Annotated in this window: 99 protein-coding genes and 6 pseudogenes (1 of these 105 running past the window's edge); 42 read left to right on the forward strand and 63 right to left on the reverse strand. The window is 58.5% G+C overall.

Annotated features, from left to right (window positions below; genetic code table 11):
- From narH to AC1RPZ_RS11095, 8 genes are all read left to right on the forward strand, one after another.
- On the forward strand, positions 1-1,401 hold the 3' portion of the coding sequence (gene narH, locus AC1RPZ_RS11060; protein ID WP_493137061.1) for a nitrate reductase subunit beta. It extends 138 nt beyond the left edge of the window; 1,401 of the gene's 1,539 nt are visible here — the last part of the coding sequence; its start codon lies beyond the left edge, outside the window; the stop codon is at positions 1,399-1,401.
- Between the two features lie 2 nt (positions 1,402-1,403).
- Entirely contained in the window at positions 1,404-2,159 is a 756-nt protein-coding gene (gene narJ, locus AC1RPZ_RS11065; RefSeq protein ID WP_493137062.1) for a nitrate reductase molybdenum cofactor assembly chaperone, read from the forward strand.
- Complete coding sequence (gene narI / locus AC1RPZ_RS11070) at positions 2,152-2,832, forward strand: respiratory nitrate reductase subunit gamma (protein ID WP_493137063.1); 681 nt, start codon at positions 2,152-2,154, stop codon at positions 2,830-2,832. The genes narJ and narI overlap by 8 nt, the downstream gene beginning before the upstream one ends.
- A gap of 10 nt (positions 2,833-2,842) precedes the next feature.
- Positions 2,843-3,802, forward strand: a complete 960-nt coding sequence (locus tag AC1RPZ_RS11075) for a peptidylprolyl isomerase (protein ID WP_493137064.1) — start codon at positions 2,843-2,845, stop codon at positions 3,800-3,802.
- A 24-nt stretch (positions 3,803-3,826) separates the two neighbouring features.
- A complete protein-coding gene (gene moaA, locus AC1RPZ_RS11080) occupies positions 3,827-4,819 on the forward strand; it encodes a GTP 3',8-cyclase MoaA (protein WP_493137065.1) in 993 nt (330 codons plus the stop codon).
- 149 nt (positions 4,820-4,968) lie between these two features.
- Positions 4,969-6,984, forward strand: coding sequence for a ribonucleoside triphosphate reductase (locus tag AC1RPZ_RS11085; protein ID WP_493137066.1), 2,016 nt, complete (start codon positions 4,969-4,971; stop codon positions 6,982-6,984).
- Between the two features lie 32 nt (positions 6,985-7,016).
- Positions 7,017-7,184 (forward strand): anaerobic ribonucleoside-triphosphate reductase, encoded by a 168-nt coding sequence (gene nrdD / locus AC1RPZ_RS11090; protein WP_493137067.1) that lies wholly within the window; start codon positions 7,017-7,019, stop codon positions 7,182-7,184.
- Positions 7,181-7,876, forward strand: coding sequence for an anaerobic ribonucleoside-triphosphate reductase activating protein (locus AC1RPZ_RS11095; protein WP_493137068.1), 696 nt, complete (start codon positions 7,181-7,183; stop codon positions 7,874-7,876). The genes nrdD and AC1RPZ_RS11095 overlap by 4 nt, the downstream gene beginning before the upstream one ends.
- A gap of 17 nt (positions 7,877-7,893) precedes the next feature.
- Here the strand turns inward: AC1RPZ_RS11095 and AC1RPZ_RS11100 are convergent, their stop codons facing one another.
- The 4 genes from AC1RPZ_RS11100 to AC1RPZ_RS11115 are packed head-to-tail and all read right to left on the reverse strand — an operon-like array spanning position 7,894 to position 10,995.
- Positions 7,894-9,273 carry a 4Fe-4S binding protein gene (locus tag AC1RPZ_RS11100; protein ID WP_493137069.1) on the reverse strand — a complete coding sequence of 460 codons (1,380 nt, stop codon included), beginning with the start codon at positions 9,271-9,273 and terminating at the stop codon, positions 7,894-7,896.
- Positions 9,261-10,115: an FTR1 family iron permease gene (locus AC1RPZ_RS11105; RefSeq protein ID WP_493137070.1), complete on the reverse strand. Its 855-nt coding sequence runs from the start codon at positions 10,113-10,115 to the stop codon at positions 9,261-9,263. The genes AC1RPZ_RS11100 and AC1RPZ_RS11105 overlap by 13 nt, the downstream gene beginning before the upstream one ends.
- Positions 10,116-10,137: 22 nt before the next feature.
- Positions 10,138-10,470 carry a cupredoxin domain-containing protein gene (locus tag AC1RPZ_RS11110; RefSeq protein WP_493137071.1) on the reverse strand — a complete coding sequence of 111 codons (333 nt, stop codon included), beginning with the start codon at positions 10,468-10,470 and terminating at the stop codon, positions 10,138-10,140.
- Positions 10,471-10,995, reverse strand: coding sequence for an iron transporter (locus AC1RPZ_RS11115; protein WP_493137072.1), 525 nt, complete (start codon positions 10,993-10,995; stop codon positions 10,471-10,473).
- Positions 10,996-11,216: 221 nt separating this feature from the next.
- On the opposite strand from AC1RPZ_RS11115, the gene AC1RPZ_RS11120 reads away from it, so the two are divergent.
- Positions 11,217-11,429, forward strand: a complete 213-nt coding sequence (locus tag AC1RPZ_RS11120) for a DUF3079 domain-containing protein (RefSeq protein WP_493137073.1) — start codon at positions 11,217-11,219, stop codon at positions 11,427-11,429.
- On the opposite strand, the gene AC1RPZ_RS11125 is transcribed toward AC1RPZ_RS11120, so the two are convergent.
- The 4 genes from AC1RPZ_RS11125 to AC1RPZ_RS11140 all read right to left on the reverse strand — a co-directional run bounded on the left by AC1RPZ_RS11125 (position 11,426) and on the right by AC1RPZ_RS11140 (position 14,746).
- A complete protein-coding gene (locus tag AC1RPZ_RS11125) occupies positions 11,426-11,560 on the reverse strand; it encodes a hypothetical protein (RefSeq protein WP_493137074.1) in 135 nt (44 codons plus the stop codon). The two genes, AC1RPZ_RS11120 and AC1RPZ_RS11125, sit on opposite strands and share 4 nt — an antisense overlap.
- Positions 11,561-11,727: 167 nt before the next feature.
- Positions 11,728-12,486: an SDR family oxidoreductase gene (locus AC1RPZ_RS11130; protein ID WP_493137075.1), complete on the reverse strand. Its 759-nt coding sequence runs from the start codon at positions 12,484-12,486 to the stop codon at positions 11,728-11,730.
- A gap of 140 nt (positions 12,487-12,626) precedes the next feature.
- Positions 12,627-13,562: a LysR family transcriptional regulator gene (locus AC1RPZ_RS11135; RefSeq protein WP_493137076.1), complete on the reverse strand. Its 936-nt coding sequence runs from the start codon at positions 13,560-13,562 to the stop codon at positions 12,627-12,629.
- 83 nt (positions 13,563-13,645) lie between these two features.
- Positions 13,646-14,746, reverse strand: a complete 1,101-nt coding sequence (locus tag AC1RPZ_RS11140) for an alkene reductase (protein WP_493137077.1) — start codon at positions 14,744-14,746, stop codon at positions 13,646-13,648.
- Positions 14,747-14,893: 147 nt separating this feature from the next.
- Between AC1RPZ_RS11140 and AC1RPZ_RS11145 the strand changes: the two genes are divergently transcribed.
- Entirely contained in the window at positions 14,894-15,778 is an 885-nt protein-coding gene (locus tag AC1RPZ_RS11145) for a LysR family transcriptional regulator (protein WP_493137078.1), read from the forward strand.
- Between the two features lie 4 nt (positions 15,779-15,782).
- Here AC1RPZ_RS11145 and AC1RPZ_RS11150 read toward each other — a convergent pair whose 3' ends face one another.
- Positions 15,783-16,883, reverse strand: coding sequence for a Gfo/Idh/MocA family protein (locus AC1RPZ_RS11150; RefSeq protein WP_493137079.1), 1,101 nt, complete (start codon positions 16,881-16,883; stop codon positions 15,783-15,785).
- Positions 16,884-17,263: 380 nt separating this feature from the next.
- Here AC1RPZ_RS11150 and AC1RPZ_RS11155 point away from each other — a divergent pair.
- A pseudogene (locus tag AC1RPZ_RS11155) lies at positions 17,264-17,376 on the forward strand (2-hydroxychromene-2-carboxylate isomerase); the annotation flags it as partial.
- A 115-nt stretch (positions 17,377-17,491) separates the two neighbouring features.
- On the opposite strand, the gene AC1RPZ_RS11160 reads toward AC1RPZ_RS11155, so the two are convergent.
- The gene (locus tag AC1RPZ_RS11160; RefSeq protein WP_493137080.1) at positions 17,492-18,481 is read right to left on the reverse strand and encodes a zinc-dependent alcohol dehydrogenase family protein; all 990 of its coding nucleotides are present in this window, start codon (positions 18,479-18,481) and stop codon (positions 17,492-17,494) included.
- A 47-nt stretch (positions 18,482-18,528) separates the two neighbouring features.
- Here AC1RPZ_RS11160 and AC1RPZ_RS11165 point away from each other — a divergent pair, with 47 nt between their 5' ends.
- Entirely contained in the window at positions 18,529-18,687 is a 159-nt protein-coding gene (locus AC1RPZ_RS11165; RefSeq protein ID WP_493137081.1) for an SDR family oxidoreductase, read from the forward strand.
- A gap of 28 nt (positions 18,688-18,715) precedes the next feature.
- Here AC1RPZ_RS11165 and AC1RPZ_RS11170 read toward each other — a convergent pair whose 3' ends face one another.
- The 6 genes from AC1RPZ_RS11170 to AC1RPZ_RS11195 form a co-directional block, all read right to left on the reverse strand.
- On the reverse strand, positions 18,716-19,927 hold the full coding sequence (locus AC1RPZ_RS11170; RefSeq protein ID WP_493137082.1) for an MFS transporter: 1,212 nt from the start codon (positions 19,925-19,927) through the stop codon (positions 18,716-18,718).
- Between the two features lie 227 nt (positions 19,928-20,154).
- Entirely contained in the window at positions 20,155-21,186 is a 1,032-nt protein-coding gene (gene ahr, locus AC1RPZ_RS11175; protein WP_493137083.1) for an NADPH-dependent aldehyde reductase Ahr, read from the reverse strand.
- A gap of 88 nt (positions 21,187-21,274) precedes the next feature.
- Positions 21,275-22,066: an ABC transporter ATP-binding protein gene (locus AC1RPZ_RS11180; protein ID WP_493137084.1), complete on the reverse strand. Its 792-nt coding sequence runs from the start codon at positions 22,064-22,066 to the stop codon at positions 21,275-21,277.
- An 18-nt stretch (positions 22,067-22,084) separates the two neighbouring features.
- Positions 22,085-22,822 carry an ABC transporter permease gene (locus tag AC1RPZ_RS11185; RefSeq protein ID WP_493137085.1) on the reverse strand — a complete coding sequence of 246 codons (738 nt, stop codon included), beginning with the start codon at positions 22,820-22,822 and terminating at the stop codon, positions 22,085-22,087.
- Between the two features lie 21 nt (positions 22,823-22,843).
- Positions 22,844-23,560, reverse strand: coding sequence for an ABC transporter permease (locus AC1RPZ_RS11190; protein ID WP_493137086.1), 717 nt, complete (start codon positions 23,558-23,560; stop codon positions 22,844-22,846).
- Between the two features lie 66 nt (positions 23,561-23,626).
- Positions 23,627-24,391, reverse strand: a complete 765-nt coding sequence (locus tag AC1RPZ_RS11195) for a transporter substrate-binding domain-containing protein (RefSeq protein ID WP_493137162.1) — start codon at positions 24,389-24,391, stop codon at positions 23,627-23,629.
- A 534-nt stretch (positions 24,392-24,925) separates the two neighbouring features.
- Between AC1RPZ_RS11195 and AC1RPZ_RS11200 the strand changes: the two genes are divergently transcribed.
- Positions 24,926-25,501, forward strand: coding sequence for an antibiotic biosynthesis monooxygenase (locus AC1RPZ_RS11200; RefSeq protein WP_493137087.1), 576 nt, complete (start codon positions 24,926-24,928; stop codon positions 25,499-25,501).
- A 69-nt stretch (positions 25,502-25,570) separates the two neighbouring features.
- Here AC1RPZ_RS11200 and AC1RPZ_RS11205 read toward each other — a convergent pair whose 3' ends face one another.
- The 16 genes from AC1RPZ_RS11205 to AC1RPZ_RS11280 all read right to left on the reverse strand — a co-directional run bounded on the left by AC1RPZ_RS11205 (position 25,571) and on the right by AC1RPZ_RS11280 (position 39,277).
- A complete protein-coding gene (locus tag AC1RPZ_RS11205; protein WP_493137088.1) occupies positions 25,571-26,056 on the reverse strand; it encodes an adenosine-specific kinase in 486 nt (161 codons plus the stop codon).
- Positions 26,057-26,095: 39 nt separating this feature from the next.
- Positions 26,096-26,389, reverse strand: a complete 294-nt coding sequence (locus tag AC1RPZ_RS11210; RefSeq protein WP_493137089.1) for an Ada metal-binding domain-containing protein — start codon at positions 26,387-26,389, stop codon at positions 26,096-26,098.
- The gene (locus AC1RPZ_RS11215) at positions 26,386-26,997 is read right to left on the reverse strand and encodes a DNA-3-methyladenine glycosylase family protein (protein WP_493137090.1); all 612 of its coding nucleotides are present in this window, start codon (positions 26,995-26,997) and stop codon (positions 26,386-26,388) included. The genes AC1RPZ_RS11210 and AC1RPZ_RS11215 overlap by 4 nt, the downstream gene beginning before the upstream one ends.
- A gap of 174 nt (positions 26,998-27,171) precedes the next feature.
- Positions 27,172-28,212, reverse strand: a complete 1,041-nt coding sequence (locus AC1RPZ_RS11220; protein ID WP_493137091.1) for a YncE family protein — start codon at positions 28,210-28,212, stop codon at positions 27,172-27,174.
- Positions 28,213-28,345: 133 nt separating this feature from the next.
- Positions 28,346-28,798, reverse strand: coding sequence for a chromate resistance protein ChrB domain-containing protein (locus AC1RPZ_RS11225; RefSeq protein ID WP_493137092.1), 453 nt, complete (start codon positions 28,796-28,798; stop codon positions 28,346-28,348).
- 84 nt (positions 28,799-28,882) lie between these two features.
- On the reverse strand, positions 28,883-30,241 hold the full coding sequence (gene chrA, locus AC1RPZ_RS11230; RefSeq protein WP_493137093.1) for a chromate efflux transporter: 1,359 nt from the start codon (positions 30,239-30,241) through the stop codon (positions 28,883-28,885).
- Positions 30,234-31,178, reverse strand: coding sequence for a chromate resistance protein ChrB domain-containing protein (locus AC1RPZ_RS11235; protein ID WP_493137094.1), 945 nt, complete (start codon positions 31,176-31,178; stop codon positions 30,234-30,236). The genes chrA and AC1RPZ_RS11235 overlap by 8 nt, the downstream gene beginning before the upstream one ends.
- A 150-nt stretch (positions 31,179-31,328) precedes the next feature.
- Positions 31,329-32,369: a DMT family transporter gene (locus AC1RPZ_RS11240; protein ID WP_493137095.1), complete on the reverse strand. Its 1,041-nt coding sequence runs from the start codon at positions 32,367-32,369 to the stop codon at positions 31,329-31,331.
- 190 nt (positions 32,370-32,559) lie between these two features.
- Positions 32,560-33,180: an isochorismatase family protein gene (locus AC1RPZ_RS11245; RefSeq protein ID WP_493137096.1), complete on the reverse strand. Its 621-nt coding sequence runs from the start codon at positions 33,178-33,180 to the stop codon at positions 32,560-32,562.
- A 102-nt stretch (positions 33,181-33,282) separates the two neighbouring features.
- Positions 33,283-34,749 (reverse strand): heavy metal sensor histidine kinase, encoded by a 1,467-nt coding sequence (locus AC1RPZ_RS11250; RefSeq protein ID WP_493137097.1) that lies wholly within the window; start codon positions 34,747-34,749, stop codon positions 33,283-33,285.
- Positions 34,746-35,417, reverse strand: coding sequence for a heavy metal response regulator transcription factor (locus AC1RPZ_RS11255; RefSeq protein ID WP_493137098.1), 672 nt, complete (start codon positions 35,415-35,417; stop codon positions 34,746-34,748). The genes AC1RPZ_RS11250 and AC1RPZ_RS11255 overlap by 4 nt, the downstream gene beginning before the upstream one ends.
- Before the next feature lie 144 nt (positions 35,418-35,561).
- Positions 35,562-35,843: a DUF2790 domain-containing protein gene (locus AC1RPZ_RS11260; RefSeq protein ID WP_493137099.1), complete on the reverse strand. Its 282-nt coding sequence runs from the start codon at positions 35,841-35,843 to the stop codon at positions 35,562-35,564.
- Between the two features lie 786 nt (positions 35,844-36,629).
- On the reverse strand, positions 36,630-37,241 hold the full coding sequence (locus tag AC1RPZ_RS11265) for a glutathione S-transferase family protein (RefSeq protein WP_493137163.1): 612 nt from the start codon (positions 37,239-37,241) through the stop codon (positions 36,630-36,632).
- Between the two features lie 274 nt (positions 37,242-37,515).
- The gene (locus AC1RPZ_RS11270) at positions 37,516-37,929 is read right to left on the reverse strand and encodes a tautomerase family protein (RefSeq protein WP_493137100.1); all 414 of its coding nucleotides are present in this window, start codon (positions 37,927-37,929) and stop codon (positions 37,516-37,518) included.
- Between the two features lie 433 nt (positions 37,930-38,362).
- Entirely contained in the window at positions 38,363-38,806 is a 444-nt protein-coding gene (locus tag AC1RPZ_RS11275; RefSeq protein ID WP_493137101.1) for a nuclear transport factor 2 family protein, read from the reverse strand.
- 75 nt (positions 38,807-38,881) lie between these two features.
- A complete protein-coding gene (locus AC1RPZ_RS11280; protein ID WP_493137102.1) occupies positions 38,882-39,277 on the reverse strand; it encodes a nuclear transport factor 2 family protein in 396 nt (131 codons plus the stop codon).
- A 506-nt stretch (positions 39,278-39,783) separates the two neighbouring features.
- On the opposite strand from AC1RPZ_RS11280, the gene AC1RPZ_RS11285 reads away from it, so the two are divergent.
- Positions 39,784-40,704, forward strand: a complete 921-nt coding sequence (locus AC1RPZ_RS11285; protein ID WP_185019909.1) for a LysR family transcriptional regulator — start codon at positions 39,784-39,786, stop codon at positions 40,702-40,704.
- A 147-nt stretch (positions 40,705-40,851) separates the two neighbouring features.
- Here AC1RPZ_RS11285 and AC1RPZ_RS11290 read toward each other — a convergent pair whose 3' ends face one another.
- Positions 40,852-41,190: a Rossmann-fold NAD(P)-binding domain-containing protein gene (locus tag AC1RPZ_RS11290; RefSeq protein WP_493137103.1), complete on the reverse strand. Its 339-nt coding sequence runs from the start codon at positions 41,188-41,190 to the stop codon at positions 40,852-40,854.
- Between the two features lie 278 nt (positions 41,191-41,468).
- Positions 41,469-41,759, reverse strand: a pseudogene (locus AC1RPZ_RS11295) (HD domain-containing protein); the annotation flags it as partial.
- On the opposite strand from AC1RPZ_RS11295, the gene AC1RPZ_RS11300 reads away from it, so the two are divergent.
- Positions 41,709-42,641 (forward strand): GlxA family transcriptional regulator, encoded by a 933-nt coding sequence (locus AC1RPZ_RS11300; protein ID WP_493137104.1) that lies wholly within the window; start codon positions 41,709-41,711, stop codon positions 42,639-42,641. The pseudogene AC1RPZ_RS11295 and the gene AC1RPZ_RS11300 overlap by 51 nt on opposite strands.
- Before the next feature lie 123 nt (positions 42,642-42,764).
- The gene (locus AC1RPZ_RS11305) at positions 42,765-43,505 is read left to right on the forward strand and encodes a Mut7-C RNAse domain-containing protein (protein WP_493137164.1); all 741 of its coding nucleotides are present in this window, start codon (positions 42,765-42,767) and stop codon (positions 43,503-43,505) included.
- A 106-nt stretch (positions 43,506-43,611) separates the two neighbouring features.
- Here the strand turns inward: AC1RPZ_RS11305 and AC1RPZ_RS11310 are convergent, their stop codons facing one another.
- Positions 43,612-43,932: an isochorismate lyase gene (locus tag AC1RPZ_RS11310; RefSeq protein ID WP_493137105.1), complete on the reverse strand. Its 321-nt coding sequence runs from the start codon at positions 43,930-43,932 to the stop codon at positions 43,612-43,614.
- Between the two features lie 347 nt (positions 43,933-44,279).
- Between AC1RPZ_RS11310 and AC1RPZ_RS11315 the strand changes: the two genes are divergently transcribed.
- Entirely contained in the window at positions 44,280-44,594 is a 315-nt protein-coding gene (locus tag AC1RPZ_RS11315; RefSeq protein WP_493137106.1) for a DUF3303 domain-containing protein, read from the forward strand.
- 121 nt (positions 44,595-44,715) lie between these two features.
- Here the strand turns inward: AC1RPZ_RS11315 and AC1RPZ_RS11320 are convergent, their stop codons facing one another.
- Together AC1RPZ_RS11320 and AC1RPZ_RS11325 are read right to left on the reverse strand one after the other, a co-directional pair.
- A complete protein-coding gene (locus AC1RPZ_RS11320) occupies positions 44,716-45,336 on the reverse strand; it encodes a LysE family translocator (RefSeq protein ID WP_493137107.1) in 621 nt (206 codons plus the stop codon).
- A 235-nt stretch (positions 45,337-45,571) separates the two neighbouring features.
- Positions 45,572-46,846 carry a peptidase MATCAP family protein gene (locus AC1RPZ_RS11325; protein WP_493137108.1) on the reverse strand — a complete coding sequence of 425 codons (1,275 nt, stop codon included), beginning with the start codon at positions 46,844-46,846 and terminating at the stop codon, positions 45,572-45,574.
- 257 nt (positions 46,847-47,103) lie between these two features.
- On the opposite strand from AC1RPZ_RS11325, the gene AC1RPZ_RS11330 reads away from it, so the two are divergent.
- Positions 47,104-49,476: a hypothetical protein gene (locus AC1RPZ_RS11330; protein WP_493137109.1), complete on the forward strand. Its 2,373-nt coding sequence runs from the start codon at positions 47,104-47,106 to the stop codon at positions 49,474-49,476.
- A gap of 92 nt (positions 49,477-49,568) precedes the next feature.
- Here AC1RPZ_RS11330 and AC1RPZ_RS11335 read toward each other — a convergent pair whose 3' ends face one another.
- Both AC1RPZ_RS11335 and AC1RPZ_RS11340 read right to left on the reverse strand, forming a co-directional pair.
- Positions 49,569-50,492: an NADP-dependent oxidoreductase gene (locus tag AC1RPZ_RS11335; protein ID WP_493137110.1), complete on the reverse strand. Its 924-nt coding sequence runs from the start codon at positions 50,490-50,492 to the stop codon at positions 49,569-49,571.
- 65 nt (positions 50,493-50,557) lie between these two features.
- Positions 50,558-50,998, reverse strand: coding sequence for a DoxX family protein (locus AC1RPZ_RS11340; RefSeq protein WP_493137111.1), 441 nt, complete (start codon positions 50,996-50,998; stop codon positions 50,558-50,560).
- Positions 50,999-51,209: 211 nt separating this feature from the next.
- Here AC1RPZ_RS11340 and AC1RPZ_RS11345 point away from each other — a divergent pair, with 211 nt between their 5' ends.
- On the forward strand, positions 51,210-52,109 hold the full coding sequence (locus AC1RPZ_RS11345) for a LysR family transcriptional regulator (RefSeq protein ID WP_493137112.1): 900 nt from the start codon (positions 51,210-51,212) through the stop codon (positions 52,107-52,109).
- A 157-nt stretch (positions 52,110-52,266) separates the two neighbouring features.
- Positions 52,267-52,557, forward strand: a complete 291-nt coding sequence (locus AC1RPZ_RS11350; protein ID WP_493137113.1) for a hypothetical protein — start codon at positions 52,267-52,269, stop codon at positions 52,555-52,557.
- 54 nt (positions 52,558-52,611) lie between these two features.
- On the opposite strand, the pseudogene AC1RPZ_RS11355 reads toward AC1RPZ_RS11350, so the two are convergent.
- The 5 genes and pseudogenes from AC1RPZ_RS11355 to AC1RPZ_RS11375 all read right to left on the reverse strand — a co-directional run bounded on the left by AC1RPZ_RS11355 (position 52,612) and on the right by AC1RPZ_RS11375 (position 55,982).
- Positions 52,612-52,879 (reverse strand): annotated as a pseudogene (locus AC1RPZ_RS11355) (hypothetical protein).
- Positions 52,880-53,064: 185 nt separating this feature from the next.
- Positions 53,065-53,172, reverse strand: a pseudogene (locus AC1RPZ_RS11360) (integrase core domain-containing protein); the annotation flags it as partial.
- Between the two features lie 111 nt (positions 53,173-53,283).
- The gene (locus AC1RPZ_RS11365) at positions 53,284-55,047 is read right to left on the reverse strand and encodes an L-lactate permease (RefSeq protein WP_493137114.1); all 1,764 of its coding nucleotides are present in this window, start codon (positions 55,045-55,047) and stop codon (positions 53,284-53,286) included.
- A 103-nt stretch (positions 55,048-55,150) separates the two neighbouring features.
- On the reverse strand, positions 55,151-55,486 hold the full coding sequence (locus tag AC1RPZ_RS11370) for a DUF2388 domain-containing protein (RefSeq protein WP_493137115.1): 336 nt from the start codon (positions 55,484-55,486) through the stop codon (positions 55,151-55,153).
- A gap of 178 nt (positions 55,487-55,664) precedes the next feature.
- On the reverse strand, positions 55,665-55,982 hold the full coding sequence (locus AC1RPZ_RS11375) for a DUF2388 domain-containing protein (protein WP_493137116.1): 318 nt from the start codon (positions 55,980-55,982) through the stop codon (positions 55,665-55,667).
- Between the two features lie 239 nt (positions 55,983-56,221).
- Between AC1RPZ_RS11375 and AC1RPZ_RS11380 the strand changes: the two genes are divergently transcribed.
- The gene (locus AC1RPZ_RS11380) at positions 56,222-56,842 is read left to right on the forward strand and encodes a cell wall hydrolase (RefSeq protein WP_493137165.1); all 621 of its coding nucleotides are present in this window, start codon (positions 56,222-56,224) and stop codon (positions 56,840-56,842) included.
- Between the two features lie 98 nt (positions 56,843-56,940).
- The gene (locus AC1RPZ_RS11385; protein ID WP_493137117.1) at positions 56,941-57,711 is read left to right on the forward strand and encodes a phytanoyl-CoA dioxygenase family protein; all 771 of its coding nucleotides are present in this window, start codon (positions 56,941-56,943) and stop codon (positions 57,709-57,711) included.
- A gap of 50 nt (positions 57,712-57,761) precedes the next feature.
- On the opposite strand, the gene AC1RPZ_RS11390 is transcribed toward AC1RPZ_RS11385, so the two are convergent.
- Entirely contained in the window at positions 57,762-58,559 is a 798-nt protein-coding gene (locus tag AC1RPZ_RS11390) for a pirin family protein (RefSeq protein ID WP_493137118.1), read from the reverse strand.
- A 218-nt stretch (positions 58,560-58,777) separates the two neighbouring features.
- Here AC1RPZ_RS11390 and AC1RPZ_RS11395 point away from each other — a divergent pair, with 218 nt between their 5' ends.
- The 5 genes and pseudogenes from AC1RPZ_RS11395 (at position 58,778) to map (ending at position 61,714) form a co-directional block, all read left to right on the forward strand.
- On the forward strand, positions 58,778-59,704 hold the full coding sequence (locus AC1RPZ_RS11395; RefSeq protein ID WP_493137119.1) for a LysR family transcriptional regulator: 927 nt from the start codon (positions 58,778-58,780) through the stop codon (positions 59,702-59,704).
- A 52-nt stretch (positions 59,705-59,756) separates the two neighbouring features.
- Positions 59,757-60,146: a c-type cytochrome gene (locus AC1RPZ_RS11400; RefSeq protein ID WP_493137120.1), complete on the forward strand. Its 390-nt coding sequence runs from the start codon at positions 59,757-59,759 to the stop codon at positions 60,144-60,146.
- 32 nt (positions 60,147-60,178) lie between these two features.
- A pseudogene (locus AC1RPZ_RS11405) lies at positions 60,179-60,259 on the forward strand (phytanoyl-CoA dioxygenase family protein); the annotation flags it as partial.
- 225 nt (positions 60,260-60,484) lie between these two features.
- On the forward strand, positions 60,485-60,715 hold the full coding sequence (locus tag AC1RPZ_RS11410) for a hypothetical protein (protein ID WP_493137121.1): 231 nt from the start codon (positions 60,485-60,487) through the stop codon (positions 60,713-60,715).
- Between the two features lie 207 nt (positions 60,716-60,922).
- Positions 60,923-61,714, forward strand: coding sequence for a type I methionyl aminopeptidase (gene map, locus AC1RPZ_RS11415; RefSeq protein ID WP_493137122.1), 792 nt, complete (start codon positions 60,923-60,925; stop codon positions 61,712-61,714).
- Positions 61,715-61,794: 80 nt separating this feature from the next.
- Here the strand turns inward: map and AC1RPZ_RS11420 are convergent, their stop codons facing one another.
- Positions 61,795-62,025: a hypothetical protein gene (locus tag AC1RPZ_RS11420; RefSeq protein ID WP_493137123.1), complete on the reverse strand. Its 231-nt coding sequence runs from the start codon at positions 62,023-62,025 to the stop codon at positions 61,795-61,797.
- A 163-nt stretch (positions 62,026-62,188) separates the two neighbouring features.
- Here AC1RPZ_RS11420 and AC1RPZ_RS11425 point away from each other — a divergent pair, with 163 nt between their 5' ends.
- Positions 62,189-63,850 carry a SulP family inorganic anion transporter gene (locus AC1RPZ_RS11425; RefSeq protein WP_493137124.1) on the forward strand — a complete coding sequence of 554 codons (1,662 nt, stop codon included), beginning with the start codon at positions 62,189-62,191 and terminating at the stop codon, positions 63,848-63,850.
- 62 nt (positions 63,851-63,912) lie between these two features.
- Here AC1RPZ_RS11425 and AC1RPZ_RS11430 read toward each other — a convergent pair whose 3' ends face one another.
- Complete coding sequence (locus tag AC1RPZ_RS11430) at positions 63,913-64,098, reverse strand: CopG family transcriptional regulator (protein WP_493137125.1); 186 nt, start codon at positions 64,096-64,098, stop codon at positions 63,913-63,915.
- Between the two features lie 126 nt (positions 64,099-64,224).
- The gene (locus AC1RPZ_RS11435) at positions 64,225-65,592 is read right to left on the reverse strand and encodes a hypothetical protein (protein WP_493137126.1); all 1,368 of its coding nucleotides are present in this window, start codon (positions 65,590-65,592) and stop codon (positions 64,225-64,227) included.
- Between the two features lie 281 nt (positions 65,593-65,873).
- Here AC1RPZ_RS11435 and fabV point away from each other — a divergent pair, with 281 nt between their 5' ends.
- On the forward strand, positions 65,874-67,070 hold the full coding sequence (fabV, locus tag AC1RPZ_RS11440; RefSeq protein ID WP_493137127.1) for an enoyl-ACP reductase FabV: 1,197 nt from the start codon (positions 65,874-65,876) through the stop codon (positions 67,068-67,070).
- Positions 67,071-67,129: 59 nt separating this feature from the next.
- On the opposite strand, the gene AC1RPZ_RS11445 is transcribed toward fabV, so the two are convergent.
- From AC1RPZ_RS11445 to AC1RPZ_RS11455, 3 genes are all read right to left on the reverse strand, one after another.
- The gene (locus AC1RPZ_RS11445) at positions 67,130-67,795 is read right to left on the reverse strand and encodes a helix-turn-helix transcriptional regulator (protein ID WP_493137128.1); all 666 of its coding nucleotides are present in this window, start codon (positions 67,793-67,795) and stop codon (positions 67,130-67,132) included.
- 19 nt (positions 67,796-67,814) lie between these two features.
- Complete coding sequence (locus tag AC1RPZ_RS11450; RefSeq protein WP_493137129.1) at positions 67,815-68,444, reverse strand: hypothetical protein; 630 nt, start codon at positions 68,442-68,444, stop codon at positions 67,815-67,817.
- Positions 68,445-68,587: 143 nt separating this feature from the next.
- Positions 68,588-68,917 carry a DHCW motif cupin fold protein gene (locus AC1RPZ_RS11455; RefSeq protein ID WP_493137130.1) on the reverse strand — a complete coding sequence of 110 codons (330 nt, stop codon included), beginning with the start codon at positions 68,915-68,917 and terminating at the stop codon, positions 68,588-68,590.
- 194 nt (positions 68,918-69,111) lie between these two features.
- Here AC1RPZ_RS11455 and AC1RPZ_RS11460 point away from each other — a divergent pair, with 194 nt between their 5' ends.
- Entirely contained in the window at positions 69,112-69,312 is a 201-nt protein-coding gene (locus AC1RPZ_RS11460) for a hypothetical protein (protein ID WP_493137131.1), read from the forward strand.
- A gap of 69 nt (positions 69,313-69,381) precedes the next feature.
- Here the strand turns inward: AC1RPZ_RS11460 and AC1RPZ_RS11465 are convergent, their stop codons facing one another.
- Complete coding sequence (locus AC1RPZ_RS11465; protein ID WP_493137132.1) at positions 69,382-69,666, reverse strand: hypothetical protein; 285 nt, start codon at positions 69,664-69,666, stop codon at positions 69,382-69,384.
- 275 nt (positions 69,667-69,941) lie between these two features.
- Here AC1RPZ_RS11465 and AC1RPZ_RS11470 point away from each other — a divergent pair, with 275 nt between their 5' ends.
- On the forward strand, positions 69,942-70,529 hold the full coding sequence (locus tag AC1RPZ_RS11470) for a LysE family translocator (protein WP_493137133.1): 588 nt from the start codon (positions 69,942-69,944) through the stop codon (positions 70,527-70,529).
- Between the two features lie 10 nt (positions 70,530-70,539).
- Here AC1RPZ_RS11470 and AC1RPZ_RS11475 read toward each other — a convergent pair whose 3' ends face one another.
- Entirely contained in the window at positions 70,540-71,373 is an 834-nt protein-coding gene (locus AC1RPZ_RS11475; RefSeq protein ID WP_493137134.1) for a helix-turn-helix transcriptional regulator, read from the reverse strand.
- A gap of 37 nt (positions 71,374-71,410) precedes the next feature.
- Positions 71,411-71,914: a VOC family protein gene (locus AC1RPZ_RS11480; protein ID WP_493137135.1), complete on the reverse strand. Its 504-nt coding sequence runs from the start codon at positions 71,912-71,914 to the stop codon at positions 71,411-71,413.
- Positions 71,915-72,221: 307 nt separating this feature from the next.
- Between AC1RPZ_RS11480 and AC1RPZ_RS11485 the strand changes: the two are divergent.
- The 3 genes and pseudogenes from AC1RPZ_RS11485 to AC1RPZ_RS11495 all read left to right on the forward strand — a co-directional run.
- Positions 72,222-72,644, forward strand: a pseudogene (locus AC1RPZ_RS11485) (NnrS family protein); the annotation flags it as partial.
- Positions 72,645-72,850: 206 nt separating this feature from the next.
- Positions 72,851-73,312 carry a (2Fe-2S)-binding protein gene (locus AC1RPZ_RS11490; protein ID WP_493137166.1) on the forward strand — a complete coding sequence of 154 codons (462 nt, stop codon included), beginning with the start codon at positions 72,851-72,853 and terminating at the stop codon, positions 73,310-73,312.
- 2 nt (positions 73,313-73,314) lie between these two features.
- Positions 73,315-75,483 (forward strand): xanthine dehydrogenase family protein molybdopterin-binding subunit, encoded by a 2,169-nt coding sequence (locus tag AC1RPZ_RS11495; RefSeq protein ID WP_493137136.1) that lies wholly within the window; start codon positions 73,315-73,317, stop codon positions 75,481-75,483.
- Between the two features lie 53 nt (positions 75,484-75,536).
- Here the strand turns inward: AC1RPZ_RS11495 and AC1RPZ_RS11500 are convergent, their stop codons facing one another.
- A complete protein-coding gene (locus AC1RPZ_RS11500; protein WP_493137137.1) occupies positions 75,537-75,962 on the reverse strand; it encodes a VOC family protein in 426 nt (141 codons plus the stop codon).
- Between the two features lie 114 nt (positions 75,963-76,076).
- Here AC1RPZ_RS11500 and AC1RPZ_RS11505 point away from each other — a divergent pair, with 114 nt between their 5' ends.
- The gene (locus AC1RPZ_RS11505; RefSeq protein ID WP_493137138.1) at positions 76,077-76,943 is read left to right on the forward strand and encodes a LysR family transcriptional regulator; all 867 of its coding nucleotides are present in this window, start codon (positions 76,077-76,079) and stop codon (positions 76,941-76,943) included.
- Between the two features lie 177 nt (positions 76,944-77,120).
- Here the strand turns inward: AC1RPZ_RS11505 and fabI are convergent, their stop codons facing one another.
- The 8 genes from fabI to gloB form a co-directional block, all read right to left on the reverse strand.
- Entirely contained in the window at positions 77,121-77,915 is a 795-nt protein-coding gene (fabI, locus tag AC1RPZ_RS11510; protein WP_493137139.1) for an enoyl-ACP reductase FabI, read from the reverse strand.
- Between the two features lie 19 nt (positions 77,916-77,934).
- The gene (locus tag AC1RPZ_RS11515) at positions 77,935-79,545 is read right to left on the reverse strand and encodes an ABC transporter ATP-binding protein (RefSeq protein WP_493137140.1); all 1,611 of its coding nucleotides are present in this window, start codon (positions 79,543-79,545) and stop codon (positions 77,935-77,937) included.
- A gap of 1 nt (position 79,546) precedes the next feature.
- Entirely contained in the window at positions 79,547-80,566 is a 1,020-nt protein-coding gene (locus AC1RPZ_RS11520) for an ABC transporter permease (RefSeq protein ID WP_493137141.1), read from the reverse strand.
- A 1-nt stretch (position 80,567) separates the two neighbouring features.
- Entirely contained in the window at positions 80,568-81,641 is a 1,074-nt protein-coding gene (locus AC1RPZ_RS11525) for a microcin C ABC transporter permease YejB (protein WP_493137142.1), read from the reverse strand.
- A gap of 1 nt (position 81,642) precedes the next feature.
- Entirely contained in the window at positions 81,643-83,484 is a 1,842-nt protein-coding gene (locus AC1RPZ_RS11530; protein WP_493137143.1) for an extracellular solute-binding protein, read from the reverse strand.
- A complete protein-coding gene (locus AC1RPZ_RS11535; protein ID WP_493137144.1) occupies positions 83,481-85,313 on the reverse strand; it encodes an extracellular solute-binding protein in 1,833 nt (610 codons plus the stop codon). Before AC1RPZ_RS11535 ends, AC1RPZ_RS11530 begins: the two co-directional genes overlap by 4 nt.
- A 118-nt stretch (positions 85,314-85,431) precedes the next feature.
- Positions 85,432-86,856 carry a transglycosylase SLT domain-containing protein gene (locus AC1RPZ_RS11540; RefSeq protein WP_493137145.1) on the reverse strand — a complete coding sequence of 475 codons (1,425 nt, stop codon included), beginning with the start codon at positions 86,854-86,856 and terminating at the stop codon, positions 85,432-85,434.
- A 99-nt stretch (positions 86,857-86,955) separates the two neighbouring features.
- Positions 86,956-87,723, reverse strand: coding sequence for a hydroxyacylglutathione hydrolase (gloB, locus tag AC1RPZ_RS11545; RefSeq protein ID WP_493137146.1), 768 nt, complete (start codon positions 87,721-87,723; stop codon positions 86,956-86,958).
- A gap of 65 nt (positions 87,724-87,788) precedes the next feature.
- Between gloB and AC1RPZ_RS11550 the strand changes: the two genes are divergently transcribed.
- The 7 genes from AC1RPZ_RS11550 to AC1RPZ_RS11580 form a co-directional block, all read left to right on the forward strand.
- Positions 87,789-88,547 (forward strand): class I SAM-dependent methyltransferase, encoded by a 759-nt coding sequence (locus tag AC1RPZ_RS11550; RefSeq protein WP_493137147.1) that lies wholly within the window; start codon positions 87,789-87,791, stop codon positions 88,545-88,547.
- Positions 88,548-88,639: 92 nt separating this feature from the next.
- Positions 88,640-89,092 (forward strand): ribonuclease HI, encoded by a 453-nt coding sequence (rnhA, locus tag AC1RPZ_RS11555; RefSeq protein WP_123424385.1) that lies wholly within the window; start codon positions 88,640-88,642, stop codon positions 89,090-89,092.
- A gap of 288 nt (positions 89,093-89,380) precedes the next feature.
- Positions 89,381-91,453 (forward strand): type VI secretion system Vgr family protein, encoded by a 2,073-nt coding sequence (locus AC1RPZ_RS11560; RefSeq protein ID WP_493137148.1) that lies wholly within the window; start codon positions 89,381-89,383, stop codon positions 91,451-91,453.
- A complete protein-coding gene (locus tag AC1RPZ_RS11565; protein WP_493137149.1) occupies positions 91,450-92,304 on the forward strand; it encodes a DUF4123 domain-containing protein in 855 nt (284 codons plus the stop codon). Before AC1RPZ_RS11560 ends, AC1RPZ_RS11565 begins: the two co-directional genes overlap by 4 nt.
- A complete protein-coding gene (locus tag AC1RPZ_RS11570; RefSeq protein WP_493137150.1) occupies positions 92,301-93,074 on the forward strand; it encodes a hypothetical protein in 774 nt (257 codons plus the stop codon). The genes AC1RPZ_RS11565 and AC1RPZ_RS11570 overlap by 4 nt, the downstream gene beginning before the upstream one ends.
- Before the next feature lie 12 nt (positions 93,075-93,086).
- Positions 93,087-93,881, forward strand: coding sequence for a hypothetical protein (locus tag AC1RPZ_RS11575; protein ID WP_493137151.1), 795 nt, complete (start codon positions 93,087-93,089; stop codon positions 93,879-93,881).
- A 12-nt stretch (positions 93,882-93,893) separates the two neighbouring features.
- On the forward strand, positions 93,894-95,406 hold a 1,513-nt coding region (locus AC1RPZ_RS11580), incomplete at its 3' end, for a lipase family protein (RefSeq protein ID WP_493137152.1).

Here is a 95,406-nt window from a genome sequence, read left to right on the forward strand (position 1 = left end):
AAACCCGGCATCGGCTATCCCAAAGAATGGGAAAACCAGGACAAATGGAAGGGCGGCTGGATTCGTAACGCCAACGGCACGATCAACCCGCGCATCGGCGGTAAATTCCGTGTGTTGGCGAATATTTTCGCCAACCCGGACCTGCCGAGCCTCGACGACTACTACGAACCTTTCGACTTCGATTACCAGCACCTGCACACAGCACCTCTGGGCGAGCACCAGCCGACGGCACGTCCCCGTTCGCTGATCTCCGGCAAACGCATGGAGAAAATCGAGTGGGGCCCGAACTGGGAGGAAATTCTCGGTACCGAATTCGCCAAGCGCCGCAAGGACAAGAACTTCGACAAGATTCAGGCGGACATTTACGGCGAGTACGAAAACACTTTCATGATGTATTTGCCGCGCCTGTGCGAGCACTGCCTCAACCCTACGTGCGCGGCGTCCTGCCCGAGCGGGGCGATCTACAAGCGTGAGGAAGACGGGATTGTCCTGATTGACCAGGAGAAATGCCGCGGCTGGCGGATGTGCATCAGTGGCTGCCCGTACAAGAAGATCTATTTCAACTGGAAAAGCGGCAAGTCCGAGAAGTGCATCTTCTGCTACCCGCGTATCGAAGCCGGGATGCCAACGGTCTGTGCCGAAACCTGCGTCGGGCGTATCCGTTACCTCGGTGTGCTGCTGTATGACGCCGACCGCATCAGCGAAGTGGCGAGCACCGCCAATGAGCAGGATCTGTACGAGAAACAACTGGAGATCTTCCTCGATCCGAACGATCCGGCGGTAATCCGTCAGGCCTTGGCCGATGGTGTGCCGCAGTCGGTGATCGATTCCGCCCAACGTTCGCCGGTCTATAAAATGGCCGTGGACTGGAAACTTGCGCTGCCGCTGCACCCGGAATATCGCACCCTGCCGATGGTCTGGTACGTACCGCCGCTGTCACCGATCCAGAACGCGGCGACCGCCGGAACCGTCGGTATGAACGGGGTGATCCCGGATGTCGACAGCCTGCGCATTCCGCTGCGTTACCTGGCCAACCTGCTGACCGCTGGCGATGAAAGGCCAGTCAAACGTGCGCTCAAACGCTTGCTGGCGATGCGTGCCTACAAACGTTCCGAGCAAGTCGATGGCGTTCAGGACCTGCAAGTGCTGGCGGATGTCGGCTTGAGCGTGACTCAAGTAGAAGAGATGTATCGCTACCTGGCGATCGCCAACTACGAAGACCGTTTCGTGGTGCCCAGCGCACACCGTGAAGACGCGATGAGTGACGCCTTTGCCGAACGCTCCGGTTGCGGCTTCAGTTTCGGCAGCGGCTGTAGCGGCAGCTCCGACACCAACATGTTCGGCGCCAAGAAAGCCAACCGCCGCGACATTCTGAAAACCGTCCAGTTGTGGGAGGAATGAGCATGCAAATTCTCAAAGTGATTTCGCTGCTGCTCGACTACCCGACCGAGATATTGATTGGCGGTCGCGACGAACTGGAGCAGGCGATTATCCAGTCACGAGAAATCAGCCCCAAGCAGCGTGGTGCGTTGTTCGAGCTGTTGGAGCTGATCTGCGCCAATGACCTAATGGACGGACAAGAGCACTACGGTGCGCTGTTCGGTCGGGGTCGCTCACTGTCGCTGCTGTTATTCGAACATGTGCACGGTGAATCCCGCGACCGCGGTCAGGCGATGGTCGACATGATGGCGCAGTACGAAGCCGCCGGCTTTGCCATCGGCGTCAAAGAGCTGCCGGATTATATCCCGTTGTATCTGGAGTTCCTTTCCACCCGCGAAGACATCGAGGCCCGCGAGGGCCTGGCGGATGTTTCGCACTTGCTGGCCTTGCTCGCGGCGCGCCTGGAGGAGCGTGAGAGCGCGTATGCCAGTTGTTTCCGGGCACTGCTGCAAATTGCCGGAGCCGAGCCCCATCAGGCGGTCGCCGACCTGCGGGCGCAGGTCGCCGCGGAACCTCGCGATGACTCCCTCGAAGCCCTCGACAAGATCTGGGAAGAGGAGGCCGTGGACTTTCTTCAGGCCGAACAGCAGGACCGTTGCAGTTCGCTGCCAAGCGCACCGGGCAAGGCCCGGGAGGAAAGCGCGGTGCCGTTGCACTGGGTGGATTTTCAGCATGAAGGGCTGGCCGCCGTGCCGGCCGGGGAGGTGGGTAATGTCTAAATGGAATCTGTTGTTGTTTGGGATCTATCCCTATGTCGCCCTGGCGATTTGCCTGATTGGCAGTTGGGCACGCTTCGATCTGTCGCAGTACACCTGGAAGGCGGGCTCCAGTCAGATGCTCAATCAGCGCGGCATGCGCATGGCGAGCAACTTCTTCCATATCGGTGTGTTGTTCGTGTTGGCCGGGCATTTCGTCGGCCTGCTGACCCCAGCGTCGGTTTATCACCATGTGATCAGCACTGAAAACAAGCAGTTACTGGCGATGGTCTCCGGTGGGCTTTTCGGCCTGTTGTGCCTGGTCGGTCTACTGATGCTGGTCAATCGGCGACTGAGCGATCCACGGGTTCGCGCCACCTCCAGTGTTTCGGACATCTTGATTCTGCTGGTGCTGTTGGCGCAATTGCTGCTCGGTCTGCTGACAATCGTCGCGTCCACCGAACACATGGACGGCTCGGTGATGGTGATGCTCGCCGATTGGGCGCAGAACACCGTGCTGTTGCGTCCGATGGAAGCGGCAGCGTCCATTGCGCCGGTCGGCTTGACCTACAAACTGCATGTGTTTCTCGGTTTGACCCTGTTTGTGTTGTTCCCCTTCACCCGTCTCGTACACATGGTCAGTGCACCGATCTGGTACCTGGGACGCCGTTATCAAATCGTTCGGCAGAAAATCTGAGGAGACAATCATGTCAGGTGGATGTGGATGTGGTGGCGGTAAAGGGGGCAGCGGTGGCTGCGGTTCTTCCAAGCAAGCGGAACCCGATGTTGTCGACATCGCGCCGGCCGGGGCGCTGCAGTTTGAAGCACTCCCGGTTGAACCGGCTGCCAATGACGCCCCGGCGCAGTTGATCGCCAGTAGCGAACAGGAGTGGCCGATCATCAGCGTCAACGAGGTGTCGATCACCCCGGAAGCGATGGCTCAGGAGCTGCAATATCATCCGGCCGAGAGCCGTGAGGAGGCGGTCTATCTGGCCGCCAGGGCGTTGGTGATCCGCGAATTGTTGCAGCAGCGCATTGCCGAGCTCGGCGTGTCGCTGGAGGTCGGTGCCGGTGAGAACGAAGAAGAAGCGGCCACGCGCTTGTTGCTCGAACGTGAGGTGCAGGTGCCTCAGTGCGACGAGCAGACCAGCCTTCGTTACTACGAAAACAATCGCGGGCGCTTTCACAGCGCGCCGTTGCTGGCGGTGCGGCACATCCTGCTTGAGTGTGCGCCGGACGATGCCGAGGCCCGCGCCCTTGCGCATGTCCAGGCCGAAATCCTGCTGCAGCGGCTGACGGATTTCCCCGGCAGTTTCGCCGAGCTGGCAGTGAAATATTCGGCTTGTCCGTCGAAGGCTCAAGGCGGTTCCCTGGGGCAGATCAGCAAGGGCCAGACTGTGCCGGAACTCGAGCGTCAGCTGTTCACCCTGGCACCGGGGCTGGCCAGTAAACCACTGGAAAGTCGCTACGGTTGGCATGTGGTCAGTGTCGATCAGCGGATCGAAGGCATGCCATTGCCCTATGAGGTGGTGTCAACGGCAATCCGCACGCAGTTGCAGCAAGGCGTTTGGCAAAAAGCCTTGGTGCAATACCTGCAAACCCTGATCGGTGCCGCCGATATCCGCGGCATCCATTTGCAGGGCGCCGACTCACCGCTGGTGCAGTAACCACTTGGCCAACCGGGAGATGTGATGAACGCTGTAATGCAGGATGGCTTTGGACGGCAGATTGACTATCTGCGGATGTCGGTGACAGACCGTTGTGATTTTCGCTGTGTGTATTGCATGGCGAAAAACATGACGTTCCTGCCGCGTCAGCAGGTCCTGACGCTGGAAGAACTACAGCGCCTGGCAACCCTGTTCGTCGGTTTGGGCGTGCGCAAGATCCGCCTGACCGGTGGCGAGCCGCTGATCCGTCCCGGCATTGTTGGACTGTGCCGCAACATCGCCGCCTTGCCCGGTTTGCGCGAGCTGGTGATGACCAGCAACGGCTCGCAACTGGGCCGTTTGGCGCGGCCGCTGGCGGAGGCGGGGGTCAAGCGGATGAACATCAGCCTCGATAGCCTGGACGGGCAGAAATTTCGCGCAATCACTCGCAACGGCGATCTCGATCAGGTGCTCAACGGCATTGAAGCGGCGCGGAGCGCGGGGTTCGAACGAATCAAACTCAACTGCGTAGTGATGAAGGGGCGCAACTTCGATGAAGTCCTGGGGTTGGTGCAATACGCCATCGATCAACACATCGATATCAGTTTCATCGAAGAAATGCCCTTGGGCGACGTCGGCCGTTCGCGAGGCGAGTCGTTTTGTTCCAGCGACGAAGTCCGAGCGCTGATCGCCAGCCGTCATCGCTTGCTCGACAGCACCGAAAACAGCGGCGGACCGGCGCGCTACGTGCGCCTGGAGCGCCATCCCGATACCCGGATCGGTTTCATTTCACCCAATAGTCACAACTTCTGTGGCAGCTGCAACCGGGTGCGGATGACCGTTGAAGGGCGGTTGTTGCTTTGTCTGGGGCAGGACGACGCGCTGGATTTGCGTGGTTTGCTGCGGCGTTATCCGCTGGATGATCAACCGCTGATCGACGCGGTGCAAAAAGCCTTGCGCGGCAAGCCATTGCGCCACGATTTCAATCCCGGAGGGGAGGTGCAGATTGTGCGTTTCATGAATATGAGTGGTGGTTGATCCATCGTTTTTTCGGCCGCCGAGGGCGGCCTTTTTTTGCCGGCGATTCTTGATGTCGATCAATTGCAGAGCAGCACTTTGTCCGTACCATCCACTGCATGTTGTGTTTTGTTTTATTTGAATATCTATATGTTGTGTCTGGAGGCCGAATGCAGAGCACGCTGATCTCAGTAGGATGTAACCGCTTGCACAAACGCGATGGCAATCTGGTTGCCTTCGATGCCGACAAAATCCGTCGGGCGTTGATCGCCGCTGGCAAGGCAACCGGGGAATACACCGAGGTTGAAGTCGAAGGCTTGCTCCAGGCCGTACTGGCCCGGCTGGAAGGATTGCCAAGGCTGCACGTCGAGCAAATCCAGGATCGTGTTGAACGCGTGTTGATGGACGCCGGTTTTTTCCTCGCCATGCGCGCCTATATCGTCTACCGCGAACAGCACGGGCGTTTGCGTCGCGACCGCCGGACCATGGTCGAAGTGGCGACCTCGATGAACGAATACCTGAACCGTGAAGATTGGCGGGTTCAAGCCAACGCCAACCAGGGCTACTCCTTGGGCGGGTTGGTGCTGAACGTGTCGGGCAAGGTCACGGCCAACTACTGGCTGGATGAGGTGTACAGCGAAGCCATCGGTCAGGCTCACCGCGAGGCGGATTTGCATGTGCACGACCTGGACATGCTCGCCGGTTATTGCGCTGGCTGGTCGCTGCGTACCCTGTTGCATGAGGGCCTCAATGGTGTGCCCGGGCGTGTTGAAGCCGGTCCGCCGAAGCACTTGAGCAGTGCCCTGGGGCAGATGGTGAACTTCCTCGGCACCCTGCAAAACGAATGGGCCGGCGCCCAGGCATTCAGCTCGTTCGATACCTACCTGGCGCCCTATGTGCGCAAGGACCGGCTGAGTTTTCACGAGGTGCGCCAGGCGATTCAGGAGTTCATCTATAACCTCAACGTTCCCTCTCGCTGGGGCACGCAGACGCCTTTCACCAACCTGACCTTTGACTGGGTTTGCCCGGAGGATTTGCGTGAGCAGATACCCGTCATCGGCGGTGAGGAAATGCCGTTTGCCTATGGCGACTTGCAGGTCGAAATGGATCTGCTCAACCGCGCCTACATCGAGGTGATGCAGGCCGGCGATGCGAAAGGGCGGGTGTTCACCTTTCCGATACCGACCTACAACATCACCCACGACTTTCCATGGGGCAGTGAAAACGCCGACCGCCTGTTCGAGATGACCGCGCGTTACGGCCTGCCGTATTTCCAGAATTTCCTCAACTCGGATCTGCAGCCCAATCAGGTGCGCTCGATGTGCTGCCGGTTGCAGCTGGATGTCCGCGAGTTGCTCAAGCGTGGTGGCGGCTTGTTCGGCTCGGCGGAGCAGACGGGATCGCTGGGGGTCGTGACGATCAACTGTGCGCGTCTGGGCTATGTGTTCAAGGGCGATACCAGCGGTTTGCTGAAGCGTCTGGACACGCTGATGGAACTGGCGATGGAGAGCCTGGAGGTCAAGCGAAAAGTTATTCAACACCATATGGATGCCGGTTTGTATCCCTACACCAGGCGTTACCTGGGCACCTTGCGCAACCATTTTTCCACCATCGGCCTCAACGGCCTGCATGAAATGCTGCGCAATTTCACGGGCGACGAGGAGGGCATGCACACCGCGCATGGCCGGCAGTTTGCCCTGAATATGCTCGATCATGTGCGCGCTACGTTACTGCGTTTCCAGGAGGAAACCGGCCATCTCTACAACCTCGAAGCGACACCAGCAGAAGGCACCACCTATCGCTTCGCCAAGGAAGACCTCAAGCGCTACCCCGACATTCTCCAGGCGGGCAACCCGCAGGCACCGTATTACACCAACTCCTCGCAACTGCCGGTGGGCTACACCGACGACCCTTTCGAAGCCCTGGAACTGCAAGACGAACTGCAATGCAAATACACCGGTGGCACGGTCTTGCATCTGTACATGGCCGAGCGGATTTCCTCGACCGAGGCCTGCAAGCAACTGGTGCGCAAAGCCCTTGGACGCTTCCGCCTGCCGTACCTGACCGTGACCCCGACGTTCTCTATCTGCCCGGTGCACGGCTACCTCGATGGCGAGCATGAATTCTGCCCCAAATGCGACGAGGCACTGCTGCTGCAAGAACAGAAGACCGGCACCGTTCATTGATTTCGATCCACTCAACCGCAAGGAGCTTCACCATGACTGCATCGCAAACACTGCCCCAGGCTCAACGTCAACGCTGCGAAGTCTGGACTCGGGTGATGGGCTATCACCGGCCGGTATCGGCGTTCAATCCAGGCAAACAGTCCGAGCACCGCGAGCGGGTGCACTTCACTGAAAGCGCAGCGCTGGTCGGGCGCCAATGAGTCGAACGCTTCGGGTTGGGGGCATGGTGCCCCTGACCACTATCGACTATCCGGGACAGCTCGCCTGCGTGTTGTTTTGCCAGGGTTGCGCCTGGCGCTGCCGCTACTGTCATAACCCGCAGTTGATCCCGCCTCGTGGCACTGACGAAGTGGATTGGCGTCGGGTGCTGGCGTTTCTGCAACGTCGTCAGGACCTGCTCGATGCCGTGGTGTTCAGCGGTGGCGAGCCGACTTTGCAAGACGGCTTGCTCGGCGCCATGGACGAGGTGCGGGAGATGGGGTTTCGCATCGGTTTGCACAGTGCCGGCATCAAACCGACCGCGTTTGCCAAGGCACTGAAAGGTGCCGATTGGGTCGGCTTCGATGTCAAGGCGTTGCCTGAAGATTGCCAGGCCATCACCCGGGTCGAAGGGAGTGGAGCGGCTAACTGGCGCAGCCTTGAGCATCTGTTGGCCAGCGGTGTCGACTACGAATGTCGCACCACCGTGCATTGGCATCTGTTCAAACCGGAACGTCTATTGATCCTGGCGCAGCGCTTGAATGAGCTGGGGGTCAAACGCTTCGCCGTGCAACTGGTTCGCACCGAGAGGATGTTCGATCTGCTGTTGCCGAGCGTTTCGGCACAAGCCTTGCTGCCAGAGTTGTGGGAGGCCATGCGCGAGTTGTTCCCAGTCTTCGTGCTACGGGGGTAACGGGGGGGTGGGAGAATTCAAGCCCAGCCCCAGAACTGCAACCACCAGCCATGCCCGATCAGGCCGTTGGCGAGTAACAGGCAAACGCCCCCCGACACGCGCCGAGCCAGGGAAATACCTTCGTGTTTCAGCCGCTTCCAACCCAGTAGCAGGCTCCACCCCATGGCGGCCAATAACAGACAGGCCCTGGCAGGTTGTACCCACTCCAGCAGCAGACCTTCATAACGCAGTAATTTGACGGTGGTGGCCGACAGCCCGAGAAACAGTCCGGCACCACCTAGAGGCGTGAGTGTCAGCGCCAGAGGCCAATACAGTGCGCGATCTCGCGCCAGTCGGGCCGTCAGTCGCAGGAGTAGCATCAGCGCTGTGCCGAGCACGATCGAACTCAAACTCAAGTAAACGACGATGCTGAAGCCGTCGAGCCAACTGAAGCTGTCGTTGAGTTGCGGGTAATGGGTGAGCAACCACCACGGGGCATTGTCCTGCAGGGCCCAGAGCTGGTTGTGTTCGACCAGCCATTGGGCGAGGTGTTGTTTGAGGGCGACGAACCATGGGCTGACCGTCCACTGAAACGCGCCCATGGCCAGGCCGATTACGCCGAACAGCAGCAAACGTGCGTCCCAGGGGGAGAGCGTACGAGCCGTTGCGTGAAGAATCTCCTGATTGCTGGAACGGGCGATCAGTTGAACTGCGCCGCGTTGCCCGCTGCAGCGTCCGCAGGCATGGCAGTCACTGGCGCCTTGCAGGCGACGGATATCGAGCAAGGGCGCGCAGTTGGGCGGTGGCTGGCGGGGCGCGGCATTTTCCATCCAGCGTTGCTCATTCACCTGAAAATGCACGGGGGCCAGCCGTGCGAGCAGGGCGAAGACTCCGCTGACCGGGCACAGGTAACGGCACCAGACCCGCTTGCCCCGAGCGAACAGTAGCCCGACGACGACCGCCGCCACGGTGGAGCCGCCAAGAATCAACAACGCCGCCTGGGCGTAGTCATAAACGCTGATCAACTGACCGTAGAGGGTCGTCAGGCAGAACGCCAAGGTTGGCCAGCCACCCCAGCGTAACCAGCGCGGCACACCCAGGCCTTTACCGTAATGGCTGGCCCATTCGCTGAGTGAACCTTCCGGGCACAGTACGCCACACCAGAGTCGGCCGAACAACACCATCGACAGCAGCACGAACGGCCACCAGATACCCCAGAATAAAAACTGCGCCAGCAAGGTCAGGTTGTCGAGCATCCGCGCCTGGCTGTCCGGTAGTGGCAACATCGCCGGTATCACCAACAGCAGCGCATAGAAAAGTACAACGGCCCACTGCACCGCGCGAATGACGGGCGCATGACGACGCATCCCGTCACCCAGGCGCTGGAGCCATCGATTGCGGCGGCTCAGGTCGGGCATGGGAGGTTTTCCGCAGTCCGTTGCCGTAGCCAGCCGCCGACGGCCAGCCAGTAACCGATCCACACCAGCAAGGTCATCCCGCTGGGGGTCGCGCGATAACCGGCAAAACCGGCAAGAAAGCTACCCAATCCATGGCTGTCGCTCAACACTGCGCCGCTGTCCCAAAGGGCTTCACCAACGCTGCTATAAACCCTCTCCGGCAAATCCAGTGCGAGCAGTTGGCCGCCGATTCGCTCGGTGCCGCTGACCAGCAACGCCGCGCCGAGCATGAGCAAAATAACTTCGCTGATTGCAAAAAAGCGGCGCCACGAAATGAACCGGCGACTGCTGTGTAGCAGAGCAATGGTTAGCGCCGACAGCACCAGTCCCAATACGCCGCCGACCGCAAACAAACCGAGTTGCGGGCCTCGCAACCGAGCACCGGCACCATAGAGAAAGACCACGGTTTCGCTGCCTTCGCGGCTGACGGCGAGCATGGCCAGCAGCAACAGCCCCAGGCCTCCTCGCTTGGCCAGGTGGCTATCGGCGTGTCGTCGCAAGTCATGCTTGAGCGAGCGCCCGTTGCGATGCATCCAGCCGACCATTTGCACCATCAGCAGGCTGGCAATCAGCGCCAACGCGGCCTGGAACCATTCACTGGCTGAGCCGCTCATGGCCTCGCCGGCAAACAGAATCAGCACCGCGAGCAGGCCCGAGAGCATCAACCCCAGCATCACACCGGCCCACAGGAATTTGACCAGGCGATTACCTCGGCCTTGCTGGCTGGCCCAAGCCTGGAGAATGCCGATTACCAGCAGCGCCTCGACGCTTTCGCGCCAGATGATGAACATTGATTGATTCATGGGAACTCCGTGCACGCGCAGGTTATTTCGCGAGGATGCCGCCCTCGGGCAGTTGCGGATTGAACTCGTCGAAAAAGGGGTAGTGGCCGGGCCTGAGCGAGTGAATCACGACGAAGGTGGTCACGCCCGGCGACAGTACTTTTTCAACCCGCAACGGTGTGCTCTCGAACTCGGCCGGCCCCTGACCGCTGTTTTTCAGGACGATTTTGAAGCGCTGTCCGGCCGGGACCTCGAGCAAGGCAGGGGTGAAGTGGCCATCGCGCAGGATCAGTTCGTAGCTCGGCAACTCCGCATGGGCCGTCAACGGCGCAACTGCTGCGGCCACCATCAGGCAGGCAAGAGGCAGGCGCTTCATTCAATAGCCACCTTTTTTACCGATGCCGGCGTAGACGAACTCGTAGTGCAGTTCGCAGCGTTCGAACCAGGGCGCTACACCGGTTTCCTTATCGATATGGCGCCCGAGGGAACCGTGGCCGCTGGGTGGCGTGACAGTGAAGGTCAGCCGGTATTTACCCGGCCCCAGCAGCTTCACATTGTCGCCATAGTGCGGGCCGTCATTGGCGACCATGGCATGGAAGTCGCCCTTGATTTCGTCCGGGTTGCCCGCTCTGCTCAAGTTGAACGAGACATTGAGGTAAGGCACGAAACTGCCTTCCTGAAAGCCCTGTCGATTGTCCGCAGTGGCCCGAATGTCGGCTTCCAGGTGAACATCGGAATCGGCAGTGGCCCGCATCATGCCCGCCGGTGCCATCTCGATCGGTTGCAAATATACGGCTCCGACTTCAAGTCCCGGACACAGCTGTGGTTCCCCGATCGGGTATTCCTTTGCTTGAGCCAGCGGTACGAGCAAGAGCAGGGCGAGTGAGAGGTGGGTACGCATAATGTCTTCCTGAGCACTGACGAGTAGGAACCCGAGTCTAGGAAGCTTTGCTGCGAACAATAATGATTGTTATCAAGTTTCGAGCAATTAAACCGACGCCTCGTCACGCTCGTGAAATTGCTGAGCACAGTCGCTTGATGTCGATTCTTGATATCCATCAAGGATTGCTTTGCACAAAGGCAGTAGGTTGGAAAAACGCCTATCAATGATCGGAGATCGGCATGGCCAAGAACTTCCCCATCAACCCCAAACACCCTGAGCGGATCTGTTGGGGATGCGATCGGTATTGTCCGGCCAAGTCCCTGGCGTGCGGCAATGGCTCCGACCGTACGATGCATCCGGCAGAGCTGTTCGGAGAGGATTGGTGCGCGCCTCGCGAGTGGGGCCTGGAGAAACTCATCACAACAGACAAGGCGCCGGATGAAGGGGTCTAGCGCACGCCCACCGGGAAGTGATCGCCGAACATGGGATGGCCGCCGGCGGAGCTTTCGCGCGTTGCCTCGTCCTGGATGACGTCCCAATGTTCGACCATCACGCCGTCCTCGAGGCGGAGGATGTCGACCACGACCCAGTTCGTCGGCTGGCCGAGGCCAGAGAACTGGTCTTGCGATTGAACAGGGTTTCGAAGCCTTCGAGAACGATTGCCTTGTTCTCGGCGGGTGTGTGTGCGGTCATAGTCTTGATCCTGCTGGCAATGTGAGGGGCAGGCGACCGCTGGGGCCGCCCGGCCGGTCAGCCCAAAGTTGGCCCGGCTGCGATCATGTCGTTGAACTGATTGACCCACGCATGTTCGTTCGGGCCGGGGTTGGCACGCATAGCCTCGGCTGGAGAGACGAGGATTTCGTCCACGCCGCTCTCGAACTGCGTCATCGCTTCAGTAATGAACTGGCCGAGAGGAATAGCGCGCTCTTCCTCGCTGCTATCGAGCAGCTCGGTGCGTACCCAGGGCGGCGCGATTTCGACCAGTTGGATGCCATGTCCCCGCAGCAGGTAGCGCTGCGACAACGTGTAGGAATGGAGTGCTGCCTTGGTCGCCGAATAGACCGCCGTCACTGCCATCGGCACGAAGCCGAGAACGGAGGAGACGTTGACGATCACCGCATCAGGCCGTGCCTTCAGATGCTCGACCAGCGCCGAGGTCATGCGAATCGGGCCGAGCAGGTTAGTGGTGACGGTCGACAGCGCGAGCGCATCGTCCACTGGCCTGTCTGCGTGATCCAGCATCATGATGCCGGCATTATTGATCAGCACATTCACGTCCGGATAATTGGCGATGAGCGTCTGCGCTGCCGCCTGGATGCTGCCCGGATCGGTAATGTCGAGCTCAATGGCGGCCATGCCAGGGTTGGCGTCGAGCGTCTCCTGCAGCCGCTCCTTGCGCCGGCCAGAGATGATCACCTTATTGCCGAGCGTGTGGAAGGCTTCGGCCAAGCCGCGGCCAATGCCGGAGCCGCCGCCGGTGATGAAGATAGTATTGCCGGTCATACGCATGACACTTCTCCTCGATTGATGAAGTCAGGGCGTCCAGCGCGCCGCTCGGCTGAAAAGGTCGACCGATGCGTCGTGCAGGATGACGGCACTAAATTGGCAGGTGCGGGGGGATCAGAGTAGCCACTCTGGCTTGCTATCTTCTATGTATGGGATGCATAGGTATTGCCGCGATGTGTTCCGAGCGCGTCGCAGCCCTCGCCAAGAAGGCTGGATACAAGATGCTCGATCAAGGCACGGCCGGCACTCCGGGTACGCGAGCCATGGGGGAAGTAGGCATGGACAGGTACGGATTCGGTCTCCCAATCGGTGAGCAGTGTGACGAGTTCACCACTTTCAAGCTCACGCCGGCACGCCCAGGCCGTTGTCGACGTGATCCCCAACCCAGCGGCTGCGGCTGCGACAGCCCCCTCATTTTCGTCGGTCGAGAAGTGAGCCTCGAGCTGAATTGTCCTGGTCTCTCCATTGCGTGTGAACATCCAGCCGCTCGGGACAGTCGAGGCTGGACCTGCAATGATTCGATGTGCTTGCAGGTCTTCCGGTGTAGTCGGCTCTCCAGCGGCGCGCAAGTAGGAGGGGGAGGCGAGAATGAACCTGGAGATTGTCATGATCTGACGGCTTGTTGCACTGGAGTCCAATAGCCGCCCCAGCCTTATCGCAACATCGATATTTTCGCGGACCAGATCTTGCCAGTGATCAGCGAGCAGAACCTGGATATGCAGGTTGGGATGTATTGCCGCGAACGGAGCTATACGCGGAATGATTTCCCTTACGCCGATGCTCGTTGGCATGCTGATCCGGACGACGCCACGCAGCTCTCCTCCTGCGCGAACGCTCTGCTCAGCTTCTTCCACCGCCGCAAGGATGGGCTCCATGCGCGACAGGAAATCCGCCCCCGCCTCAGTGGGTACCACTGCGCGTGTCGATCTCGCCAAAAGCAGGGTGCCAAGATCGGCTTCGAGTTCGGCAACAATCCTGGAGACCTGGGATTGAGAAAGACCCATTTCGCGTGCCGCGGCCGAAAAACTGCCCAGTCGCGCCACCCTTGTGAAAAGCCTGTAGGTGAAAAGGTCCTTCATATAGGCACCTCTTTGGAAACGAAATAGGTGTCCATGGGCAACTGAGGGCAGCTATGGCCCCCAGTTGCCGGCGGTGCAGGGTATCAGGCCGCTTCAGTGTAGAAAGGATAGTCCGTGTAACCCACCTCCGTGCCACCGAAGAAAGCCTCGCGGTCGTACGGGTTCAGCGGCCAGCCGTTGCGCAGGCGCTCTGGCAAGTCAGGGTTGGCAATGAAGTGGCGGCCAAAAGCGACCAGGTCGGCATCGCCGGCCTCAAGGATTGCCTTGGCCGACTCACCGGAAAAGCCGCCCGCTGCGATAAGGGTGCCCTTGTAGTGCTTGCGCAGGAGCTGGGATGCCACCGGATTCTGGTCCCGGCGCTCGTCCTCGGCGACACCTAAGATGCGCGGCTCGATCAGATGCAGATAGGCGAGGTCCAGCTTGTCCAGCTCGCCCGCGACATAGGTGAACAGGCCAACGGGGTCGCTGTCGGACATATCGCCGAAATTGCCGCTCGGCCCCAGACGCACCGCCACCCGATTGCTGCCCCAGACGGAGATCACAGCCTCTACCGCTTCCAGCAGGAACCGGCTGCGGTTCTCGAACGAGCCACCGTAGATATCTGTACGTTTGTTGCTGCCGTCCTGCAGGAATTGATCGAACAGGTAGCCGTTGGCCGAGTGCAGCTCCACGCCGTCGAAGCCGGCAGCGATACCGCGTTCGGCCGCGGCGCGGAAGCTTTCTACCAGCTCGCGGATTTCAGCGATGGTCAGTTCGCGCGGTGGGCTGCCGGGGGTCCAGCCGGTCTCGGTGAAGGCGAGGCCGCCGTGGTCCACGACGGACGGGGCCACTGGCTGGGCGCCGTCCGGCTGCAGCAGGCTATTGGACTGGCGCCCCGCATGATAGAGCTGCAGAAAGATTTTGCCACCCTTGGCATGGACGGCGTCGGTCACGAGCTTCCAGCCGGCAATCTGGCTGTCGTCATACAGACCGGGAGCACCGAGGTATCCATTACCATTGGGTGCGGCGATAGTGGCTTCGCCGATCAGCAGCCCACCCGCGGTGGTACGCTGGGCGTAGTACTCGGCCATCAGCTGGCCGGGAATGGCGCCCGGTTCGGCGCGCATGCGGGTAAGCGGCGCTAAAACGACGCGATGGGAAATTTGGTATGGACCTACTTGGATGCTCGTATGCAGTTTGGACATGACATCGATACCTATCAGTGGTGGGATGGGCGCAATGTAGGCGTAAAATGCGTGGAGAAAAATATCCCGCGATGCCGAACATTTCGGATGGTTTTTCCGTAATCCCGCCTTGTGGGTGGGGCACTACTGGGGCAAGCAGGAAAAGTGATGGAAAGCCTGAGTGGCATTTCAATGTTCGTGCAAGTTGCCGAAACGCGCAGCTTTACTGAGGCCGGCCGGCAGATGGGGGTGTCGTCCTCGACCGTGGGCAAAACCATCGCGCGGATGGAAGAGCGCTTGCGTGTACGGCTGTTTCATCGCAGCACACGCAGTATCACGCTGACTGCCGAGGGGACCCTGTTCCTTGAGCGATGCCGCCGCATCCTCAGCGAGGTCACCGCTGCCGAGTCCGAGCTGTCAGGCCTGGCTGGCAGTCCACGTGGGCGGCTTCGCGTGGGCACTCCTCTATTGGGCGACCTGATGATGCCGGCCTTTGACGGGTTCATGGAGCGGTATCCGGAAGTCGAACTGGATATCGATTTTTGCGACCGCATGGTCGATGTGATCGAGGAGGGGTTCGACGCGGTGATTCGGACCGGCGAGCAAACCGATTCTCGCTTGGCCGCGCGCCGCTTGGGTTCCTGCGCACATGTGCTGGTGGCGTCGCCCACGTATCTCAAGCGGCATGGTGTACCCACTTATCCGCGTGAACTGGAACGCCATTTCTGCCTGCAACACAAGTTTCCCGCAACGGGAAAACTGGAGCGTTGGCCGCTGCGGCTCGAAGCCGCCGAGGCTGAACTGGTGCTGCCCGACACGATGATATCGAACACGATCGAGCCTCTTGCCTATGCCGCAATCCAGGGCAGGGGCATTGCCTTTCTGCCTACCTTCCTGGTGCGCGAAGCGCTGGAAGGCGGCCAGCTGGTCACAGTGCTGGACGACTACATGGACCGCCAGGTCGTCTTCTGGATGCTGTGGCCGGCCAGCCGTTATGCCTCGCCCAAGTTGCGCGTTTTCATTGACTACATGAGTGCGCACTTGCGCATCTGATTGCTCACGCCTGCAGCGTCAGGCGCACGCCTTCGCGGTTGGATTTCTCGATAGCCTCGATCAATTCGTGCATACACAAGGCGTCTGCGAAGGTGGGAGCCTGGTGCGTGCCATCGCGCACATCCTGCGCGTAGGCGGCATACAGGTTGGCTATTTCCTGCTGGCTGTTGTCCAGGTTGTTCTCCGGCAACCAGTTGTAGCGCGGCGGCACATTGAGCAGCCGCATGGGCTGAGCATCTCCCTGGGCTGCCTCGATGGTATAGAACTCGCTGCCGAAGGCGGTGGTGTTACAGATCTTGATATCGCCCTTGGTGCCGGTCAGATCCAGTTGAATGCCGTAGTTGTTGCGTTTTCCCGCCTCGATATGGGCCGTCAGCACCGCGCCGTTGGAGAAGGTACCGTTGAGCACGACCTGGTCGGCCGTCGTATGTTTCAGGACCTCGCCCGTCTCGATCAGCGTCACTTCCGGGAACTGGTTGACGGTAAGCGCGCTAATGCTGTCTGGATGGCCCAGCATGGTGAACACCGCATCGAAATAGTGGCCGCCATAGATGGAGAGCAGACTGGAGAAATTCTCTGGCGGGATGGTGAAGTGCAGGGCGGCCAGGCGTTCCCGCTGGAAGTATTCGACGCTGATGTGCAGCCGCACCGAGCGCAGTTCCCCGATATACCCGTTCTTCAACAGGTCGCGCACGTAGCGATATTCCGGGTTCAGGCGGCGCTGCAATCCGGCGATATGCCGAACGCCGGCTTTTTCCGCAAGCTCCATCAGTTCCTGCGACACGGCCTTGCTGGGTGTCAGCGGCCATTCGCAGTACAGATCCTTGCCGGCTGCGATGGCTGCCCGCACGGTGATCTCGTGCTGCGGCGCCGTGTTAAGCACTACCACCAGGTCCACTTCCGGATGGTTCACCAGAGCTTCCACGGAATCGAGCGCAAAGCGGATGCCGTGGTGCTGCGCCAGTTGGGCAGCTTTGGTTGGGTCGCGACTGTGGACTGCCGTCAGCTCGTAGTCGGGAAGCAGCTTGAGGGCAGGCAAGTGGCCGTACTCGGCCCAATTACCGACGCCAATGAGACCCACTCGAATTTTAGATGGCATGGTCATGGAAAGCTCCTGAGCTTAGTTTGAAGGGTAAGGTTGCGGTACTGATCGGCGGCCGCAGGCATAGGCCAGGGTCAAGGCCGCCGCCGCGCAGAGGGCGCTGACAAAGCCAAGGTTGGCTGTGGAAAATCTGATGGACCCAGTGTAGGAAGAGAAGCTGTCGGGAAAAATACGCTAGAGATCCGAACATTTCGGACGTTGGTGTCCGGAATGCTCCGCGATAGGTCGATTTTCCAAGGTCAACGGCGATGACCAGAAGTTGCTCGTCAACGTGTGGCTCTCGTAGTAGCCCGCCTCACTCGCATAGATTTACGCAACAATTCGAATTCAGGGTGGGCTTGGAAATGTTCTTCTATTTTTCCGGCGTGAAATAGCTCTTTTCAATAGCGTCATATTTGGCATGGACTCAGTTGCCAAGGCTATGCGCGGAGAAAGGGGCGATTGTGGTTTTCAAACCGATGCTATTGGGGGGATTTTTCAAGCAACTGGAAATGCTGTTCTACTCGATCAGAGCGCACAACAATGTCTCCGGGAGAGGCCGGTTGTTTCGATTGCAGGATCTCTCCTGTTTTAAGAAACAAACCGGCCATACGCAGTTCCGATGCAAAACGTTAGACAGTCACCACGATCTTTCCTATCTGTTGGTTAGTTTCAAGAAAGCGGTGCGCCTCTTGAATGTTATCAAGTGTAAAGGTCTTGGCAATGATTGGCCGAAGCGCGCCCGATTCAAGTCCATTCAGGATGAACGCTTTGGCCCGCGACAAGGTAGCCTGGTCGGAAACAATTTCAGAATAGAGGTAGCCCTTGAGGGTCAGGCTTTTACCCAATACGGTGAACAATGGGAATGGTGTGGGCTCCGGGCTCAACGCACCATACTCAAGCAGGATACCGCCCTTGGCCATACTTTGGGTGAGAGGTACGAAGGATGGGCCGCCTACGGGATCGAAAACGACACGGGCACCCAATCCGCCGGTCAGCGCCATTATCGCTTCAACAATATCCTCTTCCTCGCTGACAACGACATGTGCAGCACCTGCATCCAGCAACGCCTGTTTCTTTGCCCGGGTGCGGGTAATGGCGACTGCGGTGGCGCCAACCATTCTGGCAATTTGAAAGGCAGCCAATCCGACGCTGCTTGAAGCAGCGGTAACCAGAACAAAATCACCCTTTTGGAGTTTTGCCTGCTCGACCAATGCGCCCCACGCTGTAACGTACTGCATCCAAGAGGCCGCGGCCTGTTCAAAAGACAGGTTTTTGGGATGTTTAACAGTGAGATTGGCGGGAACGTTCGCCAATTCGCCATAAGTGCCCCAGCGTGCAATGTCTAGCGCCGGAATTACGCTGACAATATCGCCAGCCTTGAAATCAGTGACGCCGGTACCGACCGCAACGACAACGCCGGCGGCTTCATACCCCAGACGGCTTGGAAACTCCGCCTCTTGCAGGTAGGCATTGTTGCGGAACATTACTTCCGCCCGGTTCAATCCTATGGCTTTTACTTCAATTTGCACCTCGTCCGATTCTGGGGCAGGCACATCGACTGCTTCTAGCTTCAAAACGCTTGCGTCACCATACTCGTGGATTCTGACAATGCGGGCCATCGTTACCTCTGTTGTAATCAAGGGGCCGGGGTGTATGCCGACCTGATTTGAGTGAAAGCTGGAACCCGGGCAGTGGTTGGGTTTGTGGGCGTGCCGCAGTACTTGGACTCACGCAAACATTGGCTGCCGAGTGGGGGAAATATCACGTCAACGTTAACGCTATTTGTCCTGGATTTTTCATGACTATAGACCGACTCGAATTTTAGATGGCACTGTCATGTAAAGCTCCTGAGCTTAGTTTGAAGGGTAGGGTTGCGGTGCTGGTCGGCGGCCGCAGGCATAGGCCAAGGTCAAGGCCGCCGCCGCGCAGAGGGCGCTGACAAAGCCAAGGTTGGCCAATGAGCTGTAGCCTAAAGTCAGGGAGCCGAGACCCGCACCCAGTGAGAAACCGAGGTACATGAAGGAGGCATTGAGCGACAACGCCACCGGCGCGGTCGCAACGCCCGCCACACCGACCAGGGTGGTTTGCTGGGCAGGATAAAAAGCCCAGTGCGCCACGCCCCAGGCGGCGATGGCGAGGACAATCGGCACGATTGCGATCTGCTTGCCGAAAAAGTGCGCCGCCAGTGACAGGACGATGAAGACCGTAGTGGAGGTCGCCAACGCCGGCAGGATCACTGCGCGCGGACCTTTGCGGTCTACCGCCGGGCCGCTGATGGCCAGGCCGATTGCCGCCGAAACGCCCCAGCCAAACAGCACGAAACCTATCGCCGGACCATTGATGAGGGTGGTGGCTTCCAAAAGCGGAGCGAGGTAGGTGTAAGTGGTGTAACTGGCCATCGCCCACAACGTGGTGATCAGCAGCGTCAGCAATACCGCTGGCTGAGCCGCGGTTGAAACGCGCTGGCGCAGGCTGGCAGTGGCAAGGCCGGCCCCTATCCCGTGTGGAAGTCCCATTATCAAACCGGCGACTGCCAATGTGGATAAGATCGCGACGCTGCCAAACGTGGCACGCCAGCCCATTGCCGCACCCAGCACGGTGCCCGCTGGCACACCGAGGGCGATGGCGAGCGACAGGCCGCCATTGACGATGGCGATGGCCCGGCCACGCTGCTCGGGTGGCACGACCACGCTGGCCAGTGCATTCGCACCGGGTACATAAACCGCCGCCGCTAGAGCGAGTACCACTCGCGCGGCCATCAACGACCAGTAACCACTGGCCGCAACGGCCAGCAGATTGGCAGCCGCAAATAACGCCATGGCGCCGATCAACAGCCTGCGCCGATTCAGATGCCCTGTCAGCGCGGCCAGCACCGGAGAGCCCAGTGCATAGGCAAGTGCAAATACGGTCACCAATTGGCCAGCCAAGCCGACGCTAACGTCAAGATCCTTCGCCATGCCGGGAAGTAGGCCAGCAATCATGAAGCTTTCGGTACCGACGGCAAAAGTGCCTACGGCCAGCCAATACAGCGGCCGTTTGCCCTTGATGAATTGGGTTGAGTCCATGGTATTCCAGCTGCGGAAAAGTTGATGGACTTAGTGTAGGAATAGAAATGGTCGAGAAAAATGCGCTAGAGGTCCGAACATTTCGGACATCGATGTCCGCAATCGAGCATTTCGGCGCGTTGAGCGAACCAGCAGGTCTGTGCCTGCTCCGCTCGGGCCGGTGAAGGGGGGCCTGTTGTAGTAGCAGCGGTAGAAGGCAGTGCGGCGTTACCCGACGCGCCAGCCTGTCATTTTCTGGCATCCAGTACGACGCGGTAGCGCGCCTTGCCACTGCGTAGGTGATCGATGGCTTCGTTGACCCGGCTCATGGGAAAGTGCTCAACCTGCGGCAGGATCTGATGACGTACGCAGAATTCCAGCATGGTCGCCGTGGTACTGGGCGAACCCACCGGCGAGGCGGACAAAGTCTTCTGTTGGGGGAGCAGGTCGAACACGTGCACTGGAATCGCGCCGGGCACTGCGCCAACAAAATGCAGGCGGCCCTTGCCGCGCAGGGTTCCGAGCATGGCTGGCCAGTCGAGGTCGGCGTTGGCGGTGACCAGGAGAAAATCCAGGGTGCCGGCAATGGACTTCAGCGCGTTGCTGTCGGTCGAGGCAATTACTTTGTGCGCGCCCAGGCGCCTGGCTTCGTCCTGCTTGCTCAACGACGAGGTAAAGGCCGTGACTTCGCAGCCCCAGGCGTTGAGGAAGCGTAGTGCCAGATGACCGAGCCCGCCGATTCCCACCACACCGACCCGGTCAGTGGGCTTGACGTCGAATTCCACAAGCGGGTTGAACACCGTCGAGCCGGCGCAGAACAGGGGGCTGGCCATGGCCGGGTCGAGTCCATCCGGTATCGGAAGAGCCCAGGCCCAGTGCGAACGCAGGCGGTCGGCGAAGCCTCCGTTGCTGCCGACGATGGTGGGTTGGACTGTGCCGCACAGGTGGTGGGAGCCTCCGATACACGAGGAGCAATGCATGCAACTGCCCTTGTACCAACCAATGCCCACCCGTTGTCCCACTTCGAGACCGCGTACCTGTGCGCCCACTCGCACGATACTGCCGACCACCTCGTGGCCGGGGATAAAGGGATAGTGGCTAATGCCCCAGTCGTTATCGATCAGCGACTGGTCGGAGTGACAGACACCGCAATACTCCACGGCGACTTCTACCTCCTCTTCCCCCAATGGACCGGGATCGTAGCTATAGCGCTCCAGTGGAGCGCCGGCCGCCGTAGCGGCCCAGCCGGTGAAAGTCGTGAGTTCGGTACTGTCGCTCATTGGGCACCTCCAGAACAGGAGACAAGGGCTATGGCAGCTCAGGCGCTGCGACGGAACCAGAAAAGTGTAGCGTGCTTTTGCGCTTTGTTTATTCGGCACTTCTCTCATGATGGCTGGAGACGAATTGCCGAAAACGCTCGGTGGGCAAACCTTCGAATAGTTCTGCTGGCGTGCCCTGCACATCGATCAGGCCGCCATGCATGAACACCACCCGATTTGACACGTGCCGGGCAAAGCCCATCTCGTGCGTGACCACAAGCATGGTGCGACCTTCTTCGGCCAGAGAACGCATCACGCGCAACACCTCTCCAACGAGTTCAGGGTCAAGTGCCGAGGTCGGTTCGTCGAACAACATGACTTGTGGGTTCATCGCCAGCGCGCGGGCTATCGCTACGCGTTGCTGCTGGCCACCGGACAGGTGCGCTGGGTAATAGTCGCGGCGATCGTACAGGCCGACCTTGTGCAGCAAGGCCTCTGCTTCCTCGATACATTCGGCACGGGAGCGTTTGAGAACCCGCATCGGGCCCTCAATGATGTTTTGCAGAACAGTCATGTGCGACCAGAGGTTGAAGCTCTGGAACACCATCCCCAGGCAACTGCGCATGCGCTCGACCTGGCGGCTGTTGCTCGGTATCTGGCGGCCGTCGGCATGCTGCTTCATTTCGATCACTTCACCATTGACGCTGATGATGCCTTGATCGGGCGTTTCCAAGAGGTTGATGCAACGCAGGAAGGTACTTTTACCTGATCCACTGGCACCGAGGATTGAGATCACGTCGCCCTTGTGGGCTTCCAGGGAAATGCCCCTGAGGACATGTGCGCTGCCGAAGGACTTCTGAATGTTAGTTACCGACAAGGCTGAAGCGGGCTGAGTGCTCATGGCATGCTCCGTATCAAATCAGGAATGGGTAGTCAGCGAGGGGCTGGCTTTTTTGATGGTGTCAACTGGCCGCTCACGCAAGTGCGGCGAGAGGCGATGCTCGAGCCAGGCGACAGCACGGACGACAAGGAAATTCAGCACCAGATAGATCAAGGCCGCGCAAATGAACACTTCCATCGTGCGATAGGTCCGCTGGATGATCTGTTGCGCGACGCCAGTGACGTCCCAAACAGTCACCAGGCTCGCCAGCGCCGTGGACTTGACCAGCAAAATGGCTTCGGTGGAGTAGGCCGGCAGGGCCTGGCGCAGGGTGACTGGAGCAATGATCCGGCATAGCAGGTCCCAGGGCGACATGCCTACGGCCTTGCCCGCCTCGATCTGCCCCTGTGGCACGCTAAGCAGCCCACCGCGAATAATTTCGGCGGTGTAACCGGCAGTACACAAGGCCAGTGAAACCACCGCGCAGCCATAGGGCGATTTGAGCAGTACCCAGGCGAAGCTTTCGCGAATGGCCGGGAACTGGCCCAACCCGTAGTAAATCAGGAACATTTGAATCAGCAGCGGCGTACCGCGAAACAACATGATGTAGAACCGCGCCGGATAGCTGAAAAACCACCAGCGGCTGACCCGCAGGCTGACAATGCCGACAGACAGGGTCAGGCCGATCACCAATGAGCTGAAAAACAGCGTCAGCGTGGTGGGCAGTGCGGCCAGAAGCTTGAGCATGGTGTCCGCGAGAAACGGAAAATCGATCATAAGTGTCGCTCCCGACTCGAACTAGACTGGGCTGCGCTGCCGCGTGCGACGCACGCGAGCTTCAGCCATGTGGAAAAGCCGACCGGACAGGCCAGTGAGAATGAGGTACACAGCGCCCCCGATGATATAGAACGTGAAATATTGACGAGTGGATCCGGCCGCGACCTGACTGGCACGCATCAATTCCACCAAACCAATGACTGAAATCAGCGCGGAGTCTTTCAGGCTCATTTGCCAGACATTGCCCAGTCCGGGTAGCGCGAATCGCAGCACCTGGGGGACCAGAATCCGTTTGAAGCGCATCGCACGGGTCATGCCGATGGCCAGCCCGGCTTCCAGTTCGCCCCGTGATACCGCGAGAAAAGCGCCCCGGTAGACTTCAGCCTGATAGGAGCCGGAAATCAGCCCGACCGCCAACGCGCCGACCAGAAAAGGCGGCACGTCGATATAGCCTTCACCGCCGAACCAGTGGCCAACCGCTGTTACCACACTGGCTCCGCCAAAGTAGAACAGGTAGATCACCAGCAACTCGGGGATCCCCCTGAACAGTATCGAATACAGATCCCCCAGCCAGCGCAAACTGCGCTGACGGGATAGCTTGGCAGCAGCGACCAGGCTGCCAAATACCGCCCCCACCAGCAGGGCTGCCAGGGTCAATATCACGGTCATGCCCGCTGCCTTGAGCAGCGCCATTCCCCAGCCTGAGTCACCAAAACTGAGTAGCTGCAAGAGGTTCATAGAGGGTCCCACTTATGAGAAGGTTTAAGCAGCCCGGCAACCTTCACGGTGCCGGGCCATTCAGGATCAAGACTTAGGTGTGAGGTCAACCTTGAACCACTTTTCGCTAAGTTTCTTGATCGTACCGTCAGCCATGGCTTCCTTGAGCGCTGCGTCGAACTTGGCTTTGAGCTCAGGGTCTTTCTGACGGAAGCCCAGCGCTTCGCCTTCACCCCAGATCGGGCCTTTGATGACTGGGCCGGTAAAGGCCAGCGGTTTGTTCTCAGGCTTGTCCATGATCGAGTTGAAGAAGGTCACATCATCGAACGCTGCGTCGATGCGGCCTGCCAGCAGATCGAGAATGACTTCGGCTGAGCTGCCGTACTCACGAATGGTCGCCACATCCTTGAAGTTCTGATCAATGAATGACGTGTAAATCGTGCCGGAGGCGATACCAATGGTCTTGCCCTTGAGTGCCTTGCGCATCTCTTCGACGCCGGCGCGTACTTCCTTGGCATCGGTACCCAAAGTGATGGCTGCTTCGGCACCGGTTTTGCCCGGCAACAGGTCGGCTTTCAGTGCGACGAAACTGGCAGGTGTCTGGGCGTAAGGCGTCGAGAAGGCCATGACCTTTTGACGCTCATCGTTGATGACAATGGCGTCCATCAGCACGTCAAATTTACCGGCATTGAGGCTGGCGATCATCCCGTCCCAGTTCTGTACGACGATGTTGCACTTGAGTTTAATACGCGGACAGATGATATCCATCAGCTCCGGTTCGAAGCCCCCGATTTTTCCACCTGGCAGCGTCAGGTTCCAGGGTTCGTAGGCGCCCTCAGTGGCAATATTCACCGAAGTCCATTCTTTGGCCTGCAGTGCCGGAGCACAGGCCAGAACCATTGCACTGAGCGCTACAGAACTCAACCAGCTTGATTTCTTCGACATCTTGATACTTCCTGCCTAATCAATGGAGTGTTGCGAACTGATCCGGCTCAGGCCGAATCTCCTATGCTTGTACGCACCTCTATTTTTGTGCATACAAGACAAAGCACTAAAAGCCGGCTTGTTGCCGCGAGCGGCGCGGATTTCGACGATTGCGAAGAGGTTCCGGTGGCTCTTACGCACACATGCGTACTTGTACATACAAGCATATGCAATCAAGCGGCCAACTTGTTGGATAGCCGCTCAATAAAGCTTCGGATTTGGCTGGAACGCCTTGAGACAAGGGTTTGGCGGGAGGTGATTTTTTTTTGAGAGGTTTTGCGAAGGCGTGACGGCTGTTACTTGAGTGTGGAATTGCGTCACGCTGGGGCGTCCGGTAACAATTTGGTGCATTTTGGAAGCAGCTACAAAACTTTAGAGGTCCCACGGTCGGGAGAGTCAGTCATGTACATCGAACTGTCGGAAGGCGTGGTCACGCTGCTGGTGCGCCACCGGGTCAAAAAGGGCGGGGATGAGGCGTATGAGCGCTGGTTGCGTCGCACCATTGCCAAGGCGCGTACCTATCCGGGGCATCTGGGCATTGATGTGATGCGCGGACAAAGCCAGGGGCTGGCCCAGTTCACCAGTGTGCTGCGCTTCGCCACGACCGAACAATTGCAGCACTGGCTCGACTCCGAGGATCGTCGCACGCTGGTGGAAGAGGCGCAGCCATTGCTCGCCGATGGCGACCAGACCGAGGTCAATGCCGACCGTGAGTTCTGGTTTACCCCGATCGATGCGGCTGCGCCGCCCCCGCCGCGCTGGAAACAAGCCTGCGTGACCTTTTTGGTCATTCTGCCACTGAGCTTTCTGGTGCCAATGCTGTTCAAGCCGCTGTTCGGCTGGATGCCCTGGCTGGGTGGCTACGTGCAAGGCAATGTGCTGATCACGGCAAGCATTGTGCTGCTGGTGGTCTATGTGTTCATGCCGCGGGTGACCCGTTTGTTCGGAAAATGGCTGCAGCCGAAACCCGGCTCATGAGCGAGACCATTGATGAAAGCTCGGCAGCAAGGACAAGGGCAGTTTTAACATCAATCTGCCCCCCTTTTCTCACTGTTTGTAACCGATCTGCCGCAACAAATTCTTGCGCCACAGGATGTCTTCGTCGCCTTCAATGCCCTTGGCGCAGAAGCCATCCACTACGCCCAGGATCGCTCGTCCCTGTTCCGTCTCAGCGAGAATCACTTCAGTTGGATTGGCTGTCGCACAAAAAATATGGCACACCTCTGGAACCATTTTGAGGGTGTTCAACACGTTCAGCGGATAGAAACCGTCGCCGAGGAAAATGATGAAACTATGGCCTGCCGCGATGGCTTCGGCATTTTTCCGGGCCAGTTCGATCATGGCGGTATCGGTGCCAGACCACCTCACCAGGCACTTGCCCGAGGCTTCGCAAAAGGCCACGCCAAACGTGATACCTGGCACGGCATTGACCAACGCTTCGTGAATGTCCTCGACGGACTTGATGAAGTGCGTCTGACCAAAAATGAAGTTCGTCGCTTCCGGCTTATCGATTTTCAACGTGATGAGTTGCATCTCAAACGTCTCCTTTCACGATAGTGCTACCTAGCATAGCTACTGATTTGCCATGGCTCCGTCCACTGACGGCTTCTGGCCGGAAACCACCCTCCATTGTGCATAAGCCTGCGGTAAACACGCTGCACAGGGTCGGTAACCGGCAGCCCGGGCGGTGGCCTCATCGGCAAAGAACACCTGATGCGCGACATAGCCGCCACGGGCAATGGCGCGCAGTGCAGCGGGGCAGTCCAGACGACCGTAGATTCGCGATCGTCGATGACCGCCCAATTGCCCGGGTTCGGCGCTGTCTACCGGCTCGCCCTGAGCGTTGAGCAACACAAAGCGCTTCATGGGTTCGGCTCTCGCCACAAATACCACGCCGCCACGGTGCGGTGAGGGCTCCATGCCTGACTGATATCGACCATCTGCTTGCGGCTCGGCTGTTGCTCCAGACCTTTGAGGCGACGGTAGCCGTCGCGCACGCCAAAGTCGTCGGCGGGCAGGATATCCCTGCGTTCGAGGGTGTAGATCAGCAGCATTTCGACGGTCCAGCGGCCGACGCCGCGCAACTGAGTCAGGCGTTTGATCAGTACGTCATCGCTCATCGACAGTGCGCTTGAACGATCCGGCACCACACCCTCCAGCGCGCCCTGGGCGATACCTTGAAGCGTGGCGATCTTGCTGCCGGAGAAACCACATCCGCGCAGCAGCTCGAACTCGCAGGCCAGCAATTGCTCGGGCGTCGGGAAGGGGGCTTCGGGAAACAGCGCCATCAAACGCCCGAGAATCGCATCGCCGGCCCGGGCATGCAGTTGCTGATAAGCAACGGCCCGAACCAACGCCTCATAGGGATCGCGGGTCGGTTTCGGCTGATGCAGGCACGGGCCGATTGCAGCGATGTGCCGCGCCCAGTCCGAGTCGATGGCGGACAGGCATTGGCTGGCGTGGTGATAGGGCATGGATATTCCGGACAGAAATTCGGGCATTGCGGGCAGATTAAAGGTCTGCCCGCAGGATCGCACCCGGTCTCTTGCGCTCAAACTTTTGCGCAAGTTGCGGCGCCATCACGGCATTCAGCCATCAACGCTCCAGTGGCGTGGAGATCTGCAACGTTTCGCGCTTGCAACTCGGCGTCACCGGGGCTCCATAATCCGCAGTACCGGGTGCCCGTCGATATCCTTGAGCGGAAAATACGAGCGGTGCGTCGAGGTATCGACGGCAACGACGTGCGCATGCGGGCCTACGCTGCCACTGCCGATTTTCGTGACGACTGCGTTCTTGATGTGGAACATCGACACAATGCCGGCCTCTGCGGCCACATAAAGTGTGCTCAGCACTGGATCGAACGCAAGTACATCAGGGGTTCCCCCAGTATCGAACGTCTGGATAACCCGCAGGGTGTGCAAGTCCAGTACGAGGAGCTTGTCGTTGCCTTCGCACGCGATAAAGGCAAGCCGGTCACGTGGACTGATCAATAAGCCATGGTTGCCACGCGCCCCCGGCAGATCAATGCGCGCAACGATTTGGTCGGTTGCGGGATCGATCTCGATCAGTTGCCGACGTGTCTGGATATTGACGAAGATGTGTCGTGATACCGGGTCATATTGTGTATTGCCGACTTTACCTCCCAGCGGAATCGTTGCAACACGCGTGTTGGTGCGCACGTCGATTACCGTTTCGGTCTCGCCGTTTTCGTTCGATACGTAAAGCTTGTGAAAGTCGGGTACATAAGCCATGCCGTCTGGATAGATACCGCCGGGTATACGACTGACAACTGCCAGGGTCGCTTCGTCAATTACAACGATTTCGTTGGTGCCCGTCGCCGAAGCGTAGACACGCGACAATTCAGGAATAGCGAGCACACCGTGTACCGACGAGACGTTCGCAATACGCCCGACGACGCGGGACTCACGCATGTCAAAGACGATGACTTCGCCGTCACCAAGATGTGCGATGAACAACAGCTTGCGCTCTGGATCGTAGCTCTCGTAGTCGAGCCGAGTGGCGCCACCGGGCAATGGAATGTCGGTGACGTGCTTCAGTGGTAGGTCGCTAGTCGGGGGCTTGTCTGCCGCCTGACAGTAACGAAGACTTGCGAAGTCCATAACGGCTAGCGCAGTCAACAGGACAGTGAAGACAGGCAGAGCGAAGTGTCGATTGTGTCGTCTATTCATGAGCCTCTCTTCTGCCTGGGCAAGGCGGGCTCAACCGCCTTGCCCAAGTCCCGGTAATGCTGGATCAGAACGTGCAGTGTTTTACTGATCATGAGCCCGGCTATGGGCCGGGCTTCAGTGTGGACAGACTTCTTCACATCTGCGGAGGCCAGTTATGCGACTCGCCCTGACACTCCTTGCACCAAGCGTACAGCGCGTCATACATGATCAAACCATGGGCAAGCATTTCGTGGTCATCGGCATAACGTTGCGATAGCCCCAATGAAATCGCGTACAGCCCAGCCGATTGCGGCGTCAGATCGAGGCGGGAGGTATCGGCCCCGCGCACGATTTCGGCCAACTGCTGCAAGGCAGGATCACTGAGCTGATACTTCTTCAGGAACGCATCAAAGCTGCACAGCTCGCCTTCGTGGGAGAGCTCAACGCCCGGAATATCGTAAGGCGTTGCGTCTTTCTCAGCGGCAATCTGCAAAACCTCTCTGGCGGGTACGTATAAAAACTCGGCCTCGGCGTCAATAAAACGGGTGATCAGCCAGGGACAGGCAATCCGGTCGATCTTGGGTCGTTCACGGGTAATCCACCTCATGGAACACCTCCTGCCTAACTCAGTAGGCTGGGTGATCTGGCGGGCCCGATGCCCGCCAGAGAACGCTTGATCGCCGCACGCTCGCTAGCGCAGCAGATGCACTGCCAAACCAATGAGCGCACAGGCCATCAGCACTTGAATGACGCCACGCTTGAAACGAAACAAAGCGATAGCGGCTGCGATGGCGATCAGCGCGGAGGGCCAATCGAGGGTGCCGCTGAACCCTTTGGGCCACAGCACGTGATAGCCGAAGAACACCGCCAGATTGAGAATCACCCCAACCACAGCGGCAGTAATCCCGGTAAGCGGCGCAGTGAACTTGAGTTCGTTGTGCGTCGCTTCCACCAGCGGACCACCGGCGAGAATGAACAGAAACGAAGGCAGGAAGGTGAACCAGGTCACCAGAGTCGCCGCGAGGGCACCCGCCAGAAATACCTGATCGGCACCGAACACCTGAGAGACATAGGCGCCGATAAAACCGACGAAAGCCACCACCATGATCAGCGGCCCAGGCGTGGTTTCCCCCAACGCCAGGCCATCGATCATCTGTGTCGGTGTCAGCCAGCCATAGTTGCCGACCGCGCCCTGATAGACATACGGAAGCACGGCATAGGCACCGCCAAACGTCAGCAACGCGGCCTTGGTAAAGAACCAGCCCATCTGGGTCAGCGTGCCGTGCCAGCCAAAGAGCGTGGTCAGGACTCCCATCGGCAATGCCCACAGCGCGACGCCGATGAGTGCCAGCAGCGCCAGTTTCAGCCAACTGAACCGGGCATGCTCGGGGGATGGGGTGTCATCATCGATCAAGGCCGGGCCGTAGGATTTTTTTGCGGCGCTGTGGCCCCCGGTTCTGAACTTCTCGGGCGCCAGGCGTCCGCCGACATAACCGATCAACGCAGCACCCAGCACGATCAGTGGGAACGGCACATTGAACGCAAATATCGCCGCGAACGACGCCGCCGCCATGGCCCACAGCCAATTATTCTTCAGTGCCCGTGAACCAATCCGATGCGCCGCTTGCACCACGATCGCCGTCACGGCGGGCTTGATCCCATAGAACAGACCGGCCACCACCGGCACGTCGCCGAAGGCGATGTACATCCAGGACAAGGCAATCAGGATAAACAGCGAGGGCAGCACAAACAGCCCCCCAGCGATGACGCCCCCCCAGGTTCGATGCATCAGCCAGCCGATGTAGGTCGCCAACTGCTGAGCCTCGGGCCCCGGCAGCAACATGCAGTAGTTGAGTGCGTGCAGAAAGCGCCGTTCGGAAATCCAGCGCCGCCGTTCTACCAACTCTTGATGCATGATCGAGATCTGTCCTGCCGGCCCGCCGAAACTGATGAACCCGAGCTTGAGCCAGAACCAGAACGCTTCGCGCAAACTGATCGCCTCAGGTCTGGGCAGATCCTCTTCAGCGAGTGATGGAGAAACCTTACTCATTGGGTTGTTCCTCTTTCACAAATGCTGCAAGCAGACCGTCGAAGATGGCGCTCGCAGCAGCCAGCAAGTGGTCGTCATGGGTAATGGTTTCACGTAGCCCGGCCAGCACCCGTTCGATGCCGGCAGCTTCCACCGGCTGGATACCCCCGACATCGAGGTAGTGCACCAGGGCAGCCATGCGGCCCAGACCGGGCTCCTGGATTTCAAAACTGGCTTGCAGGGTTTCGAAGGTCACGCGGTTGCCGACATGACTGAAGGTGGCCTCATCGAAGTCGAAGCCCAGGGCATCGGCCGGACAATCCTGTGGACTGCTCAACCAGAGGATCTGAGCGTTTCGGTCAATGAAGCGTCGAATCAGCCACGCGCAGGCTAGTCGGTCAACCCAGGGCCGCTGACGTGTTGCCCATACGCGACCCTGAAAGTCACCACGACTCAGCGGCACTATTGGCTGGTCGCGGCTATGGGGTTCGTCCGTTGACAATGCTCTACTGACAGCGGTCTCAAGTTCCTGCAAAGCCGAGTCGATCTGCTGCTTCGGCTTGCCAGGAAAGTAATCGATAGTGGTCAGCTGTTCGTAGGCTTTGCGCAGTTTTCGAATCTGCTTGGTGGTCGCCAGTGCATTCTCGGTATTGATCTGTGCACGACAGGCGTCGATCTCAGTGCCTAGCTTGCTGTACTCATCATTACGGTCGAACAACTCTACGAAGCGTTCGCCATTGAGGTCGACGACAGGCAGGACATAGGCAGTGCCATTGATCGCCAGAATATCGCGCTCGACAGAGGCCAGCGCATCACGACAGGCGCTGGTATCCGGCAACAGATAGGCGCCATCGCGTAACACCGCCGCCCCAGAGGCTTTTAGGGCACGCCAGGCTCGCATGCGCTCGGTGGCATTTGCGGTCGGTAGGCCAAGGATTAAAGCGAGCCAGTTTTTCATGTAGAGATACATTCAAAATAAGTTTGTTTCTCTACAGTATTCTTTCCTTGACCGATTGAAAAGCCCTGCGGCGCCATCACGGCATTCAGTCATCAAAAAACAGTGGCAGGGTGATCTGCAAAGCATTTCGTCAGCTTGCCTGAACTGAACTCAATGCTTGTGCCGGTGATGAATATCCGGGAAGTGCGGATGGCTGTGACGGATCGCCAGATGCTGGTGAACATGGCTGTGAGGTTCGGTGCCGTCCCATTCGAAGTCGTGTTCGTGCTGGTGGTGTTCATCGTGAACATGCCGATGTCCATGGGTGAGCGGATCATGATGGTGATCGTGTGCATGGCTTTCAGTGAGGTGAATCCAGACGCCAATGCCCATCAACAGGGCGGCGATCCAGAACGTCAGTGACACCGGTTCGCCGAGGATAAGAATCGCAATCGCCGCCCCGAGGAACGGTGCGGTCGAAAAGTACGCGCCGGTGCGCGCCGTACCCAGACCGCGAAGGGCGAGCACGAATAGCACCAGGCTAATGCCGTAGCCCAGAAAGCCGACCAGGAGTGTCGGCGCAAGCGTGGCAATGTTGGGTAGTTTGGCTCCCAGCAAAAGCGCAAGCGTACAGTTGACCGCCCCTGCGACCAGTCCCTTGATACCGGCAATAAATAGTGCATCGGACGCCGAGATCTTGCGGGTCAGGTTATTATCGATGGCCCAGCAGGCGCAGGCCAGCGCCACCGCCAACGGGCCGATCCAGCCCTGCACCTGCGCCGAGTCTTGCGGCCAGGCAAGGAACACCCCGCCAGCGACAATGGCCAACATCCCTGCAACGATTCGCCGATCTGCGTTCTCCTTGAACACCAGCCAGGCCAGCAACGCCGTCAGTACCGATTCCAGATTGAGCATCAGCGATGCCGTTGCACCCGACGTCAGGGTCAAACCGAACATCAATGCCACCGGGCCGAGCACACCGCCGAAGGCGATGGCACCGATCAGCCACGGCCACTCTCCGGCCGACAGGCCGGTTGCCTGCCAGCCGCGGTCGCGGATAAACCTGACAAAGGTCAAACCGATGCCACTGCCCAGATACAGCAACCCGGCCAATAGCACGGGTGAGACATCCACACCCAACAGCTTGGCCAACGGAGTGCTGGCGCCAAACAGTGCGGCTGCGCTCAAGGCGTAGAAAATGCTCAGGTTCATGGGAGTTTCAGTGCCTTGAAATTCAGGGGGGTTCAGGCCCGGCGAGCCATTAGTAATACCGATGCCGCCGATGATATCGCGCTACTCGAACATGATGCTCAGTTAATGTTCATTAGCGCTGCCCATTCCAGGCCGCGGAAAACCAGGTCTGCGTTCAGCTCTTCTTGCTCATTTCTTTACTCCTTGTGGATCAGCTGGGCGAGAAGTACTGCTTCAGGCCATACACGAGGCCGGCGAAGGGCATGCCGAGCGCAGCGTAGACGGCCTCGGCTTCGGGTGCGGCGTTGTCGGCCAGAATCTCAACGGCGACGCTCGAGTAACCGACGGGGATCACGCCGGCCTGCTGCATGCGCGCCACACCCATGGCGACTTGCGTCTGGGTGAAGCCGCCGGAAGCATCGATCACTGCATAACTGTTGTAGCCGTCGGCAATGGCCGAGATCGCCGGGAAGGTGAGGCAAACGTCGGTCGAGATACCCGTCACGATCAGGTTCTTGCGGCCGGTCGCCTTGACCGCATCGACGACGCGACGCTCGTCCCAGGCGTTGACGGTGGTGCGCTCGATGCGTTTCACGCCCGGCAGCGCTTCGGCGAGTTCGGGGATCAGCGGCCCCCACATCCCCTCGGTTGTCGTGGTGACGATGATCGGCACCTTCAGCGCCAGCGCTGCCTTGGCCAGGCCGACGACGTTGTGCTTGAGGGTCAGCGTGTCGATGTCGCGCACGCCGGTGTAAAGGCCGACCTGATGGTCGACCAGTAGCAGGATGGCATTTTCGCGGGTCAGGCGTTCGTAGAGAAGGGGCGAGTTCATGGCAAAGCCCTCCGGGACAGGTTGGGGTGCCTTAACATTATAATCTGAGAACAATTAGGCGGATGGGACTCCAGGGAGCGTGCTGTGGACGTTCGATGAAGGTCAACCGGGGGAGGGGCGCTTCGCGACGATGCTGAGGCGAGGGGCGTCTGGGCCGGTTTGAAAGCCGGCCTGAGGCTCTTGCTGATCCCGCATGGGGAACAACAGCTCGAAACAGGTCACGCCATTCTCGCTGGTGACGCTGTAGCGGCCACAATGCAGCTGCATGATAGTGGCTACGATCGAAAGCCCCAGGCCATTGGACAGGGCGGAGCGCTCGCGTGATTGATCAACGCGGTAGAAGCGCTCGAATAATCTTGGAAGGTGTTCCGCCGGGATGGTTGTTCCGTAGTTGCGCACGCGCAGAGTGATGCCATCCTCGGACGGCGTGGCCTGGATCAACAGTTCGGAATGCGGTGCACCATATTTAATCGCATTGGCACACAGGTTAGCCAAGGCGCGGCGTAGCAGCGTTGGCTCGGCCCAGATAAGGCCGTCGCCCTCCACGCGGATGGTGATATCGACGTCCGCGGCCAGACCTTCAAAGTAATCGGCTACGCGTTCCAGTTCGTCGGCGGCGTCCAGTTCCTGGCGTTGATCACGAGCGCTACCGGGGTCAGTACGCGCGAGGAACAGCATGTTGTCGAGCATGCGTGTCAGGCGTTCGAGTTCTTCGACGTTGGAGGCGAGCAACTGCTGGTAATGTTCCATGCTGCGGTTCTGTTGCATGGCGACCTGGGTTTCACCCAGCAAGTTGTTGATGGGCGTGCGCAGTTCGTGGGCCATGTCAGTCGAGACCTGGCTCAGTTGCGCAAAACCCTTGGCGAGTCGCTCAAGCATGGTGTTGAAAGAGTCGATCATCGGGAGCAACTCCTTCGGGGCGCCTCGGCCGTCGAGTCGCTCTGTCAGATTGCCAATGCCGATACCGTGGGCTTGATGCGCCAGGCGTCTGAGGGGCAACAAACCGCGGTGAACCATTAGATATCCAGCCAGCGCCAGGACAATGGCCGCGAGACCGGCGAGGACGTATACGCTGAGACGATAGCTGGCGAGCACCGCGGTTCGCTCGGTCATCAGACAGCCAATGGTCATTTTCAGCTTGCCCGAGTCGATACTCGCGGAGATGGCCGCGAAGGGGGTACCGTTCACGGCGGGTAGATGCTGTACATCGGTCAGTGCCAGGGAGTGGTCCATTGCCACGGGAGTGAGGTCGGGAATATCGATATTTCGGGGATTGACCTGCAGTAACGGGGCTTCCCCTGTAACACCAATAGTGAGTATGTACTCGCGATTGCCCAGCATGTTCTGAAACAGCACAGGTTTGGTCCTGATCAGTTCCAGCGTATTGCTGCCATTGAGAAAATTACGCAGCTGATCTACGCGGTAGACCAGAGTGGACTCGTCGCGTTGTATCAGTTCGCGTTCAAGATCGCGGTACAGCGCGACGCCGGTGGTTGCCAGCAGGGCGAAGGCCAGCAAGGCAAACACCACAGCCAGGCGCAGCGTCAGGGAGTAATGGCGACGGTTCATGGTTGCGTATCAAAGCGGTAGCCAATGCCCCGCACACTGTGGATCAGCTTCAGATGGAAAGGGTCGTCGATTTTCAGCCGCAGGCGTCGCACGGCCACGTCCACCACGTTGGTGTCGCTGTCAAAGTTCATGTCCCAGACCCGGGAGGCGATCAGCGAACGAGACAGCACCTGATCCTGATGCGTGGCGAGCAGGTGCAACAATGCAAACTCCTTGTTTGTCAGCGTCACTCGCACGCCGGCGCGGGTGACGCGGCGTTTGACTACATCAATCTGCAGGTCAGCGATCTGCAGTTGCTCTTCTTCCCGGGTCGGACCTCGGCGGGTCAGGGTGCGCAGGCGTGCGACCAGCTCGGCGAAAGAAAAGGGTTTGATCAGGTAGTCGTCGGCCCCCAGCTCCAGGCCTTTGATTCGGTCGGCGATGTCATCCCGCGCGGTCAGGAACAGTACCGGCGTGTCGGCTTCCTTGCGCAGGCGGCGCAGTACTTCCCAGCCGTCCATCTTCGGCATCATCACATCCAGCACGATGACGTCGAAAGACGTTTCCAGGGCCTGGTGTAAACCATCAACGCCATCGCGGGCCAGGCTGACGGAGTATCCCTGCTCCTGCAGACCATTGAGTAAGTAATTGCCCGCCTTGGGCTCGTCTTCCACGACAAGGATGTTCATGAGAATGACCTGGGTTCGGTTACAGTATTCGATCCACAAAAAGCGGACCTGGACGCCGCGAGCAGGTAGCGCAAGTATAGCCCTGTCATCAGGTGCTGTTGCGTATTGCCTGCTCGCGGACAGTCATGTGCATAAAGCACTCCATCAGTTTTCGTTTGTGCAGTGTCCTTCAACCGAATAGTCCAGCACATGTTCCCGACCTTGATGATCCAGGTAGTCGAGACGGGCCGGAATGACGCCGCATTGGTCCGAGAGGTCAGTCATGGAGATGACTTTCGCAACGTCCATGTGGACGAAGAAACCGGTCTTGTCGTGGATCACCGCCGAGGTGTCGGTGGTGCCGGTAGTATCGGTGGTGTCGGTGGTGTCGGCGAAGGCTGAACCGGTGGCGAGGAGGGTGGCGAACCCGAGCATGAACAGTTTCATGGCAGTAACTCCTTATCTAACGTGGGCTGCCTGTTGTTTGGCAGTGAGTTCACGGTAACAAGGCAACTCAAACAGCTGACGAACAGAACAATTACAAAGTTGTAATGCAATCTTGTCCGAGGCTAAGGCTGATGTGTTCCAGCGCGCTGAGGTGATCAAGTCTGCTTTGCAGCGCTGGATTAATCAGCACCGGTAGGTGCGAAATGGCGTTACCTCGTCGAGCAACGCGCTGATAGGGGCGAGTCCATAAGCGTGGTGTGTGGAAGATTTTGGAAATCAACACGTGAACTGGGCAATATTCCAAATAACTCAGGCCAGCTTATCCCCATGAAAATATTGATATTTGGTGCATCTGGTATGGTCGGTAGTGGCGTCCTGCGCGAATGTCTGGGCGCGCAGGATGTTGAGTCTGTTCGTTCGATCAGCCGAACTTCTGGGTACGCGGCATGACGGAGAACAGTTTGCTTCGTCTTCCATTTAAGCGAGTGCACGTACTGCGCCCCGCCGTTATCCAGCCGATGCACGGAGCTAAATCGAGGACCCGGTCTTAGCGAATCTTTTACCGTCTGACAGGCCCATTCCTCACGTTTGTGCGTTATGCCTTTCCTGAGAAGGTGCTAATCACAGAGATAATTGGCCAAGCAATGCTATCGATTGCGCGCTATGGCACAGCTGAAACCGTGCTTGAGTCGACGCACATTTACCAACTGACACGAGGCGAAAGGTCCAGCCCCAGGGTCTGACTGTAATGTACCGAGGTTGATGAGGCCTCCCCTTGAGTGGCCGCTAGCGATTTTGGAACGCTTTCAATCCTCGCTGTACTGCGGGCCTGGCTTCGATCGCGTTGAACCAGCGTGATAAGCGTGAAAGCACTGCCCAATCCAGCCGGTCACGAATGGATGCCGCAATGGTGAAAGCAGAGATGTCCGCCATGGAAAACTGATCTCCGGCCATAAAGTCGTCGGTAAGAAACCGTTCTGCATAGACAAGTTGTTCAACGACGCGCAGATCGATGACTGTGGCCGCATCAATTAATCCCGCCTGGCGCAGGAAAAATGCCGCATGGCTGGGCCCGATTACGTCCGTTACGAAAAAGAAGTAACGATCAAACACCCGGTCGCGCTTGGGTCCACGATGCGCTGGTGCGAGCCGACCGGGGGCTTTTGCATCAGCGAACTGAATGATTGCGTTTGATTGGTTAATGACCAGCGGGGGTGTCGATGTATGGTCGACCAGGGTTGGGACTTTTCCCGCCGGATTAAGCGCCAGGTACGATAAGTCGCGTTGCTCATTCGCTTGCAAATTCAGTCTCCGTGCGGTGTAGGGGATACCTGCTTCTTCCAAGGCTATTGCAGCCTGCGAAATTGCACCCCACTTGACCACCCGTTTGCATTGCATCTGACCTCCGATTGCATCGGTTTTGACCCGCACGCTTCGGAACCATGAACGTGAGAGAACTACACATTGCTGCCGGTGGCGGCGACAGGCAGAAAGCGGCCAAAAGCAGCATCTTTTTGCTCGGTCAGAGTTGCCAATAAAACTGATACGGTGGACGCCGTCTGGGGTAGACGCTGACTGACGATTCCGGACGAAAGTGGCAAAGAAGCTGATGCTCTCCTTCGCTAGCGCCGGGGGCATACCCTGCTCAGAGAACACGTCAGCTGTATACTTTTCACCTATTTACCCAAGGCATAGAGAGGTCAATGTCGGAGACCAACTTTCCGCCGCCAAAACTCATGTGCTCCAAGGGAAGGGTATAAATCATTAAAGTGACATCGTCCTGACTAACACCAACCTTCTCTACCGCATATCGTGTGATCAACTCTGCGAGCTTGCGTTTCTGCTCCACCGTCCTACTTGTACCTACAGTCACCGTTAGGATCATGCGCTTGTCGGATCTCTTCATGTTCGGAAAAGTCGGGTGGATGAAGAGCTCGTCTTCTTTGTACTCATTGATGATGACGAAGCGGTCATCCATGGGCGTATCCATGGCTTCGTGAAGAGCCAAATTTAAAGCATCTGCCAGCGCTCGCTTGGCCTCGCTAGTGAACTTTTGAGCCGGAATGTGAGCATGGAATATCGGCATGAGCGCCTCCTCGGGTGTGCTGTTCAAGTTAGATGATAAGATAGCCAGCACGGGTGTGATAACCGTGTCGCCAACCCGCAACCGTCTGCGGGCAACATAAATCACAAGCCATCAAGCGCGGACAGAAAAGTAGAAGGATTTCCCACTCATCTTGTCATTTATAGGGGTTATGCTTCTGCATATTGGCCGCACCGCCGGATAGATGTATGGCAAAAGCTGCCGAGCGGATACAAGGCAGTCGAAGTCACTCCTGTTCAGCTCGCTCGAACTAAGTCGTTCGCGATATATGCGCCTGCAGCCGTTACCAGCGTGCGGAGTCGCAGCATGACTGCCAGGCGACCTGACCTGCTTCGTCAAGGAGCTGTCCGGTTAAATGTTGACCGCTGCATTTCTCGATAAGTAAGAAAATCACAGCCCCGACCGCCTCGGCAACCTAGCTTTTATATCCCGGCGGAACCGAGAAAATCTCAGCTTCAGGCGAAGCTAGGTCGGCGACACCATTCGTGTTGAGTGCCTGCGCGGCAGCCACCGTATTTAGCGACTCGCGAAGCAGCTTGATTTTGCCGTTCTCGGCGACAAGTCGTCCCGCGAACAGATGATGGATTAGACGCCCAGTGGCCGCCGCGCGCGCGTCTGTCAAATACTCGGCGTACACCTGATCCTTCGTATCAATCAGCACAGTGACGTTTTCGGGTTTGAAGCCGAAGCCGGGGTAAAGGGTGTCGCCGACAAAATCGTAAAATTTCGCGATGGCTTCCCGCCCCTGGTGACGGCTCGGGATACCGAGCGAATGCAGGAAGGGAAGTTCCAGCACTCCGTCTTCAGCGAACAGCTTGGCACATTTCTTACCATCGGGAGTTGCGGCAAGTAAATCCAACAGTAGGGTCTTTGCATCTGTCATAGCAAACTTACTCGAAAAATTAGTGAGCGCGCGTAGGACGGCGCTATTGAATCAGTTCGGAAAACTATCACCGAACATTGGTAGTCCGCTCTTTGATCCGTCGCGCGTGGTTTCGTCCTGAATTACGTCCCAATGCTCAGCGAGCTGGCCGTTTTCGATCCGCACTATATCGACCACAATCCAATTTAGCGGGGCGCCGAATCCTGAAAAACGGCCATGAAGCATTACATAATCACCCGATGCCACAGCCAGTCCATTTTCGTAGCGAAACTCAGCGGGCGCTGCCTTAACTAGTTCAAAAAGGCCCTCACGACCTGGTGCGATGTAGGCACTGTGCTGGATGTAGTCGGGCGACCAGAAGCGTTCTGCTGCGGTATAGTCGCGCTTGTTGAACAGCGTCTCAAACGCTTCCAATACGAAATGCTTATTCTGCTCTTCGTGGTTCATTGCCTGTCCTTCTCTATGATTTCAATGGATGTAAAATATAAACAATCAAATGGTTTTTGCATTCTTGAGCCGAGCGCTCAGTGCGGCCCGACTGAAAGATGGTATGTCCCTTATCGCGCTACTATCTAAGGGCTACTCTGCTCGTAAGCGAGTTGAGACAATCTCCCTTTAGCATCTCATCCAACGGAACGTGTACGTCGCGCAGCAACTTGGGCTCGTCCCCCTTTTGGGGTAGGGCGCCCCGTAACCAAGTGACGCTCGCCACGCTCGGCGTCACGGCCCCCAGAGTGAGCTCTTCCCTGGCATTGCCTTTGCTAAACCCAAAAGGATAGCCAGGGAAGCTGGCTATGGGTTTGGGCCGCCCAGATGTAGCGGGTTTGTAACTTCCCACATTGCTGGTTGACCTCGTTTGAGATTTCTAGGCTAAGGCAATATGCGCAGTCCTTAAATAGATATAATCAGAAAACTATTTTGTCGAAAAGACAATGATGGAAAGGGTCGTACTGATGGACAAATTGCGCGCACTCAAATACTTCATCAAGGTTGCTGATACCCTAAGCTTCACCGAGGCGGGCAGAGCTTTCGATGTGCCAGCCTCCTCAATATCCCGGCGAATCGCGGAGCTTGAAAATTCTGTCGGGGCGGTGCTCCTCCATCGCACGACTCGAAGCGTCAGCCTCACCGAAGTGGGAGAAACGTATCTGGCACAGGTTCGTTCAGGGATGGCACAGCTGGCTGCCGCCGAAGAGCTTTTGAAAGATCAAGCAAGCCGGCCCAGCGGTACGCTACGCATCAGTTGTACGCCAAGCTACGGGCGGATGAAGCTGCTGCCTGTGCTTCAGGATTTCAGCGACATTTATCCAGACGTCCTCCTTGACGTGGATTTAAGTGACGAGCTACAGGATCTCGGTGGCGATAAATACGACATTGCTCTCCGAGCCGGTTCTGAACCAGAGAATCGGGTGGTAGCGCGTCGACTCGACCCGAATATCTTCATCCTCGCTGCCTCTACAACCTACTTGGCAACTCGTGGCACGCCAAGGACGGTAGAAGACTTAAAAGGCCACTCGGCACTCATGTATCGTGGCTCAAAGAGTGTCCTCAAATGGCTTGGTTTTGATGGCAAGAACTGGATAACCCCTCGGATTGTTCCAACATTCATTAGCAATGACGTAGCCTCTTTGACTGCCATGGCATGCAAGCACCGTGGGATGGTGCTGCTGCCTGAGTGGAGCTTGCGCGAATACCTGCAGCGGGGGGAATTGGTCACTGTAGACCTTAGTCAGCCGGTTGGGATCTCGCGGACCGAGGTCGGGATCTACATGCTTTACCTGCAATCCCGCTATCTGATCCCGAAAATCCGACTAGCAGTGGAGTTTATCTACCAGCGCTTGGCCCAACGAAACGATGATGGCAGCCTTAAGTGAGTGGCAGCTTCGCGCCCTGAGGAAGTCAGTCAACCTAAATCGAGGTTCCTGAGGAGCGGTGAACCACGCTTCCTCAAGGCATTCAAATAGGTGGTTTCATCGTAGGGCGTCCTGGTCTGCCAGCACCGGTACAGAATCCGAATCCACTTAAACGCGAGTGCCGTATGGCAGCGTGATCTTGTTCTCCTTCACGATCTGATCAAGCCCCCACGGAAAGATCAGCCACTCGGAAAAGAACGTCGGGCGGATGTGCACGGTGGGTACGCCCGACCAGTCGAGTACACGTTCTGCAATCCAGTGGTCGCGCGCGGCGTGACTCAAAGAGTCTTCCCGGGCAGAAATCTGCGACATTTCCATAACGACCTCGACGCCGGCTCGCCGGGCGGCATCCGCAAAATAGGCAGTCGCCTGAATGTAGCCAGGACGCACGGGATAGCACAGGTATGCGCCTGTGACCCCCTCCATCGCACGAATGATATTCGTCATGTTCAAGGAGGTCGCCCACAAATATTTCGGCGCCCTCGCTTTGGAGCGCTGCGCTCGTCCTCCTGGTGCACAAAAGCCCGAACCGCATGACCTCCGTTGAGAAGGTGGCGAATGGTGTAGACGCCAGTTTTTCCCGTAGCGCCGGTGACGAGGTATTTACGTTGCTGCATGGTGAATACTCCACAGTAAAGGAACACACATTGCTCGCGCCGATATCACGTATCAGGCGTTACCCATTCGCAAATGTTGCGCAGTCGTGCCATCTGGCAGCACCGCAGTCAGCTATCGAAAGGCGCGTGATCAATCAGGTTGCACACATTCGGGCAATCGAACCCGTGCACGTGACGACGTCCGACATCAGCGAGCCCACTGCCAATCGCCGTGTGAGGTTTCTTCCTGGCCACTTCAGCGACCGCTTGGGTAAACGCGGCTTTCATTCCAATGCGGGGGTAGAGCGCCAGCGTATCCTCGACCAGCGATGGCGTGATTTCCTCCAGCCGTAATCCCATCATGTCGACGTGGGCGCCCATGTAGATCAGGGCGATCTCTGGCTGTTTGCGGTCGGCGACTCTGCTCTTTACGTACTTGAGCTCGTTTGCGCGGGTGCCAATGAGTACCTGGAGAGCAGCACCGGCATCTCACTCATGGCGCACAAGACGCTTGAACAGGAGTGTCTTGAAAACAAGGCGATAGATACGTTGATCGTGACGTCGGGCTGGAAAGCCATGGATCAGCTGGATCAGACGGCCATCGAGTGGATCCGCACGCGAGCCAGAAATGTCAGGCGTGTGTGTTCGATCTGTGTCGGGGCGTTCGCCTTGGCCGAAACAGGGCTTTTGAATGGTCGAAAGGCAACAACCCACTGGCGGATGGCACGCAGCCTGGCCGATCGCTATCCCAACGTGCGGGTGGATCCCAACCCGATTTGGGTCAAAGACGGCAACCTGTACACCTCGGCAGGCATATCGGCGGGAATCGATCTTGCGCTCGCCTTGGTCAGCGAAGACCTGGGTGACGACATCGCTTTGGAGATCGCGAAAAATCTGGTTCTGTTTCTGCGACGTCCAGGTGGTCAAGCACAGTTCAGCGTCGCACTCCAGTCGCCGCATGCGACCGGTTCGAACCTGGATGAGTTATGCGTATGGATTAGTGAGCATCTACATTCGGAGCTCACGGTCGAGATACTTGCAGACAGGCTAGCCACAAGTGTCAGGACCTTGATTCGCATGTTTCAGAGGGAATTCAAGACAACGCCTGCGAAGTACGTCGAGGACGTCCGGGTTGAAGCGGCCTGTCGGCAAATAGAGCTGGGAAGGCGGTCGATGGAGGAGGTTGCGCGCCGATGCGGCTACCACAGTGTCGACGTGCTCAGAAAAGCCTTCGTGCGACGGATGAGGGTGAGTCCAAAGGAGTACGCACAACGTTTCGCGCCAGTTAACGAGCCCGCTTAGGCATGCCCAAAAGCGCTCTTTGCCCTGCGTGGCAGTTCAAGGGTACGACTGCGACCCTTGCCGTCACTTATCACGAGCACGGTGCCGACATCTCGTCATGGCATTCCTGCCATACTGTTCAGCATGACCCGTGCAACCTTCCGCTTCTACGAGGAGCTCAACGAATTTCTGCCGGCCGAACGGCGGCGGCAGCCCTTCACCTGCGAGTGCGCGCGAGGGGCGACGGTCAAGCACATGATCGAGGCGCTCGGGATACCGCACACCGAGGTCGAGCTGGTGCTGCTCAACGGCGAGTCGGTGGGCTTCGAGCGGGTGATCCTGGACTGTGACCGGTTGGCGGTGTATCCCAAGTTCGAAGCGCTGGACATAAGCCCACTGCTCAAGGTTCGTGCGCAACCTTTACGGGTACTGCGCTTCGTCGCTGATGCGCACCTTGGCGGGCTGGCCAGCCTGCTGCGCATGAGCGGCTTCGACACCCTCTACGACAATGGCTTCGAGGATGGCGAGATTGCCGAGATCGCTGCGCAGCAAGGACGCATCGTGCTAACCCGCGACCGCGAACTGCTCAAGCGGCGGATCATCAGCCACGGCTGTTACGTGCATGCCCTGAAACCGTCACTGCAGCTGCGCGAATTGTACGAGCGCCTCGACCTGGCGCGTAGCGCGCGGCCCTTCAGCCTGTGCCTTCATTGCAACCTGCCGCTGCACGAGATCAGCCCGGAATTGGCGCGATCGCAGGTACCGCCACGCATTGGCGCCCTCTATTCGCACTTCCTGCGCTGCGACGCCTGCCAACGGGTTTACTGGGAGGGTTCGCACTGGCGCGGCATGTGTGCACTGCTGGCACCTCTGCTGGACCGATAGCCGTGCGCATCGGGTCGGCTGCGTTGCCAGGGATAACGGGCTTTTGCATCAGGTAGATAACGGCCAGAAGGAGACGCTCGAAAGTGTCCACAGAATTAGGGGCGTTTCAGGTTTCGGATGGGTGAGCCGCCCAGTGCTTCATCTCTTCGGTAATGAAGTGGTTCACCAGGTCGCTGTACATCTTCTCTATTGCATCCGGACTCAGACCTTCGGCCTCGGCCCATTCGCGACGTGTCGCCAGCATGGCATTGAAACGCTCCGGAGCACGCACCGAGGTCACCGATGTCTTGAACTTCGAGGCAGCCAGCACGTAATGAAAACGCTTGCCCAACAGCTTGATAACGGTCTGATCAAGGGCATCGATCTCGCGCCGGATGTCCTCCATGCCTGCACACTCTGCGGGCTGCAACTGATTGATGACTTCCATGTAGGTGACTCCGTTTGCTGAAAAAGATCGTGAGCCTCCGGAAGAGGCCTCGGCGCCCTGCCTCCCGTGAGTGACAGAGGCGGGATACAGTCGGATTACCATAACATCCGTTGTCCGCACTGGTTAGCGTTGCGCTGCATCGAGAACTATCCTCCAGTGGTGAAGTCCGCACGCAAAGGGAGGCGTCATAGCGCATAACTGCGTTGTATTTCCTCACTCCCTTCCCAAACGCCGCATGTCAGATCGGTAGAGCGTGCTGCCGAATGCTATCCACCAGGCCCGTCCAGGGTGTGCAAGCTCAAGCAGTAGTCGTTGCGAGGGCATCAATGCAATAGAGGAGGAGTGCAATGAAGTACATGATCAGTTGGTTCGAACGCCCACAAGGTTCGCCTGCGGAGTACGAGGGTGCGCAGAAACGGATCCTTGAAGTGTTCAGTCAATGGAAAGCACCCGACAATTTCAAGATCGAAGTGTTTGTCGTGCGTGTGGGGGAGTGGGGTGGACACATGTTGGTGGACTGCGACGATCCGCTGGCGGTTCACAAGGTTTGCTCGACGTTTCCTGCGTTTGAATTCCAGGCGCGCCCGGTGATTGCTGTCGAGGACGCGGTCCGGGTCGAACTCGAAGCCATTACCTGGCGCGATGGACTGAAACGCCAGTGATGGTTGCAATTGCTTTCAGCTTCGATCAGACGGCGGGCAAATTCTTTCGGGCTTTGCCTTTCAGCCATAAAACCGGCAAAAGGGGCCCGGCGCTATCGCGCCTGAGCCCTGAGCCCAAGCCTCAAGCACGGCGGGCCATCAGCAACACAGACGCCGCCGCCGACAACAGTCCGGCGCAGCAACGGTTGAAAATCCGCTTGCCGCGTGGCTCGGCAAACCAGCGACGCATGTGCAAACCCATGTAGGCGTAGGCACTGATGGCGATCCATTCCAGACACAAAAACAACGCACCCAGCACTGCAAACTGCGGCGTCACGGCTTTCGTCGGGTCGACGAACTGCGGGAGGAACGCGGTGAAAATCAATATCGCTTTCGGGTTGCCGGTCGCTACCAGAAACTCCTGCCGAGCCAGCGCCATGATGCCAATCGGCGCGTTGGCGACTGCGTTTTCAGCCTGCGGATTGGCTCGCCAGAGTTGAACTGCGAGGTAGAACAGATACGCCGCACCGAGAATCTTGATCCCGTAAAACAGCAGCTCCGACGTTTGCAGTACCACCGCCAGCCCGGCTGAGGCCAACGCAATCATCCCGGCGAACGCCAGCAAACGCCCAAGCCCGGCCACGCAGGACGTGCGGTAGCCGTATCGGGTCGAGTTGCTGACCGAGAGCAGATTGTTCGGGCCGGGCGCCATGTTCAGGGCGAAACAGGCGGGAAGGAATAGCGTAAGCGTGGCGAGATCCATGGCAGCCTCCAAGAGCAGGGACGGTATTTTTATCACAGGTGTCGGGCGGCTTGGCCGGGCTTTTTCGTCTGTGTTCGTTGCGTGAAATGGGGGGGCAGATTTATTTGTGTGAGTAGGCGAAGAAGAGGGCCGCTTTGCGACCAGCCTGTCAGCCACTTCGACTCGATCAGCCGTTGCTGATCGATGATATCGCCCAGCGATTTGCGAGTTGATTGATGCTGTCGCCGGGTGCCGATCAGGCGCTGGCATCGGTCTCATGCTCGTCTGCGAAGGCCATGAGCACGTCCAGATCGAGCACATCCAGCTTGATCTGAGCGATAAAGGCGGAGAAGGCCAGGTTGGCGGCGAGTCGACGCAGATCGGCGGCCCAGGCCGGGAGATGGACCGGCTTCTGCAGCCAGCCGGACTCGAAAAGCGGCGCCAGGCGTACGGTATCACCCAGACTGAGGCGCCCGGCGAACAGATAGCCCACCAGTTCCGGCCGGTTGTCGCGGATTGCAATGCGCAGCAGGGTATGAACACTGAGCAAGCCGGTCAGGTAGGCGGCATCCTTGGTGAACGCCGAACCGCCGCGCAGGTTGGCGCCGCGGAAAACCCGTTGGGTTGAGCGGAAGGACTCCTCCTGCGACTGACCGGCCGCGAGAAAACCTTCGAATACCTGGATGAAATCGGCGCCATCCAGCGCCTGCTGGACCGCGAGCACGCGCAAGGCGAGGCGGCGCAGGCGGTTGATGTCCATGCTGCCGGTGAACAGCTCGGCCAGAGTGGCGATGCCCTCCTGAGTCTGGGTCGTGCGTGGCGCACCCAGGCCCAGGCTTTTCAGGTTGGATTGGAGCGCGCCGTTTTGTGCCGTGGCGACATGCACGAATGCCTCATGCTGCAATAGCTGGTTCTTGTCCAATTCAGAGAACAGGGCGCTGGCACGTAGGCGGATGCGGCTCGCCCCGGCAATGGCCTTGGCGGCCAGGGTCGGATCGAGTTCCACGGTGATCCGTCCCGGGCCGAAGAAGCGGTCCAGTTCCGGCTGCATCCAGGCGGCAAAGGCCTCGGCCGGGATCTCGGCCAGGCTCGGTGGAATCCGGGCACCGCCCAGAAGGGCGTCAGTGGTCTTGAGAAAGAAATGGGCCGCGTCCAGCATGCTCAGGTTCTGACTCGGGTAATAGAAGTCCGGGCGCCGGTACAGCGCTGACGAATACCGGGTGAAGGCAGGTGTGCCAATCGCACCCAGCATGCGCCCTGCCGTGGCATAGCTGCGTGCCGTCATGGCGAGGTAGCGCCCGGCCGGATGCCCCTCATCGCAGCGGCCGATAAATGCTTCCAGGGCGGCGATGTCGGCGCTGTGCTCGCGCGGGCGCAGCTCGACCCTGGGCAGTTCTGCATGCCCGGCGCGCCAATGCGCCAGGAATACCTCCTCGACCCCATCCGGCCAGGCCAGGGCATCCAGCACACGGATCTTGCGGGCCAAACCGGGCAGAGCGGCATCGAGTTCGGACAGGGGAGTGGCGCTCACAGAAATCTCCTTGGGAGACGAGGGGCAATCTCAAAAGCTTAGTCGTTGTCGAAGCACCGCATAGACCCGGCTTTCCAGCCAAGCGGACCGACGAGCAATCTTGCTTGCGCGCTGTAGTCAACTATCTTTATAGGTCCGCATACCTGACGGCGATAGTGACCCGAACGCCAGGATCAACCCAGCGTCTGCTCAATCGCCTTCCGTCAAAGGGCTGGCCGCGCGGCGGTAATGTCATTGAGGAGAGTCAGGAGAGAAACATGGCAACATCAAGACAGCCCATCCGAGTATTCGCGCTGGCATTGGCATTGTTTGCCATCCAGCCGATCCGCGCCGCGACACTAGACCCCGGTTGGCCGCGTGAAGTTGTCCGGGACGGCGCGACCCTTACCTATTACCAGCCACAAATCGACGACTGGACGGACTTCAAGGAACTGACCGGTCGTATGGCGATAAACATCACCCCGCCCGGGGGCAAACCACAGGTCGGCGTGGTCACGTTACAAACGCATACCGATGTGGATATAGACAGTCGCAACGCATTATTAAGCAGCCCGCAAATTGTCAGTACTGCGTTCCCCGGTGCGGACCAGGCAACGAGCCAAAAGCTGGATCAACTTGTGCGCAAGTTTCTCAATCCGCAGGCTTCGTTGACCCTGTCAGTCGACCGCCTGGTCGCGAGCGTGGAGAACAAAAAAACGCCTCCGGTGACAGAGGTCAAGAACGATCCGCCGGCGATCTTCGTGAGTTACGGGCCGGCGATCCTGCTGTTTGTGGACGGCGAACCGACGCTCGCGCCGATTCAGGATTCAGACCTTTCATTCGTGGTCAATGCCAGCTGGCCGCTGTTTACCGACAACGCCAACCACCAGTACTACCTGTTCACCGGGCAGTCATGGATGACATCGACCGACCTGAAAAGCGGATGGGCAGAAACGAAAGCGCTTCCCGCCACGATGTCCAAGGTTCCTTCCGATCCCGCCTGGGCAGACCTGAAACCCTACATTCCGCCACCTAAAGGGCAAAAAACCAAGGCGCCAGGGGTGTTCTTCAGCAGTGCCCCTGCTGAGCTGATTGCCTTCGACGGGCAGCCGGTCTATACACCGATTCCCGGCACCGGGCTGGTCTTCGCCAAGAATACCGAGCGTGATGTGTTTGTCTTTTCACCCACCAGGACTTTCTACTATCTGACGGGTGGCCGGTGGTTTTCTGCGCCCGCACTGGGCGGACCGTGGACGTTTGCGACGAATCAGTTACCGCCCGATTTCGCGAAGATTCCGCGCGACAGCGCGGCCGCCTGGGTCCTCAGTTCCGTACCCGGTACACCGGAAGCCGCAGATGCGATTCTGCTCGCACAGATCCCGACAACCGTCGAGGTGAATCCTGCTGCGGCGGCGAGCGAAGTCAAGGTTTCGTACAACGGCGAACCCGAGTTCCAGCCGATTCAAGGCACTGCGCTCTCGTACGCAACGAACACACCTGACAAAGTGATCAAGGCGGACAATCGTTACTATGTCTGCACTAAAGGCGTGTGGTTCGATGCTTCGTCACCCGCCGGCCCCTGGCAAACCACCACGTCTGTGCCCCAGGTCATCTATACGATCCCACCCAGTTCGCCCGTTTATAACGTGACCTATGTCACGCAACAGGTCACGCCCAGCGGCAGCGTGCAGGCGAGCTACACGGCGGGGTATGTCGGCGCGTTTATTACCGGTGCGGTGGTTGGCGCGATCATTGCGAACGGCAACGGGTATTACTATCCACCCTACATCGGTCGGGGACCAGGACGTTATCCGGTCTATTATCCGCGTCCGGTGCCCTACGGCTATCACACGTACAACCCTTATACGGGAGCCAGTGGCGTGAGAAGAGGCGCTTACGGACCGAACGGCAGCGCGCAATGGGGCGCATCGTACAATCCGAATACCGGTACCTATGCACGCGGCGCGACGGCTTCCGGGCGGTACGGCAGCGCCGGTGTGGCGCAGGCCTACAATCCCTACACGGGCGGCTATGCGGCTACGCGCCAAGGTTCGAACGCGTACGGCCAGTGGGGAAGTTCTGTCGTCACGAAGGGCAACCAGTGGGCGGCGACGCAGCATACGACGACGGCCAAGGGGTCGGTCGGTACGTATCGGAATTCGGCAGGCGGCAAGGCTATTGCCAGCACGAGCGTCAACGGCCGCGCGGCGGCGGGTAAAACCGCGAACGGCGACATGTACGCCGGGCGTGACGGCAGTGTCTACAAGAACACCAATGGTAGCTGGCAGAAATACGAAGAGGGTTCCTGGTCATCGGTCAACAAGCCCACACCAAAGGGCACGCAACCGACTGAGCAGAGTGTTCAACAACCGCGCCAGACCGGAAGGCAGACTGCCAACTCCTCCACCGCCCAGCAAAGAGCAAAGAGCCCTCAACAGCAGCGTCCGGCGCCATCGGCTGCGAACAGGCCAAGTGGGGGCACTCCACAAAATCCTGCAGGCGGCTATAACAGATCCAGCGGACAGGTGCCTGTTGGTGAGTTGAATAAGGACATGCAGAATCGACAGCGAGGTGCAGCCCAGAGCCGACGCTACACCCAGACCGAGCGTGGTGGTGGTGGTGGTGGTGGTGGTGGTGGTTTTCGTCGATAGAGACCGCCATTGCCACTCTTTGAGCTAATTGCCGATCAGGCGATGCAATCAAGCCATCGCCTGTATGCTTTCGGTCTGTTATGGCCTGATTGTTATTGGCCAGGATCAAGTACGATTTTGCCACGTGTATGTCCGGCCCTGCTTTTTTCCACGGCCTGCTTCACCTGCGAGATCGGAAACACTTCGACCTTTGCAGATAGTTGGCCTGCATCGAACAACTCGGCGATGGCCGTGAGTTGCCTGCCATCCGGCCGAGTGGCGAAATTTTTCGCTGAAACGCCGTGCACCTTCGCCAACTCCGCATTCGGCGCGCTGACCGGCGAGACCAGAACCCCGCCACGCTTCAATACCTTCCAGGAACGTAGCTGGGTTTCGCCGCCAATCAGGTCAAGCACGATATCCACATCCGCCACTACATCCTCGAACGCCTGGCTACGGTAGTCGATCACCTGGTTCGCGCCGATTTTTTCCAGATAGCCATGGTTGCCGCTCGAAGCGGTGGCAATGACCGTGGCGCCGGCCTGTCTGGCTATCTGCACGGCCATGCTGCCGACTCCGCCGGCGGCACCGTGAATCAGCACTCGCTGACCCGCCTTGATGCCCGCATGCTCATGCAACGCTTGCCAGGCCGTCAGTGCCGCCACTGCCACACCACTGGCCTGATGGGCGGAAAGACTGCGCGGCCTGAGCGCCAGACGATCTGCTGGCACAGCGGCTTTTGTGGCATATCCACCGACGATGCCGATAAACCCAAAGACCTGATCGCCGACAGCAAAACCACTCACACCCTTGCCGATCGCGGCAATCGTTCCAGCCACTTCGGCGCCCGGTGTGTAGGGCAACGGCAACGGAATGAAGGCTTTCATGGAGCCAGAAAGAATCTTCCAATCGATCGGGTTGACCGCCGCACCCACCACGTCGATCAGCACCTCGCCCTCACTCACAAGCGGGTCGGCGAGGTCTTCCAGGCGCAGCACATCTGGGCTGCCGTATTCATGCACACGTATGGCTTTCATGGTGAATCCTCGGATGATGTCGAAGATGAAACCCGGAAGCGTTCATCCACCGCGGCGCCATTGGCTCAGCGGCGACGGGCGTCGAGGCTGAAGCGACCGGCGCCGAACGCGACGACCTGCAACAGGCCGCCCGCCATGGCGATGTTCTTGAAGAAGTGGATGAACTGGTTCTGATCGCCCAGACCGCTATGGAATGCCAGCGCGGTGAACACGCTGAACAGGGCAAGCACCAGCGCAACGGTACGGGTGCGGTAGCCAGCGATCAGCGCAATACCGCCGCCGATTTCGATGATGATGGCCAACGCCAGAGCGAGTTGCGGGAACGGCAAACCCACCGAACCGATGTAGCCGATCATCATCGCCGGGGCGCTCAGTTTGGAGATGCCCGAGAGGATGAAGATAGTGCTGAGGAACACACGGCCGACCAAAGCAGCCGTGGCGGTAGTCGTGACGGAGCTAGACAGTTCATGGGTATCGCGGGAGGTAGTAGCGGTAGATTGGGGCATGTGAAGTTCTTCCATCAAGTAGGGCACATCCACCATGGAGCGCCGCATGGAAGAAAGTCTGCCACCCACCCTACAATCTTAATAGTCGACTAATTTCGACGATTACGTTCTGGTTTTTCGACATGTACTCACGTCCTTCCCATCGGGTTTTTGAGGCGCTACTGCACGTGAAATCAGCATAAACTCCCCGCAGGCGTTCAAGGAAATCGAAATGATCTCAGACCCAGGTACCCCCACTCTCGATCAATTGCGTGTATTCCTGACGGTTGTCGAGGTCGGCAGTTTTGCGGCCGCCGCCAGAAAGCTGCACCGAGCCACTTCAGTCATCAGCTACTCGATTTCCAATCTGGAGATGCAGCTTGGCGTTGTTCTTTTCGATAGAAACACCACGCGCAAACCTCAGCTGACCGATGCGGGACGCACCGTGCTCGCCGAGGCGCGCACCATCACCCATGGCGTCAACGGGCTACGGGCCAAGGTGAAGGGGCTGCTGCAAGGCCTGGAGGCAGAAATCCATCTGGTGCTCGATGTGATGTTGCCTGCCGAGCGCGTGGTCGATGCGCTCAAGTCATTCCAGGAGACTTTTCCGACCGTATCCCTGCATCTCCATATGGAAGCCCTGGGTGCCGTCACCCAGCTCGTGCTCAATCGCAAGGCCAGCATCGGGGTGGGTGGCCCACTCGATAACATCATCGATGGCATCGAGCGCATCGGTATCGGCAGCGTCGAACTGGTGCCCGTCGCAGCGCCCAGCCACCCGCTCGCCGTGGCTCGGCTGAACGCCCCAGGCGCTGGACGCGAGCATGTCCAGTTGGTGCTGTCGGATCGCTCACCCTTGACCCAAGGCAAAGACTTCGCCGTCGTCAGCACGAGGACCTGGCGCCTGGCGGATCTAGGGGCCAAACACATGCTACTCAAGGAAGGAATCGGCTGGGGCAACATGCCGTTGCCCATGATCAGGGATGACTTGGCGACAGGCCGCCTTGTGCAACTCGACATGCCGGACCTCAAAAGCGGTGTCTACAGCTTCGACGCCCTCTATCGCACGGATACACCGCCCGGTCCGGCGGCAAAATGGTTGATCGAGCGCTTCGCGCAGCAACTCGAATAAAGCACTGGCCATTCCAACAGGGCCGGTGGTCGTTGCATTTCGTTTGTCGCCGGCGCTTGGCTAAGCTTAATAAATCGGGGCGAATTGAAACCTGAGTGATGGCGGTCATCAACGGATCTGGATTGGCATCAAGACGGTACTCCCAAAGGAGACGACTATGTATGCGGTTATAAGAACCTACCTGGGTGCTGGAGCAAAGCAGCTTTTCAAGCTTTTAGAAGAGCGCAATGCCGACGTCGAAGCTACCCTGCGGAAAGTGCCTGGCCTCGTCAGCTACACACTGCTGAATACGGGTGATGGCGGTACGGCGGTGACTGTTTGCACGGACAAGACCGGCAGCGATGCGAGTTTGAAAGTCGCGCGCGACTGGATTCAGAAAAATGCCTCGAATATCCACGCGAACCCGCCGATCGTAACGGAAGGTCCGGTCATTGTGCAGATCAAATAGCGCGCCCTTCCGATTGATCTACAAAACGGGCGCCTTCAAGGCGCCTGTTTTCATTTACTTCGACGCCTGCGCCCGCAAGCGTCTGCCGATCACATCCATCAAATCACACCCATCGCGCAACGGAATGGCCAGCAGCTTGGCGAAGTCGGCCAGCACCACCGTGTCGGTCTCGATGTCGGCACGAAAAGCGATATTTTCCAGCACCTGAGTGACCGATGCGGTAGTCGGCGGTGGCTTGCAGCACGTCGAGCGGGGTTTGGGTGTCGATGAGCAGGGAGGCCGGGATCAAGTCGATTCCGGTGAGGGGCATGTATCTATCCATGGGTGGAGCTCCGAATCAGATTGGAAGGGACTGATCCGATCGACAGGTCGCCAAACCTGGTCGCTGGGTGGGCGACTTAGGGACTATAGGTCTTGTTACTACGGGTAGCTAGAGCGCCACTTCTGAGATTGATGTAGAGCGTGTGGGTTGGATTTGCCCCTATAAAACCGGACACCAACACCCTGTTAAATTGGTGCTGCCACCAATCGCCTAAACTCCCTCGGCGAGCGATAGTTCAGGGCGCTGTGCGGATGCTGCTCGTTGTAGTGTTCGAAGGCAATTGTCAAATTGCGCAAGAAGATCGAATGGTTGGTGTAAGAGCGCGCGATGCTGACTGCCAGGCGCCACGCCCGGACGAACAGTCCAGGCATACGCCTACCAGAAGAAAACCAGCCCCACGCCGATCAATGCCCGCCCACCACCAAATGGCTGAACGGCACCACATACGCCTGCAATGTGACCAGCCCTCCCACCAGAATCGCCAGCACGATGGAGTGGAAAAACACATAGCGCAGGATTTCCCCTTCATGCCCGTACCAGCGGGTGGCGGTGGAGGCGACCACGATGGATTGGGCGTCGACCATCTTGCCCATGACCCCGCCGGAACTGTTGGCGGCGGCCATCAATATCGGGCTGATGCCCAGTTGTTCTGAAGTCACCCGTTGCAAGCCGCCGAACAGCACGTTGGACGCCGTGTCCGAGCCGGTCAAGGCCACGCCGAGCCAGCCGAGCAGGGTGCCGAACATGGGGTAGAAGATCCCGGTGGCGGCGAAGGCCAGGCCCATGGTCGCGTCCAGGCCGGAGTAGCGGGTGATGAAGCCGAGGGCGAGCATTGCCGCGATGGTGATGAGCGAATAGCGCACCACCCACAGCGTTCGCAGGTATTGGCTCACCAGTTGCGGGAGGGAATAGCCCATCAGCAGCCCGCCGAGGATCGCCGCCAGCAAGATGCCGCTGCCGGTGCTGGTGAACCAGGTAAATTTGTAGATCGCTTCCTCAGGCTTAGGCTGCGGTACCACGGGCGGAACCTTCTCGACTTGCAAGTGCAGGGTGGTGAAGGTCAGGGCCGGCGCGAAGATCGGGTTCGCCTCGCTCATTGGCTTACCCTGGGGATCGAGCTTGGCCGAGTGGGTTTGCGGGTCCATCGCCGGACGGGTATCGAACATGTTTTTGAAGCCCTGAGTGCCCCAGGCGAAGACGAAGACTGTGAGAATGATCCAGGGCATCCAGGCGCGCATAACGGCGGGCCGGGCATCGCTGGCAAAGGTCGCGCTGGCCACCGGCTTTGCCTCTTGGGACTCATCTATTTTTGAGTCGTCGACGCGTCCCGACAGGGCGGCGGAGGTGTGCACGTGGGCCGGCTTCCAGACCTTGAGGAAACCGGTCAGGCAGGCCATGGAAATCAGCGCGGCGATCACGTCCACCAGCATCGGTCCGTGGTAGTTGGACACGAAGAACTGCGGCACCGCGAAGCTGACCCCTGCCACCAGAATCGCCGGCCAGATTTCCAGCATCTTGCGCCAGCCGGCGAAGGCCCAGATCAACCAGAACGGCACGAGCACCGAGAAGAACGGCAACTGCCGGCCGACCATCATCGACAGTTCCATTTCATCCAGCCCGGTGACCTTGGCCAGGGTGATGATGGGCGTACCCAAGGCACCGAACGCCACCGGCGCGGTGTTGGCGATCAACGCCAGACCGGACGCGGCGAGGGGCGAAAAACCCAGCCCGATCAGAATGGCCCCGGTCACCGCCACCGGCGTGCCGAACCCGGCCGCCCCTTCGAAGAACGCACCGAAGCAAAAGGCGATCAGCAGCAATTGCAGGCGACGATCGTCGGTGATGCGCGCGAGGGAATCTTGCAGGACTTTGAACGAGCCGTTTTCAGTGGTCAGCCGATGCAGGTAGATGATGTTAAGCACGATCCAGCCAATCGGCAGCAGGCCGGTGGCGGCGCCTAACAGCGCGGCGGAACCGGCCATGTTCGCCGGCATGCCAAAGGCGAAGATCGCGATCAGCAAGGCCGTGCTCAGCGCCAGCAAGGCCGCCAGATGCGCCTTGACATGAAAAAACGCCAGGGACGTGAGCATCACCACTACCGGCAAAGCCGCCATGAGGGTCGAGACCAGCGGATTACCGAAGGGATCGTAGACTTGCTGCCAGACCATGTTCCACCTCTGCTTTTTATTGTTGGCAGTGCAGGCCCCGAGGGGGCAGGTGGATGTGAGTATAGGTGGCAATGCGCGGCGGGCGGGCAGGTCCGCCGCGCCTCTAGTGACCGGCAGGCAGCTGATCTTGAACAAGCAGCGTTTCGGCCAGTTCTTCGTCACTTGCCTGGAGGCCTGGATGATCGTGTCGAATCTGCATCAACATCGACTCCAGATAGGCATCGCGAATTGCACCGCCACTCGCGACGAAGCTGGAGAGCTCTTCGCGGGCTGGACTGACGATTTTGTCGTCTCTAAACGTCGAGTACAACGACACGGAAATCCCTGCCGAAGTCGCAACGTCTCGCGCATCAATATCGGGGTAATGGTGCCTGTGGGCCATGGCCGAACCAAAGGGCAGACAAAGCACCAGCAAAGGAATGAGGAATATACGTCGCATGGCGAGTCCTCCGAAAACATGAAACCTGAATGACCGACCTTATGCTTTTTGATACGTGGCGCCAGACAGGAGTTCCCGGTCGGTGGCAGATGCTGGTGCAGAGGCCGAGGGCCTGGACGATATGCCAACGCAATCATCCCGGTGAACGCCCAAGGCCACCACTGAGGTGCGTACACCTTTAGCGACCAGCAGGTGCCTCGGATTGAATGAGGATCGCTTTGGCCAGATCCTCGTCGCTGGCCTTAAGGTCTGGGTGTTCGCGTCGAATCTGCTTCAACTCTGACTCCAGATAGGCGCCGCGAATTGCACCGCCACTCGCCACGAAGCTGGAGGCGTCATCGCGGGCGGGAATGACCATTTTGTGGTCCTTGAAGGTCGAGTACAGCGATGCGGAAACCCCGGCCGAGGTGGCGACATCGCCCGCATCCACTTTGGCCAGGACCGAACCAAAGGGCAGACAAAGTATTAGCGAAGAGATGACAAGTGTGCGACGCATGACGGCGTCCTCCGAAAGGGTGAGGCAACGGATGTGCTACATAGTTTTGGAGGTGTGGCGGCAGTCAGGAGTTCCCCCGTCGTTGGCATGTCCGCAAACAAAGCAGAGGGCTGAGGGAGGGGCAGGGCAATATGCAGCGGTAATTGCTGCCTGCGGTCAGTCTGTTGGAATGATTGGCCTATTACGGTGTCGACCCAATAAGCGGAGTCGCCAACATGACTCAGTCAGAAGGTTCGACCATGCGCCTGATATGGATAGCCACCTGCCTCGCAATAGCTCTTCTCGGGGGCCAGGCGAGAGCGGCCGATCAGGCGCAAAACAAGGAAGCGGCGATGGACAAGGCGCAGGTCCTGGAACAGAAGACTGCAGAACAGGGCAGTGCGGCTCCAGTGCCCAAGGTCGAGGTCATCACACCCTCTGAAGCACAGGCGGTCGATCCGGCAGGCAAAGCACCTTTGAAGGATGCAATCACCTGCCTTTCACGCACTATTTTCTGGGAGGCCAAAGGTGGGGAACCGGCCGACATGGAAGCCGTCGCCAGTGTTGTTTTGAACCGCCTGGGCCATGAAGGCTTTCCAGGTACGGTGTGCGAGGTGGTCAAACAAGGCTCGGAAAAGCATGCCTGCCAGTTTTCGTGGTGGTGTGATCGGCGTTCGGATCATGCCGACGAGGATGCTCCCTACGCGATTGCCACGGAAATAGCGCGAAAAGCGCTCAACCACCAACTCACGGACCGAACCCATGGCGCTATGTATTTCCATGGCAAGAAGGTGAAGCCTGAGTGGGCGAAGGAATACATCAAGACCGCAGAAACCAGAAAATTTCTGTTCTATAAGCCTCACGACGGCACCGCGCGATAGGCGCGTTCGCTCAGACTTCGTCAGGATGCAAACATGGCGAAGTACCCCACGCAGTGCCAGTATGAGTGGGAGTTATCTGCATTTGCCGGGTGCGCCACATGGACACCACCGAGCGCTTGTCATCACTGACCGCCAACCGTCTGCGGGCCTTGCACCGAGACGGTTTCGTGGTGCTGCCCGGCGTGCTGGATGGCGCCCAGATTATCACGCTGCGCACGGCTATAGATGGCCTTGAGCCCGAGCACTGGGACTACAGCGGCCTGCTCGATCATTACAAGTGCGTCTTCAACCGCGACCCGTTTTGGCTGCCGTTTCTCGATCTGAGCGGGATCATCGAACTGGCTGAGGCTGCCCTGGGAGACGATTGTCACATCATCGGCCAGACTGCCTGGCGCTGCCATCCCGGTTTCGTCGGGGCCGAACTGCATCTGGATTACCTGGCGATGGAGTTGCCACAAAGTCTGCTGGCCGACCCCGCCTTCGAGTTGCCGATGCAGATCTGCACCGCGCACTTCTATCTCGACGACATCGATGCCGACCTCAGTCCCACTCGGGTGATCCCCGGTAGCCACCGAGCAGGACGGGCGCCTGCTCGCAGCGAAAACCAGTGGCATGGCAGTACGGCGAAGCCGGTGCTGTGTCGGGCCGGCGATGTTCTGATGTTACGCAGTGAGCTGTGGCACGCCGGTAGTGACAACCGAACGCTCGACCGCACGCGCTACCTGTTGCAGGTACATTACGGCCGGCGCATGGTGGCGCAGAAGTTTTCGCCCTACCTGCACTGGCGCTTCAACCCCAGCGTGCTGGCTGCCGCGACGCCACGTCAACGGCGCCTGTTGGGAGAGCATCAGGAAGCGGAATACGACTGACCTGTTTTCGCGACCGCATCCAGAGCGGGTTTGTCACGCTCCAGGTGGCGTCATTTGTAGATCGGTACTGAACCCGACCCGGACCGCTGTCGGGCCTCTGCTTGTAGACGTTTGCCCAGCTCTGCAATTTTTGCTTCCCCGGCTTTCAACGCTTCCAGGCTAGTGTGCACGGAGTAACTACCCATCTTCAGGTCGTGCGGGTGAGGAATGGCCGAGCCCAGCACAAACACCGCGTCTTGCTGATCCCCGGCCTCAAGTTTCAACGCACCGTTACCTGGCTTGAAGGCGACGAGTTCTCCCGCCTGGATAAGCTCCGGCGAATAAACCGTTCCTCGACTGACGCTGAGCCAAAGAATCTCGTGTCCAGACGGAGGCTGATACTCCCAGCGTTGGCCCGCAGCCAGTGTCACCAACAGATAGTTCAGGCCGGAGGGGGCACGTACAGGGCTTTGGATACCCTGGTAGTTTCCGACGATGACGCGCGCCGGCCCAACCTGTGGGATGGCAGATGCTTCCAGGTACTGGCTGTCGACAGGAGCGTTTTCCAGGTCAGCGGGCAGCGCGATCCAAAGCTGAAACCCCTGGATCCGCGCCGAGGTGCCGGCAGACATTTCTTTACCATGCCAGACACCCGCGCCTGCACGCATCCATTCGACTCCACCGTAGCCAATCAGTCCGGTACCTGCGTCCGGATCGTCAAAGCACAGGTTGCCTTCAGTGATCACGGTAATGGTCGCGATCCCCGAATGGGGATGCAGCGGCATGTTGCCAATGAACGAGGTATCCGCCCCGAACAGATCGAGAAACACAAACGGCTTGAGTAACTGGCCCAGGTCCGAGGGGCTCATGAGCCGAACAATGGGGCCGTGCCCATGACCGCGGGTGCGCAGGCTTATGCCGCGCGAGGTAGCGTTTTGAGGAGAGGAGAGGGGACTCAATGTCGTTGTCGAAAGTGTCATGTCGCACCCGAATGGTTTTACGAAGTTAGGGTAAGCGTATCCAGCCGGTTATAGGTTGATAAGCGGGTATAGTTGGCTTGAACTCGTCCATCTATGGAAGTAATACGGTGCTGGATCTTAATGAAGTTGCGATGTTTGTTCAGGTGGTTCAGGCAGGCAGTTTTGCGGGCGCCGCGCGGCGCATGGGCATGCCCGCCAATACCCTCAGTCGTCGTGTGAGTCAGCTGGAAGAACATTTGGGGGTGCGTTTGTTGCAGCGCTCCACGCGTAAGCTGGTACTGACCGACGCAGGACGATCCTTGCACGATCGCAGTGCAACGCAGGTCAATGACGTGATAGAGGCGGCTCGCCATTTGGCAGGGGAGAGCCAGGAACCGAGCGGCGCTGTGCGGGTAGCGGCCCCCGCCGATTTTTTCGACGTTTATCTGATGGACTGGGTAGCCGAGTTCTTTCAACAGTACCCCGGCGTGCAGTTGGATTTTCTGCTCAGCGATAGCCGGGATGACCTGATCGACAAAGGGATAGATGTCGCCATCAGAGCCGGTGATTTGCCGGATTCGAGCCTGGTAGCGCGAAGGGTCGGCACCGGCAGCCAGGTGTTGGCGGCCAGCCCCGGCTATTTGCAGGCTCGCGGTACGCCGCAGACGGTGCAGGCGCTTTCGCTGCACGAATGTATTCGACCCGCTAGGCAGGCCCCGCGTACCGCCTGGAGTCTCGACGGGCCACAAGGTCCCGTCAGCGTCGAGGTGACGGGCCGGCTTAGTGCCAACACCGCGCAGGCCCAGTTGAAGGCGGCCATTGCTGGTCTGGGCATTTGCCTGTTGCCGATGGCGATCTTGCGCGAGAGTTTGCAAACTGGACGGCTGACGCAGGTTTTGCCCGATCATGGGCGCTTCAACAACGGCTTGTACATTGTCTATCCCAGCCGTCGACAGGTGCCGCGCGCGGTCAGCGTTTTCGTCGAGCAGGTTATTCGGCATTTGCGCGAAGATGCTCTGGCGCAAAGCAATGACCTGCCAGCACACCGTGCATGATGAAATAGCCGCCAGCGTTTGCTGTAAGCAACACCCGATCTGGAGCCAGAACATGAAGAAAGCCGCAGTACTAACCTTCGCCTTGATGCTCAATACAGGGGTATTCAGCACGCAAGCACAAGCGGCCGGCGATGCCGAAGCGGGCGAGCAACTATTTAACCGAATATGCGGTGGCTGCCATCAGGTCGGGGGTTCGGCACGGGGTTCTTTTGGTCCGCAGCTCAATGCCATTTTTGGGCGCCATGCCGGAAGCACGACGGACTACCAGTACTCGTCCGCCATGAAATCCTCAGGCGTCGTCTGGACCCGCGAAACACTGGCCGCCTACATCGAAGCTCCAAAAAAAGTGGTCCCTGGAACCCGCATGATTTTCTGGGGTATCAGCGACCCAGAAAAGATCGAAAACCTGTTGGCCTACCTTCAGACGTTTCAGCCGCAATAATCTGTACCTCATCCTGAGCTTTGATGAACAGCTTCAACCCCAGCGTGCCGGCTGCCGCGACGCCACGTCAACGGCGCCTGCCGGGAGAACATCAGGAAGCGGAGTACGACTGAGCTTCAGGCAGTACATTCGCTCGAGCCGGCGTGTTTCAACTGATTCACCGATTCTGCTCATGACTAGCCTCTGAGTTGGCATATGTGCATAATATTATCATGCAGTGATAATGAGCAAGCAGCCGGCTCGCGCCTGGAGTCAGGTATCAGCGATGCCTCCTGATCCGTTGCGCGGACGCAAAATCATGCATGAGAACAGAAATACGTGAGCGCTCGGAGACCCGCATGAAACGTGAGGACGTAATAACCAAACACGAAGAAGGCATTCAATTTGACACCCATTTGATTGCCAATCCGGCTAACACCCAAGAGTGGATAGTCTTCTTCAAAAAGAATGCAGGAAGAAGCTTCTTCCTGGTCAATGACAATGAGGAAGTGGAATCATTCCGGCACCTGGATGATTTGATTCATGAGCTTCGAGATATCGGTATCAAGGTGGCTGAAATTCATTGTTGAGTTGTTTTTCCCTGGCGTGTCATCCTGCCTGTCAGGATCGAGCATCTGTCTAGCCCGAGTGAGGCTCTAGGGTCTGTGTGTGTTGGTAACAGACACATCCAGTTTCGCGATAAACAAGGCACCAGAGACTTTGATCTCGCCACCCCGTTCTACTCCCGTTTATTGCTCTCAAGGAACACCTGTTAATTTAGTCTCTGGAGTCAAGTAATGAGGGCGAAAGTTTCAACTAAAAAACCGGCGGAAATTGTCTTGTCACGCGCCGCGGGCAAACTGGCTGCCGAGGTCTTGAGCATGATTGCACCTCATGTCAAACCAGGCGTTTCCACCGACGAACTCGATCAGCTGTGTCATGACTACATTGTCAATGTGCAGAAGGCGATCCCGGCCAACGTCGGTTATCACGGTTTCCCCAAGACCGTATGCACCTCCGTCAACCACGTGGTATGTCACGGAATTCCGTCGGATAAAAAGCTCCGGGAAGGCGATATTATCAATATCGATATCGCGGTCCTTAAGGATGGTTGGTTTGGTGATACAAGCCGCATGTACTTTGTAGGTGAGCCAAGCCCTGAAGCTCGCCGGCTAGTGGATACCACCTACGAGGCCATGTGTGCTGGTATTTATGTCGTTGGTCCTGGCGCCACGCTAGGTGATGTCGGACATGCCATTCAAACGGTTGCGCACCGTGAGGGCTACAGCGTTGTGCGCGAATACTGTGGTCACGGCATCGGGATGGTTTACCACGATGAGCCTCAGGTCCTTCACTATGGGAACCCTGGTGAGGGTCTGAAACTGAAACCGGGCATGATCTTCACCATCGAGCCAATGCTGAACGCTGGAAAGCACCATGTAAGGACGCTGGGCGATGGTTGGACGGTGGTCACCAAGGACCTTTCGCTCTCGGCGCAATGGGAGCACATGGTCCTGGTAACTAACGATGGCTTCGAGGTTTTGACCCCTTGGCCTGACAGTACCGAGGAGTATCTGGCGATTCTCTAAGTCAGCAGTTTTTCCCTTGCGCGGGGAACTTGGTCTGGTGCTCAACCTGCTGGCAGGATCAAACTCCAAGAGAGGAACAATCAGAAGTGAATCTCGGCGGACTTGATGCCCATCTCCCGAAGTTCATGGATCAGGTCATCCAGATGCCCAAATGACTCGATTTCTTCGTTGTCATTGACCAGAAAATAACTTCTTCCCACCTCTTTTTTGAACAGGATGATCCATTCGCTCGTATTGGCCGGGTTGACTATCACATGCGTGTCGAAGTGCATGCCTTCGCCGTGTTTGGTTCTGACCTCTTCGCGTTTCATGCGGACCTCCGAGCGTGGACTCATTCTGTCCATGAGCATGATTCTTGACCTTTCAGCACTGGATTTCCAGCGCGCTCGAGTGCTGTGCCAAGGGTAGTTCAATTGCTTTACTATTATCATGTTATGTGAATAGTGTGCACATGCTACCAGAGAGAGGCTAGACATGATTGCGATACGAGAAGCTTGGAAAGCAGGCCTGTTAAAGCCCGAGCATTGGCTTCGAAATATTGTCGCTGGGGTCATCGTCGGCGTCGTGGCGCTACCCTTGGCCATGGCATTCGCCATTGCCTCAGGCGTCAAGCCCGAGCAAGGGATTTACACGGCCATTATCGGCGGCCTCTTGGTTTCTCTCTTTGGGGGGAGCCGTCTTCAGATCGCTGGCCCGACAGGGGCATTCATCGTCATTCTGGCTGGCGTGACCGCTAAGTACGGCATCGACGGATTGCAGATAGCAACGATGATGGCAGGGGTAATCTTGTTACTGCTCGGTATCACCAAGCTCGGGGCCATCATCAAGTTCATCCCCGATCCCGTGATTGTCGGATTCACTGCCGGTATTGGCGTGATCATTTGGGTGGGGCAATGGAAAGACTTTTTTGGCTTGTCGAAAATCAGCGGCGAGCATTTCCACGAGCGGCTGTGGCACCTCATCCAGGCACTCCCCAGTCTTCATGTTCCCACGACATTATTAGCGCTTTTGAGTCTGGTTCTAGTCATCACGGGCCCCAAAATACCTGGCATAAGACGTATACCAGGCCCCTTGGTCGCCATGGTCGTTGTGACGGTAATACAGTCTTATTTTCAGTTTGCCGGCGTCGCAACTATTGGTAGTGCTTTTGGGGGGATTCCTCAAGGACTGCCTGCGATTGGTTTGCCGGAAATAACCATACCGCAGGTGATTGAGTTGATCGGCCCGGCATTCGCGATCGCGATGCTGGGGGCGATCGAGTCATTGTTGTCTGCTGTTGTCGCCGATGGTATGGCGGGTACCAAGCATGACTCCAATCAGGAGTTAATCGGCCAAGGCATTGCTAATCTGGTGACTCCCTTGTTCGGTGGCTTTGCTGCGACAGGTGCAATTGCTCGAACAGCTACCAATATCCGCAATGGCGGAACCAGTCCAATTGCGGGATTTACCCATGCTCTTACATTGGTTCTATTGATTTCTTTCCTGGCGCCTCTGGCCTCGGATATTCCGCTGTGTGCATTGTCTGCAATCTTATTTGTCGTCGCTTACAACATGAGTGAGTTGAAGCACTTCAAACGCATGGTCGAGCGAGCCCCTAAAGCCGACGTCGCCATACTGCTCATCACCTTCACGCTGACCGTTTTCAGTGATTTAACGATAGCGGTGAACATCGGTGTCATTCTCGCCATGCTGCAATTTATGCGTCGGATGGCATCTTCAGTCGAGGTGCAGCAAATGGTCGAAAAAGAACTGGAGGTTGAGTTGCGGATCAATGGTCATGTTCATCTTCCGCCTGGCGTTTTGGTTTATACCATTGAAGGGCCGCTTTTCTTTGGTGCAGCAGAAACCTTTGAACGTGTTCTGGCTCAAACGCACACTGATCCAGGAACATTGATTATTCGTCTAAAGCGAGTGCCGTTCATGGATATAACGGGCTTACAAACGCTGCTTGAAGTCATTGAGCACTTACGTAAGCGCAGCATTGTCGTAAAACTGTGTGAAGCCAACGAGAAAGTTCTTGGCAAGCTGGACAAGGCGGGGATACTCCAAACACTCGGTTCGGAGCATTATCATGCTGATTTCAGTGGTGCACTGAGGAGTTGCGACGAGATCGGCACGTCACCCGGCTATAGCTGAGCGGGGGCGTTGTAGTAGAGCGATGAGCTGGCTCCTGTTGTGCCAGCCCATCCTGGGACGAATCATTTGCCATTGGCTGCAATTTTACTTTTGGTCGAGTGGGACACGCCATGTGTCTCCAGGTAGTCTCGAATAAGCTGACGGACAACCTGTGAAGGGGTCAAATCCTGAGATGCACAGAGTTCCTCAAGGGCCTTTTTCTTGACGGGATCAATCAGCACAGTCAGTCGTGCAGTCTTATTTTCCATGGAATTGTTGGTACCCTAAAGCGACCGATGATAATCAAATTGTAATGGCGAGGGATTTATTTGTCACCGTTCAGGTTTGTCATGACTAGCTGATTGACGGTGATCAATGAGACGGTTGCCCTGCCATTACAACCCGGTATCCGGTGGCGTTATCCGTGCCAGCATCACCGTATATTCTTCGGCTGCAATTTGGCGAAACTTCATTCGGGTGATGGCCTGGCGCTGTATGTCATTGTCATCGGGGAATAGGCGGGCGGCGGCGTTCTGGACAACGACATCTGGTGTCTCGATCCGCGGAAACGGTCCGTCGTACTTTTCGGGGGAATCCTCGGTTGGCCACGCTGGGGTGTCGAGTGCCCGCACCAGCAGGAAAACCGGGACGACATCTGCAAGCCCCACCGGAAGTAGCCTGGCCGCGTTTTCCCCCAGATGGCGTCGCACGATAGCCTGGGAGCCCAAACGCAAGGTGAACCTGAAGGGGAATCCGGTGCGGATTGAAAGCAATACCGGATCCGCCGCAGCCACCTGCTCGATCGAGTTGATGCCCTCTGATTCCAGCGTCGCAACCACAGGCAGTGTCACGCCCTCAAGGACAAGCAATTTGTCTGAACTGCCGTCTCTTTTGTCCTGGTCGGTGAGTTGGGGAAAGCCCAGTCTTCGTATGATTTTCATGAGCGGATCAATCGGCAAGGTACCCAAAGCAAAGGCGGTGACGATATGTGGGCTATCTCCACCACCGGCATTCGCGATCACTAATGCGAGAGGAATGGCTAGAAACAGGCGCAGGGAGTACCAATACACGTCGGAAATGTTTAGTGACTTGCGTCGGATACTGAGGACGGAGTCGCTCACGACAAACATGAAAGCCCCCGCCAGCGAGCTGACCAGCAGTGGAATCCCGAGCTTGTATACGCACGCCACTTGAAGCGTGTGGTCGCAGTTGGGGATGACATAGTTGGAGGCGACCAAGGCGGCTGCGGCATAAGCCACCAACAAGAGAATGATGAAAGGCACAATAAACGGCACCAATCCATATTGCTCATGGTAGATCCGTGCAAACAAACGCTCGCACAGTTCCGGGTTCTTGTCGGAGCAGGCTCTCCACTCATCCACTGAACCGTTCTGACTCAGCTTCCCTTCGTCCTGGAGTGAATGGATGAGACTGGTCGACCAGAAGCGTTGCAGATAGGCCGCCAGGGCCCCCCCTTTCAAGCTGTTCTGGAATTCGCTGTAGCGGGTAAACCAGCCCATGCTCAGAAACATGATAAGCGGGGCGCCACAGATCACCGTGGCGAAGGCAGTGAGGACCACCACAAGCTGCAGGATTGCGCCATCAAGTCCGACCACTTCCACCATGAACAACCGACCGACACCGTTGATGAACAACAGAATCAGCGCAAGAAGCAGGGCCCGTTGCCGTGGTCTCAGGTGCGACTCTTTGAACAGATAGGTCCTTCGCCTACTACCGTAAGGCTCTTCCATGGGCTTGTTCACCGGACTTCTCCTGACGACCCGATTTATTTCTACGGGTAACGCTAGCAATGGAAACGGGTTCGTCCAGAATGTCACCGCGCCATGTTAGGTTGTTTTTGAATAACGCCAATTTCGGACTGGAAACAGCTGCTCAAATCATCGAGGGTATGCTCTCGATCCGCGATAGGCCCGGACAGTGAGGTCGATGAATCGACCCGCCGCCGTGACGCTTCGGTTTTCCCAGCGTCTATGACTTTTATAGCCAGTGTTGGCTCTCGGCATCTTGGAAGAGGGAGATATTTATGATCGTTAAACCGCGCGTTCGTGGTTTTGTTTGTGTCACTACCCACCCCACTGGCTGCACAGCCAACGTCAAGAATCAGATCGACTATGTGCGCGCACAAGGGCAGATCAGCGCAGGGCCAAAGAAGGTACTCGTGATTGGCGCATCGACTGGCTACGGACTTGCTGCGCGCATCACGGCGGCGTTTGGTTGCGGCGCCGGGACGCTGGGCGTGTTCTTCGAGCGTGAAAGTGTTGAGGGCAAACTCGGTACCGCCGGCTGGTACAACACCGCCGCTTTTCACACGTTTGCCGAGTCAGAAGGTCTCTACGCCAAGAGCATCAACGGTGATGCGTTCTCCGATGAAGTCAAGCGCCTGACCATCGAGACCATCAAGCGCGACATGGGTAAGATCGACCTGGTGGTCTACAGCCTCGCCGCACCGCGTCGTACCGATCCGAAAACCGGTGAAGTCTACAGTTCGACGCTCAAGCCGATCGGCAAGTCGGTTACCCAGCGCGGCCTGAATACCGACAAGGAAGAGGTCAACGTGACCACCTTGGCCGAAGCAACCCAGGAAGAAATCGACGGTACCGTCAAGGTCATGGGTGGCGAAGACTGGCAGATGTGGATCGACGCTCTGCACGACGCCGGCGTTCTGGCCGAAGGGGCGAAAACCACCGCGTTCACTTACCTGGGCGAAAAGCTGACCCACGATATTTACTGGAATGGCTCCATTGGCGCGGCCAAGAAAGACCTGGATCAGAAAGTCCTGAGCATTCGCGAGCGATTGGCGGACCTGGGCGGTGATGCACGGGTTTCGGTATTGAAAGCGGTAGTGACCCAGGCCAGTTCGGCGATCCCGATCATGCCGCTGTATCTGTCCTTGTTGTTCAAGGTCATGAAAGAGCAGGGCACACACGAAGGGTGCATCGAGCAGGTCTATGCGCTCTACAAAGACAGCTTGTTCGGTCATCCTCCCGTCATGGATGAAGAAGGGCGTCTGCGCGCGGATTACAAGGAGTTGGCGCCTGAAGTCCAGGACCGCGTCAAGCAACTCTGGGATCAGGTCAGCAATGACAACCTTTACGAACTCACCGACTTTGTCGGTTACAAGGCGGAGTTCCTGCGCCTGTTCGGCTTCGGGATCGAAGGGGTGGACTACGAGGCTGATGTCGATCCGGACGTCAAGATCTCCAACCTGGTCCAGGCTTAAGTCTCAAAGGTAAACAGCTGCCTCGACGTCGTGAACGCGAGGCAGCTGCCGTTTGCTGATCATCGAGCCGTTGCTGGATCGGGTGGTGCATCCTGTTCAGCCTCTGCTTGACGCTCGATCGGCCGGAGTTTGAATCGGCAGACATTGCCGCCCCGTACCATGCACTCCGTGTGGTCGACTTCGGCCCCCCCCAATGTCCCGATCAACGCCAGATCCAGCTCACACACCACCGGATAGGCCGCAGCCAAGCGGTGGAAGACGCAGTTGTGCGCGACGATTTCCTTGTCGTCGGATGAGCGGAAGAACACTTGCGCTTCGTATCCCGTCTGGTTCATGTGCTGCACGATTTTTGTTTCGTCAACGACCTGACGTTCACGGTCCAGCGCCAGTTTGCGGCCCATACGGCGCATCAGCGAAGCCAGTGCAACGGGGCCGATGATGTCGGCCACTTCTTCAATCAGCACACTGGCCAGCAACTGATAGTGGCGAGGGAACTGCTCCCGCGCATGGTCTGTGAGCTGATACATCTGCTCCGGTCGCCGGCCTGTCGGACGGGTTTCGCCGCGCAGCACCAATCCGTCACGCTCCAGGGCCGCCAGATGCTGGCGAATCGCGGTGCGTGTGACAGCCAGTTTCTCGGCCAACTCGTCAATGCTCATACCGCCCGCGTGGTGCAGCAGCGCATTGAGCAGGTCCTGCTGTGTACGACCCAATCCTTCAAGCATGGTCTGCGCTCGCTTGGTATCAGAATTTGTCCGGGAACTGCTTGACCAGTGCCGCCGTCAGCGTGTCAGCCAGCGCCAGTATATGGGCGCGCATCATCTGCCAGGTCTTCGCTTCACCGGCATAGTCGTGCGCGGCGAGCTGGTCGATCTGGGCGACATGGTGGCCGCCGTGAGCTGCCAGCATCGTCACCAGCGTGCTTTCAGGCAGGTTGGGGTTGGCGCTGGCGAGAAATGCCGCAATGGCTTTGGCGTTGCTCGTCAGTTCTGCGACAGCGGCCTGCTGGCCCTTCTTGTCTTTGGCGACAGTGGCGTCGCTGTAATGTTTCACCGCACCCCAGTGACCGGCAAGCAGCTTGAGCAGTTGATCGGCAGCGGGCTGGCCATAAAGCGGGGCAAGGCTGTTGGCGATGCGGGTTGCGTTGTCTACGACTTCAGCGGCGGCGACCTGGGCTTGTTGATGGTTAGCGGTCTGGTTGGCTATCGCGTAATTTCTGGTCCAGAAAATATGCTCGATCCAAAGGCCGCGTATCGACAGGCGCGTGGTGAGCGCAGCGCTTTCGGCTGGTGCAGGCGAGGCGGGGGGAGTTTGACTCCAGGCGGGCTGGGCGCAGAGCGCCAACAGCAGTAAAGCCAAGGTTTTGATATTCATGACGGCACCCTCTTGTCGTGGGATTGTCCAACAATATCAATTGAAGCATATAAATATGTTTTTATTGGGCGGGGGCCGAAATCGCAGATCAACGGTCGTCTTGTGCGTAGTTATCACTGCGTTTACGGCCCGGCGAGGCAAGGTCAATCAACCACAAACAGTTTCGCTCCCGTCACCGTCGACGACCTGTGAGACTCCGCATTATCCGCCACCTGATAGCTCATGCCGGGTTTCAGCACGAATTGGCGCCCATCTTCGAGTTCGGTGTGTAGCTCGCCTTCAAGGCACAGCAGGATGTGACCCTTCGAGCACCAGTGGTCTGCCAGATAACCGGCGGTGTATTCGATCATTCGGACGCGAATTGCGCCGAACTGGTGAGTGCGCCAATAGGCACTGCCGCGTTCACCGGCGTGGACGGTGGGTTCGACGGTCGACCAGTCGGTGGTGCCGAACGGGATGGCTGCTATATCCATGGCGAGCTCTTGAAGTCAGGAAAGAGAACCGATTTACCCAGCTGGAGGGGAGTTGTCAAATGATGGCGCTTCTTTAGAAGCTGAACCCGTGCTGTCCGAGCGTAATGTTTCATTATGTTTCGGGTGGTCTGGCGGCGTAGGATGGTTATCTCGGATCGTGCATCGTCTCGTTTCCAGTCAAGTGGAACTGAAAAATGAAATTGAACCTCGTCAAAGTCTTTTTGATCGCCGGCACGTTGTTGTTGAGCGCTTGCTCTGGCGTGACAACCAGTACCTGCTTTTCAGAAGGCTGCCGTCAGTTAGACGGTCAGGGCACCAACAAGATGAGCTTTGGTGGTAGCGCGATCGGCAACAACTTCAATGTATACAGTTCGGGGCTGTTGCAGCACGACTGATTTGGTAATTCGCAAACCGGATACGCCGATAGCAACCATCGGCGTTCCTCTGAAGTTGTGTTCACCACCCTAAACGTAGGGCTGGCCGCTGAACCCCCGTGGGAGTCGTTGCTGGCCCGGCATGTCGCTGAGTCTTTTAATCCAGGACGTACGCCAGTCAGTCGAGGCGTGGGCGACTTTGGCTCTACGGGCCGCTCGTCGTGCAGCGTTGCGAGCGTCTTTTCGGGCGTCCTTGAACGCGTCGGTATTACGGCAGCTACGGCATTTGACGCGGGCAAATTCAGTCGTGGACGTGAGGTTGCTGCCATGGCGGCCGCAGGCCAGGTGCCCGGCAGTCTTATAATGAGTCACCATCGGTGGATCTCCTTCGCAATGATTTCGGCGTAGCGCAAGGGTCACTTGCCACATCCCTATCGGTGACTCTGCACTGTCTGGACTCGCTCCCCGTTCAACGGTGCGAGGATGGTCAGAGGCCGCGATCCCATTACTATTAATGACACCTGGGTGACCGACGCGTTCGATCTGAAACGTCGAGGACTGCACGGGGGTGTTTTTCTTCAATACAGGCCTATCAGCGTTCTCCTACTTTGAGCGCCGGGATGTCCCGAAGTTATTGAAGAAGGTGTGCAATGAGTCTGATCATTTCCATGGCCGCGTTTGCGCTGGCGTCGTCGATTACCCCAGGGCCGGTGAACATCGTTGCGCTGAGCTCGGGCGCGCAATTCGGCTTTCGCGCCAGCCAACGGCATGTAGCGGGTGCAACGCTGGGGTTTGTGCTGTTGCTGGTGTTGATGGGGTTGGGTCTGCACGAGTTGCTGCGGCTCTGGCCTTCGCTGACGCGGGTGGTGCAGTTGTTCGGGGTGGCGTTTCTGTTGTTCATGGCCTGGAAGCTCGCGACTGACGATGGTCGGCTTAATACGGGTGATTCAGGGCAAGCGCCGACGATGTTCTATGGTGCGCTGATGCAATGGTTGAACCCTAAAGCCTGGCTGGCCTGTGTCGCGGGGATGGGGGCTTTTGTTGCCGATGGCGAAGCGCAACTGGTCTGGCAGTTTGCGGCGGTGTATCTGGTGGTCTGCTACCTGTCGGTGGCTTGCTGGGCTTATGCCGGGACTTTTCTGCGGCAGTACCTGAGCAATGCCGGCGGCATGCGGTTGTTCAACCGGTTGATGGCGTCCTTGCTGGCGGTGAGTGCGGGTTATTTGTTGTTGCCATAAATCTCGGGTTTCAACCGCGATACTGCCCTGGCGTCGCGGCCAAATGCTGTTTGAACGCTCGCTGAAAATGCGCCTGATCGGAGAACCCGGCTTCCAGCGCCACGTCGGCAATCAACTTGCCCCGACGCAGTTGGCTGCGGGCGAACTGGATGCGGCGGTTGACCAGGAACGCGTGGGGCGTCATGCCGTAATGCTGCTTGAAAGCGCGGATCAGGTACGACGCCGACAGATCTGCCGCCTCGCAGATGTCTTCGAGTTTCAGCGACAGGGTGCAGTTGTCGCGGATGTACTCGGCCGCTCGCTCCAGCTTGAGGTTGGGCTCGCGAACGCTCGGTTCAGCCGGATTGAGCGTTTGCTGCACTTCGGTAAAAAACGCTACGGCGGCACTGTGTTTTTGCAGCGTTTCCAGCTGTTCGTCGAGCAGTACGTCATACAGCTGATTAAGCCCGCTAAACATCCCGGCGTCGTTGCAGTGGGTGGTTGAAAAGCGCCGAAAGTCCAGCTCTTTGCTGAACCCCAGTTGATGCTGAAGGTCGGTCAGCCACGGCGTATCGACATACAGCATGCGATAAGACCACGGCTGATCGTCGATCGGGTTACAGGCGTGGACATCGCCGGGGTTCATCAGCACCACGGTGCCGCTGCCGACTTCAAACGCGGCGTGTTCATGGAGATAGGTGCTGCGCCCGGCGGTGATCGCACCGATGGAAAAGTGCTCGTGGGAATGTCGGGCGTAGCAGACTTCGCGACCGTCGGCGATGGAGCGCGCTTCGATGAAAGGCAATGCGTCATCGCGCCAGAAGCGAGGGGCTTTGTCGGCATTTTTGGCGATGGCGTGTTTCATCTGCGAGCGTCCTTTGGCAGTCCCGTGGGGCAGTGTATTAGCTCTCGCCATTAAAGGCTCGTTCAAGTGTGGCGATGTCGAGTTTCTTCATCTGCAACATCGCCTGCATGACGCGCTGGGATTTGGCGGCGTCCCTGTCAGTCATCATTTCCATCATCACCACGGGCACGATTTGCCAGGACAGGCCGAACTTGTCCTTGAGCCAGCCGCATTGCTGGGCCTGTTTGTCACCACCGGCGGACAGTGCGTTCCAGAAGTGGTCGATTTCATACTGGGTATGGCAGTTGACCTGAAACGAGATGGCCTCGTTAAAGCGGAACACCGGACCGCCATTGAGCGCGGTGAAGGTCTGGCCATCGAGCACGAAACTGACGGTCATCACCGAACCCTCGGGCCGGCCATGGAGCTCGAAACCGGCCTTGCCATAGTGGGTGATGGCGGTAATGGTCGAGTGTTCGAACACCGAACAGTAGAACTGCGCGGCGGCTTCGGCCTGATCGTCGAACCACAGGCAGGGCGTGAGTTTCTGAATGCGCGACATGAAGGTTCTCCTCTAAGAGTGATCAGGCTGGACTATTAGCGTAGTCAGCCGATGGTCGTCGGGCGTAACCGTCAATCGACAAGGTGAGAGCGTCTGGATATCGACAGTAGTCATAATGACAATTTATAAGATCATTTAGACCTGTTTGCACTTGAGTCATATTGACTATATAGGCTGCAAAGTACTGTTTTCTGGGCTTTGAAAGCTGGTACGCGACTTGATAGTCAATACGTACAACTGAACCGCTTCAGGGAGTACGCCAAAATGTTCGAATGCATCAGCAACCCTCAGCCTGCTCTGCACCGGATCGATCATCGGTGGTTTCCTGCTGACCGCCGTACCCAGCTGGACTGGCCGCCCCGGTTTGTCCGGCTGGCCGCTGCTGGGGTTGTTGCTGGTATGGCTGGTGGCATGGCTGGCCTGGCTGATGCCGGTTTCCGCTCCGTGGCTGCTGGCGTTGCAAGTGCCTTTTTTGCCGCTGCTGGCTGTGGCGCTGGGAAGCGATCTGATCGCCGCACGCAAACGCGAAAACTACCCGATTCTGCTGATGATCAGTGTGCTGGCCGGGTGTCAGTTGCTGACCTTGTGGGGCATGGCGCTGTGGCAACTGGGCGTGATGCCGCAACAAAGCCTGGCCACGCATTCGCTGGCGGTCGGTGGTGTTGGCGGATTGGTTCTGGCGATGATTGCGCGAGTCAGCCTCGGGCATACCGGGCGCCTGTTGCAGCCTTGCTGGGGCCGAGGGTGTAGGTCGGTTGATGGTTTGAAACACAGGGCTGCTTCCTCGCAAGTGGCCCTTTTTTGTGACCGGTGGTCGCGCAAGTCAAGGCTTCGGGAAAATTGCGCTTAGCTCAATGGATAAACCGAGGCGCGCGTAGGCAGTCGTTGCCACAGTGACGCCATGAAAGGACATCGTGAGTGACTGAGGAGATCGCCTTGCTGACGCTCAATATCAATGGCAAAGACCAATCCCTGGAAGTGCCCGGCGACATGCCGTTGTTGTGGGTATTGCGCGATGTCGCGCACTTGACCGGTACCAAGTTCGGCTGCGGCATGGCGCAGTGCGGCGCCTGCACGGTGCATATCGACGGTGCGCCGTTACGCTCCTGTATCACCCCGGCGGCGGCCGTCGCCAACGGCCAGAAAATCCTCACCATCGAAGGCTTGTCGAGCGACGGTTCGCACCCGGTGCAGCGCGCCTGGGCCGAGATCGACGTGGTGCAATGCGGATACTGTCAATCGGGGCAGATCATGTCGGCGGCGGCTTTGCTGGCGAAAATCCCCTCGCCGAGCGACAGCGACATCGATCAGGCGCTGTCGGGCAATATCTGTCGGTGCGGGACCTACCCGCGCATTCGTGCGGCGGTCAAACGCGCTGCGCAAATCGGGGAGGCATGACGATGAATGCGCAGATCGATACTTCTCGACGGGACTTTTTGAAAAGCAGTGCCGTGCTCGGTGCTGGTTTGGTGGTGGCGTTTGTTATTCCGGGGAGCAATCGCTTCGCGCAAGCGGCATCGGCGCCGGATGCAGTGTTCGCCCCCAACGCCTTTTTGCGCATCGCCCCTGATGGCAGCGTGACCGTGCTGTTGGGGCACTCCGAAATGGGGCAGGGGATCTGGACCGGCCTGAGCATGCTGATCGCCGAAGAACTGGACGCCGACTGGACGAAGATCCGCGTCGAGCATGCACCGGCATCGGCAGCCGATTATGGTTTGCCGGCGTTTGGTGGCATGCAGATCACCGGAGGCTCGACCTCGACCTGGATGGAATTCGACCGCTACCGTCAGGCCGGTGCGGCTGCACGCTTGATGTTGATCGAGGCCGCCGCCAAGCGATTCAACGTCGCACCCTCGACAGTACGAACCGAGCCGGGTGTGGTGATCGCCGGCAATCAGCGCGCTACTTACGGTGAGTTGGCCAATGATGCCGGCCAACTGCCGGTGCCGGATCCGGCGTCGATCAAGCTCAAGGAGGCCAAGGACTGGAAGATCATCGGCAAACCGACCAAGCGCCTGGATACTCCGGAAAAAATCACCGGCCAGGCGAAATTCGGCATGGATGTGCAGTTCGATGGATTGCTGACGGCCATGGTTGCACGCCCACCGGTATTTGGCGGCAGCGTCAAATCATTCGACGGCGCAGCGGCACTGGCACTGCCGGGCGTGCATAAAGTCGTGCAGGTGCCGACGGGCATAGCAGTGGTGGCCGATCATTATTGGGCCGCTAAACTCGGCCGCGATGCGCTGAAAATCGACTGGGACCTGGGGCCCAATGCCGATCTGGACAGTGACGCCTTACTGCAAAACTTCCGCAAACTGGCCGCGATTCCCGGTACTCCGGCCAGCCAGGCGGGCGATATCAGTGCCGCGTTGAGCAAGGCAGTGAAGACGGTAGAGGCTGAATACAACGTTCCCTACCTGGCCCATGCACCGATGGAGCCGCTCAACTGCACGGTGAAAATCACCTCGGACAAATGCGAAATCTGGACCGGCACCCAATTCCAGACGCTGGACCAAATGATCGCGGCGAAAATCACCGGGCTCAAACCCGAGCAGGTCGAGATTCATACCGAATTCCTCGGGGGCGGTTTTGGTCGTCGAGCCAATCCGACCTCGGACTTTGTCAGTGAAGCGGTGCAAGTCGCCAAGGCGGCCGGTGCTCCGGTGAAAACTGTCTGGTCGCGGGAGGACGATATACGCGGGGGGTACTACCGCTCGGCGTTCCTCCATAAGGCACGCATTGGCCTGGACGCCAAAGGCATGCCCCAGGCCTGGCAGCACGTACTGGTCGGGCAGTCGATCATGGACGGCACCTCATTCGAAGCGACGATGGTCAAGAACGGCGTCGACGCCACCTCGGTCGAAGGCGTGGCCGACAGCCCGTACATCAAGGGACTGGCCAATCATCTGGTCGATCTGCATTCGCCGAAAACCGGCATCAGTGTGCTCTGGATGCGCTCGGTGGGGCACACTCACACAGCGTTTGTCGTCGAGTCATTGATCGATGAGCTGGCCACGGCGGCCGGCAAGGATCCAGTGGAATACCGACGGAGCCTGCTCAAGAAGCATCCGCGACATCTGGGCGTGCTGAACCTGGCGGTAGAGAAGGCTAACTGGAGGGAACCGTTGCCTGCGGGGCATGCGTTGGGTGTGGCGGTGCATGAGTCTTTTGGCAGTTACGTCGCGCAAGTGGCCGAGGTGTCCCAGGACAACCTGAAGATCCGCGTACACCGGGTGGTCTGTGCGGTCGATTGCGGCATTGTGGTGAACCCGGCGAGCATCGCCGCGCAGATGGAGTCCGGCATCACCTTCGGCCTGGGGTTCACCTTGCACAGCAAGCTGACCTTCAAGGACGGGAAAGTGGTGCAGTCCAATTACCATGACTTTCAGGTGTTGCGTCTGAATGAAATGCCGGTGGTCGAGGTGCACATCGTCCCCAGCACTGAGAAACCGGGCGGTATCGGTGAGACCGGGGTGCCACCGACGGCGCCGGCGGTGGCCAATGCGGTGTTTGCCTTGACCGGGCAACGGTTGCGCGAACTGCCGTTGCAACTGGCGGGGGTGTGAGATGCGCAGACATTTGAGCTACATCCGCTCGTAGGCTGGTACGACGCTGGAGATTACTTGGCGAACAACTGCTCGAAGTCGTTGAACGCCTTGAACTCCAGCGCGTTGCCGCACGGGTCGAACAGAAACATCGTCGCCTGCTCGCCCACCAGTCCTTTGAAGCGAATACCGGGCTCGATCACGAAGCGAGTACCCAGCGACGTGAGCCGTTCGGCCAGGGACTCCCATTCTTCCATCGACAGCACCACGCCGAAATGCGGGACCGGCACGTCGTGACCGTCCACGGCATTGGTGTGGGCGGATTCCTGGGTGGCGGTTTTCGGGTGTTCGTGGATGACCAATTGGTGGCCGAAAAAGTTGAAGTCCACCCAGTGCTCGCTGGAGCGTCCTTCCTCCAGACCGAACACCTGGCCATAGAAAAGCCGCGCGGCGGCGAGGTCATACACCGGAATGGCCAGATGAAAAGGGGAGAGACGCATGATGATCAAGCCTCGATGACAGGAGAGTTGAGCTGATTCTAGTCTTGTGATTTTTGATTAAAAGACGATAATTTTTGCTCCCAGCTCAAATAAAATCGATCAATCGAGGCGCTCATGCTGCGTGAACTGAAAACCTTCATCGCAGTGACTCGCTATGGCACGTTCGCCGCAGCCGGCATGCACATTGGCCTGACGCAATCGGCCGTCAGCGCGCAAATGCGCAACCTGGAGCAGGCGCTGGGTATTCGTCTGTTCGATCGCACCGGGCGTCAGGCCATCCTCAACGCGGCGGGCCAGCGGGCGTTGCCGATGGCCCGGGAAATCCTCGAAACCTTTCAGCGCATGGCGGTCAGTGACGACGTCAGTGAGTTTCGCGGGGAATTGAGAGTCGGCGCTGTGGCGACTGCCCAAACCGGTTTGCTGCCCCAGGCATTGCTGCGCTTGCGACAGCAGGCGCCGTTGCTCGAGCCGAAACTGGTGCCCGGTGTGTCACTCAACCTGTTGAGTCAGGTCGACGCTGGCGAGCTTGATCTGGCGATCCTGATCAAACCACCCTTTGAGTTGCCCAAGGAGCTGTCGGCCCACGTGATTCGGCAGGAGCCTTTTGTGTTGATCGTGCCGCCGGACCTTGAAGGCGAGGATCCGTTGCAGGTGCTCAGCACGCATCCGCATGTGCGTTATGACCGCAACTCGTTCGGTGGACGGCTGGTGACACGCTTTCTGCGCGAGCAGCAGATTGAGGTCAAAGTCGCGTTGGAGCTGGATGAGCTGGAGGCGATCGTGAAAATGGTCGAGTGCGGGCTGGGGGTAGCGTTGATTCCGCGGGCGGGGCTCTGGCTTGAGTACGGGGCGAAAGTCAGGATCCTCTCGCTGGGCGAACTGACGTTCTATCGGGAGATCGTACTGTTGCAGCGCTACAGCCAGCGTACACAACCGATCCAGCAGTTGTTTGCGCAGTGTCTGACACAGATCGATGGCTGACCCTATAACCCTGTGGGAGCGAGCTTGCTCGCGATGAGGCTGTAACATTCAACATCAATGTCGCCTGTCAGGAGGCTATCGCGAGCAAGCTCGCTCCCACAGTGGTTCGCGGCGAGTCTGGAATAACGGGTACAAAAAAACCCGCCAATCGGCGGGTTTCTTGTTAAAGCGCGAAGATTACTCTTCGATGTTGCCCATGGCGGTGGTGTTGAAGCCGCCGTCCACATACATGATTTCGCCGCTGATGCCGGACGCCAGGTCCGAGCACAGGAAGGCGCCGGCGTTGCCGACTTCGTCGATGGTGACGTTGCGACGCAGTGGAGTTTGCGCTTCGTTGGCGGCCAGCATTTTACGGAAGTTCTTGATGCCGGAAGCGGCCAGGGTGCGGATCGGGCCAGCCGATACCGCGTTGACGCGGGTGCCTTCCGGGCCCAGGGAGCCGGCCAGGTAACGAACGCCAGCTTCCAGGGAAGCCTTGGCCATGCCCATGACGTTGTAGTTCGGCATGGTACGCTCGGCGCCCAGGTAGGACAGGGTCAGCAGGCTGCCGTTGCGGCCTTTCATCATCTCGCGACCGGCTTTGGCCAGGGCCACGAAGCTGTAGGCGCTGATGTCGTGAGCGATGCGGAAACCGTCACGGGTGGTGGCTTCGGTGAAGTCGCCGTCCAGTTGGTCGCCCGGTGCGAAGCCAACGGAGTGCACGATGCAGTCCAGACCGTCCCATTTTTTGCTCAGCGCTTCGAAAACCTTGGCGATTTCTTCATCGCTGGCCACGTCGCACGGGAAGCACAGCTCAGGGCTCGAACCCCAGCCTTGTGCGAACTCTTCGACACGACCCTTGAGTTTGTCGTTCTGATAAGTGAAGGCAAGCTCAGCGCCCTCGCGATGCATGGCGGCAGCGATGCCGGATGCGATGGACAGCTTGCTGGCGACACCGACGATCAGTACGCGCTTACCGGCGAGAAAACCCATGTGTTGCTCCTCTTTCAGGTTATTGCGCAGTGGCTGGTGCCAGGAAAGCGGCCTCCAGCAACTGCTGTGTATAGGGATGTTGCGGTGCGGCAAAGATACCTTGCGCATCACCTTGTTCGACCACTTGGCCATGCTTGATCACCATCAACTGGTGACTCAGCGCTTTCACCACAGCCAGGTCATGGCTGATAAACAGATACGTCAGGTTGTACTTGCTTTGCAGTGTGCGCAGCAGTTCAACCACTTGGCGTTGCACGGTGCGGTCGAGGGCCGAGGTCGGCTCGTCCAGCAAAATCAACGCCGGCTTTAGCACCAGGGCCCGGGCAATCGCGATTCTCTGCCGTTGTCCGCCGGAAAACTCATGGGGATAGCGGTGCCGGGTTGCCGGGTCCAGACCGACTTCCTTGAGTACCGCGATAATCGCCAGTTCCTGCTCGGTCTCTGTACCGATCCGGTGTATCCGCAGGCCTTCGCCGACGATCTGGCTCACGCTCATCCGTGGGCTCAGGCTACCGAAGGGGTCTTGAAAGACCACCTGCATTTCCCGCCGTAGCGGCCTTACCTGTTGCTGCGACAGGCAGTCTAACGACTTGCCTTCAAAACGGATCGCGCCTTTGCTGGCAATCAACCGCAAAATCGCCAGACCCAGCGTGGACTTGCCCGAACCGCTCTCGCCGACAATGCCCAGGGTCTGGCCCTGTGGCAGGCTGAAGTTGATGCCATCCACCGCTTTGACGTAATCGACGGTGTGCCGCAAAAAACCTTTTTTGATCGGGAACCAGACTTTCAGGTCCTCGACTTGCAGCAATGGCGGGCCGATGACATTGGTCGCCGGGTTGCCGCGAGGCTCCGCCGCCAGCAGCTCTCGAGTGTAAGGATGCTGCGGCGCGCGGAACAGCTCTTCGCACGACGCCTGTTCGACGATGCAACCTCTCTGCATGACACATACGCGATGCGCGACTCTTTGGACCAGGTTCAAATCGTGGCTGATCAGCAGCAGGGCCATGCCCAGACGGGCTTGCAGTTCCTTGAGCAGTTCGAGGATTTTCAGCTGAACAGTCACGTCCAGCGCGGTGGTCGGTTCGTCGGCAATCAGCAGTTCCGGTTCGTTGGCCAGGGCCATGGCGATCATCACGCGCTGACGCTGGCCGCCGGACAATTCATGGGGCAGGGCCTTGAGCCGTTTGTGCGGTTCGGGAATGCCCACCAGTTCCAGCAGCTCCAGGGTGCGCTGGGTCGCGACCTTGCCCGTCAGGCCTTTGTGAATACCCAGTACCTCGTTGATCTGTTTCTCGATCGAGTGCAGCGGGTTCAGCGAGGTCATCGGTTCCTGAAAGATCATCGCAATCCGGTTGCCACGAATGTGCCGGATGGTTTTCTCTTTCAGCGACAGCAGATCATGCCCGGAGTAGTTGATGGTGCCAGTGGGGTGCCGCGCCAAGGGGTAGGGCAACAGGCGCAGGATCGAGTGCGCCGTCACCGATTTGCCGGAGCCGCTTTCGCCGACCAGTGCCAGGGTTTCACCGCGCTTGATGTCGAAGCTGACGCCTTCCACCACCCGTTGCACGCGCTCACCGACCACAAACTCGACAGAGAGGTTGCGTACTTCGATCAGATTGTCCTGATTCATTTCACTTCCTCGGGTCGAAGGCATCGCGAGCAGACTCGCCGATGAACACCAGCAAACTCAACATCACCGCCAACACCGCAAAGGCACTCATGCCCAGCCACGGCGCTTGCAGGTTGGATTTGCCCTGAGCCACCAGTTCACCCAGCGATGCACTGCCTGCCGGCAGGCCGAAGCCGAGGAAGTCCAGTGCGGTCAGGGTGCCGATGGCGCCCGTGAGGATGAACGGCATGAAGGTCATGGTCGAGACCATGGCGTTGGGCAGGATGTGGCGGTACATGATCGCGCCGTTCTGCATGCCCAGCGCGCGGGCGGCGCGTACGTATTCCAGGTTGCGCCCGCGGAGGAACTCGGCGCGGACCACGTCGACCAGGCTCATCCAGGAAAACAGCAGCATGATCCCCAGCAGCCACCAGAAGTTCGGCTGCACGAAACTGGCGAGGATGATCAGCAGATACAGCACCGGCAAACCCGACCAGATCTCCAGGAAACGCTGCCCGGCCAAATCGACCCAGCCGCCATAGAAACCCTGCAAGGCGCCGGCAATCACGCCGATGATCGAACTCAGAATGGTCAGCGTCAGGGCAAACAGCACTGACACCCGGAAGCCGTAAATCACCCGCGCCAACACGTCGCGGCCCTGATCGTCGGTGCCCAGCAGATTGTCTGCCGAGGGCGGTGCCGGTGCCGGGACTTTCAGGTCGTAGTTGATGCTTTGGTAGCTGAACGGGATCGGCGCCCACAAGGTCCAGGCGTCCTTGGCCTTGAGCAGTTCGCGGATGTACGGGCTCTTGTAGTTGGCTTCCAGCGGAAATTCGCCACCGAAGGTGGTTTCCGGGTAACGCTTAAGCGCCGGGAAATACCATTGGCCGTCGTAATGCACCGCCAGCGGCTTGTCGTTGGCGATCAGCTCGGCACCGAGGCTCGCGCCAAACAGAATCAAAAACAGCCACAGTGACCACCAGCCGCGCTTGTTGGCCTTGAATCGTTCGAAACGTCGGCGATTGAGAGGGGACAGGTTCATCTCAATGCTCCCGGTGTTCGAAGTCGATACGTGGATCGACCAGGGTGTAGGTGAGGTCGCCAATCAGTTTCACCACCAGCCCCAGCAGGGTGAAGATGAACAGGGTGCCGAACACCACCGGGTAGTCACGGTTGATCGCCGCTTCGAAACTCATCAGGCCCATGCCGTCGAGCGAGAAGATCACTTCCACCAGCAACGAACCGGTGAAGAAAATCCCGATGAAGGCCGAAGGGAAGCCGGCGATCACCAGCAGCATGGCGTTGCGGAACACATGGCCATAGAGCACGCGATGCCGGGTCAGGCCCTTGGCCTTGGCGGTGACGACGTACTGTTTGTTGATCTCGTCGAGGAAGCTGTTTTTGGTCAACAGGGTCATGGTCGCGAAGTTACCGATCACCAGTGCCGTCACTGGCAGCGCTATGTGCCAGAAGTAATCGCGAATCTTGCCGGCCCAGCTCAGCTGATCGAAGTTGTTCGAGGTCAGGCCGCGCAAGGGGAACCAGTCCAGGTAACTGCCACCGGCAAACACCACGATCAGCAGGATCGCAAACAGGAACGCCGGGATCGCGTAGCCGACGACGATCGCCGAACTGGTCCAGACATCGAAATGGCTGCCGTGCCGGGTGGCCTTGGCGATCCCCAGCGGGATCGACACCAGGTACATGATCAGCGTGCTCCAGAGCCCGAGGGAGATCGACACTGGCATCTTTTCCTTGATCAGGTCGATGACCTTGGCGTCACGGAAGAAACTGTCGCCGAAATCCAGGGTGGCGTAGTTCTTGATCATGATCCACAAGCGTTCTGGCGCCGATTTGTCGAAGCCGTACATGTGCTCGATTTCCTTGACCAGCGCCGGGTCCAGGCCTTGGGCGCCGCGATAGCTGGAACCGGCCACCGAGACTTCGGCACCGCCGCCGGCGATGCGGCTGGTGGCGCCTTCGAAGCCTTCGAGTTTGGCGATCATCTGTTCCACCGGACCGCCAGGGGCGGCCTGGATGATCACGAAATTGATCAGCAGAATGCCGAACAGGGTCGGAATGATCAGCAACAGTCGCCGAAAAATATACGCCAGCATCTTATTGCTCCACGCCTGCAGGGGCGGCTTGCTCTTCGGTCAGCACTTCGATCGCAGGTTTTGCGTCGGGTTTGACCCACCAGGTGGAAATGCCCACGTCATTGGTCGGTGAGACTTTCGGGTGGCCAATATGATTCCAGTAAGCCACGCGCCAGGTCTTGATGTGCCAGTTGGGGATCACGTAATAGCCCCATTGCAACACCCTGTCGAGCGCCCGGGCGTGGGCTACCAGGCTTTTGCGCGAATCGGCGTTGATCAGCTCTTCGACCAGTTCATCGACTGCCGGGTCTTTCAGGCCCATGTAATTGCGGCTGCCGGGTTTGTCGGCGCTTTCGGACTTCCAGAATTCGCGCTGTTCATTCCCCGGAGAGCTGGACTGCGGGAAGCTGCCAACCACCATGTCGAAGTCGCGCGAGCGTACCCGGTTGATGTACTGCGACACGTCGACCCGGCGAATCACCAGGTCGATCCCCAGGTCACTCATGTTGCGCTTGAACGGCAACAGCACCCGCTCGAACTCGGTCTGCGCCAGCAGGAACTCGATGCTCACCGGTTTGCCGGTGGTGTCGACCATCTTGTCGTCGACGATCCGCCAGCCGGCCTCCTGCAACAGTTGATAGGCCTTGCGCTGTTGGGCACGGATCATTCCGCTGCCGTCACAGACGGAGTTCTGGAACGCTTCGCTGAAGACCTGATCGGGGATTTTGCCTCTGAACGGATCAAGGATTGCCAGTTGATCCTGATCCGGCAGGCCGGTGGCGGCCATTTCCGAGTTTTCGAAGTAACTTCGGGTGCGCGCATAGGCACCGTTGAACAGCTGCTTGTTGGTCCATTCGAAGTCCAGCAACAGGCTCAGCGCCTGGCGCACGCGCACGTCCTGAAACACCGGGCGGCGCAGGTTGAAGACGAAACCCTGCATGCCGGTGGGGTTGCCGTTCGGAATCTGTTCCTTGATCAGCCGACCCGCGGCGATGGCCGGAGTGTTGTAGGCGTTGGCCCAGTTTTTCGCGCTCATCTCCAGCCAGTAGTCGAACTGCCCGGCCTTCAGTGCTTCCAGCGCGACGGTGTTGTCGCGGTAGTAATCGGTGGTCATGGTGTCGAAGTTGTAAAAACCGCGATTGACCGGCAGGTCCTTGCCCCAGTAGTCCTTGACCCGCTCATAGCGGACCGAGCGTCCGGCCTTGACCTCACTGACCTTGTACGGGCCGCTGCCCAACGGGATTTCCAGATTGCCCTTGCTGAAGTCGCGGTTTTCCCACCAGTGCTTGGGCAATACCGCAAGCTGTCCGAGGATCAGCGGTAGCTCACGGTTGCTGGTGTGCTTGAACGTGAACAGCACCCGCAACGGATCCTCGGCGATCACTTCGTCGACATCGCTGTAGTAACCGCGATAGAGCGGCGCGCCGTTTTTCATCAGGGTCTGGAAGCTGAACACCACGTCTTCGGCACGCACCGGATGGCCGTCATGAAAACGCGCTTCGGGGCGCAGGTAGAAGCGTACCCAGCTGTTGTCCGGCGCCTTTTCGATTTTGCCGGCGATCAAGCCGTATTCGGTAAACGGTTCGTCGAGCCCGTGTTTGGCCAGGGTGTCGTAGATCAGGCCGATATCCTCGGCAGCCACCCCCTTGCTGATGAACGGGTTGAGGCTGTCGAAGCCACCGAAGCCGGCCTGACGGAAGATTCCGCCCTTGGGCGCGTCCGGGTTCACGTAATCGAAGTGTTTGAAGTCGGCCGGGTACTTCGGCGGTTCGTTGTACAGGGTCAGGGCGTGCTGCGGGGCGGCGTGGGCCGTGCAGGCAAGCCCCGCAAAGACCAGACCCAGCAGGGTACGCAAACGCATCATTGGGCTTTCTCCGAAGTCTTCAGCCACCACGCATTCAGCCCCAGGGTGTAGGGCGGCGTGGTGACGAAGGCGAACCGGTTGCGGTACGCCAGGCGATGATAATTGATATACCAGTTGGGAATGCTGTAGTGCTGCCACAGGAGCACCCGGTCCAGCGCTTTGCCGGCAGCCAGTTGCTCGTCACGGGATTTAGCCGCGAGCAGCTGTTCCAGCAGATGATCGATCACCGGGTTGGCAACGCCCGCGTAATTCTTGCTGCCCTTGACCGAGGCCTGGCTCGAGTGGAAGTACTGCCACTGCTCAAGTCCTGGGCTGAGGGTCTGGTCGAGGGTCATCAGGATCATGTCGAAATCGAACTGGTCCAGACGTTGCTTGTACTGGGCGCGGTCTACGGTGCGCAGGTGTGCGTCGATGCCGATGCTGGCGAGAGTCTCGGTGTAGGGCTGGAGGATGCGTTCCAGGTTCGGATTGACCAGCAGGATCTCGAATCGCAGTGGCTGTCCGGCAGCGTTTTGCAGGTGCTGGCCATTGAGCTTCCAGCCAGCCTCGGCGAGCAAACCCAGCGCCCGGCGCAGGGTCTCCCGGGGGATGCCGCGGCCGTCGGTCTGCGGCAGGCTGAAGGGCTCGGTAAACAGTTTGGCGGGCAGTTGGTCGCGGTAGGGCGAGAGCATCAGCCATTCGTGGCCGACCGGTAAGCCTGAGGCTGCGAACTCGCTGTTGGGGTAGTAACTCATGGCCCGCTTGTAGGCACCGCTGAACAGTGCGCGGTTGGTCCATTCGAAGTCGAACATCAAACCCAGGGCTTCACGGACCTTGTCGTCGGCAAACGTGCCGCGTCGAGTGTTCATGAACAGACCTTGGGTCTGGGTCGGAATCTGGTGGTCGATCTGCGCCTTGATCACCTCGCCACGCCGTACGGCCGGGAAACTGTAACCATTGGCCCAGTTCTTGGCCTGGTGCTCGATATAGATGTCGAACTCTCCCGCCTTGAAGGCCTCGAACGCCACGTCGCTGTCGCGATAAAACTCGACTTCAACGCGATCAAAGTTGTACTTGCCGCGATTGACCGGCAGGTCCTTGCCCCAGTAATCCTTGACCCGCTCGAACACCAACTGTCGGCCCGGTTGTACCTGGGTGATGCGATAAGGGCCGCTGCCCAGCGGTGGTTCGAAGGTGGTGGCCTTGAAGTCTCGATCTTTCCAGTAATGCTGCGGCAATACCGGCAACTCGCCCAGGCGCAGGATCAGCAACGGGTTGCCGGCCCGTTTGAATACAAAGCGGATGCGTTGTGGGTTGAGGATGTCGACCCTTTGTACTTCCTGAAGGTTGGTACGGTATTGCGGATGACCTTCGTTGAGCAGCAAGCGATAGGAAAACGCGACGTCGTAGGCTGTGATTGGCGTGCCATCGTGAAAGCGCGCTTCCGGGCGCAGATTGAACACCACCCAGCTACGGTCTTCGCTGTATTCGACGGACTGGGCGATCAATCCGTAACTGGACGCGGGTTCATCGCCGGATGGCGCATATTGGCCGGTGCCGACCATCAGCGGTTCATTCAGCTCATTGATGCCGTATTGCAGAAAGTTCGGTGTCGCGACCGGGCTGGTGCCCTTGAAGGTGTAGGGGTTGAGCGTATCGAAGGTGCCAAACGCCATGACCCGCAAGGTTCCGCCCTTGGGCGCTTGCGGGTTAACCCAGTCGAAGTGGGTGAATCGGGTCGGGTACTTGAGTGTGCCGAACTGCGCATAACCATGGCTTTCGATGATCGTTGCGCTTGCAGGGAAGCTCAAGGCCAGACTGATTAGGAGCAGGAGGAGGGGACGCTTCAAGGCAGAGATCCGATCCAGGCGGCTTGGGCTTTGTGGACCGTACAGTAACAGCTTGTATCGACAGGAAAAAGGTAGCGGATTAAAGCAGCGTTCAGGCGCAAAAAAAGATCGCATCAACTCAATGCGGGGAAGAAACCGTCAGCACCTGTCCAGGCTTGAGGGCCTGGCCAACACGTGGATTCCAGCGCTTGAGGTGTTGCATCTCAACGTTGAAACGTTTGGCGACGATGTACAGCGAGTCGCCTTGCTTGACCTTGTACTGGGTCTGCTTCTTGTTGTTGGCCGCAACCACCGTGCTGATGCGTGTGCTGCGCTTGCTGGTGTCTCGCATCACTAGGGTCTGGCCCACCTTGAGGTCCTTGCCGTTCAGCTTGTTCCAGTGTTGCAGGTCTTTGACCTCGACTTTGTTGGCCTTGGCAATCTGTGTCAGGTTATCGCCGCGTTTGACTCGATAGCTGCGCTTGAGCTTGGCCAACTCACTGTCGTCAGCACCTTCGAAAACCGGTTTCAACGCACGCTTGCTGATCAGTTCTTCGGGTTTCATGGTCGACAGGCTGGCGGTCAGCAATTGCGCCTTGGATGTCGGCACCAGCAAATGCTGGGGGCCGTCGATGGTCGTGCGTTGTTTGAAGGCCGGGTTGAGCTGGAACAGCTCGTCTTCGTCGATGTTGGCCACTTCGGCAACCTTGGACAGGTCCATGCGCTGGTTGATTTCGACGACTTCGAAGTAGGGGCGGTTGGCGATTGGGTTGAGGTTCACGCCATAGGCTTCCGGCGACAGCACCACTTGTGACAAGGCCAGCAGCTTGGGCACATACGCCTGGGTTTCCGCCGGCAGCGGCAGGTTCCAGTAGTCGGTTGGCAAGCCGAGCTTTTCGTTACGCTCGATGGCCCGGCTGACCGTGCCTTCACCGGCGTTGTAGGCCGCCAGGGCCAGCAGCCAGTCACCGTTGAACATGTCGTGCAGGCGGGTCAGGTAGTCCATCGCCGCGATAGTCGACGCGGTAATGTCGCGACGACCGTCGTAGAAGCGGGTTTGACGCAGGTTGAAGTAACGCCCGGTGGACGGGATGAACTGCCACAGGCCGACCGCATCGGAGCGCGAGTAGGCCATCGGGTTGTAGGCACTTTCAATCACTGGCAACAGCGCCAGTTCCAGCGGCATGTTGCGTTCTTCGAGGCGTTCGACAATGTAGTGAATGTACAGGCTGCCACGTTCGCTGGCGCCTTGAAGAAACGATGGATTGCTGGCGAACCACAGGCGCTGTTGCTCGATACGCGGGTTGACGCCGAGCCCGTCCTGCAACTGGAAGCCCTGGCGCATGCGCTCCCAGACGTCTTGTGCGGCAAGCGGCGATGGCTTTTCACTGAGCCAGATAGGTTTTTGCTTGGTCCGGGCGGAAAGCGTATGTGTCGCGTCGGTTTGCGGCACATGGCTGGTGCTTTGGCAGCCCGCCAGAGTGGCGGACACAGCCACCGCGATGGCTTGAGCCAAGCGGGTCAATGCGTCTGAATTGATGGATTTACGAATAGATGACGACATTGGCTGGAAGTTAGTTCCGGGCGAAAATGTCGGGCGATTCTAGAAAGCGCACGGGGTGCGGTCAACCATTCAGAATTTTCGGACCAATAGTGGCCCCGTTTAGAACGTATCTTTCCAAGCCCTAAGGGCCGCAAAAACCTCACTAGGAGCCCGGTTGTCCCGGCCATTCCGTTCGTCTGCTTTTTCTTTAACAGATGTTTCGCCAGTACGCAGAAAAGGGTTGGTGAGCTTCTCCAGCGCCAGGGTCGACGGCAGCGACAGGCCTCCGGACTCGCGTAATTGGGAGACTTTCTCGAGACGCTCGGCAATGTCCGGGTTATTCGGCTCGACAGCGGCGGCAAAGCGCAGGTTGCTCAGGGTGTACTCGTGGGTGCAGTACACCAGCGTATCTTCGGGCAGTGCCGCCAGACGACTCAGCGAGTGGTGCATCTGTTCGGGCGAGCCTTCGAACAGACGACCGCAACCGGCGGCAAACAGTGTATCGCCGCAAAACAGCAGGCCGAGGTGGTGGTAGGCAATGTGCCCCAGCGTGTGTCCAGGCACCGCGAGCACCTCGAACTCACAGCCGAGCACGTTGATCCGGTCGTTATCGTGGAGGGCCACATCGCGCGCCGGAATGTATTCGCTCGCCGGGCCGTAGACCGTGGCGCCCGTCGCTTTTTTCAGCTGCTCGACGCCGCCGACGTGATCATGGTGGTGATGAGTGACCAGAATGTCGCTGAGTTTCCACCCGGGATGCATGGCGAGCCAGGCCTGCACGGGTGCGGCATCACCCGGATCGACCACGGCGCAACGCTGGTTGTGGTGATCCTGTAACAACCAGATGTAGTTGTCGGTGAAGGCGGGAAGGGCACTGATCTGTATCATCGCGGGATTCGCCAAGCGGAAAACAATGGTGCATCTTAGAACTTCTTGGCGAGTTGGAGAATGCAATGACCGATAAAGCGTTCGCTCAGGCTGATCCTGACTGGCTGGCATTGATCAGCGCCGCCCGCGAGTGGCTGTCAGGTCCCATCGGGCAATTTTTGCTGGATGAAGAACGCCGGATGCTCGAAGACGAGTTGGGGCGTTTCTTTGGCGGTTACCTGGTGCATTACGGCCCTTCGGCCGAAACGCCACCCTCGGCACCGCAAGTACAACGTAACGTGCGCCTCGGGGCTCCGCTGCCGGGCGTCGAGATTGTTTGCGAAGAACAGGCCTGGCCGCTCAGTGAGCACGCCGCCGACGTGGTGGTGATGCAACATGGGCTGGATTTCTGCCTGTCACCCCATGGTTTGCTGCGCGAAGCCGCCAGTAGCGTACGTCCCGGCGGGCATTTGCTGATTATCGGCATCAACCCCTGGAGCAGTTGGGGGCTGCGGCATGTGTTTGCCCATGACGCCTTGCGCAAGGCACGCTGCATTTCGCCGTCGCGGGTCGCCGACTGGCTCAACCTGCTGGGGTTTGCGCTGGAGAAACGCCGCTTCGGGTGCTATCGTCCGCCGCTTGCATCCCCGGCATGGCAAGCCCGCTTGGCCGGTTGGGAACGCAAGGCCGGTGACTGGCAGCTGTCCGGTGGGGGCTTCTATTTATTGGTGGCGCGCAAGATCGTCGTTGGCTTGCGACCGGTCCGCCAGGTGCGCCGCGAGCCCATGGGCAAGTTGATCCCGCTGCCGATGGCCAAGGTCAACCGACGCCACAGCGAGCCGTAATAGACTCTTAATTTTCCCGGCCGGGCTTGCCCGGCCTCGGGCGTTGTCGGTCATTGATCGGCAAGCCACAGACATTTTCTGGATAGGTTGGCATGAGCGATAGCGTAGAACTCTTCACCGACGGCGCCTGCAAGGGTAACCCTGGCCCAGGCGGCTGGGGCGCACTGCTGGTGTGCAAGGGCGTTGAAAAGGAACTCTGGGGCGGCGAAGCCAATACCACCAACAACCGCATGGAACTGATGGGTGCGATTCGCGGCCTCGAAGAACTCAAGCGTTCCTGCGACGTACTGCTGGTCACCGACTCGCAATACGTGATGAAAGGCATCAATGAGTGGATGGACAACTGGAAGAAACGCGGCTGGAAAACAGCGGCGAAAGAGCCGGTGAAAAACGCTGATCTGTGGAAACTGCTCGACGAACAAGTCAATCGCCACAACGTCACCTGGAAATGGGTACGCGGCCACATCGGGCATCCCGGCAACGAACGCGCCGACCAGTTGGCCAACCGTGGCGTCGACGATGTCCGGGGTTACAAGCAGGACTGATCTCTTCGCCAGCTCCGTTGGAATGCGCCCCCTGTGGCGCTGGCGAAGGCTCGGGCCGCGTTCGGACGATTTTTTGATCGTTAAAGCCCCTCCAACCCCGCCATCAAATCATTCAGCAGCCCTCGTCTTCTCCTTGGATGGGGTTTGATCTATCAAGGCAACGTCCTTCAATCTTTCGGGACCTCTCCTACATTTTCCCCTAGGCGATTTTGTTAGCGTTCGTGTCATTGCAGCTGAGTTACTCAACTCGGGTGTGAGTGTCCTTAGCCATCGCCGAAGGAACAACGGATGTTCAACACTAACCCGCATTCCCGTTTCAGTCTGACGATCAACGACTTCAAACATGACCTTGAAGTCCTCTCGTTCACCGGCCAGGAGTCCATCAGCACGCCCTATGCCTTCGATGTCGAACTGGTCAGCGAGCGCCCCGATCTGAATCGTGAAAGCCCGCTGCTTAAACAGGCCTTTCTGGCGTTCAACGACCGCGGTGCAGGCATACACGGGCACGTTTACGGTTTTGCCCGAGCCGGCTCGGTCAAGCGTCTGACCCGGTATCGCCTGACCCTGGTGCCACAGCTGGCCTTTCTGGAGCAGCGCACCAACCAGCGTATTTTTCAGCAACTGGCGGTCCCGCAGATCATCGCGCGGATACTGGAGGAACATGGGATCCTCGCGGGTGCCTACCAGTTTCAGCTGGGCTCGACCTATCCCCCGCGTGACTTCTGCGTGCAATACGATGAATCAGACCTGTTTTTCATTCAGCGCCTCTGCCAGGAAGAAGGCCTGCATTACCATTTCCGGCACAGCCGCGATCAGCATGTGTTGGTGTTTGGCGATGACCAGACTGTGTTTCCCCGGCTCGACCGACCAACGCCCTATAAACAAGACAGCGGCATGGTCGCCGAGGGGCCGGTGATCAACCGGTTTGATGTGCGCGAGGCGGTTCGCCCCAGCCACGTCACGCGCCGCGATTACGACTTCGAAAAAGCCCGCTTCCTGCTCGAGTCCGGCTATCGACCCGACACCGACAAGGTTCAGCCGGATATGGAGGATTACGCTTACCCAGGCCGCTTTACCCATCGTGAGCGTGGCAAGTTCCTGAGTCGGCGAGCACTGGAACGCCTTCGTGCCGACTACTACCTGGCGTCCGGTGACAGTGATCAGGCCGCTCTGGTCTCCGGGCACTTTGTGCAACTGTCCGAACATCCGCTCGACGAGTGGAATGACCTCTGGTTGCTGACCGAGGTTCAGCACGAAGGTCGGCAACCGGCGGTCCTTGAAGAGGACGCGACCAGCACCGTCGGCGGCGAAGATGGCTTCCTCCAGGGCTACCGCAACCGATTCAACGCCACGCCCTGGGATGTGTTCTACCGCCCGCCGCTGACCCACAAAAAACCGCGAATCCCCGGCATCCAGACTGCTGTGGTCACCGGCCCCAAGGGTGAAGAGATCCACTGCGATCAGTACGGTCGGGTCAAGGTGCAGTTTCACTGGGATCGCGAAGGTCGCCACGACGACAAAAGCAGTTGCTGGCTGCGTGTGGGCTCCAGCTTGGCCGGTAACGGCTATGGCAGCGTCACCACCCCACGGGTCGGGATGGAAGTGCAGGTCAGCTTTCAGGAGGGCGACCCCGATCAGCCGGTGATCATTAGCTGCCTGGCCAACAGCGCCAACCCGGTGCCCTATGAACTGCCGGAACACAAAACCCGTAGCGTGTTTCGTTCCCGCAGTTCGCCGGAAAGCAGCGGCTTCAATGAACTGCATCTGGAAGACCGCGTCGGTCGGGAATTGATCTACCTGCGTGCCCAGCGTGACATGGAGCAGAAGGTCGAAAACGACAGCCGGCTGGAAGTGGGCAACGAGCGTCGGGAAACCGTCAAGGGCGACAGCATCACGGTGCTGGAGGCCGAAGAACAGCGCACCGTCACGGCGGATCGCAAAGTCCAGCTCAAGGCCAACGACTATCTGAATGTCGCCAGCAGCAGCCACACCCGTATCGGGCAAACCCTGGTGATCGAAGCCGGTCAGGACGTGCACATCAAGGCCGGTGGCAATCTGGTGCTGGAAGCAGGGGGGAGCATTACCGTAAACACCGGCGATCAGCATATCGTGCTCGGCCGCGGCGCGATCTTCAGCAGCACCGAGCTTGCTATCGGTGGCGCACCCGTTGCCGGGAAATCCGCGTCGCCATTGATGCCCGGGATGCTGGACGCCTTGTCGACGCCAGCACAACTGCCGCCAATCATTGCGCCCTCACAGAACACGCTCATGGCGGCCAGCAAAGCCATGGGGTCGGATGTCTGTCCCCTCTGCGAAGCCTGTCGAGACGGTATCTGTCTGACGCAAGGAGCCGCCGCATGACTCAGCCACTGCCTCGCCAATGGATGAGCGAACAACGACGCCTTGGGCACGCCTTATGCCTCGTTCTGGACTCAGCCGATGAACACGAAATGCGCCAGTCCTTGTTGAAGACCCTCCCATACGATCAGTACCTGAGGGTGTACCGCGAAACCCCGGTAGCTGAGTTGGCCGACGCCGGGCCGTTCATTTTTATCCTCGACAATCCTGACGACTCACACATCCATGAACTGCTCAAGGTGCCGGAACGCAACTGGGGCTGGTTCGCCAGCCTTCAACACGGTGACCTGCTCGCGCTGGCCAAGCATTGGCGCGAACGCCTGATGATTGGCGCCCGGCCTCATCAGGCGCTCTATCGCTTTCACGACAACCGCGTTTTGACCCGAGCTTTAGAGCATTTACCCGTCGAGGCCTACCCGGCCTATCTCGGCCCGGCGATCAGTGTGTGTTACTGGCAGGGGGAGCGTTGGACCAGCACTGACAATCCCGCTCCCGGTGCGTACCCAGTGCCTGATCAACCGCTGTGGCTGCAGATTCCTGTACCCAAACATCAGGCCATGGAGATTCGTCGCGCCAATGCTTACCGCTATCTGTTGGCTGAACATGTCGAGGCCTACGCCAGGCTCGCCGAGCAACAGGATCATGAGGCGTGGCTGAGCAGCCAGTTGGCCTTGGCTGGCGCGTGGGGATGGTCGGCGCCGGAGCAGTTGGCGTTTCTGCTGACTCAGAGCTTGAAGGCGCCAGCCTATACACTGCCTGTGCACTGGCAAGTGCGCCCTGACGAGAACCCAATCGAACACTTCGAACGGGTGTCTCAGGCAGTGGAATTTTGGCAAGGAGACGCCCCTCTATGAAACGCGTGCTACACACCGTAAGTCTGGGCTGCGGCCTTGCTTTAACGGCCGGCTGCGCCACCAACCAGCCGAACACGTTCACCTTTACCGCCGATCTACCCCCCGACTTTGCCTATCAGGCCATCGCCGTGTATGAGCCGGCCAAAGGGGAAACCTGCAGCGTGCCGGGCGGGAGAAACACGGAAGTGGGGTTCAACTTGAAGTGGCGTGAATCCTACACCCCCACATCTGAAATCGCCCTTCACAGAACGGTCAGCGGCTGCCCCTTGGTGATCAGGCGCATCAAGCTGGAAATCAACTCGGCTTACGGCAAGGACTGGGGGGACATCAGTGGGGATAGCGCCGTGGTCGCCATTCGCGATGAGCTGGAGGAGCAGTACAAGGGCACCTTCAGCGAAGCCGGCGAAAGTACCTTCTACGGGCAATGCCAATGGCTGTTCCGCACTTCAGGCTCAAAGCGACGCATTGTAAAAATCCTCGACTGCAAAAAAACCAATGCACTGGGCGAGCCGGGGCGTGGTCGCCCGTTCTCGGCGTACACCCTCGATCAGCTACCGGGTAAGACCGTGAAGATGACGATCAGGTTGGCGGACGAAGAACGGCCCTACATGGGAGATACCTGGGTCAAATTCCCGAACGGCTGGAAGCGCTGCATGGGCGACAACTTTGAAGACCAGTACGCGTTCTGCTACGGAAACTACAAAGACTTCAGCGGTTTTCAAATGCCGGATGGGCAGAAATGCACCATTTATCCCGGCTGCACGGAATAAGGACATTACCCAATGACAACGTTGAATTCGCAGGTGAAGTCGCTGCTTAAAATCCCTGCCTTGGGTTGTTGCCTCGCTTTAACGGCAGGCTGCGCCACCGGCCAACCGAACACGTTTACCTTCACCGCCGATCTACCACCCGATTTTGCCTATCAGGCCATCGCCGTGTATGAGCCGGCCAAAGGGGAAACCTGCAGCGTGCCGGGCGGGAGAAACACGGAAGTGGGGTTCAATTTGAAGTGGCGTGAATCCTACACCCCCACATCTGAAATCGCCCTTCACAGAACGGTCAGCGGCTGCCCCTTGGTGATCAGGCGCATCAAGCTGGAAATCAACTCGGCTTACGGCAAGGACTGGGGGGACATCAGTGGGGATAGCGCCGTGGTCGCCATTCGCGATGAGCTGGAGGAGCAGTACAAGGGCACCTTCAGCGAAGCCGGCGAAAGTACCTTCTATGGGCAATGCCAATGGCTGTTCCGCACCTCAGGCAAGCCTCGCATCCTCAGAAAAATCCTCGATTGCAAAAAAACCGATGCACTGGGCGAGCCGGGGCGTGGTCGCCCGTTCTCGGCGTACACCCTCGATCAGCTACCGGGTAAGACCGTGAAGATGACGATCAAGTTGGCGGACGAAGAACGGCCCTACATGGGAGATACCTGGGTCAAATTCCCGAACGGCTGGAAGCGCTGCATGGGTGACAATTTTGAAGACCAGTACGCGTTCTGCTACGGAAACTACAAAGACTTCAGCGGTTTTCAAATGCCGGATGGGCAGAAATGCACCATTTATCCTGGTTGCACCGAATAAGGAAATGACGACATGACACTAATGGATGAAGAACTGAACTCAGCCTTGAGCAGTCGCGTGCTTGCCTGCCCCGTGCAAGGTAAGTGGACCAGCTTTCAGTTGGTGGACGAACTTGGCTCGGGTGAACCCTATGACGGATTAGCCTATGAAGTAACCGATTCAGAGGGGCAAAAGTACACTGGTCGGTTGGATGCCACAGGCAACGGCAAGGTGGATAACCACTTTGCAGGACCCATTGCGTTAACCCTTGATCAAAAGTACCAAGGACATGACAAGACATATACTGAACGTCAGCGTAGAGACAGCTATCCTCTCGAAATAACTGAACTCCAGGTCCGCGCCGAGCAAACCCGCTACCGGAACAAAAACGCCACCCGCACTAAAGACAACCCCGCACAAGCCTGCGCTGATGTGTATTATCAGGTGGAAGTGCGCCATCTGGTCAAGCATGTCGCGCATTTACCGCCCGAGGTGTATCGCCATTACCCCGTGAGTTCAGGACCAGCGAAAATCATGGGCAAACATGGCCTGCTCGGCGTTGCCCTGATGCCGCAAAAACACACGGTGCTGGAAGTGCGCCCGCTACGGGCCTTGTGCCCGATGCTGTCCACCGGCTCCGAATTTTGCGCGCTGAACCTCTACCAGCTCGCACTGATGGCGACCTTGAGCTATTGCCCCTTTGGCCAGAAGCCAGACAAGCCCCCCATAGAAGAAGCCAGTGTGAGTTTCCCGCTGCAACCGAGTGTGGGTAACTGGTTCGGGGATGCACTGGCCAAGTTCGATGAGCTGTGGAGGGTCGATTCCACGCAAACCAACGCCTATTACCCGTTGTATGAAGAGGTGCCGTATTCCAAGCGACTGGAGATCGTGCCGTTCGACCCCAGTCTCTATCCGGTCAACGATCCCAAACTGCGTGAAGATCAGGAACACCCTGCCAAGATCCACTTCCTCGACGATAGGAATCTTGGCTCCGAAGCCACCGATACCCAGGCCTTCATCACCCACAACGACGAACTGATCCTGATCGCCGTGCGTGGCACCTATGAACTCGTCGCCGATGGCCTGCGCGATGCCGATGCGTTTCAAGTGCCGTTTGAAGAAGGTGTGGGTCAGGTGCACCGAGGCTTTTATGAGGCCGCCCAAAAAGCCGCAGCCTTCGCGGCGAGCTATCTGGATCGGTTCTACGCCGGGCAAAAACTACTGATTTGCGGTCACAGCCTGGGTGGTGCAGTAGCGTTGTTGCTCTCTGAGATGCTGCGTCGAAGAACAGGCTTCAACTACGACATCCAGCTCTACACCTACGGCGCCCCCCGCGCCGGTGACGCCGTCTTCGCCAAAAACGCCGCGCCTCTGGTGCATTACCGCATGGTGAATCACAACGACCCGGTGCCGAGCGTGCCTGGCACCTGGATGAACACCAAGGCCAAGGTGTTCGGCTCGGGGCTGGCATTAACCTTCGTCAACGTACCGCTCGGCCTCTCGGTGTTTGTCGCGGGGATCACCAACTGGACGGGAGAACCCTACG

The sequence above is a fragment of the Pseudomonas sp. GW822-FHT02D10 genome (assembly GCF_058802345.1).

Bases quoted from the DNA above. Each gene is read 5' to 3' on its own strand.
- narJ (WP_493137062.1), top strand. From the start codon at position 1,404: ATGCAAATTCTCAAAGTGATTTCGCTGCTGCTCGACTACCCGACCGAG.
- narI (WP_493137063.1), top strand. From the start codon at position 2,152: ATGTCTAAATGGAATCTGTTGTTGTTTGGGATCTATCCCTATGTCGCC.
- AC1RPZ_RS11075 (WP_493137064.1), top strand. From the start codon at position 2,843: ATGTCAGGTGGATGTGGATGTGGTGGCGGTAAAGGGGGCAGCGGTGGC.
- moaA (WP_493137065.1), top strand. From the start codon at position 3,827: ATGAACGCTGTAATGCAGGATGGCTTTGGACGGCAGATTGACTATCTG.
- AC1RPZ_RS11085 (WP_493137066.1), top strand. From the start codon at position 4,969: ATGCAGAGCACGCTGATCTCAGTAGGATGTAACCGCTTGCACAAACGC.
- nrdD (WP_493137067.1), top strand. From the start codon at position 7,017: ATGACTGCATCGCAAACACTGCCCCAGGCTCAACGTCAACGCTGCGAA.
- AC1RPZ_RS11095 (WP_493137068.1), top strand. From the start codon at position 7,181: ATGAGTCGAACGCTTCGGGTTGGGGGCATGGTGCCCCTGACCACTATC.
- AC1RPZ_RS11100 (WP_493137069.1), bottom strand. From the start codon at position 9,273: ATGCCCGACCTGAGCCGCCGCAATCGATGGCTCCAGCGCCTGGGTGAC.
- AC1RPZ_RS11105 (WP_493137070.1), bottom strand. From the start codon at position 10,115: ATGAATCAATCAATGTTCATCATCTGGCGCGAAAGCGTCGAGGCGCTG.
- AC1RPZ_RS11110 (WP_493137071.1), bottom strand. From the start codon at position 10,470: ATGAAGCGCCTGCCTCTTGCCTGCCTGATGGTGGCCGCAGCAGTTGCG.
- AC1RPZ_RS11115 (WP_493137072.1), bottom strand. From the start codon at position 10,995: ATGCGTACCCACCTCTCACTCGCCCTGCTCTTGCTCGTACCGCTGGCT.
- AC1RPZ_RS11120 (WP_493137073.1), top strand. From the start codon at position 11,217: ATGGCCAAGAACTTCCCCATCAACCCCAAACACCCTGAGCGGATCTGT.
- AC1RPZ_RS11130 (WP_493137075.1), bottom strand. From the start codon at position 12,486: ATGCGTATGACCGGCAATACTATCTTCATCACCGGCGGCGGCTCCGGC.
- AC1RPZ_RS11135 (WP_493137076.1), bottom strand. From the start codon at position 13,562: ATGAAGGACCTTTTCACCTACAGGCTTTTCACAAGGGTGGCGCGACTG.
- AC1RPZ_RS11140 (WP_493137077.1), bottom strand. From the start codon at position 14,746: ATGTCCAAACTGCATACGAGCATCCAAGTAGGTCCATACCAAATTTCC.
- AC1RPZ_RS11145 (WP_493137078.1), top strand. From the start codon at position 14,894: ATGGAAAGCCTGAGTGGCATTTCAATGTTCGTGCAAGTTGCCGAAACG.
- AC1RPZ_RS11150 (WP_493137079.1), bottom strand. From the start codon at position 16,883: ATGACCATGCCATCTAAAATTCGAGTGGGTCTCATTGGCGTCGGTAAT.
- AC1RPZ_RS11160 (WP_493137080.1), bottom strand. From the start codon at position 18,481: ATGGCCCGCATTGTCAGAATCCACGAGTATGGTGACGCAAGCGTTTTG.
- AC1RPZ_RS11170 (WP_493137082.1), bottom strand. From the start codon at position 19,927: ATGGACTCAACCCAATTCATCAAGGGCAAACGGCCGCTGTATTGGCTG.
- ahr (WP_493137083.1), bottom strand. From the start codon at position 21,186: ATGAGCGACAGTACCGAACTCACGACTTTCACCGGCTGGGCCGCTACG.
- AC1RPZ_RS11180 (WP_493137084.1), bottom strand. From the start codon at position 22,066: ATGAGCACTCAGCCCGCTTCAGCCTTGTCGGTAACTAACATTCAGAAG.
- AC1RPZ_RS11185 (WP_493137085.1), bottom strand. From the start codon at position 22,822: ATGATCGATTTTCCGTTTCTCGCGGACACCATGCTCAAGCTTCTGGCC.
- AC1RPZ_RS11190 (WP_493137086.1), bottom strand. From the start codon at position 23,560: ATGAACCTCTTGCAGCTACTCAGTTTTGGTGACTCAGGCTGGGGAATG.
- AC1RPZ_RS11200 (WP_493137087.1), top strand. From the start codon at position 24,926: ATGTACATCGAACTGTCGGAAGGCGTGGTCACGCTGCTGGTGCGCCAC.
- AC1RPZ_RS11205 (WP_493137088.1), bottom strand. From the start codon at position 26,056: ATGCAACTCATCACGTTGAAAATCGATAAGCCGGAAGCGACGAACTTC.
- AC1RPZ_RS11210 (WP_493137089.1), bottom strand. From the start codon at position 26,389: ATGAAGCGCTTTGTGTTGCTCAACGCTCAGGGCGAGCCGGTAGACAGC.
- AC1RPZ_RS11215 (WP_493137090.1), bottom strand. From the start codon at position 26,997: ATGCCCTATCACCACGCCAGCCAATGCCTGTCCGCCATCGACTCGGAC.
- AC1RPZ_RS11220 (WP_493137091.1), bottom strand. From the start codon at position 28,212: ATGAATAGACGACACAATCGACACTTCGCTCTGCCTGTCTTCACTGTC.
- AC1RPZ_RS11225 (WP_493137092.1), bottom strand. From the start codon at position 28,798: ATGAGGTGGATTACCCGTGAACGACCCAAGATCGACCGGATTGCCTGT.
- chrA (WP_493137093.1), bottom strand. From the start codon at position 30,241: ATGAGTAAGGTTTCTCCATCACTCGCTGAAGAGGATCTGCCCAGACCT.
- AC1RPZ_RS11235 (WP_493137094.1), bottom strand. From the start codon at position 31,178: ATGAAAAACTGGCTCGCTTTAATCCTTGGCCTACCGACCGCAAATGCC.
- AC1RPZ_RS11240 (WP_493137095.1), bottom strand. From the start codon at position 32,369: ATGAACCTGAGCATTTTCTACGCCTTGAGCGCAGCCGCACTGTTTGGC.
- AC1RPZ_RS11245 (WP_493137096.1), bottom strand. From the start codon at position 33,180: ATGAACTCGCCCCTTCTCTACGAACGCCTGACCCGCGAAAATGCCATC.
- AC1RPZ_RS11250 (WP_493137097.1), bottom strand. From the start codon at position 34,749: ATGAACCGTCGCCATTACTCCCTGACGCTGCGCCTGGCTGTGGTGTTT.
- AC1RPZ_RS11255 (WP_493137098.1), bottom strand. From the start codon at position 35,417: ATGAACATCCTTGTCGTGGAAGACGAGCCCAAGGCGGGCAATTACTTA.
- AC1RPZ_RS11260 (WP_493137099.1), bottom strand. From the start codon at position 35,843: ATGAAACTGTTCATGCTCGGGTTCGCCACCCTCCTCGCCACCGGTTCA.
- AC1RPZ_RS11265 (WP_493137163.1), bottom strand. From the start codon at position 37,241: ATGCAATGCAAACGGGTGGTCAAGTGGGGTGCAATTTCGCAGGCTGCA.
- AC1RPZ_RS11270 (WP_493137100.1), bottom strand. From the start codon at position 37,929: ATGCCGATATTCCATGCTCACATTCCGGCTCAAAAGTTCACTAGCGAG.
- AC1RPZ_RS11280 (WP_493137102.1), bottom strand. From the start codon at position 39,277: ATGAACCACGAAGAGCAGAATAAGCATTTCGTATTGGAAGCGTTTGAG.
- AC1RPZ_RS11285 (WP_185019909.1), top strand. From the start codon at position 39,784: ATGGACAAATTGCGCGCACTCAAATACTTCATCAAGGTTGCTGATACC.
- AC1RPZ_RS11290 (WP_493137103.1), bottom strand. From the start codon at position 41,190: ATGACGAATATCATTCGTGCGATGGAGGGGGTCACAGGCGCATACCTG.
- AC1RPZ_RS11305 (WP_493137164.1), top strand. From the start codon at position 42,765: ATGACCCGTGCAACCTTCCGCTTCTACGAGGAGCTCAACGAATTTCTG.
- AC1RPZ_RS11310 (WP_493137105.1), bottom strand. From the start codon at position 43,932: ATGGAAGTCATCAATCAGTTGCAGCCCGCAGAGTGTGCAGGCATGGAG.
- AC1RPZ_RS11315 (WP_493137106.1), top strand. From the start codon at position 44,280: ATGAAGTACATGATCAGTTGGTTCGAACGCCCACAAGGTTCGCCTGCG.
- AC1RPZ_RS11320 (WP_493137107.1), bottom strand. From the start codon at position 45,336: ATGGATCTCGCCACGCTTACGCTATTCCTTCCCGCCTGTTTCGCCCTG.
- AC1RPZ_RS11330 (WP_493137109.1), top strand. From the start codon at position 47,104: ATGGCAACATCAAGACAGCCCATCCGAGTATTCGCGCTGGCATTGGCA.
- AC1RPZ_RS11335 (WP_493137110.1), bottom strand. From the start codon at position 50,492: ATGAAAGCCATACGTGTGCATGAATACGGCAGCCCAGATGTGCTGCGC.
- AC1RPZ_RS11340 (WP_493137111.1), bottom strand. From the start codon at position 50,998: ATGCCCCAATCTACCGCTACTACCTCCCGCGATACCCATGAACTGTCT.
- AC1RPZ_RS11345 (WP_493137112.1), top strand. From the start codon at position 51,210: ATGATCTCAGACCCAGGTACCCCCACTCTCGATCAATTGCGTGTATTC.
- AC1RPZ_RS11350 (WP_493137113.1), top strand. From the start codon at position 52,267: ATGTATGCGGTTATAAGAACCTACCTGGGTGCTGGAGCAAAGCAGCTT.
- AC1RPZ_RS11365 (WP_493137114.1), bottom strand. From the start codon at position 55,047: ATGGTCTGGCAGCAAGTCTACGATCCCTTCGGTAATCCGCTGGTCTCG.
- AC1RPZ_RS11370 (WP_493137115.1), bottom strand. From the start codon at position 55,486: ATGCGACGTATATTCCTCATTCCTTTGCTGGTGCTTTGTCTGCCCTTT.
- AC1RPZ_RS11375 (WP_493137116.1), bottom strand. From the start codon at position 55,982: ATGCGTCGCACACTTGTCATCTCTTCGCTAATACTTTGTCTGCCCTTT.
- AC1RPZ_RS11380 (WP_493137165.1), top strand. From the start codon at position 56,222: ATGCGCCTGATATGGATAGCCACCTGCCTCGCAATAGCTCTTCTCGGG.
- AC1RPZ_RS11385 (WP_493137117.1), top strand. From the start codon at position 56,941: ATGGACACCACCGAGCGCTTGTCATCACTGACCGCCAACCGTCTGCGG.
- AC1RPZ_RS11390 (WP_493137118.1), bottom strand. From the start codon at position 58,559: ATGAGCCCCTCGGACCTGGGCCAGTTACTCAAGCCGTTTGTGTTTCTC.
- AC1RPZ_RS11400 (WP_493137120.1), top strand. From the start codon at position 59,757: ATGAAGAAAGCCGCAGTACTAACCTTCGCCTTGATGCTCAATACAGGG.
- AC1RPZ_RS11410 (WP_493137121.1), top strand. From the start codon at position 60,485: ATGAAACGTGAGGACGTAATAACCAAACACGAAGAAGGCATTCAATTT.
- map (WP_493137122.1), top strand. From the start codon at position 60,923: ATGAGGGCGAAAGTTTCAACTAAAAAACCGGCGGAAATTGTCTTGTCA.
- AC1RPZ_RS11420 (WP_493137123.1), bottom strand. From the start codon at position 62,025: ATGAAACGCGAAGAGGTCAGAACCAAACACGGCGAAGGCATGCACTTC.
- AC1RPZ_RS11425 (WP_493137124.1), top strand. From the start codon at position 62,189: ATGATTGCGATACGAGAAGCTTGGAAAGCAGGCCTGTTAAAGCCCGAG.
- AC1RPZ_RS11430 (WP_493137125.1), bottom strand. From the start codon at position 64,098: ATGGAAAATAAGACTGCACGACTGACTGTGCTGATTGATCCCGTCAAG.
- fabV (WP_493137127.1), top strand. From the start codon at position 65,874: ATGATCGTTAAACCGCGCGTTCGTGGTTTTGTTTGTGTCACTACCCAC.
- AC1RPZ_RS11445 (WP_493137128.1), bottom strand. From the start codon at position 67,795: ATGCTTGAAGGATTGGGTCGTACACAGCAGGACCTGCTCAATGCGCTG.
- AC1RPZ_RS11450 (WP_493137129.1), bottom strand. From the start codon at position 68,444: ATGAATATCAAAACCTTGGCTTTACTGCTGTTGGCGCTCTGCGCCCAG.
- AC1RPZ_RS11455 (WP_493137130.1), bottom strand. From the start codon at position 68,917: ATGGATATAGCAGCCATCCCGTTCGGCACCACCGACTGGTCGACCGTC.
- AC1RPZ_RS11460 (WP_493137131.1), top strand. From the start codon at position 69,112: ATGAAATTGAACCTCGTCAAAGTCTTTTTGATCGCCGGCACGTTGTTG.
- AC1RPZ_RS11465 (WP_493137132.1), bottom strand. From the start codon at position 69,666: ATGGTGACTCATTATAAGACTGCCGGGCACCTGGCCTGCGGCCGCCAT.
- AC1RPZ_RS11470 (WP_493137133.1), top strand. From the start codon at position 69,942: ATGAGTCTGATCATTTCCATGGCCGCGTTTGCGCTGGCGTCGTCGATT.
- AC1RPZ_RS11475 (WP_493137134.1), bottom strand. From the start codon at position 71,373: ATGAAACACGCCATCGCCAAAAATGCCGACAAAGCCCCTCGCTTCTGG.
- AC1RPZ_RS11480 (WP_493137135.1), bottom strand. From the start codon at position 71,914: ATGTCGCGCATTCAGAAACTCACGCCCTGCCTGTGGTTCGACGATCAG.
- AC1RPZ_RS11495 (WP_493137136.1), top strand. From the start codon at position 73,315: ATGAATGCGCAGATCGATACTTCTCGACGGGACTTTTTGAAAAGCAGT.
- AC1RPZ_RS11500 (WP_493137137.1), bottom strand. From the start codon at position 75,962: ATGCGTCTCTCCCCTTTTCATCTGGCCATTCCGGTGTATGACCTCGCC.
- AC1RPZ_RS11505 (WP_493137138.1), top strand. From the start codon at position 76,077: ATGCTGCGTGAACTGAAAACCTTCATCGCAGTGACTCGCTATGGCACG.
- fabI (WP_493137139.1), bottom strand. From the start codon at position 77,915: ATGGGTTTTCTCGCCGGTAAGCGCGTACTGATCGTCGGTGTCGCCAGC.
- AC1RPZ_RS11515 (WP_493137140.1), bottom strand. From the start codon at position 79,545: ATGAATCAGGACAATCTGATCGAAGTACGCAACCTCTCTGTCGAGTTT.
- AC1RPZ_RS11520 (WP_493137141.1), bottom strand. From the start codon at position 80,566: ATGAACCTGTCCCCTCTCAATCGCCGACGTTTCGAACGATTCAAGGCC.
- AC1RPZ_RS11525 (WP_493137142.1), bottom strand. From the start codon at position 81,641: ATGCTGGCGTATATTTTTCGGCGACTGTTGCTGATCATTCCGACCCTG.
- AC1RPZ_RS11530 (WP_493137143.1), bottom strand. From the start codon at position 83,484: ATGATGCGTTTGCGTACCCTGCTGGGTCTGGTCTTTGCGGGGCTTGCC.
- AC1RPZ_RS11540 (WP_493137145.1), bottom strand. From the start codon at position 86,856: ATGTCGTCATCTATTCGTAAATCCATCAATTCAGACGCATTGACCCGC.
- gloB (WP_493137146.1), bottom strand. From the start codon at position 87,723: ATGATACAGATCAGTGCCCTTCCCGCCTTCACCGACAACTACATCTGG.
- AC1RPZ_RS11550 (WP_493137147.1), top strand. From the start codon at position 87,789: ATGACCGATAAAGCGTTCGCTCAGGCTGATCCTGACTGGCTGGCATTG.
- rnhA (WP_123424385.1), top strand. From the start codon at position 88,640: ATGAGCGATAGCGTAGAACTCTTCACCGACGGCGCCTGCAAGGGTAAC.
- AC1RPZ_RS11560 (WP_493137148.1), top strand. From the start codon at position 89,381: ATGTTCAACACTAACCCGCATTCCCGTTTCAGTCTGACGATCAACGAC.
- AC1RPZ_RS11565 (WP_493137149.1), top strand. From the start codon at position 91,450: ATGACTCAGCCACTGCCTCGCCAATGGATGAGCGAACAACGACGCCTT.
- AC1RPZ_RS11570 (WP_493137150.1), top strand. From the start codon at position 92,301: ATGAAACGCGTGCTACACACCGTAAGTCTGGGCTGCGGCCTTGCTTTA.
- AC1RPZ_RS11575 (WP_493137151.1), top strand. From the start codon at position 93,087: ATGACAACGTTGAATTCGCAGGTGAAGTCGCTGCTTAAAATCCCTGCC.